This window comes from Chitinophaga sp. SYP-B3965 (genome assembly GCF_009647655.1).
Classification (GTDB): domain Bacteria; phylum Bacteroidota; class Bacteroidia; order Chitinophagales; family Chitinophagaceae; genus Chitinophaga.
The window spans coordinates 1,211,103-1,326,445 of the sequence record NZ_WJFD01000001.1 but is presented as its reverse complement, the minus strand read 5'-3'; the positions used below and the strand labels follow the sequence as shown (position 1 = coordinate 1,326,445).

Below are 115,343 nucleotides of genomic sequence, written 5' to 3'. Positions count from 1 at the left end.
ATCTCAGGATCAATGTAAGAAGCAGTAAGCAGGTTCCGGGAGAATTTCAGGCAATCCCTGGCTATCACAATGTGAAGGGCAGGAGGTAAAAGAGAAATAACCAATTCCGCTTCCTGGATAAGCTGCTGCCGTACGGGTTCGTCGTTAATGTCAATGGCAGCAGGTGTAGCGTAGTACGATTTGCCGATCTTAGATTTGATGAGCATCAGATCATTGTCCACAACAGTGATATGCCACTTCTGTCGTGGAGCGTTGGCCAGCAAATAGTCTATCAGGCAGGTAGCAGATTTTCCGGCACCAAACAATAGAATACTCTTCATAAATTTTTATAGAAAATGGTTAAAAACTACAGGGAGTAAACAATAAAGTCCCGTTAATGTTCAGATAAGCCATCGAATAAGGCGTAATAGCTGAATTATTCCCTTCCATTCATTTATGCTCTGATTTTCACAGGGTTATAAACAAATAGCCTGCCAACTTACAAACATTTACCGGAGATGACGCGAAAGTAGGACAAATTGTTTTAAGGTCAAACAACAGGAAAAAGGAGGGCAGCGGAACACCCTTCATTTTTTATTAACATTAAGCCCCCAAACCCTTTAAATACGGGCTGAATACGTTATATTTGCTCTTCATTTAAAAGGGCTGAAAAACCTGTAAACCAATAACATAATGATAGAGAACACGGACAATCAAGACAATCAAAAGGAGGACGGTAGAATTGTTCAGGTCAACATTGAAGAGCAGATGAAAACCGCGTATATCGACTATTCCATGTCGGTGATCGTAGGTCGTGCGCTGCCGGATGTGCGAGACGGTTTTAAACCCGTTCACCGCAGAGTGTTGTTCGGGATGAATGAATTAGGAAATACACATAACAAACCTTACAAAAAGTCAGCCCGTATCGTTGGGGACGTAATGGGTAAATACCATCCCCACGGTGACGCTTCCGTGTATGATACAATGGTGCGGATGGCCCAGCCATGGTCATTACGCTACATGCTGATAGACGGACAGGGAAACTTCGGTTCCATAGATGGCGACTCTCCGGCAGCTATGCGTTATACAGAGGTTCGTCTGCAAAAGATCGCCGAAGCTATGCTCGAGGATCTGGATAAAGACACTGTAGACTTCACACTTAACTTCGATGATACCCTGGAGGAACCCGTAGTATTACCTACCCGTATCCCCAACCTGCTGGCAAACGGAGCTTCCGGTATTGCCGTAGGTATGGCCACCAACATCATGCCGCATAATCTTACGGAATTGGTAGAAGGCTTAGCCGCCATGATCGATGACCGTAACATCACCATAGACGAACTGATCAAACATGTAAAAGCGCCCGATTTCCCCACAGGTGGTATCATTTATGGATTTGAAGGAGTAAAGCTTGGTTTCGAAACCGGCCGCGGCAGAGTAGTGGTACGTGGTAAGATCATGTCTGAAACCAGCAAAACAGGTAAAGAAAAACTGATCATATACGAACTGCCTTACCAGGTGAACAAAGCAGTGCTGCATCAAAAGATAGCACAGCTCGTGAATGATAAAGTGATAGAAGGTATTTCTGATGTAAGAGATGAAAGTGACAGGGAAGGTATGCGCCTGGTAATAGACCTCAAGCGTGAAGCCATTCCTAACGTTATCATCAACCAGTTATACAAATACTCAGAACTGCAAACCTCTTACGGTATCAACAACGTGGTACTCGTAAAAGGACGGCCAAAAGTGCTCAACCTGAAAGAATTACTGGAAGAGTTCCTGGAATTCCGTCATGAAGTAGTGATCCGCCGTACGAAATATCAACTCCGCGAAGCAGAGAAAAAAGCACACATCTTACAAGGTTACCTGATCGCATTAGATCACCTCGATGAAGTGATTGCCCTGATCAGGAACTCAACTACACCGGAAGTTGCGCGCGAAGGATTGATGACCAACTTCGAGTTGTCTGAGATCCAGTCCAAAGCCATCCTGGAGTTGCGCCTGCAACGTTTAACAGGCATGGAGCGCGACAAGATCCGTGATGAATATGATGAGATCATGAAGTTTATCGGTCACCTGAAAGATATTCTCGCAGATGAAGGATTAAGGATGCAGATCATCAAAGACGAACTGGAAGATGTGAAAAAGAGATTCGGAGATGAACGTAAAACAGAGATCCAGTACCTCGCAGCAGAAATGCGCATAGAAGATATCATCGCAGAAGAAGATGTGGTGATCACCATTTCCCACCTGGGTTATATCAAACGTACTTCCGCTTACGATTTCCGTCAGCAGAAACGTGGCGGCCGTGGCGCAATAGGAGGAAAAACACGCGATGAAGATTTTATCGAACACCTCTTCGTAGCATCTACCCACCATACCATGCTGTTCTTTACAGAAAAAGGACGCCTGTTCTGGATGAAAGTATACGAAATCCCTGAAGGTGAAAAGTCTGGTAAAGGCCGTGCCATCCAAAACCTGATCACCCTTCCGTCTGACGATAAGATCCGCGCGATCATTGATATCAAAGATCTCGGCGATACCGAATTCATCAACAACCATTATATTGTGTTATGCACCCGCAATGGTATCATTAAGAAAACATTGCTGGAAGAATTCAGCCGCCCGCGCCAAAATGGTGTGAACGCCATTACCATCAATGAAGGCGATCAACTCCTGGAAGCCAAGCTCACCAACGGTAACAGCGAGATCATGATGGCCATTAAGAGCGGCCGCGCCATCCGCTTCCCTGAAGCAACCGTAAGGGATACCGGCCGTGGAGCCATTGGTGTGAGAGGGATTGAGGTGGATAATGACAAAGATGAAGTGGTTGGTATGATTTGTGTAGACAAGGAGGATAAAACCCGTACCGTTCTCGTTGTTTCCGAAAAAGGATATGGTAAAAGAACAGACATCGACGATTACCGGATCACCAACCGTGGCGGTAAAGGGGTTAAAACTATCAGCGTAACGGATAAAACCGGACCATTGATCGCTATCCTGGATGTAACAGAACATAATGACCTGATGATCACCTGTAAATCAGGTATCACCATCAGGATGGCAGTAGGAGATATCCGTGAAGCAGGCCGCGCCACACAAGGTGTGCGTTTGATCCGGATGGATGATTCCGATGAAATAGCAGCAGTAGCACGTTTGGACAAAGAGGAAGAAATAGTAGCCGCTATAGAAGGAGAAGAAGGAATTATAACTGAAACGGAAACTGAAACCAATGATACCAATACTGCAACAGAAGAAGCAGTAGAACCTGAACCTGAAGCATAACTAAAACCCATAAACAATTAACGCTAATTTCAAAATTTGAGCCACATGAAAAAACTATTTGTATCTCTTCTCTTTTGCAGCGCAGCCCTCGCAGGCATGGCGCAAAAAGCAAAAGTGAACAGTGCGGATGAGTATTTGAAAAGCGACAAGATCGATCTGGCTAAAGCAGATATCGACGCAGCACTTCAAAACGAAAAAACCAAGGACGACGCTAGGGCCTGGTATGTGAAAGGTAAGATCCACGAAGCACTGGCTACCAAGAACAAAAGTGCAGCAGATGCAATAGTAGCTTACGAGTCTTTCAAGAAAGCGCTTGAAATCAATCCGAAACTGCCAGAAGCTCTCCTTGAGCTGAACAACCGCATGTTTAACGTTTATGCCACCATCGGGAACGCCGGTTACGGTAACCTGAATGAGCAGAAATGGGATTCCTCTTACAGCTATTTCAGAAAAGCTTTCGAAGTAGCAGATTTTTATAACGGTAAAAATCTCGGTGGCTCAATCCCCCGCGATACAGCCATGGTGTTCTATTCCGGTTATGCTGCTCAACAGGCAGGTAAAAAGGATGAAGCATTCGAAGGCCTGAAAGCAGCTGCAGCGCTGAAATTCAAAGGTGAACCAGCTTTGTATGTTGTGTTAGCACAACAATATGAAGAACGTGGCGACAACGCCAACTGGATCGCTACCATCGATTCCGCTAAAAAGTACTTCCCGGCAGACAAACGTTTCTCCGATATGGAAATGTTATACTATTCCAAAACAGGAAAAACAGGCGATCTGATCGGTATGATGGAAAAGAAAGTACAGGAAAATCCTTCCGATTTCCCCCTGTTACTGGATTACGCCATCCGTCTGGACAACCTTGCTAATCCCCGTGATGAAAAAGGTTCAGACCTGCCAAAGCCGGCTAACTTCGATGAAATGATGAATAAAGCAGAAGGCGCTTACAAAAAAGCCCTGGAGCTGAAACCGGAAGATGCTACCGCAAACTTCCAGTTAGGCGCTTTGTTCTTCAACCGCGCAGTAGCTTTCAACAAAGAACTGAACGGCATGGAAAGCAAACTGCAAAGCTCTCCTAAAGCAAAAGAACTGCAAGGTAAAGTGGAAGCACTGATGAACCAGTCCCTGCCTTTCTTTGAGAAAGCAGATGCAGGTTTCACCGCACAAGGCAAACTGGAGCCCAGCGATAAACGTACTTACGAAAGCTGCCTCTATGCACTGCAAAAGATCTACGCTATCAAGAACATGAATGATAAAGTAGAAGTAGTAAAGAAAAAACTCGAAGGCCTGAACTAAACACAGGTGTTCTGATAAGAAAAGGCAAGGGGAATCTCCTTGCCTTTTTTGTTGCCCGCTAACCCTGATAGTGTACTAAATTCTACAGGTTTCCACACGGTTGTTGACTCAAAATACGTTGACTTAATATTAACAGTAGAAGATAAATACTTAAATATCAATAACTTCCAAAGTTGTTTTCCCCACGTTTAGCTATAATTTAACTGCCTTGGCATGGTAATTACCCTTATGTATTGTAAGACAGGTAATTAACTCTTAACCATATCAAACATTTATTTATGGTCACACAAGCAAAAACTTCCGGCGCCCGCGAAATGTCTACACCCACGATGAGAGAAACATCACGGCAGGGACAAAAAGAATTTGATGACGATAAGAATCATAAACTCGAGGGTTATGATGAAAATGAATTTGATGCAGAAGATCGTCGCAAACGTAATGAAGGTGAAATAGCAGAAGAACGTACTCCTGCAAAAACACCCAGCAGACGAGGTTTTGCCGCGATGGATAAAGAGAAACAAAAAATGATTGCCAGCAAAGGTGGAAAGGCCTCCCATGGTGGTGGTCGTAAGCCTAGCAAAAATCGTTAAAGGGAACCCGTCAAATGAATGGTTGGATGATACAGTAGTAACATCCAACCATTCTTATTTTTAATCAACTCAAAATGTTTTATTTTGTTATTTCTTAAACCATCAAATGAAAGCAGTAGCCGTTAATTCCTTCAATACACTCCCTTTAGTAATGGACCTCCCGGAACCCGCCGTGAAAGAAGGTTCCATTAAAATCAAATTAGCCGCCGCCGGCCTCAATCCCTTCGACTGGAAAATGACAGATGGCATCATGAAAGATGACATGGCCCATGTTTTCCCATTGATCATGGGGGTAGATGGCGCTGGTGTTGTAACAGAGATAGGAGCTGGTGTAACGCGTTTTAAGGTAGGAGATAAAATATACGGCCAGATGTTGCATGAACCGGTAGGAGAAGGCTCCTATGCAGAATACGTAGTAGTTCCCGAAACCAAAGTATTGGCAATAGCCCCGGAAACTATTTCCCTGGCAGAAGCTGCCGCAGCCCCCACAGCAGGAATGACAGGACTTCAACTCTTAACAAAAGCAGGATTACAAAGCGGCCAGAGTGTATTATTGATAGGCGCTACCGGAGGAGTCGGCTCCTTCACTATCCAATTGGCCAACGCCAAAGGCATCCGTGTAATAGCAACCGTTTCTTCACCTGCAGCAGCAGAAAGAATGATAGCCCTCGGAGCTGCAGCTACAGTGAATTACAAAGAATCTTCTATAGAAGAGCAGGTACACAATTTATACCCTGATGGCGTAGATGTATTAATAGACCTGGTAAGCAACAAAGAAGACTTCCATAAAATGACCACCCTCGTCAAACCCGAGGGCACAGTATTGACCACGCAGTTCGTAGCAGATAAAGAAACCTTAAAAGCCCAGTACCTCCATGGCGGTAACTTTGAAACCAAGGGCTCACCAGCCTCACTGGATGAACTCCGTAAAGCAATAGACACAGGAGAAATAAAAATTCCAATAGAACGTAAAATATCCTTGGAACAGGCCCCTGCAGCAATAGCAGAAAGCCGTGAAAGAAAAAGCAGAGGCAAAACGATCATTTTGATTGAGGCTGAGGGCTGAAGGTTTTCTTTTTTGAAAGATCGTTATTAAACCGCCAGAAGGGCTTCCATAAAAAGAAGTTCTATCCCTAAATAAAAGAAGCTCCGATGGGATTCCCATCGGAGCTTCTTAAACGAAGATATTTTCCTGCCTAAGCACATCACTCCCCAGTCAATTCCTCCCGCACTTTCTTAGGCAATTTCGCCACAACAAGATCATAAGAATCCTTCGTCCATTGCAGGAATAACTTATCAGGAATAGAACCATCAAACAACACCGTATTCCAGTGTTTCTTATTCATATGATAACCGGGTAGCACACCCTCATATCGTTCCCGTAGCTCAATAGCCTGATCAGGATCACATTTGAGATTAGCACTCTCAAACTCCTCAATATCCGTCAAAGCAAACATTTTCCCCATCACATAAAACACCAGCGTATTTTCCCCAAAAGGAAGTCCTTCAGAGGTGCCAGGCAAAGAGAGGCAATATTGTTGAAATTTCTCCAGGTTCATAAAGCTATATTAGATAAAACAATCCGGAATCCATCAGGGTCCACAAACGTAATGCCAGGATAGGCGCCAGATCACTCGTATGCCTTGCAACACGTAATTTCATCTAAATTATTGATTTTTAGCAGGAGAGGACCTGCTAGTTTAAGTACTTTTTATAAGTAGGCTTATACCCAAACAAATAAGCAAAAGGCGTCAAAACCCCAAAGATGATCTTTTGAACCAGGTAAGGCGGTTTCACCATCCTGAAAACAGACGAGAATTTATTGACGGTCAGCGCAGCCTGCAGGATATTCGGAACACCGTTCGCATTCGTTTTCCCATCCGCGGCCAATCCGATAGTCGTTTCGAAAAACTGTTCCATATTCAGAGCAGGACGTACCTGCCAGTTGGTCACCGCAATAGCCGGACCATTATTATACATGGAATGCGGTGTATTGGCAGGAATATGCAAGCGATCGCCCGCTTTAAGGATACGGCTTTCACCATTCATGCGGAGCTTCATTTCACCTGCAATGATCAGGAAATCTTCCGCCTGGTAAGGATGATAATGGAAAGGAGGTTCCGTAGACTGAGGCTGGTAAGTAGCTTCCATTTCGAGCAGCGCACCATTGGTGTCTTTAGCCGTCTGCAGAAACTTAAGGCTCATGCCGTTCTTTGGATTTGTTATAACTTTACTGGGATAGGCCATGGCTGTTAAGCTTGATTTAACAATGCTCAAAGATAGAATTTTGGCTTAAGTTTTGTGCCTACTGTTGTTCTGAAAAACCTTTAATCCATATCGCAATGAAGACCGAAGAGCTATATAGTAAGATAAAGGCATTGATCCTGTCCGACAAGATTCAGTTTCCCGATATTTTCGAGATAATTCCTGCTAAAACAATCAGCGAGGATTGTGGTTTTGACTGGGTGATCTTCAAGCACAAACTGGATAATCTTCACCTGTTCACACTAAATGAAATGATGACCATCGCCAATACTATCAGGATCCCGTTCAGATATATGCTGCAGCTGGTCAGAAAGGCCAGAGGTGACGAAGAGATAAATATATTGTAATTTAAAGCCCATGGAAAACAACCTGGGCTTTGATCCCTCCAAAAATACCGCAGCTCAATCCGCTGACCATCACCTGGAATCCACCATCTGGACAGGAAAATCCAGCCAGATCCTCAACATTAAATACTTTGCCCTTTACGGGATAATCGCCATCGGCAGCCTGGTGCTGGCGAATTATTACAGTGGCTGGATCAGCATAGTGGCAGGGCTTTGCGCACTGAGGATGTTATATTCATGGTTTTATATCAATACAGCCACGTATACACTTACAAATCAACGAATTATCAGGAAAGTAGGCGTTTTCAACAGGGAAACCTTCGAAATCGAATTATACCGTGTAAAGGACGTATTGCTGCTGGAACCATTCATCTACAGGATATTCTCTCTGGGAAATATCCGCCTGGTTTCATCCCAGAAAACCACACACAACCTGGTGCTGGATGCCATCCACAAACCAACAGAATTAAGAGAGCAGATCCGCAAACTCGTAGAAACCCGGAGGAGCGAGAAAGGCGTGGGAGAGTTTGATACAGGGAATTATTAATCTTTAAAAACCCTAAAAACAGTTCCACGCCGGGGTTATTTTCCACCTTTTCTGACAGATGAAAGCAGATGATCTTTGAGGAACTGGATTCTCCGGTTTACCGAAGTTTTATGTTACATTGTAAAACATGATGACCCGGAGGCCCCTGAATTCCCTGATAACCTAAATCAATTTGCCCCTATGTTTTCTCGCAAAAATTACCTGATTGCAGGCATTATGTTAATTGTCGGTATCCTGTGCGGTTGGTTGGCAGCCCGCAGCGGACAACAACCCATTCCGCAATGTTGCGGAGAAAGCAGCAATCCTCCTGCAAAAGACTTACTGACCATCGCGCAGGCCCGTCGGTATGTAGAAAACTATGCACCCCATGCTGGTGTAATACGCATAGCTCACCCTGGCCACAAAGATTCTGTTTCTTTTCAGCGCAACTCCCGCTGTATATGGTTTCCCGCATGGCGGTTAAGAGCTCTGCTTTGCCAGATCGAAAAGGATAAAGGGAACGGCGTACGTTTCTATTTCGCTACTTATGATTCTTCTTATAACCCACACAGTGAACTGGAACCAACACCTAAACATGATTACTGGGGGCACAATACCTTAGTACTTGTTTCTACAAAAGACAGTGCAGGTTATTCCTGGGATTATTTCAACGCACCCGGATTGGGAACTGCTCCAAACGGTTTCATGATCACTATTGATCCCGAAAATCACGGAGAATTGTGTCCGCCACCGTCCAATTGTATTGCAGAAGGTGCCACACTACTGGGTTATATGGGAAATACCAGGAAATAATGCAATACTTCACCCTCAATACAATTGCGGAATGGATCTCCTTCCTTACAAGTGTCGTTTGCCTTTCAAAAGACAGAGACCCCGTATGGAAACGTTTCTCCATTTACCTCTTGATCGTTTGCCTGGTGGAAACGGGTGGTATTTATTTCCGGGAAACACTACACCAGCCCAATACACCTTTGTATAATGGATTGTTGCCGATAGAATGTTTTGCTGTGAGTAGCATGTTTTATCATTTGCTGAAACCATACGGCATCAGGCGGGATATATTCCTGGCCTGGATAACATTGTTTGCACTATGTTTCCTGACGGAACTCATCAGTAGCCGCTTTTCCCATTACGCACATCAGACCCTGGTACTGATGGCAGTGGTATTTATATTAGCTTCCCTGTATTACTTTTACCTGGTACTGAAAGATGATCATTATGTGAGCCTCGGCACGTATGCACCTTTCTGGTGGGTGAGTGGAGCACTGATCTTTTACTTCGGCGGAACAGCTACCAATACTTTCTTCCAATATCTGCTGAACGACCCCGAGACCCGCAGTATTCATTATTCACTCAGGTACCATATTTTTAAAGTACTGAATGTATTGCAGTACGGTTGCTGGTCATACGCTTTTATATGCAGGTATCGTCAAATGAAATAATGGTGCTGATCGCTTGGATCAGTTTTATTTTCCTGATTGCACCAGGATTCCTCATTGCGTACATCACAGTTTATAACAAACGGAAAAAGAAACATCGGGAAGAAACGACGCAGTTGAAACAGGATTTTCAGCATGAATTGCTAAAGCTGCAGATGGAAGTACAGGAACATACGCTGAAAACGATCGCCAGCGACCTGCACGATAACATCAACCAGATCCTCGGTTTAGCAGTTATCACCCTTAGTTCCATAGACATTCGCAACGGCGCACAGGCATTGGAAAAGATCACTGCAGCCGAAGATCTCACCCGCCGATCTATCAGAGAGATCCGTGCCCTTTCGAGCTTGCTCCATGGAGAAGAACTGATCAGCAAAGGATTGCTCCATGCCATCGGGTTTGAATTGGAATGGCTGGAGAAATCCGGGAGGTTTCAGATCACCCGCAAAGAAGAGATCACAGACCTACCATTGCAGCCCGACAAAGAATTGATCATTTTCAGGATCTTCCAGGAAACACTGCACAATATCATCCGTCATTCACAAGCATCTGCCATTATCATTGAACTGATTTATATGGCTGAGATCTTAAGGATCAGAATAGAAGACAACGGCATCGGGTTTAACACTGAAACCGTTATGATACAAAACACCGGCATGGGATTACAGAACATCCGCAAGCGGGCAGCAATGATAGGAGGGACTGCCACCATTATTTCCGCACCCGGCAACGGAACCAGCGTCACAATTTCCATTCCTTATTCATCCCAAACCACATGACAAACTACCCATCCATTGCCATCGCCATTGTAGACGATCATACATTGTTCCGCCAGGGGCTGATGAGCCTTCTCTCTGAATACCATGAGATCAGCATTGTCTTTGAAGCCGCGAACGGAGTAGAAATGAAAGAAAAGATCACCCGAAATCCTTTACCAGATGTCATCCTGATGGATATCAACATGCCCGTCATGGATGGCTATGAGGCTGCTAAATGGCTAAAGCAAAACTATCCCGACATAAAAATCCTGGCATTGAGCACTTTCGAAGAAGACAAACCCATCATTAACATGTTGAAAAGCGGAGTGGGGGGATACCTGTTGAAAGAATCCAGGATCACCGAAGTAGTAAAAGCCATAACGGTCATGCATACACAGGGTTATTTTCTGAATGAACTGATCTCAGCAAAAATGCTTCGCAATATCCAGACCGATGCATCTTTTCCAAGCCTGACCTCACGGTTAACCAGTAATGAAATTACTTTTCTGCGCCTGTGCTGTTCCGAACTAACATATAAAGAGATCGCAAACGAAATGAAGTTAAGCCCACACACTATAGATAATTACCGGCAGGAACTTTTCGAGAAACTCTCCATCAGATCCAGGACAGGCTTAGTTTTATACGCCATCAAAAACGATATTTTTATTCCCTGACTCAAAATAAAAAGGGCTTGACTAAACTAGTCAAGCCCTTTTAGGTAAAAGTAATCAACCGATGTTACATGCACTAACAACCAGCGTTGCATCTGCAACGGCCTGAGCAACGAGTGCACCCAGAATAACGATTTCAGCAATCGCCGCAATACCATCCGTGGCCAGCCAGGCAGTTAACTGTGCAGTGATCACAGTTCCCATGAGCACCCATTCATACCAGGCCATGTTGTGTTCAATAGCACCCAGGATTTGACGGATACCGGTTATTTTGTAAAAGCCTGCAAAAAGGGCGAAGATAGCTTTGGCTTTGTCTGTCAATGAATCAGCATCTGCCAACGCTTTGAAAGCTGCTTCCAGTCCAGTTAATGCTTCCGGAGAAATGTCATCCACTATCTCCACTGCTACCGCTTTAGTAACAGATTCGGGCACACCCACAGCCTGTAATACAATAGACACTACATCAATCGCGCAGGTGATCATCGCAGTAACACAGCTGCTTGAAATAGTGGCACTGGGAGATTGATAGTACAAAGCGTATTTACCATGCACCAGACTGTACATGTCTCTTACGGCTTGTTCCTTGTTGATGGATTTACCTGCCAGGAAAGCTTCGTGGTCTTGCAGGAACTGATTAAGAGCAGGGGTTAATTGCGTTGCAAAATCAGGGTAACTTAAATTTTTGAAGGTTACAGTACTCATTGTTTTTATTTTTTGAGGTTTATAAATGTTTATTCAAATCTGCCGCATGGCGCCAGGCGCGGGCAGTGATCAGCATTTGCAAATCGCTGACAGGCATCGTCTGCGTTGCATCATTGGATGGATTCGCCTTTATCTGAATGTCAGACAGATCCGTTCGTGGTGTAGTAAGATTCAGGATGCCCTCGAAAGTAGGCGCATTCGCTACCCGTTCGCCGAGATTCCATTTATCGGGATCCACTTGCATCCAGTTCAAAACAGTAGCGATGATGGAAGTATGATCGAAAGGAATACTCCCTTCAGGCTGCCGGAATACAACGCCTTGCTGGATCCAGGGAGAAATAAACACAGCAGGTACTCTTACACCAAAAGTGTCAAACCCGAAATCACATTCGCAAACAGGAGGAGTGGACTGTCCCCATGGCGGCGTAGCATTTGTGTTAATGGGATAATGATCATATGTTCCACCGTGTTCGTCGAAAGTGATGATCAGGAGCGTTTCATTCCATCCAGGCCCCTGGGATATTGCGTTGTAAACTTGTTGCACAAATGCTTCACCGGAACTGACGTTACAAGGAGGATGGTAATCATTCCCGTTGATGCCTAATTTCCAGAATTTCAATCCCCAATCCGGTTCCAGGAAACTATAGGCTGGTAGTGTGCCATTCGCCGCTTGTGCGTAAAAACTTTCAATACCGGCGAAATGTTGATCAAAACTGCTGTCTTGTAGGGAAGTAAACAGGTCACGGGTGAAGCAGAACTTAGTGCTCAGAAACCATAACTCGCTGTAGTAGATCATCCAGTGATCAGGGGTATCACAGTTGTTTTCGGACAACACATTCCAATGCGTAGGTGAGGTGAAATCCATGAAAAGACTGTTATTCACCCAGGCCTGAGATTCTTTGGTGAGCCAGTTAGTGCCGATGGAATTACCCGTGGCTGCAAATGCCCGGTTGCAAAAGGTTTGGGAAGGTACGGACGCAAACCATTTGTCGCACACCGCATAGTTTCTTGCCAGACCGTTTAAGACTGGCAGACTTTCCGGCGGATAGGCCATCATAATATCGTCAGCACTACCCACTGGGCCGGCAAAAGAATTAGCGTAATCCAGATAGAAACCACCCATTTCAGGAGAGGCTGCTGGCGGACCACCCTGAAGTGGTGTATAACATTGAGTATGAACATGCTGGAAAATTTCCTGTGGGTCTAAAGGAGGGATAGTTGTGTTGCCAGCTGGGGTGGTTCCAACAAAATGCTGATTGTTTTCAGCGTCCAGATTGTAAAAAGTCGTTTCCAGGCCATTATAAACCGGCGGGTTCTGGACATCGATCAGGTTAACTGGTGGACGGTTATTCGTATCAGCATACAACCAGCCAAGAACATTATCCAGGGACCGGTTTTCGAGCATGAGATGCACAACATGTTTGATTTGGGGCATGATGGGTGTCATAAACCAGGGAATAATTTGGAAGTGAAGAATCTGTTTATAGATTCAAATTTCCTTACAAAGTCCCGGGCGTGGAAGGTTAAAAACAACTGTTCAGGGGGTGGTTTTTCTGGTTTAAAAACAGGAAAAAAAGGTGAAATACAAATTAGCTGCAGTAGGGCAACAGGAGAACTTCTTAATTTAGAGAAAGCAAGTTCTTTGACATTGTTGGGCCTATCATAAGTAATCTCTTTTTTGAAAGGCAAATTATGCGGTGAAATGTGAGTTGTTTTTTATTGCAGGGGTCTATTTAACATAATGTAAATATGGTATGATATATACTATTTGTGTAAAGAAGAAAGAAATGGCAAGAAACTGCCTGCAGATAAGACTTTCAAGGATATTCAGGGTTAACTAAACCAAGCATGAACCAAGCCGATTATCACCCATGCCGAACTATTTGTGTAAGAATAATCTCCCCAATAATGCACCAAAATCAGACCAAAAAACCACTCAACCCACCGCATTAACCCACCAAAATATTTCCAAAACAAAAAAGCAGCAGAACCGAAATCCTGCTGCTTTCAAAAATATCTTAGCCTAATTTAAGCTGCTTTTTTCTCCTGATTGATCACCGCAACTCTGGGACGCAATCTGATAATCTTCATCCAATGCATCATTTTCATCACCGGATAAGTTGGATCAAATTCATACCATTTCTGCGCGAAATTAGCACTGTCTTTATGCATATGGTGATTGTTCTGGAACAATTCACCCAGCAAAAAGATACCCCATGGCTCAGAGTTCCTTGAATGGTCTCCGTTGTTAAAGTTGCTATAACCATACTTGTGACCGCACCAGTTCACCACAGCACCTTGTACAGGCCCCATCAGGAAATGTATCGGCAACAACAGGTACATCCACCACTGCGTAGCAAAAATCACGTAGAAAGAAACATAGATCGCCATCCACACAATACGTGTTGCACGGTGATCACCGAAACGATCCATCGCATCCCACCTTGGTAACGGATCTTTAGTGAACTGAGGATCCGGAACTTTAGTATTGCTGATAAAGCCTGCGTAAATTTCGCGGGTATGGACCATCATATGCCAAACGTCTTTAAAGAAGTGTGGTGAGTGAGGATCTTGTTCAGTATCGCTATACTCATGGTGCATGCGGTGCATAACGCCATAAGCTCTTGGAATCAGGTAAGAAGAACCCTGGAAGAACCAGGTTAAAAAGTAAAACACTCTTTCCCAACCTTTGCTCGTATCGTACATTTGATGGGATGCATATCTATGCAGGAAAAATGTATGAAAGAATAAAGAGAGAAACCAGTGTGCAAAAAAGAAAATAAGGATTGCTATCATGTTAAAACCACTTCGGTAAAAAAATAAAAAAGTGAACCGCAAAGGTAGCTTAAAATCAGGGCAAAACAAGATATTTTAACTTCATGTTAATGAATATTTTAATACACTATATGTGATAATTTCACTGAAGTATCCCCTCCTTTCACTGGTCAGTTAGAATCCATAACAAAGAATTCATATTAAGGAAATGCCATATTAACATAGCCCCCTCACCTTCGCCTCATCCAAATCTAATCTAACTAACCTAACATGGCAAAGAATTCCCTCCAGTTTCTATTACTGTTTCTACTTTGTTGCCTTTCCCAATCACACCTGTTTGCTCAAACCACTCAGGCGTCTATTTCAGGGAAAGTATTTAATGAAGAAAAGAAACCTCAGGCCGGCGCCTCCGTATCCGTCCGTAACGAATCCACCGGCTTCATTACCCGAACAGTTACTAACGCACAAGGAGATTTCACATTTAAAGAATTACCGCTCGGTGGTCCGTACACCATTAATATTACCTTCTCCGGCTTCGGAGAACAGAAAAGAAGTGGTTATTTCCTCAACCAGGGCGATGCCGTACGCATAGATATTACTATGCAACAACAGGAAACCACCCTGCAGGTAGTGCAGGTAGTAGGTTCGGGACTAAAAAATAAGATCGAAAATATTGGCTCTGCTACTGCTATTTCCGCCAAAACCATGAACCAGTTACCTGTGAACGGAAGAAATTTCTCCACCCTGATGGACCTTTCTCCACTCAGCCGCGGTGGTAATATTTCCGGTCAGCTCGGTTCTTCTACCAATTATACCATCGATGGTATGAACTCCAAGAACCCCACATCTGCAGGATCTACTACCAGCCGTAGCGGCGCTCCGTATTCTATTTCTATTGAAGCAGTTCGTGAGTTTAAGGTGGTAACCAACCAGTACGATGTTACGTATGGTCGTAGTGGTGGCGGTACCGTGAGTGCTGTAACTAAATCGGGTACCAACACACTCCATGGTAGTGCTTTTACATATGTAAGAGCGAATGAACTGGCCAGCCGTTATGATATCCGCGGTAACAGGCGTAATAATAATTACTCCACTTACCAGTACGGTTTTTCACTTGGTGGTCCCATTGTTAAAGATAAACTGCACTTTTTTATTGCCTGGGATCATCAGCTGGACACTCGTTCACTTGTGATCGCAGATATTCAGTCACCTGCTGATGAAGCTCGTTTGAATATCACCAAAGCCACGCTGGATAATTTTGTAAACATCGCCCGTACCGAATATGGCGTTTCCAATCACGCACAATACGGTTCTTTTGATAAGCAACGTGGTTCTGATGCTGCTTTTCTTCGTCTGGACTGGCAGATCAATAGCAAAAACCTGCTCACCATCCGTGATAATTATACGAACGACCGCAACAAGCTCGGCCTGGTAGATAATACATCCATCAACCTGTACGAATCTACCGGTAACGATTTCAACCGAGATAACAGTTTACTGGCAACCCTGCGTACATCCATCAACCCGCGTTTTACCAACGAACTGAAAGTACAGCACCTGTATACTTATCAATCCAGTGAACCTGGGGATGATTTACCCAAAGCAAACATTCCCCGTGCAATTGTAGAAAACGTTACTTCTTCGATTGACGGAAATACAAGGTCTACCAACATCCAGATCGGTGGCCATCGTTTTGCGCAGGAAAATTTTGATAACCATGTAGTACAATTGGTAGACAACCTGTATTATAATACCAACACCATCAAATTCACTTTTGGTGTGGATGCCATGTATACCCGCGCTCATTCACGCTACGGCAGTGAAGTGAACGGACGTTTCCATTACAATGGCCTCACCGCTTTTGATAATAACCAGCCTTACCGTTATTACCGCGAAGTTCCCTTACTGGCTGACCCCAGCGTTGTTGGCAAGATCTTCAATGCCGGTGTTTATGCACAAATGCAAACCACACTCGCTAAAGGCCTGGATATGACAGCTGGTTTGCGTTACGATTATGCGCACTACCCTAAATCTCCACTGAATCAGCTGGTGTACGATGAGCTGAAAATACGCACAGACAACAAGTTGAAATCTTCTGTGATTCAACCCCGCCTTCAGCTTACCTGGGATGTGAAAGAAGAGCATACAGATTACATCCGCTTTGGTGCAGGTATATTTGCATCAGATATTAATAACTATATCATTATCAATAACCTGGTGTTCGACGGTAAACACTCTGCCACGGTGGATGTAAGAGCTCCGAATATTCCTGTTCCTGATTTTGCCGGCTATCGCGCAAATCCGGCTACCATTCCTTCATTAGACGCTTTTCAGTTAGCTACTATCAATACCAATGGTCCTGATGCAAAGGTGCCTGTAATCTATAAAGCGAACCTTTCTTACAGCCACTATTTCACAGCTAAACTGAAGGCTGGTATCACCGGTTATGCAACATTAGGCCGCAATAACTATTTTTATGTAGACAGGAATATGGCCACCACACCGTTTTTCACATTGCCACAGGAAGGTAATCGTGGCGTATATGTTCCTCTCAGCACAATGCCTGCAAATGGTGCCGGCGACTGGGTACAGGGCCGTATCAGCAACAAGCTGGGTCGTGTACTGGAACTGAATAGTGAAGGTAAAGTAAATCAGTTTGCTGTGGTGGTAGATGCTACCTGGCAGTATTATAAAGATGGTGAAGTATCTGTAAGTTATACCTGGAATGATGCAAAGGATAATACTTCCTTTAATGGTAACGTGGCCAATTCCGCCACCCTATCCCTGCCCGTGAAAGATGATCCGCGCAATCTGGACAATGTAACTTATTCAGATAACCAGTTCCGCCATAAAGTAGTAGTATTTGGTACGCTGCCTACTTTCTATGGATTTACGGTGGGTATACGTTATTCCGGTATTGGTGGTACACGTTACACCCTGCTTTCCGGAGTGAACAGTAATGCTGATTTTGTGGCAGGCACAAACGATCTCGCCTATATTTTCGACAGGAACAATACTGCCGTTCCCCAGAATGTACGTGACGGGCTCAATGCTATCCTTAACAACCCTGCTGCAAGCGAAAGCATCAAAGATTATATCAGAAAATATTCCGGCCAGCTCGCTGAAAGAAATGGCGGTATCAATGATTTCTACGGCATTTACGACGCCAGGGTTACCTGGAAAACTAAATTCAGCGGCAAAACCACGCACGGTATCGAAATATCCTGCGATATCTTCAACGTAGCCAATATGTTCAAGAAAACATGGGGCGTAAACAAATCACTGGGTACCCAGGCACTGTATGCTGCAGGTATTCCTGCAAATGGAGCAACACCTGCTGTTCCTGCATTTGATCCTACCACGCCACGTTACAATTATCGCGTGAACACTGCTGGTGTAGTAAGCCCTTCAGGTGAACCTTTCCAGGTGCAGATAGGCTTGCGTTACGGCTTTTAACAAACTATTTATTATCTCCAAACAAAAAATCCCGGTCAGAAAACAGATCGGGATTTTTGTTTACATAAGTTAAGTCACGCGTTCCTCCCCTACTCTATTTTCACCCTTCTTAATTCAAGCAGATTGAGGCCATTACTGGTTAATCCCGTGACATTCATCTGACGGAAACGCACAGAAATATCGTAGAATAACGGAACAACAGGAGCGTCTTTTATCACCATCTGATCCATTTCCTGGTATAATTTGTAACGGATGGAATCATTAGTTTCCAGCAGCGCTTTTTCATACAGCTGATCAAAAGCAGGATTGTTATAGCGTGTATAATTCGGTGGCGCAGGATTTTTACTGTAGAACATGGCCAGGTAACTCTCTGCATCCGGATAATCCGCAATCCAGCTGGCCCGGAAAAAAGGAACAGCTGATTTTGCCACCTGGTCCATCAAAGTACCTTTCTGAATCACTTCCACCTGAACCGGAATGCCCACTTCCTGCAACTGGTTTGCCACATAATTGGCCAGGTCTGCATAAATAGGAATAGATACCAGTTTGATCGGCGGCAAACCTTTTCCTTCCGGATAACCAGCTTCCTTCAATAGCTGCCTGCATTTTGCAATGTTATACGTGTATCCCTTTACCTGAGTTGTATCAAAAGAAGGTAACCCCGCAGGCACAAAACCAGATGTAGCCGCAATGCCAATACTGTTGCGCAGATATGTCATCATTTTCACCCGGTCAAAACCATAATTGATAGCCTGGCGGATACGGATATCCCGCAGCGGAGAATCCTTTACCCCGGGTTTCGAAGAGTCCATCACAATACCAAAGTATTCCGTATTCAGGTAGGGCGCTGTGATCAATGCAATCTTTCCTTCCCATTCCTTTTTAAGATGGCCTTGCTTGGTAAGCACTTCATCTTTGAAAGATGTTTCAATATCATTGATGAAATCAAGCTGCCCCTGGCGAAATAAAAGGAATTCCGTTCCCTTGCTGTCTACAAACGACACTTTTACCGCATCAAGGTATGGCAGTCGGTTTCCGGCTTCATCCTTCTCAAAATAACGATCGTATTTATGGAGGATCAATGCCTGCCCTTCATCCCAGTAATGAAATTTAAAAGGCCCTGTACCGCAGGGATGTTTACGGAAATCCTTGCCATATTTTTCTACTGCTTCATGCGGTATGATGGAACAATACTGCATGCTGAGGATCCCCATAATGGGATGGAATGGTTGTAATAAAGTAAGCTGGAAAGTAGTATCATTAATAGCCTGGAAACCAGATGCGGAATCTACCGTGCCATTGAAGATCCAGGCACCAGGGGATGCGGTAGCCGGGTCCATAATGCGGCGAAGACTATAAGCCACATCCGCAGCTGTCATTTTGCGCCCTTTGCCACCGGGGAATATCTCATTATCATGAAAGTAAACATCGTTCCGGAGATAAAAACGGTAAGTGCGGCGGTCTTCAGAAACCTCCCAGCGCGTAGCGAGAGATGGCCTGATATTCAGCATGCTATCGGGTTCTACTAAAGTATTATAGATCTGTCGCACCGCCCACATAATGGCCTGATTCTTGGCGAATGCAGGGTCCAGTGAAGGAATGCCTTCCGGCTGATTATAACGGAAAACCATTTTATGCTCCTTGTTGCGCTGGCCACAGGAAAGCAGGAAGATGGTAAAAAGTAAGCAATAATATTTCATATATGCGGATGAATACCGGAAGTAAAATAGTAATTCTGCATAGATAAACTACCAGTAATCATAAAATCGATCTTTTCATCGACCATTTAAAATATCTTTCCATCCAAATCTAAACCGTAATGAGATCATTTCTCCTCATCCTGATAACCATTTGTAGCTTCCTGCTGCCAGATGCAAATGCTCAACAGCGTAAATTCACCCATGCTGATACCCTCCGTGGCACACTTTCACCGGAAAGAAGCTGGTGGGATGTTACCTACTACGATCTGCAAATAAGAGTGGACCCGGAAGAGAAATCCATTGTGGGCGTGAATGCTATTTTCTATAGGGTTTTAGAACCGGCGCAAAGACTACAGATAGACCTCCAGGAACCAATGATCATAGATAAAGTGATACAAGATGGCGAATCCCTCTCCTTTACAAGAGATGGAAATGCCTGGTTTGTAGATCTGAAAGCCCCACAGCCTAAAGGTAAAATACGAAGCCTGCTGGTTAGTTATCACGGCAAACCCAAAGAAGCAAAACGTGCTCCCTGGGATGGTGGCGTGGTTTGGGGAAAGGATTCCCTGGGCCGCCCATGGATAGCCACTGCCTGCCAGGGCCAGGGCGCCAGTATCTGGTGGCCTAATAAAGATCATCAGACGGAGGAGCCGGATAGCATGCGTATTTCAGTAGCAGTCCCCAAAGGGCTCACGAATGTTTCCAATGGCCGCTTACGCAGCAAAAAAGATGACGCCAACGCCCCTAACACTACTACTTTCACCTGGTTCGTAGGCAACCCCATCAATAATTACGACGTTGCCCTGAACATTGGTAACTACGTTCATTTCAGCGATCAGTATAACGGAGAGAATGGCAAGCTGGACCTGGATTACTGGGTACTGGACTACAATCTGGCTAAAGCAAAAACACATTTCCAGGTGGTAAAACCCATGATGAAATGCTTCGAGCACTGGTTTGGACCTTACCCTTTTTATAAAGACAGTTATAAACTCGTAGAAACCTCTCACCTGGGTATGGAACACCAAAGTGCAGTGGCTTATGGAAATCAGTATAAGATGGGCTATCGCGGATCAGACCTTTCCGGCACCGGCTGGGGCATGAAATGGGATTTCATTATCATCCATGAAAGCGGCCATGAATGGTTTGGGAATAATATCACCACTAAGGATATTGCAGACATGTGGGTGCATGAAGGTTTCACCAATTATTCCGAAACTATTTTCACAGAATGCCAGTATGGTAAAGAAGCCGGCAATGCATATTTACAAGGTGTGCGTAGCAGGATCGGAAATGATGAGCCTATTATCGGACCTTACGGGGTGAACACAGAAGGCTCCGCAGACATGTATTACAAAGGCTCCAATATGTTACATACCATCCGCCAGGTGATCAATAACGACGAAACATTTCGCAAGATCTTGCGTGGGCTTAATAAAACCTACTATCACCAGACAGTAACTTCAAAGGAAGTAGAACAATATATCAGCAAAAATGGCGGGCATGATTTCAGCAAAGTGTTTGATCAGTATCTGCGTCATACCAAAATACCTGTGCTGGAATATTTCATCCTCAATAAAGAGTTGAAATACCGTTGGGTAGCAGATGTAAAGGATTTTGATCTTCCGGTGAAAGTAACACTCACAAACGGAAAATACAGCTTCATTTATCCAACCACAGAATGGAAAACGGCAGCTATACAATTAACTGATCCTTCCAAATTTGCAGTAGACAAGAATTTCTACATCAAAACCAAGGCTTTATAAATAGCAAGAACCGGGTTGTTCACGCATCAAAACGGGTGTTACTTTGAATAAAAAAAACAATGCATCACTACGAAACAATTGCGGAAGCCATCAAGTACATCAATGATCACCACACGGAGCAACCCTCCCTGGACGACATTGCGGCAGCAGTACATTTAAGCCCTTTTCACTTTCAGCGTTTATTCAAAGAATGGGCGGGCGTAACACCTAAGAAGTTCCTGCAATACATCAGTTTGCAGCACGCCAAAACCTTACTGGCAAAGAACTACACCTTAGAAGATACCACCTTTGAAACCGGACTTTCCGGTACCAGCCGCCTGCACGACATGTTCGTGAACATGGAAGCCATGACACCCGGAGAATACAAGAACGGCGGAGAAAACCTGCACATCAAATGCACTTTTACGATCACGCAGTTCGGGATGGTATTTATTGCGGCAACAGACAAAGGCGTTTGTAACATCCAGTTCACCGAGAGCTTTGAAAATTCACTCGCAGAACTGAGGGCACAATGGCCAAAAGCGAATATCACAGTAGCAGAATCTCCTATTCTCAAAACAGTAAAGGAATTTTTCACGGAAAGGAATGAAGCAGTAAAGGATTTACGCTTACATGTGAAGGCCACACCGTTCCAGTTAAAAGTTTGGGAAGCACTGTTGAAGATCCCTTGCGGCCAGGTCTCCACGTACGGGCAAATAGCAGATTCCATCCAACATCCAAAAGCTTCCCGCGCGGTCGGCTCAGCAGTTGGAGATAATCCGGTTGCATATCTGATTCCCTGCCATCGTGTTATAAGGTCTACCGGAATATTGGGTGAATATCATTGGGGGAAAGAAAGAAAAACTGCCATGATAGGTTGGGAAGCATCAAAGGTTATTGGCGAGAAAGCAGCAATTTAATCTTACATTTGCCGCATGCGTTACAAGGTTGTAAGTATGGGAGATGCGTTAAGGGAATATCTTAACAACAGCAGGTTTAAACCAAGGCTGCTGGAAGTGCGCATCCAGGAAAACTGGGAACAGGTAGTGGGTAAAACCATTGCCCGTTATACAGAAAGTGTACAACTCTTTGATGGCAAACTGGTGATAACCACTACCGTTGCACCGTTAAAACAAGAACTTAATTATTCTAAAGACAGGATACTTCGGTTGGTGAATGATATGTTAGGGGAAGAAGCGGTAAAGGAAGTGATGATTCGTTAGAACTCTTTTTATCTAAAATAAAAACACCTTCTCTTTACCCACAGCGAACGCAGTAAATGCTGAATTCTTTTTATTTAAATAGGTACTAAATCTCTTTTATTTAAAATGAACCATCTCTCAGCCCACAGCGAACGCAGCAAATGCTGAATTCTTTTTATTTAAATAGAAATACCAAAGTCTCTTTTTATCTAAAATAAAAAATACATCTCTTTGCCCACAGCGAACGCAGCAAGCACTAAATCTCTTTCTTAAACTTCTCAGTAATCCGCTGCAGATCATTCATGGTTAACTTAGTCCGCAGATGCACCATCACCATTTCACCTTCATCCTGCACTAACAACAACAGGTTATCCAATCTATCATCCGTCTTACCATTACTGAGGAATTGCACATGACTCCCTTCAGCAGACCGTATTTCCATAAGGGGTTCAAACTTATAAGAAGCATAGAGATCTTCCTTTAATTTACCAATAGCATCAGAAGAAACAGCTTCCCCGTTATCCATATCAATGGTATATATTTTAACTCTTCTTACTTTCTTCAGGGCCCATTTAACATCTCTGGCTTCCCCTTCAAAAGCACGACCAGGGATGAACCAGCTAATGATCCGTAATGGCAGGAAGCTAAGGCCAATGCGATGAGTTTCAGCTACACTGCGGTAGTTATTATGGAATTTGCGTAATTGTTTGCGTTGGGCATTTGCATCAGTGGCAACAAAGGCCAGGCAACAAGCGAGGAGAAATATGGAGCGTATCATATAGTATAGTTATGAGGTTTAAAAAAGGGTGATATAGGAAGACGCCGCGGATGGAGGACGGCGTTTTCTTCTTTAATTTTTCTTCTTAGTGGAACCGCCGCTGGGAAGGCTCTTTAGATTATCAAACCCGTCGATGTTCATATCCCCTGCAATCTCAGAAAGCTCCGTAAGGTTAATGTCTCCAAAGATAGAGAGCGCAACGAATTCCGAAGGACTTCCCACCAGCATGATGAGTTCTCCAATATTCCCTTTAGCGTTCTCCTTCACCATGAACTTCACATCCGCATCTTTATTCCGGATGGTCATCAGTTCTTCAAAATCCGCCGTGAGGAAGGCCGCTGCTTCTTTAAAAAGCTTAGACCCATCTTTAGTTTCTTCTTTTACGAGAATGCGCAGACCTTTAAGTTTGCTGATCACCGAAGAAACCTTCTTGAAATCCGGATCGTCTGAAGACACTTTGGAAAACATCGAGAACATCTTCGGTGTGATATTGATCACCGTAAACGAAGGATCGTTCTGGTATTTGAGGAAGAATTTTTCTACGCTACTCTGCGCCAGTGCAAGCTGTGTGCTGCAGAGCGAGATGAATATGAGAAAGAAAATGCGTTTCATGATAAATGATTTGTGTTACTGTAAATTGTTGATATGCAGTTCTAGAATAGCCTTAGTTGTTATTCCCCTGGATCATGCCCGTAGCATCATTGAAGTAACTGAGTTTCTCCATTTGCTCCTTGCCTTTGTTCAGGTTCTTTGAAATGATCGCCAGTGCCTTTTGCGTTTCTTCATAAGCAACTTTTGGATCGTCGAAGGTATCGTGGAAAGCTAACTGATTCCCATCGTTACGGTTCTTTTGCTGGAAGTTGTACACGGAATGTCCTACTCCCAATGCCACCAATAGAACGGCGGCGTATTTCATCCAGCCCTGCCAGAATGGACGGATGATCTTAGTCTCTTCCCAGGGGCCATGGATCTCTATCTCCGGCAACTCCACTGATGATGCATCATGGTAATACTGAAACAGGGGCGCGGCTTCCTGAAGGTCTGCCGGCAAGGCATCCTCATTCATGGCATAGAAAATGCGCAGTTCTGCTTCATCTTCTTCTGTGGTTTCGCAAGCCCAGTATTTTTCCAACAAGGCCCTGATGTTACTGTATTCCATATACATGTATGTTTTGTAATTGTTCCCTCACCTGTTTTCTGGCCCGGTGAAGGTTTACTTTTACTTCGCTCATTTCAATATCCAATACCTCTGCAATCTCCTGGTAGCTAAGCCCGTCTATGTCTCTCAATTGCAGGATCGTTTTATACTTTTCGGGTAACGCATTGATGATGCTGTGTACCCTCCGCATCAGATCACTCTGTTCTGAGCGCTGATGCGGTGTTTGCTGATGACTGGCAGGAACTTCATTCGCCCTGTCCAGATGATCCGTGATGCGGTACTTTTTGCTTTTCAGCTTGTCCAGCGCCAGGTTACGGGTGATGCGCATACACCACGCTTCCAGGTTCTGTAATTCCCCCATCTTTTCTTTGTTGTGCCACACTTTCATAAAGGCATCCTGAATGATGTCTTTCGCATCCTCCTCGTTGCCCAGTAACCGAAGCGCGAAGCGAAACAGCTTCTGCTTGATAGGCATTATTTGAGCAAGGAATACTTCGGACGACATTTTCAGTTTTTAGGTTTGGCGGAAGGAGATGCTCCATTCAGCGTGTTACAATAAGAAGACGACCACAAATTACCTTTGTTACAAAATAAGAGAAAATAAATATCAGTTGATTGAGGATCAATTACTTAGACGAATGCGGGGATCTACGATACTATATAATACATCCGCCAGCAGGTTGATCAGCACAAAGATACCAGCCGTAAACAGTACAGCCCCCATTACAACCGGAAAATCGAACTTTTCCAGGGCATCCACCGTTACTTTTCCGATCCCCTTCCAGCCAAAGATGTACTCTACAAAGAAAGCGCCCGCCAGCAATTCAGCGAACCATCCCGTAATAGCAGTGATCACAGGATTGAGAGCATTCCGCAAAGCATGTTTGTAAAGAATAACAGGTCTGCTCAACCCTTTGGCATAAGCCGTTCGGATGTAATCCTGCCCTAAAACGTCCAGCATGGCGCTGCGCGTTAATTGTACAATAATGGCCAGTGGCCTGATGCCTAAAGTAATAGCAGGTAAAATGAGGTTGCGCAGGTTGAGTATCCTGCCCTCAAAGGGGTCGATATCAAATAAACTCCCGGTCATATGTAACCCGGTGTAATCACTCAGTACAAAACCAAAAAGATAAGCCAGCACAATACCTGTAAAAAAAGAAGGCGCTGAAATCCCGATCACACTGGCAAATACAGCACTCGTATCCATCCAGGTATTTTGCTTCACCGCAGAAAGTATCCCCAATGCGATCCCTACGATGGTTGCAAAGATCATGGCTGCCAAAGCCAATACCAGCGTGCCCGGCAAAGCCTCCGTTAATATTTCCCACACATCCTTTTTGCCCTGGTAACTTCTGCGGAGATAAGGCGTCTTAATTACCAGCACCTTCTCCCCTCCCACACTGAACAACGCAAGACCATTCAAAGAAGATTGCAATTCCTCCCGGGAATGAATGCCAATAGGCGAAAGATCATTGAGGTAATAAAAGAACTGCGCTGCTTTGGACTTATCCAGATGCAGTTCTTTCCGCACATTTTCCAGCGAAGTAACATCGGCCCGCTGCCCCAACGTAAGCCTGGCAGGATCTGCCGGGAGTACGTTGAAGAGCAGGAAAACTACGATCACCACACCCAGAAGGACGAGGACACCGTAGCCGAGTTTACGCAGGAAATATCGCAGCATAATTATGGGATATCATTATAATGCCATTTGCCTTTGATAGTGGCTTTATCCAGTAAGATCAAACCAGGATTGCTTCTTACAGCAGTTTTGATAGCTGTACCATCCATTTGCAGGAATTGAATATCCTGTAAGCCATGTGCCGCTTTGAATTCATCCACAGCTGCTCTGGTGGAACTTGTTATGCCAAAAAGCACCAGTTTGCCCTCTTTGAATTGTTGCACAAGGGCTTTCAGTTTATTATCCCAACCTGAACCGGCTTTCTTAACATCCAGCACCATAAAGAGGTACACAGGCAAACTTTCTTTCAGTACAGCATTATTCTGGTTATTGCCATCGTAATCCGTAAGGATGAAATCCTTGATAGCAGGTTCCGCATTACCTTTTTTGATCAGTTTGTCTTTACGGTCCACATACTTCCAGGTTGAATCCTGCCATGGATAATTCTCCGTTGTATATTCCTGTTGTTTGCCATCCTTTTCATAGATCAGCACCATTTGAATCACATCAGGTGTTGAACCTGGAGGCGGTTTCATTTTCTCTGTGATGTTGTTGCCTATTTTATAAGGAAGGCAATCCACGATCGGTAAATGCGATAAAGTATACCATTGCAGGATGATGGGGAACAATACCGCCAGGATCATCACAGCTGCCATTGGTTTCTTTGCCAGCAATGGTTGTATCCGGTTGCGATAAATAAAGATCACCACGATCATCACCAACAGGATGATATCCTTCCAGAAAGATTGTTCCGCTGTTAATTTGATACAGTCACCAAAACAACCGCATTCCCTGATCAGGCCGCTGAAAAGCGCAAAACCCGTAAGGAAAGTGAAGAAGATGATCAGTAATAATAAAAGGAAAGAGAAAATGCGCATGCGGTATCCCAGCAACACCGCAATACCCGCGATGATCTCAAAAGCGTTCATCAGCAGGGAAAAAGCCAGGGAAAAAGGTACAAGGAAATGCATGTGCAGTACCTCAAAGAACTCATCCATCTTATAGCTGAGGCCCAACGGGTCATTCGCTTTGATAAGTCCGGAAAAGATAAAAAGTACGCCTACAAGAATGCGGAATAGGATCAGGATTGGTCTCATAAGTTAAATTATAATGCTTCTTTTTCTTTCGACAGGATTAGTGCAAATACGGCATAGTTCACGATATCTACATAGTTGGCATCCATCCCTTCAGAAATAAGTGTTTTACCTTCATTCCGGAGGATCTGTTTGATGCGCAGTAACTTAGTCAGGATAAGATCAACAAAAGATTCCTGGCTCATATCCCGCCAGGCCTCTCCGTAATCATGGTTTTTGTTTTCCATCACCCCTTTGATGAAAGCGATCTTTTCATCGTACAGGCGGGAAACTGTTTCAACCGGCAGATCAGTATAGGGATCATCCGGTAACTCCATCTGGATCAGGGCAATAACACCGTAATTGATGATCCCCGCAAATTCCCCGTTGATATCGTCCGCCACTTTCTGCTGGCCGATCTCCTGGATGTTACGGATGCGTTGTGCCTTAATAAAGATCTGATCTACAATAGAGATAGGTCGTAATACCCGCCAGGATGTACCGTAATCCTTCGTTTTCTTGATGAATACATCCTTGCAGCCCGCTATTACTTCCGCATATTGTACCTGAGTCATAATCTATTTCTATTGTCATTACGAAATAAGCCTTTTTTTACGATAAATTTGTTGTTAATCATTCGTAATTCGTAATCCTTAATTCGTAATTGATTGTCAATGAGTTTCAAAAATACATTATTACGCAAAGATTTTACGATCCGATGTAAAGGAAAGTTAATAAACCTCTCCCGCCCTGCCGTGATGGGGATCATTAATGTAACGGATGATTCTTTTTATGCGGACAGCCGTACCCGGGAATTGCATCATATTATAGACCGTGCTGGCGATATGCTGGAAGAAGGAGCCCTGATGCTGGATATCGGAGCTCAAAGTACCCGTCCCGGTGCCCCGGAAGTTGGTGCTGCAACAGAACAGGAACGTTTATTACCTGCTATCCATGGCATCCTGCATCATTTCCCGGAAGCCATTTTATCCATCGATACCTATCATGCCTCTGTTGCGGAGAAATGTATCCAGGCCGGTGCTGCCATTATTAATGATGTAAGCTCAGGCGATATGGACCCGCTGATGCTGGAAACCGTGGCAAAACTGCAGGTGCCTTATATTGCCATGCACATGCAGGGCACGCCAGCAGATATGCAGCAAAACCCTGAATACAATAATGTTTCCCAGGAGGTACTGGATTATTTTATCCAAAAAGTGGCCAAATGCCGGGAGGCAGGTATTACCGATGTGATCATAGATCCAGGTTTCGGTTTTGGTAAAACGCTGGAACACAATTACCAGCTGTTGAAAAACCTCGATGTTTTTGAGATGCTGGAAACACCCATTTTAATAGGCGTATCACGGAAGTCCATGATCTACCGCCTGTTAGGAAATTCTGCTTCCGAAGCATTAAATGGTACAACTGTAGTGCAAACACTGGCCCTGCAAAAAGGAGCCGCTATCCTGAGAGTGCATGATGTAAAAGAAGCGGTAGAAGCAACACGTATTGTATCTTTTCTGAAATCAATTTAATGCTATTTTTGTCGATATGAAGGATGTATATCAATTTTATGGATTTGAGTTTCGTTGGCTGAATGTTGTAGACCTCTTGGTTGTAATTTTCCTGGTGATCCAACTTTACCGGTTGCTGAAAGGCAGTCTGGCTTTTAATATTTTCATTGGTTTATTGATGGTGTATGCCGCATACTTCTTGGTGCGTTCGCTGCAAATGCCCATCCTAACCAATATCCTGCAGAATTTCATCAACGTAGGATTAATAGCCATCATTATCATTTTCCAGCCAGAGATCAGAAAATTCCTGTTAGTGCTCGGAAAGAAAACCCCTCTCAGCAAAGACAGCTTCTTCACAAAACTCTTCCTCCCCGATCGTTTTAAAAGTTATAAAGAAGAAGAACTGATGATCAACGAGATCATCACAGCAATAGGTCACATGATGGCCACACAAACAGGTGCGCTTATCGTAATCGCCACCACCTACCGCGTAAAATTTGATACCGCTTCAAGCATCGCCATAGATGGAAACATCAGTGCCAAACTGATAGAAAGTATTTTCGAAAAGAACAGCCCGCTACACGACGGCGCCCTGATCATAGTAGGCAACAAAATACTAGCCGCAAAAGTGATCCTCCCTGTCTCCGAAAATCCCAATCTTCCAACCCGCATAGGCATGCGCCACCGCTCAGCAGTAGGGATCACAGAACACAGTGATAACCTGGCACTGATAGTCTCAGAAGAAAGAGGCACAGTTTCTTACGCCAAAGATGGCCAGCTGGTACAGAATGTTTCTCTGGAGGAGTTAAAGGTGAAGATGTATGAGGTATTGGTAGATGGATACTAGAAAGCTATAAATACAAGATTCCCTATAAATGTGGGGGGGGATTTTTTTTGAAGAACACCCCTATATAAATTGAGGAATACTCTAAATAAAAAAACTCCCCTTATAAAATAAAAAATCCACCGATCTATCGGTGGATTTTTTATTGAAGAACACAAACCCTTCAAAAGAAAAAAAACTCCGCCCTTTGCAGCGCGGCAAACTCCCTAAAATACAAAGTCCCCCGATTATCTCGGGGGATCTATGTTTGGGGGGATGACTCTATTATAAAATCTTAACTATTTCAATTTAACAGACAACCGCAGATCCTGCACACTCACCACATAATTCCCAGCCGCCAGAGTACGTAACTGCAAAGTATACACACCCAACTTATGCCCTCCCTCTAAAGGGATCATCCTAACCGGCACCTGCTGCTCATCATAAATAGTACATTGCACCGTACCCTTCTGCTGCTCCATAACAGGAACCTGAATACAAACAGTACCCTCAACAGAAGGAAGCTGCTGCAACGCAACATTATTTGTGAGCATGGTTAATACTAAACTCCAGATATACATAAAGAACCTTTTTTGGATTGACGACGACGGTTCTTTACAGGAGACGATTATTTGATTGGATACACAAATATACAACTAATTATATCCGTATGGAATCGTATTTGTTAAAACGATGTTAAGCAGTCCCGGCGCGGGTTAGAAAGCATCTTCAAAATGCACAATCTCTTTATCTACAGTGATCGCGATAATATCAAACCGGATCTCCTCCGGCAACAATCCATACTGATCCATATATTTATCTGCGGCCCGCCGGATCAACTGCGCTTTATTCGCATGCACAAATTCCTCCGGCATACCAAAGTATTGTGTGCTACGCGTCTTAACCTCTACAAAGATCAGCACACCACGATAACGGGCAACAATATCCAATTCCAGGTTTCCGTACGTCCAGTTAGTATGCAGCACCTGGTAATTTTTAAGCCGAAGATGGTCAGCCGCTAATAGTTCTCCCTTTTTCCCTACTTCATGATGAGAAGCCATTCGATTTTTCTATTTTTACAACTTAACAATGGAATCAATGAGCTACCGGAAATTATTTTACCTGAATGGCAAGGTACAACATTATGCCTGGGGAGGTTTCACCTACATCCCGCAACTATTGGGATTGCCCGTATCTGATCAACCCAGTGCGGAATATTGGATGGGAGCACATCAGAGTGCGCCATCTACCATAGAGGCCGAATTAGGCCCATTGTTATTGAGCACCTACATCGCAGAAAATCCGGAAGAAAGACTGGGCGCGAAAGCTGCTAAACGTTTCGGTCAACTGCCTTACCTGTTTAAGATCCTGGACGTGAAGGACATGCTCTCTATCCAGGTACATCCCACCAAAGCGGAAGCAGAAAAAGGATTCGCCAGGGAAAACGAAGCGGGTATTCCCCTTACGGCAGCCAACCGTAATTATAAAGATGCCAATCACAAACCGGAGATCATGGTAGCCCTGAGCGACTTCTGGTTGCTGCATGGTTTCCTGCCGGAAGCTCAACTCAAAGAAGTATTACAGACTGTGCCTGAACTGCTGTCATTCACAAATATCTTTGAAAAAGAAGGTTACAAAGGTCTCTACAAAGCGGTCATGGAACTACCCCAGGAAGAGATCAACATCCTTCTCCGCCCCCTGGCAGAAAGGGTACTCCCCTCCTACGCAGCCGGCACATTAGAAAAAAGCGATCCTGCTTTCTGGACAGCCCGCGCCATCGCCAATGATCCGGAAGGTCTCAACCGTTTAGACCGAGGTATCTTTTCCATCTACTTCTTCAATATCGTCAACGTAAAACCCGGAGACGCCGTATTCCAGGATGCAGGCATCCCCCACGCTTATTTAGAAGGCCAGAATGCAGAATTGATGGCCAACTCAGATAACGTATTACGCGGCGGACTCACACCCAAACATATAGATGTAGAGGAACTATTGAAACACACCCGTTTCGAAGCAGTACATCCAAACATCCTCAAAGGAGAGCCCATCCACAATGGCCTGGAACGCATCTACCCCACCCCTGCACCTGATTTTGTGGTAAGCCAGATCAAACTGCAGCCCGGAGAAATATATGAACACACTGCCCAGGCTCCGGAAACATGGATCGTATTAAGCGGGGAAGGCACCGTAAACGGAGAACTCCCATTGAAAAAGGGCACTTCCATATTTGCCGCCTTCGGGGAAACCTATTCCCTAACAGCTACGGCTGAATTAACAGTGTTTAAAGCATCTATTCCTTAATTGATTATATTTGTGCTGTCAACAAAAGCAGCATCTTGCATGAAGAAAGAAACTACATCTAAAGTACTCCTGATCGCAGGCCTTATTTTTCTGACCATCCTCGGACGGTTGATCACCAATTCTATGCAGATCTACAACTTCACAGCAATTGGTGCCGGTGCACTGTTTGCAGGTGTGGTATTTAAGGATAAGCGTTACGCATACATCGTTCCACTGGCGGCTCTTTTCCTCAGTGATGTGTTCTTTGAACTGTTCACAGACATCCAGGGCTTCTATGGCGGAGAAATGTTCTTCGTTTATTTCGCTTTCGTACTGACCACCTTCATCGGTACCCGTATCAAAAAAGCAAATGCCGGTAACATCCTCCTCGCTTCTATTTGTGTAGGAGTTATGTTCTTCCTCTTATCCAACCTGGGCACTTTCCTTTTCAGGGACATGTACCCACACACTTTCAGCGGCCTGATGACCTGCTACCTGTCCGCCATTCCTTTCTATAAGAATGACCTGTTTGGTAGCTTTGCCCTGAATACCGTAATGGGTAATGTGTTTTACAGTGGCGTGCTTTTTGGAGCATATGCTTTACTGAAGCCTGTATTCGTAAAACAGCCGCAATTAGCGTAAAAAGAAGAGATCTAAAAATATTAGCCGTTTCAGTAGCAATATTGGAACGGCTTTTTTAATGGCCCGGATAGGTGACGGAAAGGGTACGGAAAGGCTTGACATAGGCTCAAGATAGGGTCAACATTCGATAGTCCTTCTACCATCCTCCTCTCATCCTTCGTCCATCCATTGAAGAAACCAGTAATTCTCATGCCTCACCTTTGTAAACGCCGGCAACTCCACCGGTACCGAAAAAAGAGGGCAATCCACCACCACTGTATGAAACTCCCCATTCTCCCCGCAAACATCAACTCCCTTCTCCTCCAGCTCATAGATCAGTACATCATCCATGATCCGGCCCAGGAATTCCTCTCCCAAATGAGTGTTACAGGATACGATCATACATTTGATCCCCTCCGTTAACATCCGGTAAACCAGCAATTTACGTTCCAATTGCCAGAGCGGTAAAATGGCTTTCAACCCTGCCGCAGCACAAACCTTCTCTTCCCAGTCGCGATGCGCCTGCAGATCGATATCCCCAAACACAGCGGCGGAAGCAGCATATTCCTGTCCAAGGGCGGTTAACCGGGTAATAAAATTAGTTTCATAATCCTGCCAGGAACTGGCAATGGTAGCAAGTGGTAAACCAATGGCCGCAGCCTGTTGGGAAAGAATGGAAGCAGGAAGCCCATGAGATCGGGAGATCTGGCCATTTTCATTCATCACATTCAGGAGGGCAACCGGGCGATAACCCTGTTGCACAGCCTGCATGAGTGCGAAGCAGCTATCTTTACCGCCGCTCCAGGAACAAATAATATTAGTCATGAGTTGAAGAACTTGGCTGTAGACCCGCCACCCTTAGTCATCTAATCTAAGCACAGCGAGGAAAGCTTCCTGCGGAACCTCTACGTTACCGATCTGGCGCATCCGTTTTTTACCTTCTTTCTGCTTTTCGAGCAGTTTACGCTTACGGGAGATATCACCACCATAACATTTGGCAGTTACGTCTTTCCGCATGGCGCTGATGGTTTCACGGGCCACGATCTTAGCACCGATAGCAGCCTGGATGGCAATCATAAATTGCTGGCGTGGCAACAGTTCCTTCAGCTTTTCGCAAAGTTTGCGGCCGAAATCATGTGCACGGTTACGGTGGATCAGGGCGCTGAGAGCATCCACTTTCTCACCGTTCAGGAGGATATCCATTTTAACGATATCACTGTCACGGAAGCCGATCGGGTTATAATCGAAAGAAGCATAACCACGGGTCTGACTTTTCAGCTTATCGTAGAAGTCGAAAACGATCTCTGTAAGCGGTAATTCAAATATCAGCTCTACGCGGGTGGTAGTGAGATAACTCTGGTTGAGCAGGATCCCTCTTTTACCCAGGCAAAGCGTCATGATATTACCAATGTAATCCGGTTTGGTGATGATCTGAGCACGGATGAACGGTTCTTCAATGCGTTCCAGCTTAGTGGGGTCCGGCATTTCGGAAGGGTTGTTCACAATGATCACCTTTTCCTTTGTATCGTGTGCAATGAAGCCCACGTTGGGAACCGTTGTAATAACGGTTTGATTGAACTCTCTTTCTAAACGTTCCTGGATGATCTCCATGTGCAGCATGCCCAGGAATCCGCAACGGAATCCAAAACCAAGTGCCTGGGAAGTTTCCAGTTCATAGGTCAGTGAGGCATCGTTCAGTTGCAGTTTGTCCATACAATCCCGCAACTCCTCGAAATCTTCTGTTACCACAGGGAAGATACCAGCAAATACCATCGGCTTCACCTCTTCAAAACCATCAATCGCAGTTTCTGAAGGATTGTTGGCCAGGGTAATGGTATCACCCACTTTCACCTCTTTGGCATTTTTAATACCTGTGATGATATAACCCACATCCCCGCACATCACTTTGTCTTTAGGAATGAGGCCCATCCCAAGGATACCAACTTCTGCCGCTTCATATTCCATGCCCGTGTTCACGAACCGGATCTTATCTCCTTTACGGATAGTACCGTTGAAAATGCGGAAATACGCAATGATACCACGGAAGGAATTAAATACACTGTCAAATATAAGTGCCTGTAATGGCGCTTCAATATCTCCTTTCGGAGCAGGAATACGCGTAACAATTGCCTCAAGGATCTCTTCAATACCAATGCCGGACTTACCGGAAGCCAGCAGGATATCTTCAGGTTTCACCCCGATCAGTTCAATGATCTGGTCTTTTACTTCCTCGATCATAGCACCTTCCATATCGATCTTGTTGATCACCGGAATGATCTCCAGATCGTTTTCGAGAGCTAAATAAAGATTGGAAATAGTTTGTGCCTGGATCCCCTGGGCAGCATCTACCAGCAACAGCGCACCTTCACAGGCAGCCAAAGCGCGGGATACCTCGTAGGAAAAATCCACGTGGCCAGGGGTATCGATCAGGTTAAATATGATCTCTTCGCCATTTTTGGCGGTGTACTTCATTTGAATAGCATGGCTCTTGATGGTGATACCCTTCTCTCTTTCGAGGTCCATATCATCCAATACCTGCGCCTGCATATCGCGTTCAGAAATAGTATCGGTAAACTGTAATAAACGGTCCGCCAGCGTGCTCTTACCGTGGTCAATATGTGCAATGATGCAAAAATTCCGAATATTCTTCATATAATTAAAATCAATCACGAATTAGGCTCAAATTGTATCAATCTTTAATTCGTAATTGACAATTCGCAACTGTGATAAGCTGCAAAGGTATTAAATTTTAGACTTCTTTCATGTGTGGTTACCCTCTTATTGCTTCTATTTCTTTACATTTAACGCAAAAATACACCATGGCACTGCAACAATTATTCGAAGAGGCCGTAACAACAAGTAAAACACTGGACACCAAACCGGATAACGACATCCTCCTCCAATTGTATTCTCTCTACAAACAATCCACCGAAGGGGATATTAATATAGAGCCTCCCGCCAATATGTTCGATTTTGTAGGAAAAGCCAAATTTGATGCATGGACCAACCTCAAGGGAAAAACAAAGGAAGAAGCCATGCAGCTATACATCGACCTCGTGAATAAGTTGAAAGGCAAAAGTTAATTGAGTAACTTTGGGCATATGGTACCCAATTATACGATCAGCGAAAAGACGCAACATTTCCTCGGACTTGAAGAACAATACGGAGCGCACAATTACCATCCTTTACCGGTAGTGCTTACCCGTGGTGAAGGTGTTTTTGTTTGGGATGTGGATGGTAAACGTTATTACGATTTCTTATCTGGATATTCTGCCGTAAACCAGGGTCATTGCCACCCGAAGATCGTAGCGGCATTGGTGGAACAAGCTTCCAAACTCACCCTCACTTCCCGTGCTTTTTACAGTGATCTGCTGGCAGAATACACACAATATATTACGCGTTATTTTGGGTACGATAAAGTATTACCCATGAATACCGGTGTGGAAGCAGTGGAAACAGCCCTGAAGCTTTGCCGCAAATGGGCCTACATGGTAAAAGGTATTCCGGAGAACAAAGCAAAGATCATCGTTTGCTCAGATAATTTTCATGGCCGCACATTGAATGTGGTGTCTTTCAGCACTGATCCCGTAGCACGTAAGAACTTCGGTCCTTATATGCCCGGTTACGAAGTGATCCCTTTCAACAACCTGCCCGCTTTGGAAAAAGCCCTGCAAGATCCTAACGTAGCAGGTTTTATGGTAGAACCCATCCAGGGGGAAGCAGGTGTGAAAGTACCGGACGAAGGATATTTATCCAACGCACGGCAATATTGCGCAGATGCCAACGTATTATTTATAGCAGATGAAATTCAGACAGGATTAGCCCGTACCGGTTTAATGCTGGCCTGCGATCATGAAAATGTGCGCCCTGATATATTGATACTCGGTAAAGCCCTTTCAGGAGGAATGTTACCTGTATCCGCAGTACTCGCAGATGATGAGATCATGCTCACCATCAAACCAGGAGAACACGGTTCCACTTACGGAGGAAATCCTTTAGCCTGTAAAGTAGCCATGGCCGCACTGGAAATATTACGCACAGAAAAAATGGCAGAGAACGCTGTGAAGATGGGTGAGTTATTAAGAAAAGGTATTGAAGATATTCAGTCTCCGTTCATCAATCTGGTAAGAGGAAAAGGCCTCCTCAACGCTATCGTAATAGATCATCCGCATGAAGATGCCGCATGGGAATTATGCCTGGCACTGAAAGAAAACGGGCTGCTGGCCAAGCCCACACATGGGGATAAGATCCGTTTCGCTCCTCCCCTTGTGATCAATGCTTCACAGATCAACGATTGTGTGAGCATCATTAAAAAGAGCCTGGAAACATTAAGCTAATGGACACACGCAACAAAGCAGCCATACGAAGCTCCGGCTGGAGAACTGATCTGCTGATCGGATTTCCTGACGGCTTGTTGTTATTATTATTCACCACGCAGATCCTTCATGCCAAAAGCCTCACCGTACAGGCTTTTTACACTATACATTTACTCATCCTCGGCATCGCCACCTTACTGATGATGATAGCCGTTTTCCGCGCCAACCGTGGTGACGAACATGATGATGAAGGATTAATGTCCAAAGAAGAAAAACAACGCCTGCAAAAACTGGATATCTCCCAGGGCACCATTGAACATATTGCAGATGAAATGAAGAAAGACCAGCAGCAATGGGAAACTACGCTGGAAGAAGAAAATGTACAATTACAGAAATTTGGTTTGGCCCATGCCCTGAGAAGTACTTTGGCTACGGGTCTTTTCTTTTTGCTGGGTGGCCTGATCGCTTTTGTTCCTTATTTAGTACAGGAGAATTTCACAACGGCATCCGAAGTAAGCCTCAGTCTCAGCATCTTTGCACTCCTGTTCTTTGCATATGTAAAATCCCGCATCACAGGCCAGCACGTTACCCGTATGGCTTTGCGCTACATAATGACCGGCGGATTAGTGATCTTAGCCTCTTACCTGATTGCCATCGCTATTTAACAAGCCTCCGGCGATGTAACAATACACATACAAATGCTACAATAGCTGCTCCCAGGGAGAGGAACAAGCCTATTTTCTGTTCCGGGCAGATCCCCATTTCGCAACGGGAAAAGATCAGCATGTTCCGGAAATACCAGGCCGCAAGAAAAGCACTGGTGAATAAATTAACCCGGGGAGACCATTCTTTGTTGAACAGGAACAATACCCCCACTATCGCAGCCATCAGGATCCCCAGTTTGCCCGGTTCTCCAAAACTGGAGCCTTTGGTATTCAGGCCAGTGAACAAGAGTGTCTGGCCATCCACCTGGATACTGATCCAGGGAAGGAATGCACTGATGATAACTATAACGCAGGCGATGATGCCGATGATACTGCTTTTGGTCATTACTCGGAATTAAAGCAGCAAAGTAAAAGGTTATAAACGAGAAAGAAAAACCGGGGTTGAATTACTTTTACAACCCCGGCTCGCTTAGTATCGTAAAGCCAACACCCGCCTGGTTATATCTCCGCCCGTCTGTTTGCCTATCTCACTATCAAATTCATAATGGATACCGCCATAGATCCTGGAAATAGCCGCTTCATTGATCATGCTGGTAAAGTTATTAAAGGAACGGGGCGCAAAACCTTCCGCTACTTTCTGCTGATCCGTGAAAGAGAAATTGTTGCCAAACCGGGCCTTCAAAACACCACCCACTGCTGCTGTAAATGTAGCATGGCCTGAAGTATAAGCAGGAAATGGAGGTGTGCCGATCGTTGGCGTCCAGCTACTGTCAATATAAGAACGGATATAAGTAACAGGCCGGAGCACGTTATAACGGTACTTGTATTTCCAGCAAAGGATACCCGCATCATTCAAACTAATACCCACCTGTGCAAACAATTTAGCAGCGGAAGTTAGACTTAAATGCTCTTCGGAAGCCAGTTGCACAGCAATCGCAATCAGATGTCCCGGTGGCGTAAAAGTTCCACCACCATCTGCCCAATACCTGGCAATCAGGTTTTCTTCCGGCGTTTGTGTAGTTCCTTTCAGATAAACTACTAACGAAGCCTGGTAGAATGCAGAAGAGGTAGCCGTTGAAAATACAGGTGGCGGAATATTTGGAACATCCGGCACAGCTGGTTTAACGATCGCACGGTTACTACCCCAGTAAGGTAACATGGCACGTTGAAATGCAGGAGGCGTAGGCACCCACAAACCAGCTCCAACAGGAGGAACATAATCCGTTGGAAAGTTATTTAAGTAACCATCCTTCCCACCATCCGTAACAGACCATTGATGAATAGCCGTAGCAATCTGCCGGCCAAAAGAAACGGAACGGTTCACTACATCAGGATGACAGGTATCCGCATACAATTGCAGGTTATCACTTTCCAGTTGTGTGATCAGTTGCTGATTGATTACACTCGCATTCGGAAATAAACTCCTGATGATCTGTGCCATCGCACTGTTAGCAGCAATAGCCCAATTGTAACGTTTCCATCTGTCTGGTTTAGGAACATTACGCAGCCCGTTCAGCTGGCCGCTTAAAGAATTACCGGTGGCAACCGCTTCATGTAATGCAATACCAGTATAAGCAATAGCACGTGCTGCCACTGGAGGCGCAAATCCACTTGTTTCTTTGATCAGCTTCAACTCCAGCTGATACCAGGAAGCAGGCACAGCCGTCTCTCCTGTTGTAGTTGATAGTTCTTGCACTACGGCTTTCTTTTCAATAAGAATGGGTGCGGGTACATCTTGTTTCTTGCAGGTTACCATGCTCACTATAATAAGCAGCAGGCACCCGATCAGGGTTAAACGGATAGATTTCATCGTTTTATATTTTTTGAGTTAACAATAACAGTGCTAAGGTATTCAGGGAGTACGCAATCTATCCGCGTTGTCATAAAAAAGAACGGACGGCCCAAAGACCGTCCGTTTAAAACATGTTATTTCGCACCAGGCGCACAATGTTCTCGTAAGAACTTTGTGTACAAGGCAGACAAATGTTCGTATGTACCAGGTCCTTCAGAAATACCATGTGTTCTGTTAGGATAAGGCATGAACTGGAAGAGCTTTTTATATTTGATCAGTTCATTCACCAGCATCTCAGCATTCTGATAATGAACGTTATCATCACCCGTACCGTGAATATATAATAATTCTCCTTTCAGGTTCTTTGCATAAGTAATGGGAGAACCGTTTATAAAGTCCATCATATTCTCAGACGGTAAACCCATGAAACGTTCCTGGTAAATGTTATCGTATGTAAGTTGATTCGCTACCGCAGCCACTGCAATCCCTGTTTTATAGATCTCAGGATATTGGAAAAGCAGATTAAGCGTCATAGAACCTCCACCGCTCCAACCCCATACCGCAATCCGGTTGGCATCCACAAAAGGCCATTTCAAGATCTCTTTGGCACCCATTGCCTGATCCCTTGCATTCAGCACACCTATTTTGCGATAGATACTCTTCCGCCATGTACGTCCTTTAGGAGCAGGCGTTCCACGATTATCCAGTGAAATATAGATGTAACCATCTTCATTCATATTACCTGCGTAAAGGAAATTCTGTGAGTTGCCAAAACCATCCTGCACCGTACAGGACGCTGGTTCACCATACACATAAAATACAACAGGATATTTTTTAGTAGAGTCGAAGTTAGATGGTTTGGTCATCCAGCCATCCATTGTAACACCATCTTCCGTAGTTATTTTAAAAAATGTTACGTTACTTCTTTTAGTGACAACATCTCCAAACCCTTTACCATTCAGGCTCTTATGGTCAGGTAAACTGATGCGTTCACTTTGTGGTCTGAGTTGGTGATTCTCAAAACTATGCAACGCAAACAATCCATTGGAAGAGATCTTATACTTGTGAATACCGGGTTGATTAGCTGGTGTAACACGTTCTGCTTTACCACCATTCAACGGAATACGATAAAGATATTGCTGTGTGGCATTCTCAGGAGAAGCAATGAAATACACTACGTTGTTCTTTTCATCGATCTTATTAATATTGATCACATCATAATCGCCAGGTGTAAGTAATTGCTCCTGTTTACCATCTGCACCAATCCGATAAAGATGACGCCATCCGTCTTTCTCACTCACCCAGATAAATGCTTTTCCATCCTGTATCCAATCCCATCCGGTAATATCTCCATCATCCCAGGCAGACTTCACATCCACCCACGCATCATCTGTTTCTGAATACACCGTTTGTGCTTTTCCGCTAACAGGATCTAACACCATCAGTTTAGAAGCATTCTGTTTGCGGTTCAGCTGCTGGATCATCAAACTGTTCTTACCCGGCAACCATTCCATCCTTGGAATATAATGTTGCTGAGCATCCCCCGGCACCTGCATCCAGGTAGTTTTCTTCGTAGCCAGGTTCACCACTCCTACTTTACAGGCAGAAGGACTCACACCAGCTTTGGGATATTCCACCGGAACCGTATAAGAATAGATCGAATCCGTATTGCGGATCAGGAGAAAATCAGGGATCTTGCGGGCATCTATCTGCCAGTAAGCAATACTGCGGCTATCAGGGCTCCATCTGAAACCATCACGACAACCAAACTCTTCTTCATAAGCCCAGTCGAACGTACCATTGATCAACCTGCGGGTACCATCTTTGGTGAGCTGTTCTATCTTCCCGGAGGCCAGGTCTTCCAGATAAAGGTTATGATCACTTACGTAAGCTGCCTTTTTACCATCAGGAGAGATCTTAGTGAACATGAGGCTTGCTTCCGGCAAGGACTTCCCCAATTTCTTTAACTGACTGGTAGCCAGGTCATACAACCAATAATCACCTCTTGTATTATAACGCCATACGCGACGGGTATTAGTGAATATCAGCACTTTATGCTCATCCGGGGTAAAAGAAAAGCTATAAATGGCACCTGCAGCAGCAATTGCCTTGGCGGGCACCTTAATGCTCCGCTGCTGGTCTTTTACCTGGTAGGCCACAATGGCCCCATCTTCTTCACTATAATAGGCATTTCCATCAGCGGACCATATGATGTCCTGGGACAATACCGGGAGGCCCATGCATACGCAAAGGCAGAGTAGTAGCAGATTTCGGAATAATTGCATAATGTCAGGCCAGATTTGTAAGGGCATAAAAATAAGTGAATAATGCCCAATCCGGGGGAAGGAAAATGAAGAATGGTAATTAGGGGGTAACAAAATGGCTCAAAAATTGATTTGTTAACGGGAAAGCAGCTACAATAGCCCGTTTCCGCGAATCAGCAATAAATATTGATAGTATAGCGATTTGTTAATTACAAGATTTATCCATAATAATTTTTGACAATTTAAAATATTTGTTATTTTTATGGCATCGATCCTAATGAAAACCAAAGAAACCTTTATGGTACAAGTATCCTATTCTTACAAAAACCGGGAATTCGTTCAATTAGAAGATTCTATCATGAATCAAATTGCAGAAAGTGGAAAGCGTATGCTTTTTGCCCTTCTGGAACCTATTCACGACCATTTAATGAACGAAAATGGTAAAATCCGTATTTGCTTAGACGAACACCCTAACATTGAGCTGGAAGGCTTCAGTGCTCCGGTGAAACACAGGATCGAATGCACCCTGCGTGGTGAGGACGACCAGTTCTAGTTTTTTTAGGCCTACTTGACCGAATACACATTACACTACCTACTGATATGCGGTGCATCCGAATGCACCGCCTTTTTTATGCCAGGCTTAAGGCAATAAACGGAATATAGACATGGTGAAGACGACCAGGACCATTAAAGTCACAGGCAACAAATCCTTTTTAGGGAAAGCCCTGCGCATAATTTATCTCCTTTTAGCACTTTTATTTCTCATCATAGGTATCTCAGAAGGCATCATCATCATTACCATCATTGGATCAGTTGGTATTTTAGGCATCACAGGCATTTGGCTGATCGGCAAAATGACCTTAGTTACGCTGGATGATACCGGCATCGGTTACAAAAGCCCTTTCTGGAACTTGCGTTTTACATGGGCAGAAATACAAACCACCGGGGTCTATTACATCAAAAATGGAGAAGCATACAGAGAATACCCGGAAGATGCAGATCTGCTCAACGGGAACGGCTGGCCACGCAACATTTTCGTTTCTACCAAATTCTCTTATTTCCCACGCCGTCACGACAGGCTCATCTCTAAAACAAATATTCATTTCCGCTGGAACAGAGAAGCCTGGGAAGTAATTTCACGGTATGTGAGTAAAGAAGCACAAACAGCATATTACGCTGCATGAATAAAAAAAGCCGTCTCACTACGTATGAGACGGCTTTTAAATTTCTATAAGAAACAAATTACTTATTACTGCTCAGCTTAGACAGCAGGCGCAGTATTTCCAGGTACAGCCAAACCAGCGTAACCATCAGGGCAAAAGCCGCATACCACTCAAAGTACTTCGGCGCGCCTTGTGTAATACCATTTTCGATCATATCGAAATTGATGATCAGCATCAAAGCTGCGACAGCTGTTACTACGATGGAAAAACCAATACCCAGCATACTACCTTCATGCAGGAAAGGAATATCAATACCAAACATGCGCACAACAAATGCGATCAGGTAAAATATAGCGATCCCCGCAACCGCGGTGTACATAACTGATTTAAAACGCTCTGTAGCGCGGATGATCTTAGCCTGGTATAAAATGAGCATCGCAATAAAAACACCGATCGTTAAACCTACTGCCTGTAATACAATACCGTCGTACATACTGCCGTACACAGCAGATATAGCGCCAAGGAATAAACCTTCTGCAATAGCATAGGCGGGAGACAGATAACCGGCCCACTCCTTTTTAAAAGAGATGATCAACGCAATCACAAAACCGCCGATAGCACCGCCCCATACAAAAGGCATGATATTATACCCGCTGGCAAATTTACCCCAGGAATAAACAGCAGCAGCCAACACTAAAGCAAGCAGGAATCCCATTTTGCGGGTTGTTCCGCCAAGGGTCATAGCCTCACTATATTCAGTGCGCGAAGCTTCCTGAAATGTTTTTTCTCCCAGTACAGGGTTGTTTGATTCAAATAATGCCATAGTCAACACAATTTAATTCCGTAAATATACAAATTTTTTCTCAGTCGTCTTTACCGCCCTTCTCTCCTGCAAACCAATGCTCTTTTTCTCTAAACAAAACGTTAAAAGTGGTCAGAGAGCCATAACAGCGGGTTATATATTGCTGCATATTTACCTTGTCCTCATCACTGAGCAGTTTGTGACCATTTACCTGCTGCTCCAATACCCGCAGCCGGTCCCTGATCATCACTATTTTATGAAAGAACACTTCTACCGGCACTTCTTTCGGTTTAAGGGACGTGTCTTTAGGCTGCAGCAACATGTTGCCACCAATCCATCTGTCTCCCAAAGGAACAATTTCCGAGAAACCACCCCAGAGGCGGAGGATCTTTAATAGAGAGGTTTCCACCTGGGAAACCGTTTCTACTTCGATCGTCTGGTTCTCCGTATACAATACTTCAAACAGGGGATCTGTTTTGTCTACTTCCAATACGCCTTTATTGATGAAGGTGATCACGTATTGCGCATACTTTACGCCAATGATCACACCCGGTCCGTGATGCGCATGCTGCACACGGGAACCTATACCTGCTGTGAGTTCTTCCATGCTGTTTAATTTATTATAGGAACAATATACAGATCAATCGGCATTTTCCTGCTCGTTTATTTCACGGCCGGAAAAAGAAAGGATGGTATTGATCAGCATCCTGCGCATCCTGCGTTCTGTTTCTTTATCAGGCCGCGGGATCAGGAACTGCACCTTGTAATGCACAAGGTCTTTCTTGATCTCCAGGATCTTCAGCGAGAAACTATTCTCTGTGATGTTACTGGCATAAGGCCGTAAAGCCGCCTTCAGCTCTCTTTCCAGGGTATCGGGAGACGCCTGGTATTTGAGGTCCAGTTCAAATTCTATCGTTAGCTTTTTAATGTTCTGCTTACTCTGGTTCAACACCATCGAAGAAAAGATCACGGAATTAGGGATCAGCACAATATCATCATCATCGTTCTGCAACACCACATTGATCAGGGTAATATCCAGCACTTTCCCCCGGAACTCCCCTACCCTGATCTGGTCTCCCAGAGAGAGCTGATCAGAAAACATGATAATTAAACCATTGATCATATTGGCTACATACTCTTTGGTTAAGAGCGCAAATGCCGCCGCCGCAATACTAAGACTAAAGAAGGTCTCTTTTAGGTTCAATCCCGTGAAATGCATCAGGGCCACCAGGAATACAATGGTATTGAGCACAGAGGAGATGCGGTTCAGTCCCAGTACAAAGTTATCCCTTGTAAGCCGTTGCATCCGGTTCTTCCGCAGATACCAGGAGATGAGCACGATCCATGCAATAGAGATCAGGATATTAGCCCCGAGGAACAGGGAAAGCGCATTCGCTATCCTGCCCAGCCAGTTGAATTTTTCGAAGTAGCTATGCTGGGTTAAATTAAAATACAGCACCCCGAAATACACTACCAGCTTGATAATAAAAATAAGGACCTCGTTCCTGAATTTCTTCTTGTTGTAAGTAGCCTGATCTGTTACCATGGTATTTGCAAATTTAAGAAATATAAGATTGTATATTGTATACGCTACTCTTAAAAATTGTATAACTGATGACGAAGTACCTGTTTACTTTTCTCATAACGGCAGTTTATGCACTGCCCCTGACGGCACAACTGAAGCCCTCACACAATCTATCCTTCCCCGCGTTAGCCAAACGATGGGACGAAGCCATCCCATTAGGTAATGGTGTTACCGGAGCCCTGATCTGGGAAAAGAATGGCCGCCTCCGTTTCTCGCTGGACAGGGTAGATCTCTGGGATGAAAGAGAAGCCCTCCACCTGGAAAAATACACCTACAAATGGGTAGAACAACAGGTATTAAACAAACAGTACGACACCGTACAACGCGCACTGGATGAACCATACGAAGCATCCGCTTATCCCACTAAATTACCCGGCGCCGCCATTGAATTTGATATCAGTTCATTTGGCGAAGTACAATCCAACGTATTAGACCTGGCCACAGCACGCAATACGGTAAAATTCAGGAACGGCACAGAGATGTCCACATATATAGATGCCCTCCAGCCTGTAGGATGGTTCGTCTTCAGTAACGTTACTGATAAAGCATGGGAACCGCAACTACTCATACCCAATTATAATACCGGTGCAAGTGGCTCTACAGGCAATAGTGTAGACGGCCTTGGGCTGGAAAGATTAGGTTATGAAAAAGGAACAGTCACCAAAACACCCGGCAAGATCATCTATCATCAACCCATCAGTGAAGGAAAATATTATGAAGTAATGGTATGGTGGGAACATATCCCTGGCAACAAAGTGCTTGGCAAATGGACAATCTCCAATAATGAACCGGCATTGGAGTTACTGCGCAATGAAACAGCTTCAGGGAGCAAACACAACACCTGGTGGTTCCACTTCTGGGAAAGATCAGCCATCAGCATTCCGGACACCCTCCTGGAAACACAATACTATCGCGAAATGTACAAACTTGGCGCAGTAGCACGTAAAGGCGCCCCCGCCATTTCCCTGCAAGCAGTATGGACCGCGGACAATGGTAACCTGCCTCCCTGGAAAGGAGATTTCCATAATGACCTGAACACCCAGCTAAGTTACTGGCCCGCCTATACGGGAAATCACTTAACCGAAGCAGCCACCTTCACAGACTGGCTCTGGAAAACACGCGCCGCCAATCAGAAAATGACGCAGCAGTACTTTGGCGTAAAAGGATTGAACGTACCCGGTGTAGAAACCATCAACGGATATCCCATGGGCGGCTGGATCCAGTATTCCCTATCTCCCACCACCGGAGCATGGGTATCCCAACATTTCTACTGGCAATGGAAATACTCCATGGACGATAAATTGCTAAAAGAAAAAGTATATCCCTACATTCACGAAACCGCCACTTTTTTAGAAAATATCACACTTCTAAAAAACGGGAAACGCAAACTCCCCCTCAGCTCCAGCCCTGAGTATCACGACAACAGCATAAAAGCATGGTACCTCAACTGGACAAACTACGATCTCTCCCTTGCACATTTCCTCTTTAAAGCAGCCGCAGAAGTAAGCAATGCAGCAGGCAAAACATCAGAAGCCAAACACTGGAAAGCAGTACTGGAACAGCTTCCCACACTGGATACAAATGAAACAGGCCTCACAGTAGCTCCCGGTGAAAACCTCGGTTCCTCCCATCGCCATTTCTCTCCATACATGTCCATATACCCGTTAGCGTTATTAGATGATCAGACGGTTATCAAAAACAGCTTAAGGCATATTGAAAAGCTGGGCACCCGGGCCTGGGTAGGTTATTCTTTCACCTGGCTGGCCTGTTTGTATGCAAGGGCCAACGAAGCAGACAGCGCTGTAAAGCAATTACAGATTTTTGCATCCAACTTCTGTTCTCCCAATAGCTTCCACCTCAATGGAGATCAAAAGAACGGTCAATATTCCTCATTCACTTACCGTCCCTTCACACTGGAAGGCAATTTTGCTTTTGCCCAGGGCATACATGAATTACTGCTGCGCACAAAAGACGGCGTAATAGAAGTATTCCCCGCAGTACCCGATGCCTGGAAGGATATAAGTTTTAAAGGGCTTAGAGCTGAAGGGGCTTTTATCATAGATGCAGAAAAGAAGGATGGCGCAATAAAAATAAAGATCAGATCAGAAAAGGAGAATCTATTAAAGATAAAACTCCCTGGTGGTGTAACACAGTATAAGATGTCTGCCGGCCAGGTGAAGGAATTTGATTTTAAAGGATAAAAGATTAGTTAGCCAGCATTCGTACGTTATTCAGCCGCCGTTGTGTCACTCACTTCGGCGGTTTGTTCTTTATTGAGCAATTTGGTTTTTTTCTTTTTTTAATAACTAAACAACCTATCTCTGCCAGAAAAAACGCCCTTCCAAAAAACAACCACACAAGAAGAGAAGAAAAATTCATCCTTTGCTGCGTGGCAAATCCTCATTCAAATCAAAAAATACTATCCTCAAATAAAACACCCATCCCCAAAAGAGAAAAAAATCCGCCCTTTGCTGCGCGGCAAGCTCCCAGCAGCATCCTTACAAAAAATGAAACCTCTCTACAAAAAAGAACCCCCAATTAAAGAAGAAAGAAAATCCACCCTTTGCTGCGTGGCAAGTTCCCAACACCATCCTTGCAAAAGATAAAATCTCCCTGCAAAAAGAATCCCCAATAAAGAAGAAAAGAAAATCCGCCCTTTGCTGCACGGCAAACTCCCTGCATCATCCTTGCAAAAGATAAAACCTCCCCGCAAAAAAGAATACCCAATTAAAGAAGAAAAAAAACACCGCCCTTTGCTGCGCGGCAAACTCCCTGCATCATCCTTGCAAAAGATAAAACCTCCCCGCAAAAAAGAATACCCAATTAAAGAAGAAAAAAAACACCGCCCTTTGCTGCGCGGCAAGGTCCATGAATAACATCAGATGCAACTTTAACAGCCCCTCCCCGTCTTTAATATAAAATCCATACATGACCAGAAACTGGTGGATAGATAATCTACGCTCCTTCATTACGCTCTTAGTGGTAGCCCATCATTCCACCCTTTCCTACACCACCTTTGCATGGTTCAACAAAGACGCTTATATCACCTCCACCCATCCAATTGTAGACACTACCAGATGGCGAGGACTCGATATCTTCGTCAACTTTAACGATATCTTCTTCATGTCCCTGATGTTCCTGATCAGCGGCATCTTTGTAGTAAGCAGCCTTCAGCACAAATCAATCAGCACCTTCATCCGCGACAGGTTCTACCGTTTATTCATCCCATTCATGGTAGGCGTCACCCTCCTGATGCTCTTAGCCTATTATCCGGCATATTACATCGCCCACGGAAAACATGACATAAAAGCCTACATCATCGATTTCTTCACAGTAGAAGCATGGCCTGTAGGCCCCCCATGGTTCATCTGGGTCCTCTTTTTATTCAATCTCATATTCGCAGTATGTTATCCCTTTATAAAGAAAGCCCTTCATATACCAAAGCTGTTCTTAACCTGGTATATCATCAGCTGGCTCGTCTACGTCCCCCTCGCAGTAGCCATAAATCCAGAAGCCTGGACCGGTATCGGCCCATTTGACTTCCAGATCAGCAGAATGCCTTTATACTTTTGGTATTTCCTATTGGGTGTAATTATAGGAAGAGCAAGAGACATCTTTGCAAACGGTGCTGCATTTGTAAAGAAGTGGCCCCTTTGGTTAGTCACCAGCCTGGCTGTTTTTGTCTTATTAAAATTAAGCGAAACCCCTTTGCTGGCCATGGTAGAACGCCATCAGTTAAGTCTTTTACAGGCTACACTCATTTATCGCTCTATATGGATATTTTCCTGCATGATGAGCTGTATAGCCCTGCTGACTACATTCAAAAGTATAACTAACAGCTGGTGGAAATCACTGTCAGCAAATGCATACGGTATATACCTGGTACATTACATTTTTGTGATCTGGTGCCAGTATTTCCTGTTAGATTTCAACCTGCCTGCGCTGGTTAAAGCCCTCATTACATTCGTAGTAGCAGTTACGCTAAGCTGGTGGGTAACTTCTTTAATAAGGAAGAATAGCATTATCAAAAGATATCTATAAACAAAACGTAGCTTTAACTGTTTACAACAGAAACAAAAGCACGATCTTATGGTAACCGATTTCTCCTGGCAATATTCCGGCACCCACTTTCACGGCATCACCTGGAAACCCGGGCAATACCACCACGTGATGATCATGATCCACGGCATTGGTGAACACGTCGGCCGTTACGGCCATGTAGCGGAATTCTTTATGCAGGAAGGATACCTCGTTACCGGCATCGACCATTTCGGCCATGGAGAAAGTGACGGCAAACGCGGCGCCGCAAAGAAACTGGAAGAGATCTTCGATTACCTGGAAGGATTCATTCAATATGTACAGGAAGCTTATCAGCTCCCCGTTGTATTATACGGTCACAGCATGGGCGGCGGCATCCTCACCGGTTTATTATTACACCGCCAGCCGGATGTACTGGCCGCCATCATATCCGGCCCCGCATACATCGTAGGCAGCAAACCCAATGCTTTTCTCAGAGGCGTCCTGAAAGTAGGCGCCACCCTGTTCCCGCAACTCCGTGTAGAACCAGGACTGGATATCCACCAGATCTCTCACGATCAGAAAGAAGTAGAAAAATTCCAGCAGGACCCACTACGGCATGATAAAGCCAGTCTCCGCCTCATGGACATCCTTGTATCCAACGGCGCCTGGTGCCTGCAACATGCAGATCAGTTAACAGTACCGGCACTGCTGATACATGGCAATGCAGATACTTTCACCAGTGTGGAAGGCTCAAGGTTATTTGCAGAACGGGCACCAAAGAAACTACTCACCTATAAAGAATGGGACGGCTTCTATCATGAATTACATAATGAACCAGGGAAAATGGAAGTACTGCAGTTCATTGCAGGCTGGCTGAGTCATTTTGCATCATGAAAGATGATACCTAAAGTATAACGGCTGCCATCTTTCACTTCACTCACCCCATGTTTCATATTCGCCCTGTAATAACCGGTGGTACTTTTCACCGGCCTGAAATTGGTAGTAAAGATCACCATATCTCCTTTCGCAGGCCTTAATACAATTGCCTTTGATTGCGCGCGAGGCCTTTGTTCCATCAATACGAATTCACCACCTGTATAGTCTTCAGACAAACACACCACCAATTGGAAGGGAAAGAAAAAATCCCCGTAAAGATCCTGGTGCAAAGTGTTGTGCCCGCCTTTACCATATTGCAGGATCAATACGGTGGGCTGTGTTTGCTGATGCTCTTTACAAATAGCCTGTAATGCTTCAAATTGCATAGGGTATACAGTGGGTATTTTCAATACCCGCATCCATTCATTTGCAATGGGCGCCAAATGCGGATAAATGCGCTCTCTTAATTGTTGAATAAGCGGTGGCAAAGGATAAGAGAAGTATTTATATTCCCCCTGCCCAAAACGGTAACGCTCCATGGAAATAGTTTTCCGGTAATGTTCCGGTATGTTGTATGCTTCAATAAGTCCATCGCATTCCATAGCAGAAAGCACATCCTTCACTACTGCATATCCTTGTGCATGCATGGCATCCGTTATTTCGGGCCAGTTGATGTTAGCTAATTTCATACCCGCAAATTAGAACAGGCATCCTCACTACATTACCCGAAACTTGCTATAATTCATTAAATTGTAGATAAAACCTGGGATACATGCTCAGAATCATCCTGTTACTCCTGTTATCCACCTCGTTTGCGACAGCGCAGCCAAAGGGAGACTCCATCATCGTCAACACCCCGTCCTCCTGGATCCAGCGGGACATCAGCTTCATGAACAACCTGGAACTAACCAGTGAATATGAAGTAGACACTATTGCCATGCAAAGAGAGATCTCCCGGCTGGCCATCACGCTCACCCTCATGGAGCGCGACTTCTACACCCAGGTACATTCCTTAAACCTCCGCACCATCTATGATATAAAAATGGAAGTTGGCGCCATCACCCGGAAAGTAAGAAAATGGCAACAACGCATGCGCAGATGGAATGATGAACTGGCAGGCAAAACACTGCAAATAGAAAAGATCACCGGCGAAATAAAATACTTTTCAGACCACGGGGATTCCCTCCTGAAACAATCTTATGCCGATGAATTAACCTATCTGCAATGGCGGCACGACAGGGCCATCGGCAATGTATCCCGCATCCTTAAAGTCTACACAGCTGCGGAAGACAGCCTGAACATCTTCAGCGGCAGGGCCTATGATCTTTACGACGATGCAGACGAAGCCCTTACACGCAGAGAAATGTACCTCCTGCACCGTGACCTTCCTCCCATCTGGAAAGCCACGCAGGCAGACTATACCGCCTCTTTCACCGCTACTGTTAAAACCTCCTTTCTACAAACCTTAGAGAACCTTCGATTCTATGCAGAAAGTTCCCTGAGCCGCATTGTACTTTTCAGGATCCTCATCTTCCTGCTGTGCCTCGTTCCCTTGCGCATGTTTAAAAAGAAGAAAGACGACAGGTTGATGTTCCTCAGCAAATACCCTTCTCTTTCTTCCACCATCATGGGCATGGTACTGGCGCCGTTTATTTTCATAGATGCCCCGCATGCTTTCCTGGAAATGATCTTCATCAGCTTAACAGCACTGGTAGGTTATCTTACCTGGAAGGAACATCCTTATCTTAATAAAAAAGCCTTCTTCATACTGATCCTCTCCTTCCTGCTGCTGATGCTGCTGAACTTCTTTGTTACCGTTACGTTTGTGGGAAGGATCATTTTCAGTCTGTCCATTTTCCTGCTTATCCCTTTGTGGATCTTCTATAAAGAAATACCCGGTTATCCCATCAAACGCAAAAAAGCCATGCGGGCCTTTATCCTTGTAATAGCCGCGCATATTGCCATGGGCTGGATATTGACCATCACCGGAAATTACACACTGGGCAAGGCCCTGATCTTAGTAGCGTTTGACACCGTGATCCTCAGCATGATGTTTTACATTGCCATACATTCCCTGCTGGATTACATCCTGATCCTCACCGATCTCTTCAACGAAAGGAATGAAAACATCCGCATCAATGCAGACCTTGTATATGCGCATCTCCGTCCTCTATTCATTTTCATCTCTGTGGTGCTGATCCTTATCGGTTACCTCATCAATACCAATCTCTATGAGATACTGATCATAGAGTTCAGGGACTTCTTCACACAACCCCGTACCATCGGAGACGGACAATTCACCTTTGGCAGCGTAGCTATTTTCCTGGGCAGTGTGTTTCTGGCTTTCTACATTGCCGGCATCCTGCGGAACATGGTAGGTGCGAGGGAAGACAGTAAGGAACATCGTAAGAGCAATATCGGGAGTTACCTGCTGCTGGGGCGTTTTCTGCTTATCTGTGCCGGCTTTTTTGTAGGTGTTGTGGCTTCAGGGGTTTCACTATCCAACTTCACCATCATTCTCGGAGCAATTGGTGTAGGTATCGGTTTTGGTTTGCAGAATATTGCCAGCAACCTGTTATCCGGGATCATCATTGTTTTCGAAAAACCTTTTGTTGTGGGAGACAGGCTGGAAATTGCCAACGAACTGGGTAGGGTGAAGGAGATAGGTTTACGCGCCACACGCCTTTCTATCATAGATGGCTCAGAGATCCTGATCCCCAACGGCAAACTCCTCGCCAACGATCTCAAGAACTGGACGCTCACCAATAACCTCCGCAGGCTGGAGTTGCAGATCCCTACAGATCAGGAAGTGGATCATGCACAGGTCATTGGATTGATGCAACAGGCTTTAGCAGAAATCCCCGAGGTCATTAAAACTTCTCCGAATTACGCGGTAGTATCCGGCGTAGTGGAAGATATGCTGATGTTTACGCTGCACTTCTGGGTAGAGGATTCTGAGAACAGGATCGTGATGAAGGGAAAAGTGCTGGGCAGGATCCATGAGTTATTTAAGGAACATAAGATCTCTTATCCAAGAAGGGATGTTTGGATCAACCCGGAGAGCTGATCATTTGCGGGGATAGAACCGCACATGTTCAAATATATAGTTCTCGTGTTTCCTTAAGTTATCGATCAGTTGATGTAATTCACTTTCTTCCCATTTCTTCTGGAACATTTCATCATGTAACAATACCACCAGGTGATCTCCTGTTGTAAGACGGGTTTCTATCTCCTTCGTCATCTGATCTACCGTTTGAATGGGTGTTCCATCTGTATCCTTATGCTGCCATTCCAGGTCCCATCCGATCAGTGAAAAGCCATTGGCAGCCAGCAGATCCGCCGCCGCTTTACCGCTGGGACCATCATCTTTTACACGGGTACCAATGCGCCATATATTCCTGCCAGGCAACCGCACTATCTTAAAACGGAGATGAAGAGATTGCTCATTCTTCTCTATATCGGCCAATACATTTTGGGCATTGCTGTAGAATTCCTTGTATTTATTATGCGCGTGTGTGAAACTGTGGTTGTAAGATTCCACAAATGGGTTCTGCTCATACATGTTATAGTACCCTGAAAACTTTTTACTTTCTTCCACATGTTCTCCTACCAGGAATACGCTGATCTTTAAACGTTCTGCGAGGATCACACTGTCGATGTTCTCACTGCCTTTTAAGGGTCCGTCATCAAACGTGAGGTAGATGTATTTGATGGGGAGTTTGCTGTTGAAGGAGGAGAACAGCAGCAGACAGGTGATGGCTAAGAGGGGTATTTTCATATTATGCTTGATTTATTTTTGTGTACCACTACCACTCTCCATATTCGCAATGATCTTATTCACCTCCTTCTCCGTAGCCCGCAGCTTGGCCTGGCAATACGTGATCAGCTCGGAAGCCCGTTTCACCTTTTCCGCCAATACATCCACCGTAACAGATTCTGTTTCTATTTCCCGGGATATCTGTGCCAGCTCATTATAGGCATCTTCATATGTTAAAGTCTTTTCCATCGTACTTTGTTTTTTGTTTTATGGTAGAAGTGATCTGCGTGTCCATCAGGATGATCTCCACGTCCGCTCCCACTTTCAGGTCATCCGGATCACTCGTGATCCTGTTGTTTGTTTTCAGGATAGCAAACCCTTTCTTCAGGATATTATCCGGACTCATCATCTTTATCAGGGAAGTATAATGCCCCAGGTAACCCGCCTGGTTCTTCAGGTAGAGGGTTTTAAAAGTTTTGATATTGCCCGCGATGTTCTGAAGATCATTCAGCCGGTTGTACAAAATGATCCTGGGCGAAGAAACGATCTGCGCCGAAATATTGTTAAGTGTATTCTGATGATTGAACAGGATGGTCTTGGCAGCAATAATGGTATCCTGCTGTATGGCAGACAGGTTCTGGAAATGAAAGGAGAAGATCTGCTGAGACCGGATGATGATGTTCTGCTGAAAGGACAACAGGGCATCTTCGAATGTCTTGTTATGTGCCAGGATGAACTCCGCTGCTTTAGTAGGAGTTTTGGTTGGCGTATGCGCCATCAGGTCTGCAATCGTTTCATTCTTCTGATGCCCGATACCCGTAATGATGGGAATAGGAAACCTGGCAATAGCGCGGCCAATATCGTAATTATCAAAGATCAGGAAATCCGTTTGAGCACCACCTCCCCTGATAATCACCACCGCATCATACGTTACTTTGGAATTAAATACCTCCAGCAGTTTATCAAAGAACTGGCGGGCATTACTTTCTCCCTGCACCACCGTAAAATAATAATCCAGCGAAAATTGATAATGATAAGGATTGTTCAGCAGTGTATGCGCAAAATCCTCATTACCCGCAGAAGTTTTAGAAGAGATCACCGCTATTTTCTGGATAACGGCAGGCAATGGTAACTGGTTGTTCTTAGTGATATACCGGTCTCCCACTCGGTTTATGAAAGGCTGGTTTTCCAGCACCAGTTTTTCCAGGGTAGCCTGGCGTTGCTGTTCCAGCATGCCCAGCGTAAAATTGGGATCTATATCCAGGATATTCACCTGCAACCCATACACCGGGTGATATTGCACTGCCACATGCAGCAGTACATTGATGTTATTCGTGAACCGCTGGCCGGTGATCCTTTCAAAATGAGTAATACTATCAGAACCGGTGCCCCATGCTTTCCCCGAGATCCGGGCTATGATATTGCTGGAATACGGATCTTTCTCCACCAGCTCAAAATTGTGGTAGTTCTTTTGCGCCCGGAAAGTATGATTCGTTACATCCGCAATCACCCAGAAGGTAACGGCACTGAAGGCATCATTAATGACAGCGTTGATCCTGCCATTCAGCTCTGATAGTCTTATATGATTTGTTAAGGGCGGTTGCATTCCCTTCAAAAATACCGGTTTTTTACTAGAGCGTAGCCATATCTATCACAAACCGGTACCGCACATCCCCTTTCAGCATCCTTTCATAAGACGCGTTGATATCCTTGATATCAATGATCTCTACATCGGATACAATGTTGTGTTCTGCGCAATAGTCCAGCATCTCCTGTGTTTCAGGGATCCCTCCGATCATAGAACCCGCCACACTACGTCTTTTACCGATCAGGCTGAAACCCATGATCTCCATCGGCGTAGGCGGTACACCCACACAGATCTGTACGCCATTGGTAGCCAGCATGGATTGCACCATGTTATAATCGTGCGGAGCAGAAACCGTATCAATGATAAAATCGAAATAATTCCGCACGGACTTTACCTGTTCCTTGTCTTTTGTGAGCACAAATTTATGTGCGCCGAGGGCTTTGGCATCTGCTTCCTTATTCGGAGAAGTACTTAACATGGTCACTTCCGCACCAAAGGCCGCAGCAAATTTCACTGCCATATGCCCAAGGCCGCCAAGGCCTATTACCCCTACTTTATGTCCCTTACCCACTTTCCAATGGCGAAGCGGGGAATAAGTAGTGATGCCGGCACACAGCAATGGTGCTACACCAGCCAGCGGCAATTTCTCAGAGATATGGAGCACAAAAGCTTCATCCGTTACGATCAGGTTGGAATAACCGCCGTAAGTAGGATTCTGCGTATCCCTTTCGCGGGAATTGTAGGTGCCTGTATTGCCGTTTTCGCAATACTGTTCCTCCCCTCTTTTACAGCTTTCGCATTCCCGGCAGCTGTCTACCATACAACCCACACCGGCCAGGTCTCCCACTTTAAACTTCGTTACAGCACTGCCCACTTTCGTGATCATGCCTACGATCTCATGGCCCGGCACCATAGGGAAAATAGAACCACCCCATTCATCCCGGATCTGGTGGAGATCACTATGGCAAACCCCACAGTACAAAATATCAAACTGAACATCATGTGGCCCCACTTCCCGGCGCTGGAAATTCCAGGGCGCTAACGGCGTGGTGGCAGTTTGAGCGGCATATCCTTTTACTTCTGACATATGTATTTGGTTTTTATCCTATTAACAAAAATAAGCACTTAAAGTTACGGAACAGTTAAGAAAGCAGAAAGCCGGAAATCGCAATTTCCGGCTTTCTTATAATGGGCAATCAATGCTGTTACTTTTTGGTGATTTCCTTTACCTGTATTGTTAAACTGTCAACCTTCTTATTCAGTTCAATGATGTATAACATTTGTTCCTCTATTTTCTGTAACAGCATTTTATTCATTTCTCCCACATCTATGCCATTCTCCGTTACATCCTTCTCAGATGGAATCCCTGGTAAATGTTTATGCTGTTTCACGTATCGTTCCACTTCGGCGATAGATGGAAATTTGTAAGCTGGCTCAAATACATAGTCCGCCCAGGCAGCCTGTGTAACTCTAACCTTCCGTGCACCAATGGTTCCTTCCACTGCCAATGCGTATGCTCCGGTATTACTGGTACCTATTCCTATACTTTCACTAACTAAGAGGCTGTGCGCTACCCGTACATGATTATCTCCATCACCAATACTAAAGGCAAGCCCGGTAGGCACGCCTTGCGCACCAACTCCGGTGTAAAATTTCATACCTCCATATCCGTAATAACCTACCATTTTTATACCGGTATGATAATTAATGACCAATTTGGGAAAAGGGAAAGCCCAGTCGACCGGTTCCTGGTAGATTCCATAGTCGTAATGCGCAGTATTACTGTTCCCTCCTACTCCTTTAAAAAGCAGGATGCCAGTTTGTGTAGCGCCGTTTACATCAAGCAGAGCCCCCGGACTGGTAGTGCCGATCCCCACACTCCCGTTTGCTGGAAAGGTATTCGTCACTTGGGCGTTGGCAATGGTTGCACCAAAAATAGTAGTAAGCAGGATGATAGCGACTTTCTGAATGGTATGCATGGGTATAAACATTTTTATAAATAATCGGGTATAAGGAAAAGAAACGGGCTGGGTATAGAAGAAACAATGATAATAATAATTTGCTATTAAAGCATTTTTTTACAAAGAAATAAAAGGGCCGCCAAACTTTAGCCTGGCAGCCCTTTGTTATATTGATCATTCATACAACTATTCATCGTCATCATCTGTCACTCTCAACCCCGTTCTTCCCGTCATCTTTTCCTGCAGATGCTGGAAAATGATAAACAATACCGGGATGATAAATATACCCAGGATCACCCCTGTAAGCATACCACCCACTACACTGAAACCAATAGAATGGTTACCCAGCGCCGAAGCGCCTTTTGCCCACACCAGCGGAAGCATCCCCACAATAAATGCGAAGGAGGTCATCAGGATAGGCCGCAAACGTAAATGAGAAGCTTCCAGGGCTGCTTCCAGCAATGGCTGTCCTTTCCTTCTCCGCTGTACGGCATACTCCACGATCAGGATCGCATTCTTGGCCAGCAATCCTATCAGCATGATCAATCCCACCTGCACATAGATATTGTTGTCAATACCTGCAAAACCGATAAACAGGAACACACCCAGGATCCCGGTAGGTACAGATAAGATCACCGCGAGCGGCAGGATATAACTTTCATACTGCGCTGCCAGCAGGAAGTACACGAATATGATACTAAGCAGGAAAATAAAGGCAGTCTGGCCACCTGTTTTTCTTTCTTCTCTTGTCATCCCTGTCCATTCATATGCATACCCTCTGGGTAGTACTTGTTTGGCTGTTTCTTCAATCGCCCTGATAGCATCACCTGTACTATAACCTGGTTTAGGGATCCCATTGATGGTAACTGCATTGAACAGGTTATTCCTTGTCACCGTTTCAGGGCCATAGGTCCTTTTCAGGGTTACGATCGAATTAATAGGAACCATTTCACCTTTATCATTCTTTGCATAAATACCATTGAGCGAAGCTGCATCTGTACGATAAGAAACATCCGCCTGCGCCATTACACGGTAGTATTTGCCAAAGCGGTTGAAATCCGAGACAAAGCTGCTGCCGTAATAAGTCTGCAGGGTTTGCAGTAACTCATTAATGGATACACCCAACTGCATGGCCTTCGCATTATCGATCTCGATCTTATACTGTGGATTACCTGCTGCGAAAGTGGTGAATGCAGCTGCGATCTCTTTCCTTTGCATTAAAGCACCGATGAAGGCCCAGGCATTATTGCCCAGTTGTTCAAGGGTACCATTCCCCCTGTCCTGCAGCATGAACTCAAACCCGCTCACGTTACCAAACCCTTGTATAGTGGGGAAAGTAAAGAAGAACATATTCGCATCCTTCTCCTGGCTGGCCTGTTGTGCAAAGAGGTTCGCGATCTGGTTGGCATCGTCAACAGCACCTCTTTCTCCCTGCGGTTTGATCCTTACAAATCCTGCTCCATATGGTGCAGCATTCGCATTGGAAATAAAGTTCAACCCTTCCACTACATAACGGTGCGCTACGGCAGGATGATTTTTAATGATGCTGTCTATCTTAGCCATCGCTTTATGCGTTCTGTCCAAAGAACTGCCCGGAGGGGTGTTCAAAGCATACAGGATGAAGCCCTGGTCTTCATTCGGAATGAAACCGGTAGGTGCTCTTTTCATCATCACAAAAGTAACGATGGTGATCAGCGCCAGACCTCCTATCGCCAGCCACTTGCGGCGGAAGAGGAATTGCAGGCTTCGTACATATTTATCCGTGAGCGTTCTGAATCCGGCATTAAAAGCATTAAAGAAGCGGGCGCCAAATCCTTTTTTCTTCCCATGTCCTTCTTCGCCATGGTGCTCGTTCTTTAAGAACAGCGCACACAAAGCAGGACTTAAGGTCAATGCATTCAATGCAGAGATGAGGATCGCAATAGCCAGTGTGAAGGCAAACTGCCTGTAAAACACACCGGCAGGACCTTCCATAAAGCCCACAGGCACAAACACCGCAGCCATCACCATGGTAATGGATACGATAGCACCTGATATCTCACTCATGGATTGCACCGTTGCCTTCCTGGGCGACAATCCCGTTCGTTCCATCTTGGAATGCACTGCTTCTACCACCACGATCGCATCATCCACCACAATACCAATAGCCAGTACGAGCGCAAACAAGGTGAGCAGGTTAATGGTAAAGCCGAACAACTGCATGAAGAAGAAAGTACCAATGATCGCCACAGGCACTGCGATAGCCGGGATCAGCGTTGAACGGAAATCCTGCAGGAAGATGAACACCACAATAAACACCAGCACGAAGGCCACCACCAGCGTTTCCACTACCTGGTGTATAGAAGCATCCAGGAATTCTTTGGTGTTATACATCACGGTGGTTTTTATCCCCTTCGGTAATACCGCTTTGAACTCTTCCAGCTGCCGCTCTGCTTCTGTAAGGATATCATTTGCATTGGAACCTGCTGTTTGAAACACCGCAAAACCGGATGTAGGCCCGCCATCCAGTTTGCCATAAGAAGAATAGGTAGAAGTTCCGAATTCCACCCTGGCCACATCTTTCAACCGCAACATGGAACCATCGCTGTTAGCTTTGATGATGATGTTCTCATAATCTTCATTGCTGTTCAGTTTGCCTTTATACTTCAACACATATTCAAACACTTCCGTACTCGCTTCACCAAACCGGCCAGGCGCCGCTTCCTGGCTCTGAGCTTTGATGGCATTGGTCACATCACTGGGAGAAAGATTGTTCGCCGCCATCCTGTCTGGCTTCAGCCAGATACGCATAGAATAATCCTTGGAACCAAAGATCTGCGCCTGTGCCACCCCGGGAATACGTTGGATCTGGGGGATCAGGTTAATCTTGATATAGTTGTGCAGGAATACATCATCATATCGTTTATCCTCACTCGATAAAGCCACGAACATGATAATACTGTTCTGTTGCTTTTGCGTGGAAATACCTGCCTGTATTGCTTCCTGCGGTATCTGGCTGATTGCTTTGGATACCCGGTTCTGCACGTTCACTGCAGCAATATCAGGATCAGTACCCTGCTTAAAATATACCGTAAGAGATAAGGTTCCGTCATTGTTGGAGTTGGAGGTCATGTAAGTCATGTTCTCCACACCATTGATCGATTCCTCCAATGGCGTAGCCACAGAGCGCGCAACCACCTCAGCATTGGCACCCGGATAAGAAGCCGTTACCAAAACACTGGGTGGAGCAATATCGGGGAACAGGGTAATGGGTAGCGAGAAAAGGGACAAGCCGCCCAATAGAAGTAAAATGATAGAGACAACCGTAGATAATACAGGCCTGTCTATGAACTTTTTTAACATAAATGCATGGTTTGTATAAAAAGACTTAATAAAGCGGGTTCGCCTTCAGCAAACTGTCCGCAGATAATAGCTGCGGAGCAATGACAGCGCCCTCTTTGAGATTACCGGTGCCCGCCAGCACGATCTTATCGCCTGCCGGAATACCATTATCCACGTAATAGTAATGAGAAGTTTTACCCAGCACATGGATGGCCTTACGGGTCACTTTATTACCCGCTGCTACAGCATACACATATACCTGGTCCTGCATTTCAAAAGTAGCTTCCTGCGGAATGATCAATGCTGCAGATAAGGAATGTGTGATCCTTACTTTACCCGTGTTACCGGTCCTTAATGTACCGCCGGGATTAGGGAAAGTCGCACGAAAACTAATAGCCCCCATCGTTTTATCGAATTGCCCTTCAACGATCTCAATTTTTCCTTTCTGATCATACACCTGGTTATCCGCCATGATCAGTTCAACAAGCGGAACCTGTTTGATCTTTTCTTCCATCGTATTTCCGGAGAACTTATTCTTAAAGGCCATGAAATCCGGTTCGCTCATGGAGAAGTAAGCATATATCTCATGCACATCAGATAACACCGTAAGCGGTTCCAGCTCACCTTTACCAACAAGACTGCCTGTTTTAAAAGGGATCCTTCCGATATAACCATTCACCGGAGCAGTGATCAGCGTATAGCCCATATTAATACGTGCATTGCCCTGCATAGCTTTGGCACTTGCTACGGAAGCCTTTGCTGCTTCATACTCCGCAGTGGCTGTTTGTAATTGCAGTCCTGAAACCACATTGTTCTTCACAAGCGGGATCAGGCGGTCTATTTCAACCTTCGCTTTTTGCACATTGGCCTCCGCCAGTTCCAAACCAGATTGCGTATTGTTGGATCGCTCCGCATACACCCGGTCATTTATTTTGAAGAGCGGCTGGCCTGCTTTTACGTAAGCGCCTTCGTCTACATATATTTTTTCAAGGTAGCCATCTACCTGCGGGCGGATGTCCACATTCAATGTTCCTTCCAGGGAAGCAAAAAAATCCTGGTAGGTATTGGCCGGAGCAGATACTACAGCTATAACTGGTAACTGAACGGGTGGTGGAGCAGTTGTTTCTACAGGCTTGGGCGCGCAACTGTACAACAATGCCATAAGGCTTAAGATCAAAATGAATCGCATATAGTGTGTGTTATTAAAAACGTTTCAGATAAGGCAATGAGAAGCTGTCCTCCGGTTTTCCAGAGAAATGGCATGGCGACATTGCGCACAATATTTAGTTAGTGATCAGGATGTGTGTTAACGATCCGTAGAAGCAAAATTGACAGGACAATAAACTGATTATCTACAATCAGGGCACAAATATAAATAGATATATCGAAATTAATCGATTAATTCTTTTTAAAGTACTGGTTTTATGACGAACCGCGTTCGTCAGAGGATGAAATAGCTTCAATAAACGAAATATATTGCCGGGCATTTTCTTCTATCCGCTCTCCGGTAGCATGGTGCTCTGACCCGTAAAAAGCAAAAAAATTCCGGTAGTCGGCTTTAACGTATTGGAAGGTTATTTCAAATGGTGTTGTCAGTTGTTGCAACGTGTATTTATAACGCCCGGTAGTCCGGTAATCCACCTCATCAATCCCGGCCGTAATACCCAACGCAATTTTCTTATGTTTTAAATGATAATTGCTGTTAGTACCATAAGCCCATCCGTGCGTCAATACCTCGTCAAGCCATTTTTTGAAAAAGGGCGGGCAGTTAAACCAGTAGAAAGGGAACTGAAATATGATCTTATCATGCGCTTCTATCAATTGTTGTTCCTTCTCTATATCTATTTTCTCATCCGGGTATAAACTGTGCAGATCATGTATCAAATACTTATCAGGGAACTTTTCCAATTCCTGGATCCAGCGTTTGTTTATTAAGGAGCTTTTCAGGTCCGGGTGTATTATTACTATTAATGTTTTCATATCAGCAAAATAAGATCATAAAGACCGAATTTGTAACTTAGCACCCAATTGTATGCTACTATCAAAAATGTAACTATGAGTAAGATAAAAGGCACTTCCACTCATTACGAGAACAGGCAACATCTCAGATCAGAATGCATAGAAGTGTATGCGGCATCCCTTATCGGAGGGCAGTGGACTTTACATATATGGTTCTATTTAATAACCGGGAAGAAGCGTTTTGGAGAACTGAAAAAGGATCTTCCAAATATTACAGAACGGATGCTGACCCTGCATTTGAGAAAAATGGAGAAGAATAATCTGGTAAAAAGAACGGTGTATCCTGAAGTGCCGCTTCGGGTAGAATATGAGTTAACGAAAAGTGGCAAAGCATTGAAACCACTCTTCAAACATCTGGCAAAGTGGGGAGAACAGCATAAGAAATTTGAGGATACCCTTACTTCAAAGGCTTAACCCTTTCTATCCCATGCAGGATCCCTGCCCTGATCATGTTCCCATAGCCATCATCAGGTAAAAAGTGAATAAAAGAAGCCGCCAGTTCATAATGCTTAATTGCATTTTGAGGATCCTGCAGATCTTCGTAACATTTAGCTACATTCAGATACAGGGAAGGATAAGTACTTTTCACAGTATCCCCGTTAATATTTAAAGCTAGTTGCAAGGCTATTTCATCCCATTTCAACTTATCAGCCACACTTCCCTGATGGCGGGCCAAATAATGAGCAGCTGTAAATTTCTCTATGCCATCAGCAGCCACATCCCATGCCTCCTGAAAAAGCAGCATAGCAGCAGAAGGCCGGCCCTGCCCTTCCAGCTCCATTCCCTGAATGCAAAGCTGTATGGTTTTACTATCCTGGTTGAATTCCATATTCAAATAAAAACAAAAAAACGCATGATACAATGGATGTATTCCTTTTAATATTGAATCGCACTTAACAATAACTTAATGGCTTTCTCCCCGAACACTACTACTAAAAATCCGGTGGATGATCTAATATTGCAGATCAAGCCAAATGAAGCGTAATATGATGCCGCATACCAACCGGATTTTAAGCCTACTGTTTTTATTAAGTATCTGTTATACGTCTACTGTTTTAGCACAGGACAGCATTCCTGTAGCAATAACAGGGAAGCTCAATGATGCAATGAACAATGAAACATCTGGCCTTGCAGCATCTTCCAGCAATAAAGGATTGCTCTATATTCATAATGACAGCGGAGATACCAGCCGTTTCTTTTTAATCAGCCCGGATGGTACTTTGAAAGCTATTTATACATTCAAAGGCAGTCCGGCGATGAGGCGTGGTGTCCTTGATTGTGAAGATATTGTCTACCGGCGTAGGTCCAAAGGCAAGAAAGAGTTATGTATATATTGCGGATATTGGAGATAATGGCGCCAGCAGAAAATACCTTACTGTTTATAGAATGGAAGAACCCATGTTGAAGCCATCAACAACGGTGTTTACAGGCCAGGTAGATGCAGTTCCTCTGTACCTGAAATACCCGGATGGTCCACGTGATGCGGAAACCATGATGATAGATCCCGTAGAAAAGTTACTATATATCGTTTCAAAACGGGAAGATTCTGTAAGGGTTTATACAACGCCGCTGGCATATAAACCGGGTGATACCGTGATCTTAACGAAAAGGAGCACTTTGTTTTTTGAAGGACTCCGCAAACAGATCACTGCCGGAGATATTTCAAAAAATGGCGACCAGGTGCTGATTAAAAGTTATTCCAGAGTTTATTACTGGAAGAGAAAAGGGAAAGAACCCATTTGGAAACTATTGATGACCCCTGCCCGGGAATTGCCTTATTCACGGGAACGGCAAGGTGAAGCCATCGGTTTTACCATTGATGGAACAAGTTATTATACGATCAGTGAGGGAGTACATCCGCAGGTATATCATTACAAAATAAAATAGCCAATTGTCTATATAGCGATTAAAGATAAGCAAGGGTACCGCATAAGTACCCTTGCCTGCTGTCATAAATTAAGTTTCAGTCCTCCATTCACCACAAATCCGTCAAGCGGAGCATAAATATCCCTGAAAACAGGACTCGAAATCGTTCCGGTATAAATGGTATCGAATTTTGTCTGCCGGGTATCAGTAAAATTCTCAAAGTTCACAAACAGGGAGAATTTCTCCCACAGCTTTTCCGCCATAAAACCACAGATCCAGTAAGGTTTCCCGGTCGCGCCATCATTCAGGGTTTGCTTACTGAAATAATACGCCTCCAGTCCAATTTTCCACTTTTCCTCTACTTCATACATCAACACATTATTCAAACGATGCTTAGCGGTGAGTGGGTTTTCCCTTTTTATACCACCTTCATTCAATTGAGCATCCGTATAGGTGTAGCCAATAAACAGTTTAAAATCTCCAAGCCCCAATTTTACGTTTGTTTCCCAACCTTTCGTATCTATTGAACCATCAGTATTTATTAGCTTATACTCATTGGTAAGCAACAAAGGATCATTGATGCGTGTATAAAAGAAAAGCTGATTGAAACTAAGGCTTACCTCATCGAACAAAGTGGTGCGATAGTTTACATCAAAGTTTGCCCCATATGACTTTTCCAGCTTATTAGCCTCTGGACTGATCGGCAACACAGACCTGAACTGTATGCGTTCCGTTTCTTCTGTAAAAATGGTTGGTGTTTTATATCCCATTCCACCTCCCAGGCGGGATGTTAACTTAGGAGATAATTTAAAGAGTGCAGATATCCGGGGCAGGAAAGTAAACCCATAATCAATTACATGGTCACCTCTTACGCCCACTTCCGTTTGCAGCCAGTCCGTTGCCTGCCAGGTGTTCTGAATAAACCCGCCGAAAGTGTTCTGATCGTAATTCCTCTTAGGGAAATTGTCTTTGGGAAACTCTTTAAAATTATCAGTATAAAGATTTAAACCGCCTACCCAATCTGATCTTTCACCGTTATGATTATAGGTAAGTTCTGAATAGGTGGATAATTGCTTACCATCAAATACATAGTCCGGTATAGTGATGGTTCTGGAAAAATTATTGACGGAGTTTTTCACCGAAAGAGTACTCTTTTTACTAAACTGATGTTCCAGGGAAAACTGTGTAGAAACCCGGCTGCTTTTATTCTTTTCGAAATAAGTATGAACGTTATCCCCTTTCCCTTTGATGTATTGGATATCCCCACCCATCCGGTCCTCAAAAATGGTATTAACACCAATATTCATTTTTGTTTTTGGGCTGAAATAAACAAACAGTTTAGGATTAAAGACATACCGTACCGTTTTAGGAATGGCTGTAAAACCCGTACTGGAAGGATCGTAAGCCCTGCTGCTATTCCGCGAAGCGAAAACAGTCAATCCCACCTTCTCAAACTTTTGACCATAGAATCCATTCAGATCCAAACCAGCAGCAGAAGTACCATTGAATAAGAACTTTAATTCGCGTTCTTCGGTGGGTACCTTAGAGATAAGATTAACCAATCCAGCAATCGCTCCGCCTCCATATAAGGTAGAGGATGAACCTTTGATAACTTCCACCTGTTTCAGATCCAATGGCGGTGTTTGAAGCAGGCCCAACCCACCTGAAAATCCTGCATACAAAGGGAAACCATCTTTTAACAGCTGGGTATAACGTCCATCCAGCCCCTGGATGCGGATACTGGAATTGGCCGAAGTAGCTGACACCTGCTGCGTTTGAATACCCGTACTTTCATTCAGCATCATCCGTATGTCACCCGGTTTCATGTTGCCCTTTTCTTCCAGTTCTTCCCCTGCAATCAGTTCTACACGGGTGGGGATATTTTGGATGGTCCTGGTGCTGCGTGTAGAAGAGATCACCACTTCTTCCATCTCCTCTTCCCCATGTTCGAGGAAAACGATAATGGTATCATTGCCCCGGGGAAATGTAAGCGTTTCGGTATGTTCATTATAGCCAACATACCGGAAGGCAAATGTCTGTTTACCATCCGGAATATCTGAAATAACCACTACGCCGTTTGCATCGGCTTTTGCTCCTTTTGTGGTTCCCGCCAGCAACACGGTAGCACCGGCCAAGGGTTCTTTTGATTCGCCATCTTTAATAACGGCAGTTAATATATGCTGAGCAATGCACAGATTACCCAGGCATAGCAATAATAGCAAGCCTGCAAGTTTTTTCATTGCGTAATGAAGTATTAAATAAATGAAAGAATAGATGCTGCCTGAAGCAGCATACACTAATAGCGAAATTCTCAGGCAGGCTTCGGAGGTTGCCAGATGGAAGGAGGAAAATCACTCAACAAGGTTACAGTGTAGTTGCAAAATGTTTTTTTATCAGCGTATAATACGTGTATTAGTTCTATCTGTGTATCAGGAACAGTAATGGCGTGGCAGGCACCGCAAGTAGTAAAAGGAGAACAAGGGCAAGCTGGTTTATGGTCCTTATCTTTTGTTTCATGATCTGGCGTGGCTGTATCGCAAATTTCATCTGTACAGCATTCATTATCGGCATTGCAGGGAACGCCGGATAATAGCATGATATAAAATGAAAATATGTAAACCAACCATTTCATGAAAACAAATATAACAAATCAACCGGACCCGTAAGAGAAGAATGACGGCGGTTTAGCCAATAAAAAAAGGACAAGGAGAATAATCTTCCTTGTCCTTTCTTGTGACCCTGTCAGGATTCAAACCTGAAACCTTCTCATCCGTAGTGAGATGCTCTATTCAATTGAGCTACAGAGCCGTTTGTATTGTGTTGAACGGGATGCAAATGTAGGGAGTTTTTTCATTTCTGCAAATATTTCTGCCAATTTTCCTGCAAATTATTTTTTTAAATTTACTTTTGGAACAGCATATAAAACGCTGAAACCCGTGAAAATACAGCTTTGGAGCATTGGTAAAGAGAATGACGCCTACATCAACGAAGGCATTAAGATCTTTCAGAAAAGATTACAACATTACACCGATTTCGATATTAAATTAATTCCGACTGTAAAACAGGCTGCCAGTCTTTCCATCCCCGAACTGAAAAAACAGGAAGGTAAAATGATCCTGGACCTCCTGCAGCCGCAGGACTATTTACTGGCCCTGGACGAAAAAGGAAAACACATGACAACCGTGCAATTAGCCGATTTCCTCCAACAAAGAAATAATGCCGGCACCCGGCAGCTGATCATCCTCATAGGCGGCGCTTTTGGGCTGGATACAGCCGTTTTGCAAAGAGCACAGCAACAATTATCCCTCTCTTCCCTTACCTTCCCCCATCAATTAGTGCGTTTGATCGTAGCGGAACAGCTTTACCGGGCATATACCGTGCTCAACAATGAGAAATATCACCATCAATGATTATTTTTACAACTTAACCGGGGAATTTATGGCAATCAGCATAACGCTTATCATTATCATCTTTACTTGTCTTATCTCTATCACCGCCTTCAACAAACCCGATCAGATAAATAAATTGAGTTTCTGGCCCTATATGATCCATGAACGCAACGAATGGTACCGCTTTCTGACCGGTGGTTTTGTGCATAACGATTTTATGCACCTTGGATTTAACATGCTTACACTCTGGTTCTTTGGTAATGCCATGGAGGTCTATTACGAGCATTACTTTGGAAGTAAGCTCTTTTTTGTGATCTTATATGTATTAGGATTGATCTTACCCGGTGTATCCACTTATTTCAGGCAGAAAGATAATATCGCTTACAGGGCCGTTGGTGCCTCTGGTGCAGTGTCTGCCGTACTGTTCTCTATCATCATTTTTGATCCCTGGATGCTGATACAGGTGTTCTTCATCCCCATGCCTGCCATTGTCTTTGGGGTACTTTACCTTGCCTATTCCTGGTATATGGCCAAAAGAGGCGGAGATAATATAGGACATGACGTACATTTCTGGGGAGCAGTACTGGGGCTTATATTCCCTATCATACTAAAACCAGAACTGGGCCTCCTGTTTATCGAGAAGCTCTTAAGTAAGTTCTAACTTCAATATTTTCTTTGTTTTGGCGGTGATCTTAAAACGATCATCTATGCGCATGCCTGCTACCCAGATAATACGCTTCTGGGATTCCAGCACCCACACCTTTTCCTTCTCCGGCAGGGATAACTTCTGGTCAATGAAAAAGCGGCTCAGCTTCTTCTTTTTCGCCATGCCCAGGGGATAGAAATAATCTCCTTTTTTCCACTTGCGTAACAACAGGGGAAATTGTACCTGCTGGAGGTCCAGGCAGGCAATGCTCGCAGCTGTAGGTACTGTAAAACCTTCCTGCGCCAGCTGTTCCAGCCGCAATAACGCATCCGGCAATTGCACCAGTTGCTGTTCTTCTTCAATAATAAAATGAGCCGAAGCACTGGCTTCCAGTGGTGTAATGATCAGCCACTTCCGGTCCCTTACAATACGGTGTGTAGCCGTTGCCACCCATTTACCCGGCTCACTGCTCAACAGGTCCACCACCTGCGCTGCCTGTGCAGTACTGCATTGGAATGGTTTCAGTATTTCGTAGGCAAGAGTAGCCAATGGCTGTGCCTGCTGTAGTTTGAGCACCGGGATAAAATACTCCTGCCCGCGCTGCACGATCAGTTTTTTTCTATGCACTTCTACTGCCTGCCTGTAAAGCACTTCCGCTTCCCGGAACCGCTCAATACTGCCACCGGTATTCTTTACCACTTCAGGCAGGATCTCCTCCAGCCGCGGCAATACCTGGTGACGGAAAAAATTACGTGTGTACTTATCCGTAGTATTGGAACTGTCTTCCACATGCTGAAGATGCGCTGCATCCGCATATGTTTTGATCTCCTCCCGTGTAGCAAATAACAGGGGGCGCACAATGTACCCCTGCACAGGTAAGATGCCATGCAAACCTGCTATGCCGGTACCTTTGGAAAGGTTCATCCAAACCGTTTCCACGTTATCCTGCATATGATGTGCCGTAGCAATAAAAGCCAGACCCCGCTCCTGCCGTTGTTCTTCCAGCCACTGATAACGCAGTTCCCGCGCAACCACCTGTATCGATCTTTTATGAGCAGTGGCATAAGCTGCCGTATCAAACCGCTGCACAAAAACCGGAATGCCATAGCTTTCCGCCAGGGAACGCACAAAGGCTTCATCCCGTTCAGACTCTGCACCTCTTAGTTGAAAATTACAATGTGCGATCTCCACTTTAATGCCAGCCTGCACACACAGATGTGTGAGCACGATAGAATCAAGGCCGCCGCTTACCGCCAGCAGCAAGGTATCCGTGGCAGTAAAGAGGTTCTCTTTTGCGATATATGAACGTAGCTGTTGCAGCATGAACTTTAATTAATCAGTGAGATCTTCGTGAGCCGCCTGCAGCTCGTTATAGGCATGCATATCTTTCTCTTCCCAGGCAATATACATCCCCTTTTCATACACAGCAACAGCTGCTTCCGTTTCACCCATACGCTCCAGTAATTTGCCCAGGTGGTAATAAGAGCCTACATAATTAGGTTCCTTTTCCAGTAATTCCTCAAATACTTTTCGCGCGTTCCCATCCTCCTGTATCTTGATGTATTCAAGTGCCAGCGCATGTTTCAGAAAGCTGTCAGCAGGACTGCTTTCCAGGAATGCTTTCAGTTGAGTGATCCTATCCATATTGAATATTTCTAATTTTAATTACGGGCAGCTGCCTGCTCGCCCAATGCCTAAATCCCATATATTTGCTAATACTGCATTTTTCAATTAAACCACAGTTAACGGATATGAAGATCTTAGTATGTATCAGTAAAACTCCCGACACAACTGCAAAAATAGCTTTCGCAGACAACAACACGAAATTCAGTGAAGCGGGTGTGCAGTTTATTATCAATCCATACGATGAATGGTATGCCCTGGTGAGAGCGCTGGAACTGAAAGAAACATTGAATGCTACCGTTCACCTGATCACAGTGGGAGGAGCCGATACAGAGCCAGTGATCCGCAAGGCCCTTGCCCTTGGCGGAGATGAAGCCTTCCGCGTAAATGCGGATAGCCATGACAGTTATTATATTGCTTCGCAGATAGCCGCGCACGCCAAACAGGAAAACTACGATATAATATTTACCGGTAAGGAAACCATCGACTATAATGGTTCCGGTATCGGCGGTATGGTAGCAGAACTCGTAGGCATCCCCTTTGTTTCCATCGCTTCCAAATTTGAACTGAATGGCCAGGTAGCTACCCTGCGCCGCGAGATAGAAGGCGGAGAAGAAGTATGTGAAGTAACACTGCCTGTAGCCGTTTCCTGCCAGAAAGGAATGGCTGAAGCCCGGATCCCCAACATGCGGGGTATCATGGCCGCACGCACCAAACCGTTGAAAGTAATAGAACCCGTACAGGCAGACACGCTGACCAGTATCGTATCATTTGAATTACCACCTGCCAAAGCCGGTGTGAAACTGATCCCCGCAGATAACGTGGAAGAGTTGGTGAAACTCCTGCACGAAGAAGCTAAAGTGATCTGATCTTATTCAATTCTAAACTTAATCGCATGTCTGTTTTAATATTTGCCGATCAATTTCAGGGAAAAATAAAGAAGTCTGCATTGGAAGCAGTGCAGTATGGCGCCAAAGTGGCCGCGCAACTGGGAACATCCGCTACCGTACTGGTAGCAGGAGAAGTAAGTGCAGATGAACTGGCTTCCCTGGGCCAGTACGGTGCACAAAAAGTACTGCACGTGTCAGACGCACGTCTGAATGAACTGGAAGCAGGTACTGCCACAAAGATCCTCGCAGAAGCCGTGGCAAAAGAAAATGCTGCTGTGGTTGTTTTCTCCCACAACTTCTCCGGCCGTGCTATTGCGCCGCAATTGTCATCCCGACTGAAAGCAGGCCTGGTGGCCGGCGCTATTTCCCTGCCCGATACCGCTAACGGCTTTGTGGTAAAGAAGAACGTTTTCTCCGGGAAAGCTTTTGCCAACGTTAATATCACATCAGAAAAGAAGATCGTTTCCGTACTGCCCAATACCTTCTCCCTGGCGCCAACAGGCGGCTCCGCTTCAGTAGAAGCCTTCGCCCCTGCCCTCACGGATGCAGACTTCCGGGTAAAACCAATTAAAGTAGAAACCATCAGCGGCGAAGTGCCCCTCACAGAAGCAGAAATAGTAGTAAGCGGCGGCCGTGGCCTGAAAGGCCCGGAAAACTGGGGTATCCTGGAAGACCTTGCGCATGCGCTGGGAGCTGCCACTGCCTGCAGCCGCCCCGTAGCAGATGCAGACTGGCGCCCGCACCATGAACACGTGGGGCAGACCGGTTTCACCGTAAGACCTAATTTATACATAGCTATTGGCATCTCCGGGGCTATTCAGCACCTCGCAGGTGTAAATGGCAGTAAAGTGATCGTAGTGATCAATAAAGACCCGGAAGCGCCCTTCTTTAAGGCTGCAGATTATGGTATAGTAGGCGATGCCTTTGAGGTAGTGCCTAAATTGACAGAAGCTGTGAAGAAATATAAAGGTATCTGATAATATCGTGATAGCCGTCTGCTATTGACTTTCGGCTGGATCTTGCCGCTTTATCGCCGCAAAATCCGCCCGGATGCTAATAGCTGGCGGCTTCCGCTTTTTAGATATCGAATATTTTTCTAACTTCACGTCTTACACGATTAAACGTGAGCGCTAACGCGTATTGACAGTATGAGAAAAATAGAATTGGAAATAGTTGCTTTGTCGCACAGTATTACGCAAACTCATTCATATGCCGTGGTGTTGGGAGAAGTGAATGGATTGAGACGGTTACCCATAGTCATAGGAGGGTTTGAAGCTCAGGCCATAGCAGTAGCGCTGGAAAAAATGCAGCCTAGCAGGCCGCTCACACACGATCTCATGAAGAATTTCATGAATGCATTTAGTGTTGAGTTGCATGAAGTGGTGATCAGCAATTTGCAGGAGGGCATTTTCTACTCTAAATTAATTTGCTCTAACAACGATGATACCATCGAAATAGATTCCCGTACATCAGATGCCCTGGCACTGGCAGTACGGTTCGGATGCCCCATTTATACATACGAGAACATCCTGAACAGCGCAGGGATCCTCCTGGACGATCCTGCCGGCAAGAAAACAACCAAAGCCGCCGGAAGCCCTACCATCTCAGAACACGAAAAAGGCGCTGAAGACGACCTTAAAGTACTGAACCTGGAAGAGCTGAACACCCTGTTGCAGGAAGTGCTGGAACAGGAAGATTATATCCGTGCCATCGCCATCCGTGATGAGATCAATAGCCGAAAAAGTAAATAAACACGCGTGATCCTTTTCCCCAATTGCAAGATCAACCTGGGTTTACACATTCTGCAGAAACGGGCGGATGGTTTTCACGACCTGGAAACCGTATTCTACCCGCTCCTCTTACAGGACGGCCTGGAGATCATTACCGCCGAAGAAAATATCTTTTCCAGCAGCGGGCTGGACATTCCGGGAGATACAGAGGATAACCTTTGCAAAAGGGCCTGGCACTTATTAAAAGCAGATTTCCCGCAACTACCTGCCATACACATGCACCTCCACAAGCAGATCCCCATAGGCGCAGGCCTGGGAGGCGGTTCTGCAGATGGCGCTTTTACCTTAAGATTACTCAATTCCAAATACAACCTGGGCATTTCCGTGGAAAAACTGGAAGCCTATGCCGCCATGTTGGGCAGTGATTGCCCCTTCTTTATCCGGAATACAGCCTGTTTTGCCTCCGGCAGAGGTGAGATCATGGAACCCCTGGACCTTGACCTGAGTGCATACTCCTTCCTCCTCGTCCACCCCGGCATCCATGTGAATACCGGTTGGGCATTCGGTCAGATCATACCCGGGCGCCCTGCCATTGCCTTAAGGGATATTGACTGGCAGGATGTCAGCAGCTGGAAGCCCAATTTAACGAACGATTTTGAAGCGCCTGTGTTTGCAGCTTACCCTGCTATTGGAAACATTAAAGAGAAGATGTATAAGAATGGCGCGGTTTATGCCTCTATGAGCGGAAGCGGCTCTGCAGTGATCGGGATCTTTCCAAAAGGGAAATTACCAGAAACAGGATGGGAAGTTGGATGCAGAGTCTTTGAAATGAAGTAAGAAGGTGATCTTCAAAGGATTATCCGGTAGTTAGGTAGTAATTTAAATAAGCCTGTTTATCTTACCCCGTGCCATTCTACCACTTCTTCACCCCGGCAAACAAAAATAGCCGGTCTCAATAAAGAAACCGGCTATATATCGGAAATGAGATATGTCTTATTTAACAGAAGCGATGAGGCTCTTGAAAGTTTCAGGCTCATTCATAGCCAGATCAGCAAGAACTTTTCTGTTCAGACCGATTTGTTTTTCTGACAATTTATGGATGAAAGCTGAGTAAGTCAATCCTTCCGCTCTGGCCGCAGCGTTAATACGGGCGATCCACAGTTGACGGTAATTTCTTTTCTTCAGTTTGCGACCTACATAAGAATAGGTTAAGCCTTTCTCCAGAACGTTCTTAGCTACGGTATAAACGTTTTTACGTTTTCCGTAGAAGCCTTTGGCTTGCTTTAAGATCTTCTTTCTTCTGGCTCTGGACGCAACTGCGTTTACTGAACGAGGCATGTTATGCTTTTTAAAACTTGTTTAATAAATTAATACGTTTAGCGAAGAACGAGCATACGCTTTACCAGGTTAATATTCGCATCAGAAACCAGGCTGCTGCCTCTCAGTGAACGCTTTCTTTTGTTAGACTTCTTAGTCAACAAGTGACTTTTGAAAGCCTTCGGACGTTTGATCGCTCCGCTGCCGGTCACCGTAAACGTCTTCTTCGCACGGCTATGAGTCTTTACTTTTGGCATTATACATCAAATTTGGTCTGCAAAGGTAGCTAATTATTTGATAAATGTCACAATCGTCATAAAAAAAATCATTTTTCCCCTGGCTGCACAAAAAAAAGTTAACATTTTTTCCACTCGATTAATTTGTTGACTTTCAAACAGCCCATACTTTATAAACATCAAATTAGCTCTTTTTTACCGTTCGGGGAGAAATACGTATTTTTGTTTCTCCTATATTATCATTAATTTTAATTTCAGATTATTTTGAATTTGACCATACCTAGTTATTGAAACCTTTTGACCGAATTATCCGAAAGCCTATGAAACCGATTATTTACACCTACGAAAAAGAGTACCAGATCAAGGGCTACTCATTGTTTCCATCAATTTTTCATATGAAGGCATTTCCGCTAATACGGAAATAGAGCCCTTTTGCTGTGCCTAACAGACCTATGACTCACCTAATTGTCAGAAACAATGAGAAGATTTCTACTCCTATTATTAACCATACTCTCCTCCGGTGCTATATCTAATATATATGCCCAGGAAGGAAGACTAACGGCTCCTAAGAAAGTCTGCCTGAACGCATATGCTTCCATGCATGCGTTCATCGACGATTTAAGGGCCGTAGATAGCGTACGGTGGACCATTGACCCTCCCGGAGCCACGCCGGCTACTTATACACATAGCAGAGCAATGGGTGCTCACCCGCTATTTAAGTATATCAGCACTACCGGGCAATCCGCTACTTTTATAACAGATAAGGTCGGGATATATAATATCACCGTCACTATTTATTATACAAGTGGAGGCGGGCAAGTAAGGAACAGGACCCGCAGCCAGTCATTTGAAGTATTTGATTGTTCCATGGATGAATGTGAAGGAACTTTCACTCCTGCAACCAACTTCAAAGAGACCTTTGGCCAGTTCTACGCCGGCGCTCCACGGAGAGCTGTGGACCCCCCGGCTACTGTAGGTTATACTTATGCACCTTCGGCAGACCTTGCAGATGACTTTTACAGCATTCACTATAATTCACGTACAGGTGGCCGCCCGGAATGGGATAATGTAGGCGACCATACAGATAACGGATATGGCGGGATGCTCATCGCAAACTCATCTGATAATCCTAAACTATTCTACAGAAGAACGATAAACGGACTTTGCCCGGGAGCAAAATATAACTTCTCGGCATGGTTCATTAACCTGAACTCTCTGACCGTATTAAGCAACACCTGTCAACGGGAAGATTACCGTTACGCAGGTGTTACTTTCGTTGTGCGGAATGCCTCCAATAATGCTATCATCAGGCAGTTTAATACTAATGATGTATCGATGGACCTCTCCCGCAATTTGCCGGGAGATCAGCATTTAACAGGCTGGCAGAAATTTGGTGGTACGCTTACACTGGCACCAGGCCAGCAGAACGTGATCGTGGAGATCATGAACAACAACCCCGGCGGTTGCGGTAACGACATTGCGGTGGATGATATTGAATTCGTTTTTTGTGCACCTAAAATATATTCTTATATAGATGGATTAGGCGTGTCTGAAGACATGGTATGTCCTGGGGCCGAATTGACCCTCACTTCCGTGATCGAGCCATCCAACTATTTTGCCAACCCAATTTACCGTTGGGAAATGAATAAAAATAACGCCGGATGGGTAACCGTTGGCGCTCCATATGCAAACTTCAATACGCCGGTACTGAATATCCCGGCAGGTACTTTGCAGGAATTAGACGTCATCGAATACCGGCTAATGGTATTTGAAGCGGGGAACGTAAATGATGCGGGGTGTTACACCCCTTCCAACCGGGTACTGCTAACAGTACCCTCACTACCCACTATCAACGCAACGAGACCGGCCATTTGCCGGGGGGATACTACCATCCTGAGGGCCAGCCCTCTGGAAACACCGAGCGTCACAGGGTATCAGAACTTTACGTTTGTCGGACCCAGGATCTTAACCTGGCCAACTCTTCCTGCACCAAAGGATTCCGTAATGGTGGATCCGATAGTGACGAGTGTTTATGATGTTAGAGGTGGTATTAACTACGGGCGCTATGCAAATGGCACGCCCCGTTTCTGCTATAAAGATGCCAGTATCACTATTACGGTGGATCAGCCGCCTGTTATAGGCCTTGGCCCGGACCAGATCCTTTGCGCAGGCACACCTGTTACGCTCGATGCGGGAGCGGCTAATACCGCTTTCCCTATTACCTGGACGCCAGGTGGGCAAACAAGCCAAACAATAACCTTCCCCGCCCCAACTCCAGGTACTGGCATAGCTACGGTCACAAATCAGTACAGGTTACTGGTGAGGAACGGAGAATGTTCGGTGCGTGATACGATTAATATTACCGGTGTAGCTACTGCCATAGCTAATATCAATATGCCGCAATTCTATTGCGGCGTTACAGCCATACAGCTGAAGGCAGACGCACTCACCGCTGGTTATACCGGGTTGTGGACCATCGTAGGAGCTACTTACGGTGCTACGATCACCAACCCAACACTTGCAACCGGCGCCCAGCTGACCAATGTTCCGCTGGATCAGGCTATCACTGTAAGATGGACAGTTTCTGCAGTTGCCAGACCGGATTGCAGCAGTTATGAAGAACTTACGGTGACCAGTGAAACTGCTCCTACTGCTACGGTAACAGGGCCGTTTACACAGTGTGCTCCTGACTTCCAGCTTTCCGGTAATGTTCCGGGAGCAGGCATGCAGGGAGTATGGGTGTTAATAACGGGTACAGCTACATTTGACGATCCAAACAGCCCCACTGCCATAGCCACCGTAACCGGCGGAGCACAAACAGTAAGGGTAGAATGGAGAGTATCCAGGACCAATCCTTCCTCTGTTTGTACACCTGCAACCAGGCAAACAACGCTTACCTATACGGCACCACCGATACTCAATGTAACCGGTGTTGATATAAACAGTTGCGCCAATACCAACAGGTTTATATTACCATGGGCAGCGGTGAACAGTCCAACCAGCTATATAATAGAAGCATTTGGCGCGAATCCAATGCCTGGATTCGTAACAAAAACCGGTTCTATTTCAGGAACTACTGGTAGTATAAACACCGCTATTCCGGCCAATACACCAGCAGGCACTTATACCTTCCGCTTAACAGCAAGGAAAACAACACCTCCGAATTGTAATGGATATACCTACTTCACAGTAAGGATCGAAACACCATCTACAGTACCTACCATTACCGTTTCTGCGCCAGTTATTTGTGCCGGTACTTCCGCCACACTTACAGCTAATGGTACATTAGGCTCCGGTGCGCAATGGGTTTGGTACCAGGGTGGATGCGGAACCGGTGTTTCAATAGGATCGGGCACCACTATCACTGTTTCACCAACAGCTGCTACTACTTATTATGTAAGAGCAGAAGGCGCAATGCCTTGCGGTAACACTACCTGTGCTTCTGCCACGGTGAATGTAGATATGATGCCTGCCGCTGCAAACGCAGGTCCTGACCAGGAACATTGTAACAATCCCACTTTCAACCTGGCTGCAACAGCACCAAGTGTTGGTCTTGGTACATGGACAGTACCTGCAGGTGTTACACTCACAGGCGGGATCAATAACCGCAATGCAGTGGCAATAGTACCTGCCGGACAAACCGCTACATTAACCTGGACTGTAACAAACGGTACCTGTACCTCCACTCCGGATAATGTAATACTCACTAACCTGAATCCGATCATTGATAATGTGATCTCACAAAATCAACTGATCTGTGCTGCCAGTCAACCTGCCCAACTTACAGGAACAGGAGTACCAACTGGTGGTACCGGAACATATACTTATCAGTGGGAATTCAGCACTACAAGCGCTACTGGTCCCTTCTCCCCTGTTCCAAGTGCTACAGGAAGCATCTTCCAGCCGCCTGTAATATCACAAACAACATGGTATAGAAGGATAGTAAACTCAGGTGCTTGTGCTTCCACCAGCAATGTGGTACAGATCCGTATAGCAACCAATCCTCCGGTAGTAGTTTCAACACCAGCTGCTATTGGCAGAGAGTGCCTTATTGGTACTGATTATACCGCATTATTCGGCGTACCTGTATTCAGTCACCCTGATGGTCTTTCTATTACTGTTACGTATAACGACGTTACAACGGCCCTTGCCTGCGGATTCAGAATTACCCGCACCTGGACTGCTACAGACGCTTGTATGCATACGGTAACCACTTCTCAGGCCATCACGATCACCGATACAACAGTACCGCTGATTGCCGGTATACCAAATGATACCACTGTAAATTGTGACGCTGTTCCTGTTCAACCAGATCTTACAGCTACTGATAATTGTGATAATAATGTAGCGGTAACAAAATCAGAAACACGTACCAATGGTGCATGTGCCAACAGCTACACACTCACACGCAGATGGACTGCCAGGGATGCCTGCGGTAATGAAACGATCGTTACGCAGATTGTTACTGTGAGAGATACCACTGCTCCTGTTGTAACAACGGTTATTCCAGCTACCAGAACGGTAAATTGTGATGCTGTACCTGTTCAGGAAACCATTACAGCTACCGATAATTGCTCTACCGTTCCGAATATCACTATCACCAGATCAGAAGTTCGTACCAATGGTGCCTGCGCTAACAGCTACACCCTCACACGTACATGGTTAGTAAGAGATGAGTGTGGTAATGATACTACTATCACGCAGGTGATGACGGTTCAGGATACCACTGCTCCTGTTGTAACCACGGTTATTCCAGCTACCAGAACAGTAAATTGTGATGCAGTACCTGTTCAGGAAACTATCACAGCTACCGATAATTGCTCTACCGTTCCGAATATCACTATCACCAGATCAGAAGTTCGTACTAATGGTGCCTGCGCTAACAGCTACACCCTGACACGTACCTGGTTGGTAAGAGATGAGTGCGGTAATGATACTACTATCACGCAGGTTATGACGGTTCAGGATACCACTGCTCCTGTTGTAACCACGGTTATTCCAGCTGCCAGAACGGTAAATTGTGATGCTGTACCTGTTCAGGAAGACGTTACTGCTATCGATAATTGCTCTACCGTTCCGAATATCAGTATCACTAAATCAGAAGTTCGTACGAATGGTGCCTGCGCTAACAGCTACACCCTGACACGCACCTGGTTAGTAAGAGACGAATGTGGTAATGATACCACTATTACACAAGTGATCAATGTTCAGGATACTACTGCACCGGTGGTTACAACCATCATCCCAGCCGCCAGAACAGTGGATTGTGATGATGTACCGGTTCAGGAAGATATCACTGCTACCGACAACTGCTCTACCGTACCAAACATTACGGTGATCAAAAATGAAACCCGTACCAATGGTGCCTGCACTAACAGCTACATCCTGACACGTACCTGGTTAGTAAGAGACGAATGTGGTAATGATACGACCATCACGCAAGTGATCAATGTTCAGGACACTACCGCTCCGGTATTCTCCGGCCTTGCTCCTGCTGACACTACCGTAAATTGTAACAGTGTTCCAACACAAGCAACGATCACTGCTACGGACAATTGTTCTACTACACCGAATATTGCGGTGACTATGAACGAGGTTCGTACAAACGGTGCTTGTGCCAACACTTATACCCTTACACGTACATGGACAGCCAGGGATGAATGTGGCAACGACACCACCATCACACAAGTGATCCATGTTCAGGATACTACCGCTCCGGTATTTGCAGCAGTAGCTCCGGCAGACACCACCGTAAATTGTAACAGCGTTCCAACGCAAGCAACGATCACTGCTACGGACAATTGTTCTACCACACCGAATATTGCGGTGACCATGAACGAAGTGCGTACCAACGGTGCTTGTGCTAATACTTATACCCTTACACGTACATGGACCGCCAGGGATGAATGTGGTAATGATACCACTATCACACAAGTGATTCATGTTCAGGATACTACCGCTCCGGTATTCGCAGCTATTGCACCCGCTGATACTACGGTAAATTGTAACAGCGTTCCAACACAAGCAACGATCGCTGCTACGGACAATTGTTCTACTACACCGAACATCGCGGTGACAATGAACGAGGTGCGTACGAATGGTACTTGTGCTAATACTTATACGCTCACCCGTACATGGACCGCCAGGGACGAATGTGGTAATGATACCACCATCACCCAGGTAATTCATGTTCAGGATACTACCGCTCCGGTATTTGCAGCTATCGTGCCTGCTGATACGACCGTAAATTGTAACAGCGTTCCGACACAAGTGACGATCGCCGCTACCGACAATTGTTCTACAGTAGGTAACATCGCAGTGACAATGAACGAGGTGCGTACAAATGGTACTTGTGCCAATACTTATACTCTTACACGCACATGGAGAGCCGTAGACGAGTGTGGTAATGACACTACCCTTACCCAGGTAATTCATGTTCAGGATACTACTGCTCCGGTTGTAACAACGGTTATTCCAGCTGCCAGGACAGTGGATTGTGATGCTGTACCTGTTCAGGAAGACGTTACTGCTATCGATAATTGCTCTACCGTTCCAAACATCAGTATCACTAAATCAGAAGTTCGTACGAATGGTGCATGTGCTAACACCTACACCCTGACACGTACCTGGTTGGTAAGAGATGAATGTGGTAATGATACTACGATCACACAGGTGATCAACGTTCAAGACACTACTGCTCCGGTGGTTACAACCATCATCCCAGCTGCCAGAACAGTGGATTGTGATGATGTACCGGTTCAGGAAGATATCACGGCTACTGACAACTGCTCTACCATACCAAACATTACGGTGATCAAAACTGAAACCCGTACCAATGGTACCTGCACTAACAGTTACACCCTGACACGTACCTGGTTGGTAAGAGACGAGTGCGGTAATGATACGACCATCACGCAAGTGATCAATGTTCAGGACACTACCGCTCCGGTATTCTCCGGCCTTGCTCCTGCTGACACTACCGTAAATTGTAACAGTGTTCCAACACAAGCAACGATCACTGCTACGGACAATTGTTCTACTACACCGAATATTGCGGTGACTATGAACGAGGTTCGTACAAACGGTGCTTGTGCTAATACTTATACCCTTACACGTACATGGACTGCCAGGGATGAATGTGGTAATGATACCACCATTACCCAGGTAATTCATGTTCAGGATACTACCGCTCCTGTATTCGCAGCGATTGCGCCTGCTGACACCACTGTAAATTGTAACAGCGTTCCGACGCAAGCAACGATCACTGCTACGGACAATTGTTCTACCACACCGAATATCGCGGTGACCATGAATGAGGTTCGTACAAACGGTGTTTGTGCTAATACTTATACCCTTACACGTACATGGACCGCCAGGGATGAATGTGGTAATGACACCACCATCACACAAGTGATCCATGTTCAGGATACTACCGCTCCGGTATTCGCAGCGATTGTGCCTGCTGACACTACTGTAAATTGCAACAGCGTTCCAACACAAGTGACGATCGCCGCTACGGACAATTGCTCTGCAGTAGGTAACATCGCAGTGACAATGAATGAGGTGCGTACCAACGGTACTTGTGCCAACACTTATACCCTCACCCGTACATGGAGAGCCGTAGACGAGTGTGGTAATGACACCACCCTTACCCAGGTGATCCACGTTCAGGATACTACCGCTCCTGTATTCGCAGCTATCGTGCCTGCTGATACGACGGTAAATTGTAACAGCGTTCCAACACAAGTGACGATCGCCGCTACTGACAATTGTTCTGCAGTAGGTAACATTGCAGTAACAATGAACGAGGTGCGTACCAACGGTACTTGCGCCAATACTTATACCCTCACCCGTACATGGAGAGCCGTAGACGAGTGTGGTAATGACACCACCCTTACCCAGGTGATCCATGTTCAGGACACTACCGCTCCTGTATTCTCAGCGATTGTGCCTGCTGATACTACTGTAAATTGTAACAGCGTTCCAACGCAGGCAACGATTGCTGCTACAGACAATTGTTCTGCAGTAGGTAACATTGCAGTAACAATGAACGAGGTGCGTACAAATGGTACTTGTGCTAATACCTATACCCTCACCCGTACATGGAGAGCCGTAGACGAGTGTGGTAATGATACCACCCTTACCCAGGTAATTCATGTTCAGGACACCACTGCTCCTGTTGTAACAACGATTATTCCAGCTGCCAGAACAGTGGATTGTGATGATGTACCGGTTCAGGAAGACATCACTGCTACTGACAATTGCTCTGCCGTTCCAAACATCAGCATTACTAAATCAGAAGTTCGTACCAATGGTGCCTGCACTAACAGCTACACCCTGACTCGCACCTGGTTAGTAAGAGATGAATGTGGTAATGATACCACCATCACCCAGGTGATTCACGTTCAGGATACGACTGCTCCGGTATTCTCTGGCCTTGCTCCTGCTGACACTACGGTAAATTGTAACAGCGTTCCAACGCAAGCAACAATCACTGCTACGGACAATTGTTCTACTACACCGAATATCGCGGTGACCATGAACGAGGTTCGTACCAACGGTGCCTGTGCCAATACTTATACCCTCACCCGCACATGGACTGCCAGGGATGAATGTGGTAATGATACCACCATCACCCAGGTGATTCACGTTCAGGATACGACTGCTCCGGTATTTGCAGCGATTGCGCCTGCTGATACTACCGTGGATTGTAACAGCATTCCAACACAAGTGACGATTGCTGCTACAGACAATTGTTCTACTACACCGAATGTTGCGGTGACAATGAACGAGGTGCGTACCAACGGTGCTTGTGCTAACACTTACACACTTACCCGCACATGGACCGCCAGGGATGAATGTGGTAATGATACCACTATCACCCAGGTGATCAATGTCCGCGATACTACCGCTCCAATATTTGATGTGGTAGCTCCCGCAGACACCACCGTGAATTGTGACGCTGTTCCAACTCAACCGACGATCACTGCTACAGACAATTGTTCTGCAGTAGGTAACATCTCGGTGACCATGAGCGAGACTCGCACCAACGGCGCATGTGCCAATACTTATATCCTCACCCGTACATGGACAGCCAGGGATGAATGTGGTAATGATACCACTATCACCCAGGTGATCAATGTTCGTGATACGACTGCTCCAATATTCGATGCAGTAGCACCAGCAGACACCACCGTGAATTGCGATGCCGTTCCAGCTCAACCAGTTATCAACGCTACGGACAATTGCTCTGTAGTAGGTAATATCGCGGTAACAAGGAACGAAGTCCGCACCAACGGCGCTTGTCCAAATACCTATACGCTCACCCGCACATGGACTGCAACAGATGAGTGTGGTAACGATACCACCATCACCCAGGTGATCACTGTTCAGGATACTACTGCGCCGGTATTCGCTGTAATTGCACCGGCAGATACCACTGTAGATTGCAACAGCGTTCCAACGCAAGTTACAATCGCCGCTACGGACAACTGTTCTACGACACCGAATGTTACGGTGACCATGAACGAGGTTCGTACCAACGGTGCTTGTGCTAATACTTACACCCTCACCCGTACATGGACCGCTGTAGACGAATGTGGCAATGATACCACTATCACCCAGGTGATCCATGTTCAGGATACTACGGCTCCTGTGGTTACAACCATCATCCCAGCTGCCAGAACAGTGGATTGTGATGATGTACCGGTTCAGGAAGACATCACTGCTACTGACAACTGCTCTGCCATACCAAACATTACGGTGATCAAAAATGAAACCCGTACCAATGGTGCCTGCACTAACAGCTACATACTCACACGTACCTGGTTAGTAAGAGATGAGTGCGGTAATGATACCACTATCACACAAGTGATCAATGTTCAGGATACCGTTGCTCCAAGATTCGACCTGGTAGCACCGGCAGACACCACCGTAGATTGCAACAGCGTTCCAACACAACCGACGATCGCCGCTACAGACAATTGCTCTGCAACAGGCAACATCTCGGTAACAATGAACGAGGTTCGTACAAATGGAGCTTGTGCCAACACTTACACCCTGACACGCACCTGGACTGCTAGAGACGAGTGCGGTAATGATACCACTATCACCCAGGTGATCAATGTTAGAGACACAACAGCACCAATATTTGATGCAGTGGCTCCGGCAGACACCACCGTGAACTGCGATGCCGTTCCAACGCAACCGACGATCAACGCTACAGACAATTGCTCTGTAGTAGGAAACATCACGGTAACAAGGAATGAAGTACGCACCAACGGAACCTGCCCTAACACTTACATCCTGACACGCACCTGGACTGCTACAGACGAGTGCGGTAATGATACCACTATCACCCAGGTGATCAATGTAAGAGATACAACTGCTCCTGCATTCACTACGATTGCTCCTGCAGACACCATCGTGAACTGCGATGCCGTTCCAACACAACCGACGATCACCGCTACAGACAATTGCTCTGCAACAGGCAACATCACGGTAACAATGAACGAGGTTCGTACCAACGGTGCATGTGCCAATACTTACACCCTCACCCGCACATGGACAGCCGTAGACGAGTGCGGAAACGACACCACTATCACACAAGTGATCAATGTTAGAGACACAACAGCACCAATATTTGATGCAGTAGCTCCGGCAGACACTACCGTAAATTGTGATGCCGTTCCAACACAACCGACAATTACTGCTACGGATAATTGTTCTACCACACCGAATATCGCGGTGACCATGAACGAGGTGCGTACAAACGGCGCTTGTCCAAATACTTACACCCTGACCCGCACATGGACAGCCAGGGATGAATGTGGTAATGACACCACCCTCACCCAGGTGATCACTGTTCAGGATACTACTGCGCCAGTATTCGCTGTAATTGCTCCGGCAGATACCACTGTAGATTGCAGCAGCGTTCCAACGCAGGCAACAATCGCCGCTACGGACAACTGTTCTACGACACCGAACGTTACGGTGACCATGAACGAGGTTCGTACCAACGGCACTTGTGCTAATACTTACACCCTCACCCGCACATGGACAGCTGTAGACGAATGTGGTAATGATACCACTATCACCCAGGTGATCCATGTTCAGGATACTACTGCGCCAGTAGTTACAACCATCATACCAGCTGCCAGAACAGTGGATTGTGATGCCGTACCGGTTCAGGAGGACATCACTGCTACTGACAACTGTTCTACTGTTCCAAACATCAGTATTACTAAATCAGAAGTTCGTACGAATGGTGCATGCGCTAACAGCTACACCCTGACACGCACCTGGTTAGTAAGAGACGAATGTGGTAATGATACAACGATCACACAAGTGATCAATGTTCAGGATACTACCGCACCGGTGGTTACAACCATTATTCCGGCTGCTATAACAGTGGATTGCGATGCTGTACCGGTTCAGGAAGACATCACTGCTACCGACAACTGCTCTACTGTACCAAACATTACGGTGATCAAAAATGAAACCCGTACCAATGGTGCCTGCACTAACAGCTACACCCTCACACGTACCTGGTTAGTAAGAGATGAGTGCGGTAATGATACCACTATCACACAAGTGATCAATGTTCAGGATACCGTTGCTCCAAGATTCGACCTGGTTGCACCGGCAGACACCACCGTAGATTGCAACAGCGTTCCAACACAACCGACGATCAGCGCCACAGACAATTGCTCTGCAACAGGCAACATCTCGGTAACAATGAACGAGGTTCGTACCAACGGCGCTTGTGCCAATACTTACACCCTGACACGCACATGGACTGCTACAGACGAGTGCGGTAATGATACCACTATCACCCAGGTGATCAATGTAAGAGATACAACTGCTCCAATATTCGATGCAGTGGCTCCTGCTGACACCACCGTGAATTGTGATGCTGTTCCAACACAACCGACGATCAACGCTACTGACAATTGCTCTGCAACAGGCAATATCACGGTAACAATGAATGAGGTTCGTACCAACGGTGCTTGTGCAAACAGTTACATCCTGACACGCACCTGGACAGCTACAGATGAGTGCGGAAACGACACCACTATCACACAAGTGATCAATGTAAGAGATACAACTGCTCCAATATTTGCTGCAGTAGCTCCGGCAGACACCACCGTGAATTGCGATGCCGTTCCAACACAACCGACGATCAACGCCACAGACAATTGCTCTGCAACAGGCAACATCACGGTAACAATGAACGAGGTTCGTACCAACGGTACTTGTGCCAATACTTACATCCTCACCCGTACATGGACCGCTACAGACGAATGCGGTAATGATACCACCATCACTCAGGTGATCCATGTTCAGGATACTACTGCTCCGGCATTCACTGCGATTGCTCCGGCGGATACCACTGTAGATTGTAACAGCGTTCCAACGCAAGCAACGATCGCCGCTACAGACAATTGCTCTGTAGTAGGAAACATCACGGTAACAATGAACGAGGTTCGTACCAACGGTACTTGTGCCAATACTTACATCCTCACCCGTACATGGACAGCCGTAGACGAGTGCGGTAATGATACCACTATCACCCAGGTGATCAATGTAAGAGACACAACTGCTCCAATATTTGCTGCAGTGGTTCCGGCAGACACCACCGTGAATTGTGATGCTGTTCCAACACAACCGACGATCGCCGTTACAGATAATTGCTCTGCAACAGGCAATATCACGGTAACCATGAACGAGGTGCGTACAAATGGTACATGTGCCAACACTTACACCCTCACCCGTACCTGGACCGCTGTAGACGAGTGTGGAAACGACACTACTATCACCCAGGTGATCAATGTAAGAGATACAACTGCTCCTGCATTCACTGCGATTGCTCCGGCAGACACTACCGTGAACTGCGATGCCGTTCCAACACAACCGACGATCGCCGCTACAGACAATTGCTCTGCAACAGGCAACATCACGGTAACAATGAACGAGGTGCGTACAAACGGTGCTTGTGCCAACACTTACACTCTCACCCGTACGTGGACAGCCGTAGACGAGTGCGGAAACGATACCACTATCACACAAGTGATCCATGTTCAGGATACTACTGCTCCGGCATTCACTACAATTGCTCCGGCAGACACCACTGTGAATTGTGACGCCGTTCCAACACAACCGACGATCGCCGCTACAGACAATTGCTCTGCAACAGGCAACATCTCAGTAACAATGAACGAGGTGCGTACAAACGGAACCTGTCCTAACACTTACATTCTGACACGTACCTGGACCGCTGTAGACGAGTGTGGAAACGACACTACTATCACCCAGGTGATCAATGTAAGAGACACAACTGCTCCTGCATTCACTACGATTGCTCCTGCAGACACCACCGTGAATTGTGATGCCGTTCCAGCACAACCGACGATCAATGTTACAGACAATTGCTCTGTAGTAGGAAACATCACGGTAACAATGAACGAAGTACGTACCAACGGTACTTGTGCCAATACTTACACTCTCACCCGTACATGGACCGCTATAGACGAATGTGGTAACGACACCACTATCACCCAGGTGATCAATGTAAGAGACACTACTGCTCCAATATTCGATGCAGTGGCTCCTGCAGACACCACCGTGAATTGTGATGCTGTTCCAACTCAACCGACGATCAATGCCACAGACAATTGCTCTGCAACAGGCAACATCACGGTAACAATGAATGAGGTGCGTACCAACGGTGCTTGTGCCAACACTTACATCCTCACCCGTACATGGACCGCTATAGACGAGTGTGGAAACGACACTACTATCACACAAGTGATCAATGTCAGAGATACTACAGCACCAATATTTGATGCAGTAGCTCCGGCAGACACCACCGTGAATTGTGATGCTGTTCCAACACAACCAGTTATCAACGCTACAGACAATTGCTCTGCAACAGGCAATATCACCGTAACCAGGAATGAAGTACGCACAGACGGATCCTGCGCTAACAGCTACATCCTGACACGCACATGGACCGCCGTAGACGAGTGTGGCAATGACACTACCATCACGCAAGTGATCCATGTTCAGGACACCTCCGCTCCTGTTATCCTCGTAGTTCCTGCTGACACGACTGTGAATTGTGACGCAGTGCCAGCTATGATAGACCTGGTAGCTACTGATAATTGCAACGGCCCTGTAACTGTAACTAAATCTGAAACCCGTCAGAACGGTACCTGTGACAACAGCTACATCCTGACCCGTACCTGGACGGCTACTGACGCCTGCGGTAACGATTCGACCTACAGACAAATAGTGACTGTACAAGACACTACGCATCCAACGATCCTCATCATTCCTGCGGATACTACCGTGAATTGCGATGCAGTTCCGGCTCAGCCAGACCTGGTGGGTACTGATAATTGCTCTGCCACAGTAACAGTGACCAAAGCTGAAACACGCACAAACGGCACCTGTGACAACAACTATATCCTGACCCGCACCTGGACGGCTACGGATGCTTGTGGCAACGACACCACTTACACACAAGTAGTAACAGTTCAGGATACCACTAAACCAATATTCCCGACAGTTCCTGCGGATACTACCGTGAATTGTGATGTAGTTCCTGCTCAGGTTACCCTGGCGGCTACAGATAATTGCTCCGGCACTGTAACAGTGACCATGGCTGAAACACGTATCAATGGCAGCTGTATAAACAACTACCAGCTGATCCGCACCTGGACTGCTACGGATGCTTGCGGTAACGATTCGATCTACAGACAGGTAGTGACCGTACAAGACACTACTAAACCAATGATCCCGAACGCACCGGCAGACACTACCGTAAATTGCGATGCTGTTCCGGCACAGGTAGCCCTCACCGGTACAGATAATTGCGGTGGCATAGTAACAATAACCACAGGTGAAACACGTATCAACGGCAGCTGTGCAAATAGCTACCAACTGATCCGCACCTGGATGGCTGTTGATGTTTGCGGCAACGACACCACTTACACACAAGTGGTAACCGTAAGAGATACTACGAACCCTGTATTTGATATCGTAGCACCTGCAGACACTACAGTGAGCTGCTCTGAGGTACCTGTATTCGCAGACCTCACCGCTACCGATAATTGCGCAGGCGCAGTAACAGTAACGAAAGCTGAAACACGCACGAATGGTAACTGTGCAAACAATTACCAACTGATCCGCACCTGGACGGCAACAGATGCTTGTGGCAACGACACCATTTACAGACAAATGATCACCGTGGTAGATACTACCAAACCGGTATTCACCCTGCCTGTTCCGGCTGACACCACAGTAAGCTGCCATGCTATCCCAACTCAGGCAGATCTGAGCGTAACAGATAATTGCAGCCCGTCAGCAAATATCACAGTGCTGAAAAATGAGATCAGACAACCGATCCCTGGCGCTTGTGTAAATAATTACTTCCTGATCCGTACCTGGACGGCCCTGGATGAATGCAGAAATTCTGTAACGGTTACACAAACCATTACAGTGGTGGATACAACCCGCCCAACATTCACCAGCCCTGTTCCGGCAGACGTAACAGTAGAATGTAATGCTATCCCGACTGCTCCGGTAATGACTGCCACTGATAATTGCAGCACTGCCACCGGTGTTACAGTGAACTACACAGAAAACCGTGTAAACATCCCTGGCGCCTGCGTGAACAATTACCAACTGGTGCGCACCTGGACGGCAATGGATGAATGTGGTAACAGCAGCATCGTATCTCAGACCATCACGGTTCAGGATACTACAGCACCGGTATTCACTACCTCCGCTCCTGCTAATGCCACGGTAGAATGTGACATGGTTCCGGCTCAACCGGCCCTCACAGCAACAGATAATTGTTCTGCTGCGGCTAACGTAACGGTTACAATGGCTGAAACACGCATCAACGGCAGCTGTACAAACAACTACCAGTTGATCCGCACCTGGACCGCAACGGATGAATGTGGTAACGATACAACGATCACCCAGACATTGACGGTGATGGATCGTACCAAACCAGTATTCACCAGTGCAATCCCTGCAGACACTACTGTGAACTGTGACAGGATACCAGTACCTCCGGTATTAACAGCGAACGACAAGTGCAGTGCAACTGTAACTATCACATTTAACGAACAAAATATCACGATCCCTGGCGCTTGCGTCAATAACTACAGGTTGCTCCGCACCTGGACGGCTACTGACGAATGTGGCAACTATACAACGGTTATGCAGGTAGTAACGGTGGTAGATACAACCAGACCTGTATTCACCATGCCGGTACCAGCTAACATCACTGTAGATTGCAACGTTATCCCGACACAACCGGATCTCACGGCCACGGATAATTGCTCAGCCGCTAACAACGTAACGGTTACCAAAACAGAACAACGCATCAACGGTAACTGTGCAAACAACTACCAACTGATCCGTATCTGGACGGCTACTGACGAATGTGGCAACAGAGCTACTGCTACGCAGACGATCACGGTACAGGATACCACTAAACCGGTATTCAACATGCCAACGCCTGCTGATGCAACAGTAGAATGTAACAACATCCCGGCTCAACCTGTACTCACAGCTACAGATAATTGCAGCACCGGTACTATAACTGTGGTAAGATCAGAACGTATGGAACAGATCCCGGGTGCTATGTGCGCAAGCAACTACCGCCTGATCCGTACCTGGACGGCTACTGATGAGTGTGGCAACAGCACCACGGTGCAACAAACGCTCACGGTAGTAGATAATACCGCACCAGGCTTTACCATTGCAATACCAGCAGATATGACGGTGGATTGCAACAATATCCCGGCACAGCCAAGCCTGACCGCTACGGATAATTGCACGCCAACCAACAGGATCACCGTGGTAAGAGACCAGCGTCGTGAAGACATCCCTGGTGCATGTGTGAACAACTACCGCCTGATCCGCACCTGGACGGCAACTGACGAATGTGGCAACAGGGCCACCGCTACACAGGTGATCACGGTACAGGATACTACAAGGCCAACATTTACCGTATCCATTCCGGCGGATGCAACAGTAGAATGTAGCGCAATACCGGCTCAACCGAACCTGAGCGTAACAGACAACTGCACACCATCCAACCTGGTAACGGTTGTGAAGAATGAACGCCGCGAAGCAATCCCCGGCGCATGTGTGAACAACTATCTCCTGATCCGCACCTGGACGGCAACTGACGAGTGTGGTAACAGCAGAACTGTTCAGCAAACACTGACGGTAACAGATCGTACCGCTCCGGCCTTTACGATGTCCACTCCTGCCGACGCAACGGTAGAATGTAACGCCATACCGGTTCAACCGAACCTGACAGCCATGGATAATTGCAGCCCTGCCAGTGCAGTAACGGTAACAAGAGCAGAACGCAGAGAGAACATCCCTGGTGCATGCGCGAATAACTACCGCCTGATCCGCACCTGGACAGCAATGGACGAATGTGGCAACAGCAGGACTGTTCAACAGGTGATCACTGTACAGGATACTACTAAACCAGTATTCACTACTACCCCACCTGCTGATATAACAGTAGAGTGTAATGCGATCCCTGCTCAACCAGACCTCACAGCTACTGATAACTGTTCTGCCATGAACACTATCACCATCGTGAAGAATGAAGTGAGAGAAACGATCCCTGGCGCCTGCGCGAACAACTATCGCCTGATCCGCACATGGACAGCTACAGACGAATGTGGTAATAGCAGAATAGTAAGACAGGTAGTAACGGTACAGGATAAAACTGCACCAGTGTTCAACATGGTTCCACCAACCAATATGACGGTGAATTGCCACGAAGTACCTGCCGCACCAGTATTAACAGCTACGGACAATTGCTCAATGATCAATAACGTAACAGTGGTGTACAGCTTCGTTAAAACACAACTGTCTTCTACCTGCGTGTACAACTACAGACTGGACCGCATGTGGACAGCAACAGATGAGTGTGGTAATAAAGCCATCGTAAGACAAGTGATCACGGTAATAGATACAACAAGACCGGTATTCAACGCACCAACGCCAAGAGATACCACGGTTAGCTGTGAGTCTATACCAAATCCGCAGATCGTTACTGCATCCGATAATTGCAGTCGCCCTGGCGGTGTGATCATCACCCATAAACAAACAAGACAGGATATTCCGGGCGCATGTAAGAACTACCGCCTGATCAACACCTGGACAGCGAAAGACGAATGTGGCAACACATCAGTGATCACCCAGGTTGTAACAGTGGTAGATACTACAAGCCCGGTAATAGCAGCACCGCCTGCAGATATTACCATCATGTGCGGTGCACCGGTTCCGACAAATATGATCGAGCTGAATGCTACCGACAATTGCGACGGTACGTTCCCGAAAAAGGTGAAATACACCATCGATCCATATGTGAAGGATCTGTGCAACGGCTACACCATCATCAGAAGATGGAGCGTATCTGACGCATGTGGCAACGCAGCGCAGGACGTTACTCAACGGATCATCGTAAGGCCTTGTCCGAAACCAGAACTGGAAGCTGACGTTGTGGTGAATTGCTCAAGCAATCCGTTCATCACCCTCAGAACAAGAGGTAACGTGAACAAACCAGTATATGTACTGGTAGGTGTAACACCAGCCAACGCTGTACAGGTTCCGCTGATCTCTACCAACAACCGCTTCAACCTGAATGGCGCTACCACAGCATCCTTCATTGTTCGGGACGGTGTTACAGGTTGCGCTTCAGATACCATGACCTACAACATCACTTACATGCAAATGCCGGTGGTGAACCTGGGTAACGATACCAGCATATGCGGTAGCAACGGTATGGTACTGGATGCAGGCCCTGCTAACTTCGGATACACCATCAAATGGTCTACAGGTGAAACCACACAACGTATCAGGGTAGTGAATCCAGGTACTTATAAAGTAACCGTAAGCAACGGTATGTGTGTAACTACAGATTCGATCAAGGTGGGTGTAATACCAATGCCGCTGGTGAATCTGCCTGATACTACCATCTGCCGGGGTCAGAACGTGAAACTGGACGCAAACGTAACCGGCGCGTCTTACCTCTGGAGCACTGGTGCAACAACACCAGCGATCAATGTAAGCACACAGGAACGCTTCTGGGTGAGAGTGATGAAGAATGGCTGTATCACGATAGATACCATCAATGTAACAGTGAATCCGCCGCCGGATATCTCACTCAGCAGAGATACAACTATCTGCCCTGGCCAAACAGTGATGCTGACCGTAACTACAAATGCCGGTCGTATCCAGTGGGGTAACGGAGAACTGGGTAACTCTATCATGGTGAACAGAGCGGGCAACTACTCCGTATCAGTATACAGAGATAATTGTGTGGTGAAAGAATTTGTGAAAGTGAGCGAACGCCCTGATATGAAGTTCGACCTCGGTCCGGATAGGATCATGTGTCCAGGCGGAAGTATCCTCATCGATGCCCGCAACCCGGATGCTGCTTCTTACCGCTGGAACGATGGAGATCTGAATCCGGTGAAATCTATCACACAAGGTGGTAAATACATTATCGGTGTACTGGACAGGCATTGCGACCGCTACAAAACAGATAGCATCAACGTTATCATAGCAGGCGCGCCAACAGTGAACCTGGGTAATGATACCACTATATGCAGAGGCATCCGCTACCAGTTGAAATCTAACGCGAAGAATGCTACCTCGTACAGATGGAGCACCGGTGCAACCACCAGTTCCATTGAGATCACGCAGCCTGGCACTTACAGCGTAACGGCTTACAATGATTGCGGAAGCAATACAGATGTGATCACCATCGATATGAAAGAGTGTGATAGTCGTCCGGACTTCCCGAATGTATTCTCACCGAATGGAGATGGAAATAACGATGTGTTCCGTCCGGTTATCAGAGGACCGATGTATGACTACGAATTGCGCATCTTCAACCGTTGGGGTGAAATGGTGTTCATCAGTAAGGATATGCATCTTGGATGGGATGGTACCTACAAAGGACGGAATGTAGATGTAAGCACCTTCGTATGGTGGCTCAGCTACAAGAAAGTACGGAACGGACCAGCATTCGTGATCAAAGGAGATGTAACAGTCATCAGATAAAACAAAGTATATCGTTCTTTCACAAGGGAGCCCGCTCAAATGAGCGGGCTCTTTTTTTTCTGTTTGAAAAGAAAATACTATTTTAGTTACAGATTGATTTGTTACCCAAACTAAATTCCTCTTACAGGCATTTACAAAAAATCAATACAATATTTATCCAGGAATAAAAAAACAAGGAAAGGACTTCCTTGCGGAATGCTATTACGGTCGGCTAAGCCGGAGGACTGGAAGCAGCTGCCTGTCCTATATTCACAGTTGTGATTTGCTTTCGATTTTCATTCACAACAATTGCGAATGAAGCCCAGACAAACGTTTAATTAGAAAGAAATGCGGGAAATTAAAACGCCCGTTAATTGTGAATGAAGCCAAAAAAGAAAAAACCGTTCAGGTTTTTAGGTTTCCTGAACGGCCTTACCAAACTGGTGAGTTTAGCTGAAAAAATCAAAGTTCTGTGGGATTTGTTCCTTTAGAACTCTTTGCCTGGGTATTAGCCGTACCCGGGCTTTTTTATGAATGAAGCTTTTCTATTCTCTCACAAATATACTACTTCCCCTTCAATATTAACTCTTCTTCCCTATTTTCCCCAAATGTGTATCCTGGAACCCCGTCACTAATTTCAATCCATAACCAAACACGCGATCCATGGAAGAATGTGCAAACAGCACAAGCCCCACAAACACCAGCGGTTCTATCAAAAAGTAAGTTCCGATAATATAGAGGATAATGGCTACGCCTTTATGATGGAAGAAATTATAAACATAGGCTCCGGTTTTGGCATTGGCCAGATACCCCAGCATACTAATATCCGGAAGTAAAAGACACCCCCAGAACCACCACCAGGACATAGGATATTGCTGCTCGTACAGTAACAACGCCAGCATGAACATCGCGGCTTCTTCTAATTTGAGGAGATTTTTCATAATGAGCAAAGATCAAAAAAAAATCCCGGTAAGCAAGTTACCGGGATTTCGCAAAAAAGCTTATTGAAAAACTTAGTAAAGCATCCTTGTTTTAATAGTATGATTCACCTCCTTCAGCAAAGCAAAAGCTTCCTGTGAAAGTTTGGAATCCACATCCAGTACTACATACCCGATCTGATCGTTAGTTTTGAGGTACTGCCCCAGGATATTGATATGCCTGCTGGACAATTCCCGGTTGATATCAGAAAGTACGCCGGGCACATTCTTATGGATATGCAGGATCCGGTGGGTATTATCAACAGGCGGTACGCTCAGTGCCGGGATAGTATGAGAACCAAAGCTGGCTCCCTTTTCCAGGTAGTTGAGCATTTTGCTGCTCACATCCAGCCCGATGTTATGCTGTGCTTCTTCAGTACTACCACCAATATGCGGGGTCAGGATCACGTTCGGCAACAGCTGTAAAGGCGTGGCAAATGCAGCACCATTCTTTTCAGGTTCTACCGGGAACACGTCTATTGCCGCGCCGGATAAGTGACCACTTTCCAGGGCTTCCTTCAGGTCGTTCAGTTCCACTACTTCCCCACGGGCATAGTTCAGGAAAATGGCGCCTTTCTTGGCGTATTGGAGTGTTTCTTTATTGATCATGTTCTCCGTACTCTTGTTAGAAGGTACGTGTAATGTAATGATATCTGCTTTTGAGAACAGTTCCTTTAAAGAACGAACCTGTTCAGCATTACCAATTGGTAATTTGGTCTCCACATCATAATACAGCACTTTCATGCCCATTGCTTCCGCCAGTACACTTACCTGGGTACCGATGCTGCCATATCCCACAATGGCCATGGTTTTACCGCGCAACTCAAAGCTGCCGGTAGCTTCTTTCATCCAGATGCCTTTATGGGCAGCTACGTTCTTATCAGGTATACGGCGGATCAGCATAACAGATAAACCGATCACCAGTTCTGCTACCGAACGCGTATTCGAATAAGGCGCATTGAACACGGCTACACCCTGCTCAGTGGCGGTTTTAAGGTCTACCTGGTTTGTTCCGATACAAAAACAACCGATCCCCTGCAGTTTTTTAGCTGCAGCCAGTACATTGGCAGTGATCTGTGTCTTTGAACGGATACCCAGTAAATGGGCTTCTTTTACTTCTTTGATGAGTTCCTGTTCACTAAGGGCCCCTGATAATTTGCGGGTGTTAATGTAACCGGCCTCTTTGAACTCCGCGACCGCGGCATCACTAATGTTTTCCAATAAAAGGATGTTGATCTTCTCTTTCGGATAACTTGTTAATTTTCTTTGGCTCATGGTGCTGGCTATAATTCTACGATGACACAAGAATGACAATCACACGGGTGTTTGTCGCTAAAATTGTCACAAACCTAGCGGAGTTTGAGCAATAATCAAATACAGTGGCTGGCAAATTCGAGATTGCTTAAAAATTATACCTGATTGTTCCCCTTTTTTGAATAATTTCCACCCAAATGCCACCTATCGGGCATGAAAATTGATAAGTAATTGATTTTAAACTATTAGATCTGCAGCATTAAATGAATCGTTTTAAGGCAATCGTCGTTTTAGCCATATCCACAAGTTCCATCATATATATCGGATGTAATAGCAGCTCCGCCAACAGACATAACGAAAAGAAGAAAACAACAAAACCGGCTTCCATCTATTCCCTTGGTCTCAGCGAAGAAGAAGAGGAAAAGATACTGAAGAGTAATAAGACCAGGCAGATCAGGCAGGAAGTAGCCGAGCTGATGCGGTTAAAGCTTTCTCCGGGCTCTTTTAGCGGCGCCATATTAGTGGCAAGAAAAGGAGTGATATTATATGAACATTATCAGGGATTGGAAAACCACGCAACACAGACACCGGTTACGGACAGTTCATCCTTTCAACTGGCCTCCGTTTCCAAAACCTTCACCGGCATGGCTATTCTTTCCTTATTGGAAAAGGAAAAACTCAGCCTGGATGATCCTTTACAAAAATACTTTCCGGATTTCCCCTACCTGGGCATCAACATCAGGATGCTCCTGAACCACCGCAGCGGTTTACCGAATTACCTGTATTTCTGCGATAGCCTGGTGAAGGACAAATCTCACTTCCTCAGCAATGATGAAGTGATCAACCTGATGACCATACACAAACCTCCTACCCAATATCCGCCGGACAGACATTTCAATTACTGCAATACAAATTATCTGCTCCTGGCTTCTATTATTGAAAAAGTAAGCCAGCAGAAATATGCAGACTATCTGCAACAGACCTTTTTCACACCGCTGGAAATGACCAGTACTTATGTGGTGGATCCAACACAGGCTCCCCGCTCCCATCAGACCGTTAGCCACCTGTTCAGCTGGCGCCTGGAGCCGGATAACAGCTTCGATGGTGTAGTAGGCGATAAAGGTATTTACAGCAGCGTGCGGGATATGCTCAAATGGGATCAGGCCATTTATTCCGGCAAACTTTTCAAACCGGAAACATTGAAGGAAGCATTTTCGCCTTACAGCAATGAAAAGCCCGGCATCCGCAACTATGGCCTTGGATGGCGCCTGTTCACTTATCCTGACAGTACGAACAAGATCGTTTACCACAACGGCTGGTGGCATGGCAACAATACCGTATTCTATCGTTTTATAAAAGATTCTACCACGCTCGTGATCCTTGGCAACCGCTATAATCGTGGCATTTACCAGGCAGTGAAACCACTGCGTAATATCCTGGGCCATGGAGATGGTGAAGAAGCAGGGGAAGAATAAAAAAAACCGCCCTGCGATATATCTATCTGAGCAGGGCGGAGCGCTATTTATGCGAACTAAAACCTGTGACTACTTTTGTGTAGCGGCGGCATCAGCTTTCTTAGCAGTGTGCTTTTTGGCGTGATGTGCAGCTTTCTTTTCTTTCTTTACTTCTTTCTTAGCCTGTTCTGTTTTTGCAGCTGCTGGTTTTGCTTGTGCATTTGCAGCAGAGATGCCACCAAAGGTGATCATTGCGGCGGCCATCAGAAACATGATCTTTTTCATTTTAACTTGATTTAATTGTTAAGAAAAATATTTATTAGTAATTAATCGTTTAATGCGTCGTAGATCTGTAATTGATTCTTTGAGATAACTTTTTCGCCCGGTAGTAATCCTTTACTGATATAGGTCACTTCTTTCAGAGACTTGTTTACTTTTACTTCCCGGGTATCTATGTTATACTTATCCCTGAACACCATCACAAAGCTTTTTCCTTTATCAAAGATCACCGCGGAAGTAGGAATCGCCATCATTTCACCGCTTTCCGGGTATCGCAGTAACACCGTAGCAAACATATCCGGCTTCAGCAGTACACCTTCATTATCCAGGCTGATGCTCACCTGCACAGTTTTAGTTGCAGGATCGGGTACGTTGTATACTTTCTCTATCTCCCCTTGAAAAACCATATCAGGATAACTGGTAATGTTTATTTCCACAGGTGTGCCTTCCTGTACATGGGAAATATCTTTTTCAAATACATTCGCCGTGATCCATCCATCACCCAGTTCATCAGGTGTTACTTTTCCGGAGAGCCGCAGTTCACTTTCCACAGGTTTAATCACCGTGGTATCAATACTAATGCTGGCAAGCATCGTATCACTCAGTACAAACGTAGCAACTTCCCCGCCTTCTCCATTGTTTTGCCTGCAGCTGGTGTATGTTGCTGTAAGGGTGATGAGAAGAAGCGCGTATAATTTCATATCCTCCGGTTATTACGTTGTATCAAATCAGGCCGGTTAGCCGGTGCGGTATCCGTTAATGATTTGCTGTGTATAACGCCCCAGGTTATACTGTAATAAAACATCCACGAAAATTACCGGCATCACCGGCTGATTCAGTAAAGGCAGCAGCAGAAGTGGTCACATTCCCCAGTGCCAATTGCACCCATTTACTTCACTTGCCTATCGCGGGTATCAGTTGGTCTATACTTCCATCCACTGATCCGCCGCTGCCTGAATTATTTCAATGATACAAAGCTCCGTAAGTGGAATTAAAGGGGCCTTTAAGGGAGATTAAAAAGAAATTAAAATCTTATAAATGGGGGAACTGCACAGTGAATACGGTGCCATGGGTGGGATCAGACATTACAGTGAGTTGGCCTTCATGCAATTGCACGATCTTCTTGCAGATAGACAGGCCTAAGCCATGCCCGCGTGTGGCTTGTGCATTGCGCCCGCGGAAGAAAGGTTCAAATATTTTATCCTGCTCATCAGCAGCGATGCCGATGCCATTGTCTTTCACACTGATCAGGATATACCGGCTGTTAAAATCAATGGTCACGCGGGCCGTATGATCTTCGGAGAACTTACAGGCATTATCAAAGAGGTTGATGAAGAGTACTTTCAAAAGGCTTTCATTGCCACTACAGGTAACCAGCGTATCCTGATCCGGTTCTTTCATGAACTGCAGCTCTACTTTGCTGTTCTCTTTCCTTTTCAGGCGCACCAGGTCTGCTGTGTCAATTAAAAGTTCATCTATCCGCACAGGTGTGAATACAAATTCCTTGCGGTTCAGTTCCGATTGCGCCAGTTGCAGCAACCCATTGGTCAATTCAGAGAGCCCTTCCGCATCTTCGAGCACAGAGTGTAATACAGCTTCGTACTCCTCCCCGCTCCTGCCTTTGGCCAGCGTTACCTGCAACTGGCTGATAATAGCGGCCAGCGGAGTACGCAATTCATGAGAAGCATTACTTACAAAGCTCTTCTGCAGATCAAAGGAATGACTGAGCCGTTGCAGCATCGTATTAAAGTTGGCGCCGAGTTGTGCGATCTCATCTTTCCCTTTAATGGCCACTCTTTTATCCTGCAGGTTATTCGCATTGATACTGTTTGCCTGTTCTACCAGCCGGTCAATGGGCTGCATCATTTTACGTGCGAAGAAATACCCGATACCAACGAGTAATACAACTGCCACCAGTAGCTCTATGCCGATAATCTGCCGGAGGTTCAGCAGGTTTTGAAAGCCATATTTATCAAAAGAAGAAACAAGCACCAGTACAGATACATTATCCTCTGTATAATAAACGCCTACCGTTTCACCCTCCTCATCTGTATGGATATACTGCCCGTGTTCTTTAATATAATCCAGCAGGAATTTCTGGGTACGTACCGCCGTATCCTTCACATTCGCATAGAGGAGATCATATCGCTCATTGTATACCAGTATCGTTTCGCGGTAAAGGTCCTGGAAGGTAGTTTTATCCAGTTTGCGCAGCAGGCCTATCTGTACCTGGTCGTTTTCAATGATCACACTGCCGATGGAGCGTGCACGATATTCCAGCCTGTCCAGGTACTCAGCACGGCGGGATTGTGCAGAGAAATAATAAGCCAGTGTGGCAAAGGCTATCAGCAGGAAAGCCGCAGATAATGTATAATAGAGGGCAATCTTATATTTGATCTTCATACATCAGTCCTCTTCTGATAAATAATACCCCATACCTGTTTTGGTATGTAGTAATTTCTGCTCATGGTCTTTATCGATCTTTTTACGCAGGAAGTTCATGTATACTTCAATCACATTGGTGCCGGTATCAAAATCGATATTCCATACCTTTTCTGCGATCGTTACTTTGGAGATCACCTTCCCTTTGTGTAATGCCAGCAATTCCAGCAACTGGAACTCTTTTGCGGTGAGGGAGATCTTTTTCCCGCTGCGGGATACCTCTTTACGTTCCCGGTCTATTTCCAGGTCTGCCACCACCAGTTTATAACGGTTAACGGGCGCTACTTCCGCACCGGCGCGTTTGAGGAATACGCGGATCCGGGCCAGGAGTTCCCGGAAATCGAATGGTTTTACGAGATAATCGTCCGCACCCAGTTCAAAGGCCTGCATTTTATCGTCCATGCCCCCTAAGGCCGTGAGCATGATCACCGGCACCTTGTTGTTGCGGTGACGGATCACTTCGCAGATCTCATAACCATTGTGGTGCGGCAGGTTGAGGTCCAGGATCACCAGGTCGTAATCATGACTGGCAGCAAGGCTTTTGCCCATGCGGCCGTCGTAGGCTACTTCCACCTCAAAACCGTTCTCTTCCAATCCCATTTTCACGGCATTGGCCACTTTAACTTCATCTTCAACGATCAATATCCTTTGCATAGCAATGCTAATCTACTGCATGTTTACGATTAGGCAATACGTTTTCCCGGGTCCAGGTGATCTTCTGCCGGAAAGGATGGCTCCGTACTGCACATTGGGAAAGCTGGCAATACTGGCAGAGGGCAGGTATGCAGGGATCTATATGAATGAAGAACTCCACCTCATGGCCCTTCAGTTCCCGGTTCACCAGCTGCTCAAATGTTTTGATCTCTTCGTGTGCATGACTTAATTCCAGGTAATAAGGCAGGGTAACATGGCAGTCAATATGATAATTATTACCATATTGCTGCACCCGCATATTATGTACGTCTATCCAGGCAGGATGGCGATGCTCATTCAGGATCGTGATCACCTTATCGATCACCTGCATATCCGTTTCATCCATGAGCCCGGAAATGGACTGCCGCATGAGCTGATATCCTTTGCGGAGGATCATCAATCCCATCACTGCAGATACAGCGGGATCTATCCAGGTCTGGCCCGTAAAACGGATGATGATGAGGGCAATGATCAGGGCGGCAGAACTGTAAGCGTCCGTTAAAATATGTTGTCCGTTCCCGGAGAGGGTAATAGAATTTAATTGTTTCCCGGACCGGGCGAGGTATAATCCCAGTAGAAAATTCACCACAGAAGTGACACTGATCACCCAGATACCCTGGTCTATTTGCAGCAGTTCTGGTTTGATAATAAAATATTGCACCGCCTTAAAAAGGATCAGCACACCGGCAATACAGATCATGGCGCCTTCAAATCCTATGGAAAAGAACTCCACTTTCCCATGTCCGTAAGGGTGATTGGCATCTTTGGGTTTGCCGGTGAGGTAAATGCTGTAACAGGCAAAGCCGCCGGCTACCACATTAATGATGGATTCCAATGCATCAGACAGGATGGCTACGGAATGTGTGAGAAAGTATGCTGCGAATTTGGCAAGGGTCAGCAGGAGGCTGATGCCAAGAGAAAGCAGGATGATCCGTAGTTCTTTTCTTATCAAGTGAAGCCGTTTAGATTATTGCAAAGAAAATTCAAATTGTCTTAAAATGGCACTTGCATTCCATTTTTAATCTGGTTAAATTTGTTTAAATTGTGTTCATAGCGGTAGCAATCAAAATCTTTTATTTACTAAATCGAATTTAAACAGCGTTAATATCCAGATCGGATCTACAGCGGGATCTATAGGATCAACTTAAAATCAGCGGAACTAATTTATAACCCCCAAATCCGTTCACCACAGGATGAACTAAGCCTAAGTATTTATCCCGTATAACATTTATTTGTTACGGGATGAATGATATTTCTATTAAGGAACATGCAAATTAACTTTCGTCCGAACCGATTGTGAATGTAACCCAGGTCAATTCGCTTTTATCACTGAAAATCTAAATCACATTATGATGCGATGTCTATTGTCCTTCCTATTACTCGTAGGAATCTCCCATGCTGTTTGGGCCCAGCCAATGTCAATTAGCGGCAGAGTACTCTCTGCAGACGACAAAAGTCCCCTGCCCGGCGTAACCATTCGGGTACAAGGCTCTCCCACCGGCACCTCTACCAATGCAAGCGGTAGTTTTGTTATTAATGCCTCCCGCGGGCAGGTGTTACAGTTCAGCTATATCGGTTATATCACCAAAAGAGTGACCATTAATGCTGACACAGAAATCTTTGTAGAAATGGAAACCGATGCACAAAACCTGAAAGAGTTTGTGACCACGGCTTACGGTATTTCCAAAAACGCCCGTTCCCTGGGTTCCTCCGTACAAAAAGTAGACGGGGAAGATGTAGCCCAAACGCAACGGGAAAACTTCCTGAACGGCCTTGCAGGCCGGATTGCAGGCGCTACAGTAACCGGTACTTCCGGTGCTCCGGGATCTTCTTCCGTACTGGTATTACGCGGCGCTATATCTATCGGAGGTAATAACTCGCCGCTCTACGTAGTGGATGGGGTGCCTTATGATAACCAGTCTGTTAATCAGGAGAACCTGATAGCGTCTTCAAACCCCTCTGGCACTGCCTTTGCGAACAGGAACTCTGATTATGGCAACCGTGCCATGGACCTCAACCCGGAAGATATTGAAAGCATTACGGTGCTGAAAGGCCCGGAAGCTGCTGCGCTGTATGGCTCAGATGGCGCCTCCGGAGCAGTGCTCATCACTACCCGCAAAGGAAAAGCCGGAAGGTCTACGGTTAGTTACGACAATAACTTCCGCTTTGATAAAGTGTACCGTTTCCCGAAAACACAACGGATCTACAGCCGGGGGCTTAATGGCGTGGCAGATGATTTGGCCACGATTAATCCATTCGCATTCGGTTTAATGTCCGCGTACTTCGGTCCTAAATATGCAGACACCACTACCTTTTATGATAACTTCGGAAACTTCTTCCAAACCGGTTTCCAGCAAAGGCATAGCCTGAATTTCGATGGTGGTACGGAGAAGTTCACCTTCCGTCTTTCTTCCTCCTGGCTGGACCAAAAAGGAACCATACCAAACTCTGGATTTGAACGTGGAACCATTCGTTTGACAGGAACGGCAAAGATCAGTGATAAGCTGAGTATGACGGGGACTTTCACGTATGTGAACTCCACAACAGATAAAACATCGAAAGGAGCAGGAAGTTACTTCCTCACCCTACTCACCTTCCCTGCAGATGAAGATGCGCGGATCTACCAGAACCCTGATGGCAGCCGCAAAACACTCCGGGGCGGCGCTTATACCACGGAATTCGACAATCCTTTCTGGGATGTGAACAAGAATCCGGCGCAGGATAAAACGACCCGTGTGAACGGATCTGTTGTGGCCAACCTGGACCTTACCAAATGGCTCACCTTAAACGGTACCCTTGGGGTAGAGAATTATACTACTACCGGTTATTTCGTTACCCATCCGCAATCCCGTTACGGTTTTCCAACAAACGGGTTCCTTTCTCAACTGGACGTTATCACCAATAACATCAGCGGCATTGTGAGAGCAACTGCCCGGAAAACATGGGGTAAGTTTGGTAATATCCTCACCGTGGGAACTGCCATGGAAGATAACAATACCAAAACCAATGCCTTTAAAGGAGAACGTTTCTATGAAGCAAATTTCATCTCTATCAATAATACAGATCCCTTATCCCGCGATGTAAGGTATTCAGATAACACAGTACGGAAATTCCGTTTATTCGGTAACTACGAAGTGAGTTATAATGATATCCTTTACCTGTCCCTCGCAGGCAGCAGCGAAGGCCACTCCTACTTCATGAGCCGGGTGGTGGATAAGAACCCCTTCTTTAACTATGGTTCAGCCTCCCTGGCTTTTGTATTCTCAGATCTGCCAGGTGTGAAGGAAGTCTCCTGGCTGAGTTTTGCCAAGGCCCGTTTCTCTTATGCAACAACTGGTAAAGCACCTTTCGCACCTTATGCGATAGACAACAGCATGGTTACTCAGATCACCACCGGCGGCGGTTTTGCATACGGTGTGAACGGTAATAACTTCGTTCTGCAACCGGAACTCACCAAGAACCTGGAAGTAGGGGGTGAATTTAAATTCTTAAAGAACCGGGTAGGAATAGACATTGCATATTACACGCTCCGGAGCAACAACCAGATCCTGAGGGCACGCTCCAGTTATGGTACAGGTTTCGTACTTAAATACCTCAACGGTGGTGAAGTACTTAACAAGGGATTGGAAATTCAATTAAACGCCACCCCGCTCAGAGCCAAAGATTTCACCTGGGACGTATTGGTGAATTTTGACATGAACCGTGGCAGGATCGTTTCTATGCCGGCAGACCTGCCTTCTTATTATGATTCAGATACCTGGGTATTTGGTAACATGCGCTCCCAATCCTATCCCGGCGTAGGTACCGGTAACCTTTCCGGCTTTACCCTCCGCCGCAACAGTAAAGGCCAGCTGCTGATCAATCCTACTTCAGGATTGCCGCTTTCAAACGGAGACTTTTCCGTTGTGGGAGACCGTACGCCTGATTTCAAAGTAGGCTTCGTAAATGACTTCACTTACAAACAATTTAAGCTAAGCTTTAACCTGGACTTCCGCAGAGGTGGTGATGTGTTCAACGGCAATGAATATTATCTCTACCTGGCTGGTCTTAGTGAAAGAACGCTGGACAGGGAAAGAACACTTGTGATAAGAGGTGTGTTGCAGGATGGCCTGGAAGAAACCAGCAAACCAACGCCGAATGCCGTAGCCATTACACCGTATTTCCGTTCTGACTACTGGCAGACTACCGTAGCTACCGAAGCTGATTTTATTGAGTCTGTAGATTGGATGCGTTTACGGGACATCACGCTGCAATATGTACTGCCTTCTTCCTTCCTGAAGCGGCAGCATTTTGTGAAATCTGCTTCTGTTTATGTAACGGGAACGGATGTATTCATGATCACAAATTATACCGGTGCAGATCCGAATGTAAGCACCAATAATGCTTCCTCCAGGGGTTTTGGCGGTGCAGGTATTGACTTTGGCTCGCTTGCCAATCCCAGGGGTATTAATTTCGGACTGAAAGCATCGTTCTAGTTTTAAAACATCACAATTATGAAAAGATATATTTTCTATACACTCATGTTGTTGTTTACGGTAATGACCGTAATGACAGGATGTAAAAAATGGCTGGACGTGAACTATGATCCGGCTACGCCGCAGGATCCTGATCCCGCATCTGTATTCCCAACACAACTGGCCGGTATTCCCCGCGGGAATCAATATGATTCGCGGTATGTAGGCCGTTACATTCAGAACTGGGAAACCGTACTTACCTCCCGCACAGCGGATATTGTATGGGACCAGATGGGTTATGCTACAAACAGTGATGCCAATGGCGATATCTGGCGGCAGTGTTATTTTGGTTTAGGTAAGAACCTGAACTATATTATTGAAACCGGGCATACAAAAGGACAATGGGATTATATTGGCGCAGCATATGCGCTGAAAGCCTACATGTTCCAGATCACCACAGATCATCACGGCGAAATAATTTACACTGAAGCCTTTAAGGAAAATACCGCCATCTTTAAATTTGACAGCCAGGACACCGTATACATGGGTGTTCGGTCACTGTGTGATTCTGCCCTGAAATACCTGGCACGTACGGATTTCCCCAACCCCGGTATCAACAGGCTGGTGCGTGGAGATTACAGCTTTAACGGTGATAATGCAAAATGGATCAAATTCACCTATGGTATACTCGCACATAACTATAATCACCTGAGCAGGAAAACAGCCCTGTATGATCCGGCCAAAGTGATTGAGTTTTGCGATAAGTCTATGACTGTTATTGCAGATGACTTCCTGATCCCTTTTGATGCCACAAAAAATGATGATACGAATTTCTATGGTCCCTACAGGGATAACCTCACCTTTATGCGCCAGGGCGCTTTCATTGTAAGATTGCTGGACGGGTTTGCACTTACAGGTAACCGCAACTTCGCCAACAGAGATCCGAGGATAAAACATATGCTGTCCGCCTCCCAGGATACTACAAATGGTAACGGTGGTTATGTAGGTCTGGAGCCTGGTCTTGGGGATCCGAGTGCTTCCTCTACCGTTCCTGCCACCTTACGTAAACGTGCAGCAGCACCATGGGGAGACAGTATTTATGGCAACCCCAGCGCAGCCCTTTTTACACCAAATGCCGGTAAATATCTTTTTAAGGATAAAGCCGTGATGCCGGTAATGACATCAGCTGAGATCTACTTTATTAAAGCAGAAGCCGCTTTCCTGAGCAATAAAAAGGATGTTGCGCTGGATGCTTATACAAAAGGGATCAATGCACATTTTGATTTCATTAACCGTACAACAATGCCCCGCAACGGTGGCACGTTATATAATGGAGCACCTATCACTGCGAAGGAACGGGCTGATTACCTTGCCAGCGCTAACGTGGCAAAAACAGAGGCAACACTTACCTTAGCAGATATAATGCTGCAAAAATATATTGCTTTATTTGGCTGGGGTTTTAATGAAACATGGGTGGATCTGCGCAAATATGAATACAACAAGTACATTGCTCCCGGCACAACTACGCCGGTGTACCGCACCTTCGCTCTTCCACAAACGTTCAACGGCCTGAATGCCGGTCCGTTCCCTGTGCAAAGGGCCCGCCCACGTTTTAATTCTGAGTATGTATGGAATGCAGATGAACTAAAAAGGATCCAGGCAGATTTTTCAAACTATCATACCAAACCTATCTGGTTCGCAATACCCAACTAAAACCGCAACATAATGAAGCTATCATATATCATAACATGTATTGCGGGCGCAAGTATTGCTTTGGCAGCCTGCAAAAAGAACACCTTCCACGTAACGGAAAGGGATATCATCACAAATACAGCACTCATCAAGATCGGGTACTTTTCACCAAGTATCAATAACCAGGGCATCCAGTTAAAGGTGAATGGTACCAGGGTGAGCAATAACTTCGTTTATCCTATTGCGTTTCCCGGAGGTGGTTTAAATACCGGCGGTTCCAATAACAGTGATTATGTAACCGTCGTACCCGGAGAAACCACCATCACTTTATCTGTTCCCAAAGTTGGCTCTGCAGAAGATTCTGTGCCGGTGCTCACTTATTCGCAAGCATTGGCCGCCAATAAGAAGTACACCTTCTTCACAACGGATTCAGTGCCTAATGTGAGTGGTATCATTGTGGAAGATGACACAGCACCCATTGATACCGGCGCCCGCATCAAACTCATCAACCTGGTTCCGAATGTGCCCGCAGTGGATTTCTATCAGAAAGGTGTGCTGGTGAGAGCGAATGTTAAATACAAAGAAGTAACGGAGTACATCACCATACAGGCTGGTAATGATGTATGGGTCATTCGCAGAGCAGGTGCTCCCATTACAGAAGCGCCGCTCAGTCCACCCACTCAAGCCATCAATACGGTACGTCAGCGGATCTATACTTTCCTTGCCAGGGGATGGCAGGGTGGTACAGGCACACTGAACCCCAGGGTCTCGGCCATCTTTGTTCAATAATAATTTCCAGCGCCGGGCTCAATTGCCCGGCGTTGTTTTTTATATTTGCCGCATGCAACTCCGTGATGAAATACTCCTTGAACATTCCAGGGCAAATGCGCTTAAGATTGCCCATTGGATAGGCAAGAACCCCACACGCCTTGCTTCTCTGATAGAACTTTTCCTCCACGATGAATACCGCGTAGTACAACGCGCTGCATGGATCATGAGCATGGTAGCACAAGAACATCCCAGCTTATTAAAGCCCCATTTAAAGGCCATGCTGGACAGGATGAAGGATGAGGGCATACCAGTAGCCGTTAAACGAAATGTGGTACGTGTATTACAGTTTATGCCCATTCCCGAAGAACTCCAGGGAGAAGTAATGGATCACTGCTTCCGTTTCCTCGAAGACCCACAGGAAACAGTAGCCGTAAGAGCATTCTCCATGACCGTACTCGCCAACCTCGCACAACAATACCCAGATATCAAAAAGGAAATTATTTTATTAATAGAAGATCAGTTGCGGGAAGGCGCACAGCCCGCGTTTATCAGCAGGGGTAAGAAAACGTTGAAGTTATTACAGGCTAAGGAAAAGAAATGAATTGCGCCTCCGGCGGGGTTTTATATTTTATAAGTGCACCCAAATAAAAGAGCCCGAAGCATTACACTCCGGGCTCTTTATAAAAATCTATTTCGAATAACACTTAAAACACTTAGTTATCCCCTTGCTTATCTTCTGCCGGTGGCGGCGGAGGAGGCGCAGGTGGCCTGTTCGCATACTTAATCTCAATCGGCCTTCTTACAGGTGCAGAGATCGGACGTGAAGTTGGCGCAGATGGTTGCTCAGGCGCTTCTTCCCTTGGCTCCCTCGGCACATAAGGCACTCTTGGCTCCTTAGGTTCCTTTGGTACTTTAGGCTCCTTCGGTTCTTTTGGTTCCTTGGGATTAGAAGGCTTCTTCTTAGCGGTTTTAGGCGCAAAGATGGCGATCATCCTTTTACCTTCCATCAATGGCATACCCTCAAGGGCTCCCACTTCTGCAAGGCGTTCTGCAAATTTCAGAAGGATCAGCTCTCCACGTTCCTTGAACATGATAGCCCGTCCTTTGAACTGTACATATGTTTTAACCTTATTGCCTTCCCGAAGGAATTTCTCGGCATGTTTGGCTTTAAAATCGAAATCGTGATCATCTGTGTTAGGCGTGAAGCGAATTTCCTTCACCTCGCTCTTGTGAGCATTCGCCTTCATTTCCTTTTCCTTCTTCTTTTTCTCGTAAAGGAATTTATTGTAATCGATGATACGACATACAGGAGGAACAGCGTTGGGGGATATTTCTACCAGGTCCAGTTGCAGATCTTCTGCCATACGTAATGCATCATCCGTTCTATAGAGTCCCGGTTCCACGTTATCGCCAACCAGTCTGACTTCCGGTACACGGATCATTCTGTTTGTACGATGCTCCTGTTGTTGTTCTCTTCTGAAGTTAGGGTTTCTGCCCCGGAAGTTTGGTCTTGGTCCTTGTTGCATTAAAATGTTGAATTGTTAGATAATAATGATGATAAACGCGGCATGTTGAGAATAGTTCTTATAAAACAAATGATCATTCAAAAGGTTTGCGGTTTGCTACTTCATCCTGTATCAGACTTACAAATTCTTCTACGGACATTGCGCCGAGATCTCCTTTGGCCTGCCTGCGTACAGCTACCTTACCGTCTGATTCTTCTTTTTCACCGAGCACCAGCATGTAAGGAACTTTCGCTATTTCCGCATCACGGATCTTTTTACCGATCTTTTCGCTTCTATCATCAATTTCAGCGCGAATTTCCGCTTTTTTTAGCAATTCTGCTACTTTTTCTGTATAAGCCTGATACTTGTCACTGATCGGCAGGATTTTTACCTGTGTAGGCGTAAGCCATAAAGGGAATTTACCCGCGCAATGTTCTATCAGCACCGCAATGAACCGCTCCAGCGAACCGAACGGTGCGCGGTGGATCATTACAGGACGGTGTACCTTGTTATCTGCTCCGATGTATTCCAGTTCAAAACGCTCCGGCAGGTTGTAATCCACCTGGATGGTTCCCAGCTGCCATTTGCGGCCCAGCGCATCTTTCACCATGAAATCCAGCTTGGGGCCGTAAAATGCCGCCTCACCGTATTCCACCACTGTCTTCAGCCCTTTTTCAGCAGCAGATTCAATGATCGCCTGCTCAGCCAGTTCCCAGTTCTCGTCTGATCCGATATATTTCGCACGATCCTCTTTGTCTCTCAGCGAAATTTGTGCCGTATAATTGTCAAAGCCTAAACTGGCGAAAACATATAATACCAGGTCTATCACTTTACAGAACTCTTCCTTCACCTGGTCCGGACGGCAGAACAGATGTGCGTCATCCTGGGTAAATCCGCGCACGCGGGTGAGGCCGTGTAGTTCGCCGTGTTGCTCGTAACGGTAAACAGTACCGAACTCAGCAAAACGCACCGGCAGGTCCTTGTAAGACTTGGGCGAAACTTTATAGATCTCACAGTGATGCGGGCAGTTCATGGGTTTCAGCATGAACTCCTCACCTTCCTCTGGTGTATGAATAGGCTGGAAACTGTCCTTTCCGTATTTCTCGTAGTGGCCGGAAGTGATGTACAGGTTCTTATTCCCAATGTGGGGAGTAACAACCGGCAGGTAGCCACTTTCAATCTGCGCCTTTTGCAGGAAGTTCTGTAAACGCTCCCGGAGCATAGCGCCTTTAGGCAACCACAAAGGCAAACCTAAACCCACCTTCTCAGAGAAGGCAAACAGTTCCAATTCCTTGCCCAGCTTGCGATGGTCGCGTTTCTTCGCTTCCTCCAGCAGGGTCAGGTATTCGTCCAGTTCTTTTTTGGAAGGGAAAGTGATACCATAGATGCGGGTGAGCATCTTGTTCTTCTCATCCCCCATCCAGTAAGCGCCGGCAATGTTCGTGAGCTTGATGGCCTTGATAAAACCCGTGTTAGGAATATGCGGGCCACGGCAGAGATCCGTAAAGTTACCCTGCGTATAGAAAGTGATGTTGCCATCTTCCAGTTTCTGGAGATTGTCCAGCTTATATGGATCGTTCTTTTCAGTAAAGTATTTGATAGCGTCTGCCTTGGAGACATCCTTGCGCACGTAAACGCTGTTCAGGTTAGCCAATTCCGTCATTTTCACTTCCAGCTTCCGCAGATCTTCATCTGAGATCGCACGGCCATCCAGGTCCACATCGTAAAAGAAACCGCCATTTTCAAGGGAAGGTCCATTACCGAATTTTACACCCGGGTACAATGCCTCCAGCGCCTCTGCCATTAAATGCGCAGAAGAGTGCCACATAGTAGCCTTGCCATCCGTATCCACCCACGTGAGCAGTTGTAAAGTACCGTCTTGTGTAATGGGGCGGGAAGCGTCTACCACCTGTCCGTTTACTTTTGCCGCTAAAACCTTGCGGGCAAGCCCTTCGCTGATGGATTTGGCAATGTCCAGTGCTGATACACCTTGTTCATACTGTCGTACTGCGCCATCCGGAAATGTAATATTGATCATAAATCCTGTTCTCAAATAAAATGCATGCGAAATTACGAAATCCATCAGTAATTACGAATTACGAATTACGCTGATTTGACTGTTATATGGAAGCACCGGGGTTATATTTCCATCAATAAGCGGAAAAGATGACTGCTGCCATCGTCGTTATCTGCCACCAGTATCAGTTCCGGCGTATTGGCCGTTTCCCGTACACAAATAGATTCTATCTTTTTTTTCATAAAAACAGGTGCAATTTCTTCCAGTTTGATCCATTCATCTGGCTGCACAGTGCTTTTCAGGAGTGCTGAAGACGCATTTCTGATCCATCCAACCCTGCTCTCTCCTATCAGTCCGTCATCATACACATTGGCCGTATCTTCAGAAGAGGCAGTGAAAAAGAGCCAATCCTTTTCCGCCCACCAAGCCAGTCCGGAGATCCCCACAAAAGCTTCCTCTGGCAACAGCAATTCACAATAATGCAGTTCTGACGGGGCTTTCCAGAGTTCCGCCATAGGACTGTAGATGAGGGTATTATGCGGGTGCAGCTTATGGCCCCTGCTGCCTAATAATATCCCCTTTCCAAAGGCCGTAGCCCCTTCTATATTCAATTCCATTAATCCATCATTGCGCAATTGCGTGTAAAAAGGCCCCAGGTCCAATAATGATGGGGACTCCTGCCCAAAATCCCAGATCGCGGCATAATCCCGCTGCGGGGAAAGGGAACCAGACCCCAGCAGCAGCAACACCTCCCGGCCATCCGTTTCCACCACGGCCAGGCTTTCCCAATCCTTCTTCTCTTTTTTGGGTATCCTGTATTGATCCGGCCCCGGAATGTGTATGCTGTTCACCAGGGCAAAATGATCATCCAGGCAATAGATCCTGCTGGCATCATCACCTGCAATGTAAAAATGGCCGTTGTGGTATTCAATGCCGGAAGCTGAAGAAATGTCTGAAAATTCAGTGGAAGATAACAAAGAGAGGATCATCAATCAAACTTAGAAATTTATATCGAAATTGCAGCCTTAATTTGAATATACCCATGCTGTCATTCGCCGATCACATCATTCAATTCAACACACACCTGGCTTTCACCGGCAAACTGCCGAAAGACATCCGCATCATGAATCCCTTCCGGGAGCAGGCAGGCGTAGTGGAAACAATGACGAAATTCTACAAAAAATTCTATGAGGATCATCACCAGCGGCGCATGATCGTGGGCATTAACCCGGGACGTTTGGGCGCAGGGCTGACCGGTGTTCCTTTCACAGACTCCCACCGGCTGGCAGATCCTTGCGGCATCATCATCCCGGGCATCAAAACCTTTGAACCTTCTTCTGTTTTTGTATACGATGTGATTGCTGCATATGGCGGCCCGAAAGCTTTCTACAAGGATTTCTATATCGGCTCCATGTCTCCCCTGGGTTTCACCGCATTGAAACCCGGCGGCAAAGAAGTGAATTACAATTATTATGACAGCAAGGAATTAACAGCAGCAGTGTATGATTTCATGGTATCCAATATCCACAAGCAACTCGCCTTTGGAATGGACCGCTCTGTAGGATATTGTTTGGGAACGGGTAAAAACGCAGCGTTCCTTACCCAACTGAATGAGAAGGAACGCTTCTTTAAAAAGATAGTACCACTGGAACATCCGAGGTTTGTAATGCAGTATCGCAACAAACGCAAACAGGAGTATATTGATAAGTACCTGACCGCTTTCAGTGATCATTGATAACGCAGCGTATCCGTTACGGATCCGCAGGTAAGCATCGCATCCCCAAAATAAGGGTTCAGGATCTCCGCTTTATCACTCAGCCAGTAGGCCCCTTTATCATTAAATGCCATCGGGCAATATTGCCGGTAAACCGTAGCGCCTTTCAATCCCGTCACCTTCACCAGGTCGTACATCATTTCAGACACCATATTGAAAGACTCCCTGCGGGCGTCGAGTCCGCCTTTTTCTATTAATAGCCCCTTCAGTTCCGCCGCGATATCTCCTGCATTCACCAGCAATTCACTTTCCCGCGCAGAATCCACTCCCAGGCGTGTTATCGGCAAACTATCCAGGTGCGCTTTCAGGGAAACCGCCGCCAGGTCTGCTGCCAGGGTATCAGATTTCACCAATGCGCCGGATAGTTGATAATAGGCCGTCATCGCCACTTTCAGGGAATCGTAGAATTCGTTGGAAAACGGCGCCTGGAGATCGCCGGAAGTGCTTTGCGCTGTTGAGTCTGCAGAAGAGGAAGTGCCAGCCTGCTGGCAGGCTGCAAACAAGGCTGCTGTAGCTAATATCCAAATATATTGATTCAAACGCATACGATATGATTTGAGGCAAAGATAGCACCAAAAAATGTACTATCTTTGCGCGTTTAATAGCAATTTCAAGTATGCTCATCGCACTGCAGGACATAACATTCGAATTCGGCGCAAGAACCATCATTAAAGATTCTTCCTTGCATGTCATACCGGGAGACCGCATCGGACTCATTGGTCTGAACGGTACCGGTAAATCCACCCTTCTCCGTATTATCAACGGAGAATACTCTATTTCTAAAGGAAGTGTGAATAAGATCCGCAACCTCAGCCTTGGCTTCTTTAACCAGGACCTCCTGAGCTTTGAAACGGACGACAGCATCCTCAATGTAGGGATGACCGCCTTCACCGAAGCACAGAAAGTAGAAAAGGAACTGGAAGAACTCACCGCTAAACTGGAACATTCCCAGGATGAGGCTATCCTGCATGCATACAGCGATAAACTCCACGAATTCGATATCCTGGACGGATACAACATCCGTCATAAAACAGCTACCGTACTGGAAGGCCTTGGTTTCACCACGGCAGACCTGGAACGCCCTTACAACCAATTCTCCGGAGGATGGCGTATGCGGGTACTGCTGGCCAGGATCATCCTGCAAAAGCCCGATGTGCTGATGCTCGATGAACCGACCAACCACCTTGACCTTCCCTCCATCGAATGGCTGGAAAAATACCTCTCTAATTACGAAGGCGCGGTGATCATCGTGTCCCACGACCGGTATTTCCTGGACAGGATGGTGAACAAAGTAGTAGAGGTCTATCAACAGGAATTACATCACTATGCCGGTAACTACTCTGATTATGAGGAGGAAAAGATCATGCGCCGTGAATTACAGCAACGCGCATTCGAAAACCAGCAGGATTACATCAAACAACAGGAAAAATTTATAGA

At 45.7% G+C, this 115,343-nt stretch carries 95 protein-coding genes and 1 tRNA gene (2 of these 96 cut by a window edge); 44 read left to right on the top strand and 52 right to left on the bottom strand.

All coding sequences use genetic code 11. The features are described 5' to 3' along the window. Positions 1-320: the beginning of a saccharopine dehydrogenase C-terminal domain-containing protein gene (locus GFS24_RS05175; protein ID WP_153658497.1), read on the bottom strand. It extends 1,006 nt beyond the left edge of the window; only the first 320 of its 1,326 coding nucleotides appear in the window; its start codon is at positions 318-320; its stop codon lies off the left edge, out of view. A gap of 427 nt (positions 321-747) precedes the next feature. On the opposite strand from GFS24_RS05175, the gene gyrA reads away from it, so the two are divergent. The 4 genes from gyrA (at position 748) to GFS24_RS05155 (ending at position 6,216) form a co-directional block, all read left to right on the top strand. Then, positions 748-3,264, top strand: a complete 2,517-nt coding sequence (gyrA, locus tag GFS24_RS05170; RefSeq protein WP_371729871.1) for a DNA gyrase subunit A — start codon at positions 748-750, stop codon at positions 3,262-3,264. A gap of 45 nt (positions 3,265-3,309) precedes the next feature. Further along, on the top strand, positions 3,310-4,560 hold the full coding sequence (locus GFS24_RS05165; RefSeq protein WP_153658494.1) for a hypothetical protein: 1,251 nt from the start codon (positions 3,310-3,312) through the stop codon (positions 4,558-4,560). Between the two features lie 278 nt (positions 4,561-4,838). Beyond that, entirely contained in the window at positions 4,839-5,150 is a 312-nt protein-coding gene (locus tag GFS24_RS05160) for a KGG domain-containing protein (RefSeq protein WP_216647359.1), read from the top strand. Between the two features lie 106 nt (positions 5,151-5,256). Beyond that, positions 5,257-6,216, top strand: coding sequence for an NADP-dependent oxidoreductase (locus GFS24_RS05155; protein ID WP_153658493.1), 960 nt, complete (start codon positions 5,257-5,259; stop codon positions 6,214-6,216). Between the two features lie 139 nt (positions 6,217-6,355). Here the strand turns inward: GFS24_RS05155 and GFS24_RS05150 are convergent, their stop codons facing one another. Then, complete coding sequence (locus tag GFS24_RS05150) at positions 6,356-6,709, bottom strand: MmcQ/YjbR family DNA-binding protein (protein WP_153658491.1); 354 nt, start codon at positions 6,707-6,709, stop codon at positions 6,356-6,358. Between the two features lie 136 nt (positions 6,710-6,845). Beyond that, positions 6,846-7,355, bottom strand: a complete 510-nt coding sequence (locus GFS24_RS05145; protein ID WP_216647358.1) for a cupin domain-containing protein — start codon at positions 7,353-7,355, stop codon at positions 6,846-6,848. Between the two features lie 137 nt (positions 7,356-7,492). On the opposite strand from GFS24_RS05145, the gene GFS24_RS05140 reads away from it, so the two are divergent. The 6 genes from GFS24_RS05140 (at position 7,493) to GFS24_RS05115 (ending at position 11,177) form a co-directional block, all read left to right on the top strand. After that, on the top strand, positions 7,493-7,762 hold the full coding sequence (locus GFS24_RS05140; protein WP_153658490.1) for a hypothetical protein: 270 nt from the start codon (positions 7,493-7,495) through the stop codon (positions 7,760-7,762). A 10-nt stretch (positions 7,763-7,772) separates the two neighbouring features. Continuing rightward, the gene (locus GFS24_RS05135; RefSeq protein WP_153658489.1) at positions 7,773-8,306 is read left to right on the top strand and encodes a PH domain-containing protein; all 534 of its coding nucleotides are present in this window, start codon (positions 7,773-7,775) and stop codon (positions 8,304-8,306) included. Positions 8,307-8,486: 180 nt separating this feature from the next. Beyond that, positions 8,487-9,098, top strand: a complete 612-nt coding sequence (locus tag GFS24_RS05130; RefSeq protein ID WP_153658488.1) for a hypothetical protein — start codon at positions 8,487-8,489, stop codon at positions 9,096-9,098. Next, the gene (locus GFS24_RS05125) at positions 9,098-9,748 is read left to right on the top strand and encodes a hypothetical protein (RefSeq protein ID WP_153658487.1); all 651 of its coding nucleotides are present in this window, start codon (positions 9,098-9,100) and stop codon (positions 9,746-9,748) included. Before GFS24_RS05130 ends, GFS24_RS05125 begins: the two co-directional genes overlap by 1 nt. Further along, a complete protein-coding gene (locus tag GFS24_RS05120; protein ID WP_153658485.1) occupies positions 9,724-10,524 on the top strand; it encodes a sensor histidine kinase in 801 nt (266 codons plus the stop codon). Before GFS24_RS05125 ends, GFS24_RS05120 begins: the two co-directional genes overlap by 25 nt. Further along, the gene (locus GFS24_RS05115) at positions 10,521-11,177 is read left to right on the top strand and encodes a response regulator transcription factor (RefSeq protein ID WP_153658484.1); all 657 of its coding nucleotides are present in this window, start codon (positions 10,521-10,523) and stop codon (positions 11,175-11,177) included. The genes GFS24_RS05120 and GFS24_RS05115 overlap by 4 nt, the downstream gene beginning before the upstream one ends. A gap of 54 nt (positions 11,178-11,231) precedes the next feature. Here GFS24_RS05115 and GFS24_RS05110 read toward each other — a convergent pair whose 3' ends face one another. From GFS24_RS05110 to GFS24_RS05100, 3 genes are all read right to left on the bottom strand, one after another. Next, the gene (locus GFS24_RS05110) at positions 11,232-11,876 is read right to left on the bottom strand and encodes a hypothetical protein (protein ID WP_153658483.1); all 645 of its coding nucleotides are present in this window, start codon (positions 11,874-11,876) and stop codon (positions 11,232-11,234) included. A gap of 19 nt (positions 11,877-11,895) precedes the next feature. Beyond that, the gene (locus GFS24_RS05105; RefSeq protein ID WP_173002972.1) at positions 11,896-13,311 is read right to left on the bottom strand and encodes an alkaline phosphatase family protein; all 1,416 of its coding nucleotides are present in this window, start codon (positions 13,309-13,311) and stop codon (positions 11,896-11,898) included. A 593-nt stretch (positions 13,312-13,904) separates the two neighbouring features. Then, complete coding sequence (locus GFS24_RS05100; RefSeq protein ID WP_153658480.1) at positions 13,905-14,672, bottom strand: acyl-CoA desaturase; 768 nt, start codon at positions 14,670-14,672, stop codon at positions 13,905-13,907. Positions 14,673-14,921: 249 nt separating this feature from the next. On the opposite strand from GFS24_RS05100, the gene GFS24_RS05095 reads away from it, so the two are divergent. Then, positions 14,922-18,107, top strand: a complete 3,186-nt coding sequence (locus GFS24_RS05095; RefSeq protein ID WP_153658479.1) for a TonB-dependent receptor — start codon at positions 14,922-14,924, stop codon at positions 18,105-18,107. 89 nt (positions 18,108-18,196) lie between these two features. On the opposite strand, the gene GFS24_RS05090 is transcribed toward GFS24_RS05095, so the two are convergent. Next, entirely contained in the window at positions 18,197-19,807 is a 1,611-nt protein-coding gene (locus GFS24_RS05090) for an ABC transporter substrate-binding protein (protein WP_153658478.1), read from the bottom strand. A 119-nt stretch (positions 19,808-19,926) separates the two neighbouring features. Here GFS24_RS05090 and GFS24_RS05085 point away from each other — a divergent pair, with 119 nt between their 5' ends. The 3 genes from GFS24_RS05085 to GFS24_RS05075 are packed head-to-tail and all read left to right on the top strand — an operon-like array spanning position 19,927 to position 22,775. Continuing rightward, positions 19,927-21,573, top strand: coding sequence for a M1 family metallopeptidase (locus tag GFS24_RS05085; protein WP_153658477.1), 1,647 nt, complete (start codon positions 19,927-19,929; stop codon positions 21,571-21,573). Between the two features lie 59 nt (positions 21,574-21,632). Then, the gene (locus tag GFS24_RS05080) at positions 21,633-22,472 is read left to right on the top strand and encodes a bifunctional transcriptional activator/DNA repair enzyme AdaA (RefSeq protein ID WP_153658476.1); all 840 of its coding nucleotides are present in this window, start codon (positions 21,633-21,635) and stop codon (positions 22,470-22,472) included. A gap of 15 nt (positions 22,473-22,487) precedes the next feature. Continuing rightward, positions 22,488-22,775, top strand: coding sequence for a DUF721 domain-containing protein (locus tag GFS24_RS05075; RefSeq protein ID WP_074238571.1), 288 nt, complete (start codon positions 22,488-22,490; stop codon positions 22,773-22,775). A gap of 235 nt (positions 22,776-23,010) precedes the next feature. On the opposite strand, the gene GFS24_RS05070 is transcribed toward GFS24_RS05075, so the two are convergent. The 7 genes from GFS24_RS05070 to GFS24_RS05040 all read right to left on the bottom strand — a co-directional run bounded on the left by GFS24_RS05070 (position 23,011) and on the right by GFS24_RS05040 (position 28,017). Beyond that, entirely contained in the window at positions 23,011-23,532 is a 522-nt protein-coding gene (locus GFS24_RS05070) for a DUF4252 domain-containing protein (RefSeq protein ID WP_153658475.1), read from the bottom strand. A gap of 72 nt (positions 23,533-23,604) precedes the next feature. Then, on the bottom strand, positions 23,605-24,144 hold the full coding sequence (locus GFS24_RS05065) for a DUF4252 domain-containing protein (RefSeq protein WP_153658474.1): 540 nt from the start codon (positions 24,142-24,144) through the stop codon (positions 23,605-23,607). A gap of 52 nt (positions 24,145-24,196) precedes the next feature. Next, positions 24,197-24,691, bottom strand: coding sequence for a hypothetical protein (locus tag GFS24_RS05060; protein WP_153658473.1), 495 nt, complete (start codon positions 24,689-24,691; stop codon positions 24,197-24,199). Beyond that, positions 24,678-25,196 (bottom strand): RNA polymerase sigma factor, encoded by a 519-nt coding sequence (locus tag GFS24_RS05055; protein ID WP_153658472.1) that lies wholly within the window; start codon positions 25,194-25,196, stop codon positions 24,678-24,680. Before GFS24_RS05055 ends, GFS24_RS05060 begins: the two co-directional genes overlap by 14 nt. A 117-nt stretch (positions 25,197-25,313) precedes the next feature. Further along, positions 25,314-26,372 carry an ABC transporter permease gene (locus GFS24_RS05050; RefSeq protein WP_153658471.1) on the bottom strand — a complete coding sequence of 353 codons (1,059 nt, stop codon included), beginning with the start codon at positions 26,370-26,372 and terminating at the stop codon, positions 25,314-25,316. A 2-nt stretch (positions 26,373-26,374) separates the two neighbouring features. Next, positions 26,375-27,466 carry a BT_3928 family protein gene (locus GFS24_RS05045; RefSeq protein WP_153658470.1) on the bottom strand — a complete coding sequence of 364 codons (1,092 nt, stop codon included), beginning with the start codon at positions 27,464-27,466 and terminating at the stop codon, positions 26,375-26,377. Between the two features lie 8 nt (positions 27,467-27,474). After that, the gene (locus GFS24_RS05040) at positions 27,475-28,017 is read right to left on the bottom strand and encodes a DUF1599 domain-containing protein (protein ID WP_153658469.1); all 543 of its coding nucleotides are present in this window, start codon (positions 28,015-28,017) and stop codon (positions 27,475-27,477) included. Positions 28,018-28,116: 99 nt separating this feature from the next. Here GFS24_RS05040 and folP point away from each other — a divergent pair, with 99 nt between their 5' ends. Both folP and GFS24_RS05030 read left to right on the top strand, forming a co-directional pair. Continuing rightward, entirely contained in the window at positions 28,117-28,977 is an 861-nt protein-coding gene (gene folP / locus GFS24_RS05035) for a dihydropteroate synthase (protein ID WP_153658468.1), read from the top strand. A 16-nt stretch (positions 28,978-28,993) separates the two neighbouring features. Continuing rightward, positions 28,994-29,803 (top strand): diadenylate cyclase, encoded by an 810-nt coding sequence (locus tag GFS24_RS05030; protein ID WP_153658467.1) that lies wholly within the window; start codon positions 28,994-28,996, stop codon positions 29,801-29,803. 275 nt (positions 29,804-30,078) lie between these two features. Here GFS24_RS05030 and GFS24_RS05025 read toward each other — a convergent pair whose 3' ends face one another. Next, positions 30,079-30,360: a hypothetical protein gene (locus tag GFS24_RS05025; protein ID WP_153658466.1), complete on the bottom strand. Its 282-nt coding sequence runs from the start codon at positions 30,358-30,360 to the stop codon at positions 30,079-30,081. Between the two features lie 135 nt (positions 30,361-30,495). Next, positions 30,496-30,840: a YraN family protein gene (locus GFS24_RS05020; RefSeq protein ID WP_153658465.1), complete on the bottom strand. Its 345-nt coding sequence runs from the start codon at positions 30,838-30,840 to the stop codon at positions 30,496-30,498. Between the two features lie 37 nt (positions 30,841-30,877). On the opposite strand from GFS24_RS05020, the gene manA reads away from it, so the two are divergent. Next, positions 30,878-32,080, top strand: coding sequence for a mannose-6-phosphate isomerase, class I (manA, locus tag GFS24_RS05015; protein ID WP_153658464.1), 1,203 nt, complete (start codon positions 30,878-30,880; stop codon positions 32,078-32,080). Between the two features lie 39 nt (positions 32,081-32,119). Continuing rightward, entirely contained in the window at positions 32,120-32,701 is a 582-nt protein-coding gene (locus GFS24_RS05010; RefSeq protein WP_153658463.1) for a DUF6580 family putative transport protein, read from the top strand. A 150-nt stretch (positions 32,702-32,851) separates the two neighbouring features. Here the strand turns inward: GFS24_RS05010 and GFS24_RS05005 are convergent, their stop codons facing one another. Both GFS24_RS05005 and lepA read right to left on the bottom strand, forming a co-directional pair. Further along, positions 32,852-33,505 (bottom strand): diphthine--ammonia ligase, encoded by a 654-nt coding sequence (locus tag GFS24_RS05005; RefSeq protein WP_153658462.1) that lies wholly within the window; start codon positions 33,503-33,505, stop codon positions 32,852-32,854. Positions 33,506-33,538: 33 nt separating this feature from the next. Beyond that, a complete protein-coding gene (gene lepA / locus GFS24_RS05000; RefSeq protein ID WP_153658461.1) occupies positions 33,539-35,332 on the bottom strand; it encodes a translation elongation factor 4 in 1,794 nt (597 codons plus the stop codon). A gap of 167 nt (positions 35,333-35,499) precedes the next feature. Between lepA and GFS24_RS04995 the strand changes: the two genes are divergently transcribed. From GFS24_RS04995 to GFS24_RS04985, 3 genes are read left to right on the top strand one after another with little or no spacing between them, the layout of a single operon-like run. After that, positions 35,500-35,763 carry an acyl-CoA-binding protein gene (locus GFS24_RS04995; RefSeq protein ID WP_153658460.1) on the top strand — a complete coding sequence of 88 codons (264 nt, stop codon included), beginning with the start codon at positions 35,500-35,502 and terminating at the stop codon, positions 35,761-35,763. 18 nt (positions 35,764-35,781) lie between these two features. Then, positions 35,782-37,017 carry an ornithine--oxo-acid transaminase gene (rocD, locus tag GFS24_RS04990; protein WP_153658459.1) on the top strand — a complete coding sequence of 412 codons (1,236 nt, stop codon included), beginning with the start codon at positions 35,782-35,784 and terminating at the stop codon, positions 37,015-37,017. Beyond that, a complete protein-coding gene (locus tag GFS24_RS04985) occupies positions 37,017-37,661 on the top strand; it encodes a VIT1/CCC1 transporter family protein (protein ID WP_153658458.1) in 645 nt (214 codons plus the stop codon). Before rocD ends, GFS24_RS04985 begins: the two co-directional genes overlap by 1 nt. On the opposite strand, the gene GFS24_RS04980 is transcribed toward GFS24_RS04985, so the two are convergent. From GFS24_RS04980 to GFS24_RS04970, 3 genes are all read right to left on the bottom strand, one after another. Then, on the bottom strand, positions 37,654-38,046 hold the full coding sequence (locus tag GFS24_RS04980) for a hypothetical protein (protein ID WP_153658457.1): 393 nt from the start codon (positions 38,044-38,046) through the stop codon (positions 37,654-37,656). The genes GFS24_RS04985 and GFS24_RS04980 overlap by 8 nt on opposite strands. Before the next feature lie 84 nt (positions 38,047-38,130). Further along, positions 38,131-39,471, bottom strand: coding sequence for a vanadium-dependent haloperoxidase (locus tag GFS24_RS04975; protein WP_253906399.1), 1,341 nt, complete (start codon positions 39,469-39,471; stop codon positions 38,131-38,133). Positions 39,472-39,587: 116 nt separating this feature from the next. Beyond that, positions 39,588-41,738 carry a S9 family peptidase gene (locus GFS24_RS04970; protein ID WP_153658456.1) on the bottom strand — a complete coding sequence of 717 codons (2,151 nt, stop codon included), beginning with the start codon at positions 41,736-41,738 and terminating at the stop codon, positions 39,588-39,590. 241 nt (positions 41,739-41,979) lie between these two features. Here GFS24_RS04970 and GFS24_RS04965 point away from each other — a divergent pair, with 241 nt between their 5' ends. Further along, entirely contained in the window at positions 41,980-42,270 is a 291-nt protein-coding gene (locus tag GFS24_RS04965) for a hypothetical protein (protein ID WP_153658455.1), read from the top strand. Positions 42,271-42,382: 112 nt separating this feature from the next. Continuing rightward, positions 42,383-42,901 (top strand): hypothetical protein, encoded by a 519-nt coding sequence (locus GFS24_RS04960; protein WP_153658454.1) that lies wholly within the window; start codon positions 42,383-42,385, stop codon positions 42,899-42,901. 58 nt (positions 42,902-42,959) lie between these two features. Here GFS24_RS04960 and GFS24_RS04955 read toward each other — a convergent pair whose 3' ends face one another. Genes GFS24_RS04955 through GFS24_RS04945 form a run of 3 tightly spaced genes read right to left on the bottom strand, consistent with a single transcriptional unit; the run spans position 42,960 to position 45,228 of the window. Continuing rightward, positions 42,960-43,703 (bottom strand): Bax inhibitor-1/YccA family protein, encoded by a 744-nt coding sequence (locus tag GFS24_RS04955; protein WP_153658453.1) that lies wholly within the window; start codon positions 43,701-43,703, stop codon positions 42,960-42,962. Positions 43,704-43,743: 40 nt separating this feature from the next. Continuing rightward, complete coding sequence (locus tag GFS24_RS04950; protein WP_153658452.1) at positions 43,744-44,289, bottom strand: hypothetical protein; 546 nt, start codon at positions 44,287-44,289, stop codon at positions 43,744-43,746. A 33-nt stretch (positions 44,290-44,322) separates the two neighbouring features. After that, positions 44,323-45,228 (bottom strand): mechanosensitive ion channel family protein, encoded by a 906-nt coding sequence (locus GFS24_RS04945; RefSeq protein ID WP_153658451.1) that lies wholly within the window; start codon positions 45,226-45,228, stop codon positions 44,323-44,325. 68 nt (positions 45,229-45,296) lie between these two features. On the opposite strand from GFS24_RS04945, the gene GFS24_RS04940 reads away from it, so the two are divergent. From GFS24_RS04940 to GFS24_RS04930, 3 genes are all read left to right on the top strand, one after another. Further along, on the top strand, positions 45,297-47,468 hold the full coding sequence (locus GFS24_RS04940) for a glycoside hydrolase family 95-like protein (protein ID WP_153658450.1): 2,172 nt from the start codon (positions 45,297-45,299) through the stop codon (positions 47,466-47,468). Between the two features lie 727 nt (positions 47,469-48,195). Further along, complete coding sequence (locus GFS24_RS04935) at positions 48,196-49,308, top strand: acyltransferase (RefSeq protein WP_153658449.1); 1,113 nt, start codon at positions 48,196-48,198, stop codon at positions 49,306-49,308. A gap of 48 nt (positions 49,309-49,356) precedes the next feature. After that, positions 49,357-50,181, top strand: coding sequence for an alpha/beta hydrolase (locus GFS24_RS04930; RefSeq protein ID WP_153658448.1), 825 nt, complete (start codon positions 49,357-49,359; stop codon positions 50,179-50,181). Here GFS24_RS04930 and GFS24_RS04925 read toward each other — a convergent pair. After that, positions 50,166-50,852: a 2OG-Fe(II) oxygenase gene (locus GFS24_RS04925; protein ID WP_153658447.1), complete on the bottom strand. Its 687-nt coding sequence runs from the start codon at positions 50,850-50,852 to the stop codon at positions 50,166-50,168. The two genes, GFS24_RS04930 and GFS24_RS04925, sit on opposite strands and share 16 nt — an antisense overlap. An 83-nt stretch (positions 50,853-50,935) precedes the next feature. Between GFS24_RS04925 and GFS24_RS04920 the strand changes: the two genes are divergently transcribed. Next, the gene (locus GFS24_RS04920; protein WP_153658446.1) at positions 50,936-53,230 is read left to right on the top strand and encodes a mechanosensitive ion channel family protein; all 2,295 of its coding nucleotides are present in this window, start codon (positions 50,936-50,938) and stop codon (positions 53,228-53,230) included. Here the strand turns inward: GFS24_RS04920 and GFS24_RS04915 are convergent, their stop codons facing one another. From GFS24_RS04915 to GFS24_RS04880, 8 genes are all read right to left on the bottom strand, one after another. Continuing rightward, positions 53,231-53,941: a polysaccharide deacetylase family protein gene (locus tag GFS24_RS04915; RefSeq protein WP_153658445.1), complete on the bottom strand. Its 711-nt coding sequence runs from the start codon at positions 53,939-53,941 to the stop codon at positions 53,231-53,233. 12 nt (positions 53,942-53,953) lie between these two features. Beyond that, positions 53,954-54,169 carry an exodeoxyribonuclease VII small subunit gene (xseB, locus tag GFS24_RS04910; protein WP_153658444.1) on the bottom strand — a complete coding sequence of 72 codons (216 nt, stop codon included), beginning with the start codon at positions 54,167-54,169 and terminating at the stop codon, positions 53,954-53,956. Continuing rightward, on the bottom strand, positions 54,147-55,526 hold the full coding sequence (gene xseA / locus GFS24_RS04905; protein ID WP_153658443.1) for an exodeoxyribonuclease VII large subunit: 1,380 nt from the start codon (positions 55,524-55,526) through the stop codon (positions 54,147-54,149). The genes xseB and xseA overlap by 23 nt, the downstream gene beginning before the upstream one ends. Before the next feature lie 25 nt (positions 55,527-55,551). Beyond that, the gene (locus tag GFS24_RS04900) at positions 55,552-56,595 is read right to left on the bottom strand and encodes an NAD(P)-dependent alcohol dehydrogenase (RefSeq protein WP_153658442.1); all 1,044 of its coding nucleotides are present in this window, start codon (positions 56,593-56,595) and stop codon (positions 55,552-55,554) included. A gap of 118 nt (positions 56,596-56,713) precedes the next feature. Next, positions 56,714-57,487, bottom strand: coding sequence for a hypothetical protein (locus tag GFS24_RS04895; RefSeq protein WP_153658441.1), 774 nt, complete (start codon positions 57,485-57,487; stop codon positions 56,714-56,716). A gap of 168 nt (positions 57,488-57,655) precedes the next feature. Then, positions 57,656-60,811 (bottom strand): efflux RND transporter permease subunit, encoded by a 3,156-nt coding sequence (locus GFS24_RS04890; RefSeq protein WP_153658440.1) that lies wholly within the window; start codon positions 60,809-60,811, stop codon positions 57,656-57,658. 25 nt (positions 60,812-60,836) lie between these two features. Further along, positions 60,837-61,979 carry an efflux RND transporter periplasmic adaptor subunit gene (locus GFS24_RS04885; protein ID WP_153658439.1) on the bottom strand — a complete coding sequence of 381 codons (1,143 nt, stop codon included), beginning with the start codon at positions 61,977-61,979 and terminating at the stop codon, positions 60,837-60,839. Between the two features lie 233 nt (positions 61,980-62,212). Continuing rightward, positions 62,213-62,770 (bottom strand): NAD(P)H-dependent oxidoreductase, encoded by a 558-nt coding sequence (locus GFS24_RS04880; protein WP_153658438.1) that lies wholly within the window; start codon positions 62,768-62,770, stop codon positions 62,213-62,215. 75 nt (positions 62,771-62,845) lie between these two features. On the opposite strand from GFS24_RS04880, the gene GFS24_RS04875 reads away from it, so the two are divergent. Further along, entirely contained in the window at positions 62,846-63,223 is a 378-nt protein-coding gene (locus tag GFS24_RS04875; RefSeq protein WP_153658437.1) for a helix-turn-helix domain-containing protein, read from the top strand. Here the strand turns inward: GFS24_RS04875 and GFS24_RS04870 are convergent. Further along, positions 63,207-63,638 (bottom strand): rRNA adenine methyltransferase, encoded by a 432-nt coding sequence (locus GFS24_RS04870; protein WP_153658436.1) that lies wholly within the window; start codon positions 63,636-63,638, stop codon positions 63,207-63,209. The genes GFS24_RS04875 and GFS24_RS04870 overlap by 17 nt on opposite strands. Positions 63,639-63,783: 145 nt before the next feature. Between GFS24_RS04870 and GFS24_RS04865 the strand changes: the two genes are divergently transcribed. Further along, a complete protein-coding gene (locus GFS24_RS04865) occupies positions 63,784-64,161 on the top strand; it encodes a hypothetical protein (protein ID WP_153658435.1) in 378 nt (125 codons plus the stop codon). Between the two features lie 46 nt (positions 64,162-64,207). Further along, positions 64,208-64,696 (top strand): hypothetical protein, encoded by a 489-nt coding sequence (locus tag GFS24_RS04860; protein WP_153658434.1) that lies wholly within the window; start codon positions 64,208-64,210, stop codon positions 64,694-64,696. A gap of 62 nt (positions 64,697-64,758) precedes the next feature. On the opposite strand, the gene GFS24_RS04855 is transcribed toward GFS24_RS04860, so the two are convergent. From GFS24_RS04855 to GFS24_RS04850, 3 genes are all read right to left on the bottom strand, one after another. Beyond that, positions 64,759-66,915 carry a TonB-dependent receptor gene (locus GFS24_RS04855; protein ID WP_153658433.1) on the bottom strand — a complete coding sequence of 719 codons (2,157 nt, stop codon included), beginning with the start codon at positions 66,913-66,915 and terminating at the stop codon, positions 64,759-64,761. A 71-nt stretch (positions 66,916-66,986) separates the two neighbouring features. Beyond that, a complete protein-coding gene (locus GFS24_RS29410) occupies positions 66,987-67,307 on the bottom strand; it encodes a DUF6660 family protein (protein ID WP_371729837.1) in 321 nt (106 codons plus the stop codon). A gap of 102 nt (positions 67,308-67,409) precedes the next feature. Further along, a tRNA-Arg gene (locus GFS24_RS04850) sits at positions 67,410-67,483 on the bottom strand. Between the two features lie 128 nt (positions 67,484-67,611). Here GFS24_RS04850 and GFS24_RS04845 point away from each other — a divergent pair. Next, on the top strand, positions 67,612-68,085 hold the full coding sequence (locus GFS24_RS04845; protein ID WP_371729835.1) for a 23S rRNA (pseudouridine(1915)-N(3))-methyltransferase RlmH: 474 nt from the start codon (positions 67,612-67,614) through the stop codon (positions 68,083-68,085). A 28-nt stretch (positions 68,086-68,113) separates the two neighbouring features. Next, complete coding sequence (locus tag GFS24_RS04840) at positions 68,114-68,725, top strand: rhomboid family intramembrane serine protease (RefSeq protein ID WP_173002971.1); 612 nt, start codon at positions 68,114-68,116, stop codon at positions 68,723-68,725. Here the strand turns inward: GFS24_RS04840 and tilS are convergent. Beyond that, positions 68,711-70,033 carry a tRNA lysidine(34) synthetase TilS gene (gene tilS, locus GFS24_RS04835; protein WP_153658430.1) on the bottom strand — a complete coding sequence of 441 codons (1,323 nt, stop codon included), beginning with the start codon at positions 70,031-70,033 and terminating at the stop codon, positions 68,711-68,713. The two genes, GFS24_RS04840 and tilS, sit on opposite strands and share 15 nt — an antisense overlap. A gap of 9 nt (positions 70,034-70,042) precedes the next feature. Then, positions 70,043-70,354, bottom strand: a complete 312-nt coding sequence (locus GFS24_RS04830; RefSeq protein WP_153658429.1) for a tetratricopeptide repeat protein — start codon at positions 70,352-70,354, stop codon at positions 70,043-70,045. A gap of 107 nt (positions 70,355-70,461) precedes the next feature. On the opposite strand from GFS24_RS04830, the gene GFS24_RS04825 reads away from it, so the two are divergent. The 4 genes from GFS24_RS04825 to ispE all read left to right on the top strand — a co-directional run bounded on the left by GFS24_RS04825 (position 70,462) and on the right by ispE (position 73,790). Next, complete coding sequence (locus GFS24_RS04825; RefSeq protein WP_153658428.1) at positions 70,462-71,202, top strand: electron transfer flavoprotein subunit beta/FixA family protein; 741 nt, start codon at positions 70,462-70,464, stop codon at positions 71,200-71,202. 26 nt (positions 71,203-71,228) lie between these two features. Further along, positions 71,229-72,200 carry an electron transfer flavoprotein subunit alpha/FixB family protein gene (locus tag GFS24_RS04820; protein ID WP_153658427.1) on the top strand — a complete coding sequence of 324 codons (972 nt, stop codon included), beginning with the start codon at positions 71,229-71,231 and terminating at the stop codon, positions 72,198-72,200. A 171-nt stretch (positions 72,201-72,371) separates the two neighbouring features. Next, positions 72,372-72,974 carry a bifunctional nuclease family protein gene (locus GFS24_RS04815; protein WP_153658426.1) on the top strand — a complete coding sequence of 201 codons (603 nt, stop codon included), beginning with the start codon at positions 72,372-72,374 and terminating at the stop codon, positions 72,972-72,974. A gap of 6 nt (positions 72,975-72,980) precedes the next feature. After that, complete coding sequence (gene ispE, locus GFS24_RS04810) at positions 72,981-73,790, top strand: 4-(cytidine 5'-diphospho)-2-C-methyl-D-erythritol kinase (RefSeq protein ID WP_371729831.1); 810 nt, start codon at positions 72,981-72,983, stop codon at positions 73,788-73,790. 156 nt (positions 73,791-73,946) lie between these two features. Here ispE and rplT read toward each other — a convergent pair whose 3' ends face one another. Both rplT and rpmI read right to left on the bottom strand, forming a co-directional pair. Next, positions 73,947-74,291 carry a 50S ribosomal protein L20 gene (rplT, locus tag GFS24_RS04805; RefSeq protein WP_153658425.1) on the bottom strand — a complete coding sequence of 115 codons (345 nt, stop codon included), beginning with the start codon at positions 74,289-74,291 and terminating at the stop codon, positions 73,947-73,949. A gap of 38 nt (positions 74,292-74,329) precedes the next feature. Then, positions 74,330-74,527: a 50S ribosomal protein L35 gene (gene rpmI, locus GFS24_RS04800; protein WP_153658424.1), complete on the bottom strand. Its 198-nt coding sequence runs from the start codon at positions 74,525-74,527 to the stop codon at positions 74,330-74,332. A gap of 456 nt (positions 74,528-74,983) precedes the next feature. Here rpmI and GFS24_RS04795 point away from each other — a divergent pair, with 456 nt between their 5' ends. Next, complete coding sequence (locus tag GFS24_RS04795) at positions 74,984-94,615, top strand: gliding motility-associated C-terminal domain-containing protein (RefSeq protein WP_153658423.1); 19,632 nt, start codon at positions 74,984-74,986, stop codon at positions 94,613-94,615. A 560-nt stretch (positions 94,616-95,175) separates the two neighbouring features. Here the strand turns inward: GFS24_RS04795 and GFS24_RS04790 are convergent. Together GFS24_RS04790 and serA are read right to left on the bottom strand one after the other, a co-directional pair. Beyond that, a complete protein-coding gene (locus GFS24_RS04790; RefSeq protein ID WP_153658422.1) occupies positions 95,176-95,535 on the bottom strand; it encodes a DUF4260 domain-containing protein in 360 nt (119 codons plus the stop codon). 72 nt (positions 95,536-95,607) lie between these two features. Further along, the gene (serA, locus tag GFS24_RS04785; RefSeq protein ID WP_153658421.1) at positions 95,608-96,846 is read right to left on the bottom strand and encodes a phosphoglycerate dehydrogenase; all 1,239 of its coding nucleotides are present in this window, start codon (positions 96,844-96,846) and stop codon (positions 95,608-95,610) included. A gap of 242 nt (positions 96,847-97,088) precedes the next feature. Between serA and GFS24_RS04780 the strand changes: the two genes are divergently transcribed. After that, positions 97,089-98,300 (top strand): serine hydrolase, encoded by a 1,212-nt coding sequence (locus GFS24_RS04780; RefSeq protein ID WP_153658420.1) that lies wholly within the window; start codon positions 97,089-97,091, stop codon positions 98,298-98,300. Between the two features lie 69 nt (positions 98,301-98,369). On the opposite strand, the gene GFS24_RS04775 is transcribed toward GFS24_RS04780, so the two are convergent. From GFS24_RS04775 to GFS24_RS04755, 5 genes are all read right to left on the bottom strand, one after another. Beyond that, on the bottom strand, positions 98,370-98,564 hold the full coding sequence (locus GFS24_RS04775; protein ID WP_153658419.1) for a hypothetical protein: 195 nt from the start codon (positions 98,562-98,564) through the stop codon (positions 98,370-98,372). A 41-nt stretch (positions 98,565-98,605) separates the two neighbouring features. Next, complete coding sequence (locus GFS24_RS04770) at positions 98,606-99,259, bottom strand: efflux RND transporter periplasmic adaptor subunit (RefSeq protein ID WP_153658418.1); 654 nt, start codon at positions 99,257-99,259, stop codon at positions 98,606-98,608. Positions 99,260-99,590: 331 nt separating this feature from the next. Then, the gene (locus tag GFS24_RS04765) at positions 99,591-100,961 is read right to left on the bottom strand and encodes a cell wall metabolism sensor histidine kinase WalK (protein WP_153658417.1); all 1,371 of its coding nucleotides are present in this window, start codon (positions 100,959-100,961) and stop codon (positions 99,591-99,593) included. 3 nt (positions 100,962-100,964) lie between these two features. Further along, positions 100,965-101,654, bottom strand: a complete 690-nt coding sequence (locus GFS24_RS04760; protein ID WP_153658416.1) for a response regulator transcription factor — start codon at positions 101,652-101,654, stop codon at positions 100,965-100,967. 7 nt (positions 101,655-101,661) lie between these two features. Beyond that, positions 101,662-102,645 carry a cation diffusion facilitator family transporter gene (locus GFS24_RS04755; RefSeq protein ID WP_153658415.1) on the bottom strand — a complete coding sequence of 328 codons (984 nt, stop codon included), beginning with the start codon at positions 102,643-102,645 and terminating at the stop codon, positions 101,662-101,664. Positions 102,646-103,042: 397 nt separating this feature from the next. Here GFS24_RS04755 and GFS24_RS04750 point away from each other — a divergent pair, with 397 nt between their 5' ends. Genes GFS24_RS04750 through GFS24_RS04735 form a run of 4 tightly spaced genes read left to right on the top strand, consistent with a single transcriptional unit; the run spans position 103,043 to position 109,211 of the window. After that, a complete protein-coding gene (locus GFS24_RS04750; protein ID WP_153658414.1) occupies positions 103,043-106,168 on the top strand; it encodes a SusC/RagA family TonB-linked outer membrane protein in 3,126 nt (1,041 codons plus the stop codon). Between the two features lie 18 nt (positions 106,169-106,186). Then, positions 106,187-107,860, top strand: coding sequence for a SusD/RagB family nutrient-binding outer membrane lipoprotein (locus GFS24_RS04745; RefSeq protein ID WP_153658413.1), 1,674 nt, complete (start codon positions 106,187-106,189; stop codon positions 107,858-107,860). A gap of 12 nt (positions 107,861-107,872) precedes the next feature. Further along, the gene (locus tag GFS24_RS04740; protein WP_153658412.1) at positions 107,873-108,628 is read left to right on the top strand and encodes a DUF4397 domain-containing protein; all 756 of its coding nucleotides are present in this window, start codon (positions 107,873-107,875) and stop codon (positions 108,626-108,628) included. A 52-nt stretch (positions 108,629-108,680) separates the two neighbouring features. Next, complete coding sequence (locus GFS24_RS04735; RefSeq protein ID WP_153658411.1) at positions 108,681-109,211, top strand: hypothetical protein; 531 nt, start codon at positions 108,681-108,683, stop codon at positions 109,209-109,211. Positions 109,212-109,323: 112 nt separating this feature from the next. On the opposite strand, the gene infC is transcribed toward GFS24_RS04735, so the two are convergent. From infC to GFS24_RS04720, 3 genes are all read right to left on the bottom strand, one after another. Continuing rightward, the gene (infC, locus tag GFS24_RS04730) at positions 109,324-110,136 is read right to left on the bottom strand and encodes a translation initiation factor IF-3 (protein WP_253906398.1); all 813 of its coding nucleotides are present in this window, start codon (positions 110,134-110,136) and stop codon (positions 109,324-109,326) included. 73 nt (positions 110,137-110,209) lie between these two features. Then, a complete protein-coding gene (thrS, locus tag GFS24_RS04725; protein WP_153658410.1) occupies positions 110,210-112,153 on the bottom strand; it encodes a threonine--tRNA ligase in 1,944 nt (647 codons plus the stop codon). 101 nt (positions 112,154-112,254) lie between these two features. Further along, entirely contained in the window at positions 112,255-113,121 is an 867-nt protein-coding gene (locus GFS24_RS04720; RefSeq protein ID WP_153658409.1) for a hypothetical protein, read from the bottom strand. A 53-nt stretch (positions 113,122-113,174) separates the two neighbouring features. On the opposite strand from GFS24_RS04720, the gene GFS24_RS04715 reads away from it, so the two are divergent. Beyond that, a complete protein-coding gene (locus GFS24_RS04715) occupies positions 113,175-113,867 on the top strand; it encodes a uracil-DNA glycosylase family protein (protein ID WP_153658408.1) in 693 nt (230 codons plus the stop codon). On the opposite strand, the gene GFS24_RS04710 is transcribed toward GFS24_RS04715, so the two are convergent. Then, positions 113,861-114,451: a DUF3347 domain-containing protein gene (locus tag GFS24_RS04710; RefSeq protein ID WP_153658407.1), complete on the bottom strand. Its 591-nt coding sequence runs from the start codon at positions 114,449-114,451 to the stop codon at positions 113,861-113,863. The two genes, GFS24_RS04715 and GFS24_RS04710, sit on opposite strands and share 7 nt — an antisense overlap. A gap of 71 nt (positions 114,452-114,522) precedes the next feature. On the opposite strand from GFS24_RS04710, the gene GFS24_RS04705 reads away from it, so the two are divergent. Then, positions 114,523-115,343, top strand: the 5' end (the start) of a protein-coding gene (locus tag GFS24_RS04705; protein WP_153658406.1) for an ABC-F family ATP-binding cassette domain-containing protein. 1,132 nt of this gene lie beyond the right edge of the window; 821 of the gene's 1,953 nt are visible here — the first part of the coding sequence; its start codon is at positions 114,523-114,525; the stop codon falls past the right edge of the window.

What these genes read in the sequence shown, in the direction of transcription:
- GFS24_RS05125 (WP_153658487.1), top strand. Translation starts at nt 9,098, where the DNA reads ATGCAATACTTCACCCTCAATACAATTGCGGAATGGATCTCCTTCCTT.
- GFS24_RS05095 (WP_153658479.1), top strand. Translation starts at nt 14,922, where the DNA reads ATGGCAAAGAATTCCCTCCAGTTTCTATTACTGTTTCTACTTTGTTGC.
- GFS24_RS05070 (WP_153658475.1), bottom strand. Translation starts at nt 23,532, where the DNA reads ATGATACGCTCCATATTTCTCCTCGCTTGTTGCCTGGCCTTTGTTGCC.
- GFS24_RS04720 (WP_153658409.1), bottom strand. Translation starts at nt 113,121, where the DNA reads ATGATCCTCTCTTTGTTATCTTCCACTGAATTTTCAGACATTTCTTCA.
- thrS (WP_153658410.1), bottom strand. Translation starts at nt 112,153, where the DNA reads ATGATCAATATTACATTTCCGGATGGCGCAGTACGACAGTATGAACAA.
- GFS24_RS04750 (WP_153658414.1), top strand. Translation starts at nt 103,043, where the DNA reads ATGATGCGATGTCTATTGTCCTTCCTATTACTCGTAGGAATCTCCCAT.
- GFS24_RS04890 (WP_153658440.1), bottom strand. Translation starts at nt 60,811, where the DNA reads ATGTTAAAAAAGTTCATAGACAGGCCTGTATTATCTACGGTTGTCTCT.
- GFS24_RS05045 (WP_153658470.1), bottom strand. Translation starts at nt 27,466, where the DNA reads ATGAGACCAATCCTGATCCTATTCCGCATTCTTGTAGGCGTACTTTTT.
- GFS24_RS05110 (WP_153658483.1), bottom strand. Translation starts at nt 11,876, where the DNA reads ATGAGTACTGTAACCTTCAAAAATTTAAGTTACCCTGATTTTGCAACG.
- GFS24_RS05160 (WP_216647359.1), top strand. Translation starts at nt 4,839, where the DNA reads ATGGTCACACAAGCAAAAACTTCCGGCGCCCGCGAAATGTCTACACCC.
- GFS24_RS04895 (WP_153658441.1), bottom strand. Translation starts at nt 57,487, where the DNA reads ATGCATACCATTCAGAAAGTCGCTATCATCCTGCTTACTACTATTTTT.
- GFS24_RS04865 (WP_153658435.1), top strand. Translation starts at nt 63,784, where the DNA reads ATGAAGCGTAATATGATGCCGCATACCAACCGGATTTTAAGCCTACTG.
- GFS24_RS05155 (WP_153658493.1), top strand. Translation starts at nt 5,257, where the DNA reads ATGAAAGCAGTAGCCGTTAATTCCTTCAATACACTCCCTTTAGTAATG.
- GFS24_RS05040 (WP_153658469.1), bottom strand. Translation starts at nt 28,017, where the DNA reads ATGACTCAGGTACAATATGCGGAAGTAATAGCGGGCTGCAAGGATGTA.
- tilS (WP_153658430.1), bottom strand. Translation starts at nt 70,033, where the DNA reads ATGCTGCAACAGCTACGTTCATATATCGCAAAAGAGAACCTCTTTACT.
- GFS24_RS05030 (WP_153658467.1), top strand. Translation starts at nt 28,994, where the DNA reads ATGAAGGATGTATATCAATTTTATGGATTTGAGTTTCGTTGGCTGAAT.
- GFS24_RS04765 (WP_153658417.1), bottom strand. Translation starts at nt 100,961, where the DNA reads ATGAAGATCAAATATAAGATTGCCCTCTATTATACATTATCTGCGGCT.
- GFS24_RS05060 (WP_153658473.1), bottom strand. Translation starts at nt 24,691, where the DNA reads ATGGAATACAGTAACATCAGGGCCTTGTTGGAAAAATACTGGGCTTGC.
- GFS24_RS04945 (WP_153658451.1), bottom strand. Translation starts at nt 45,228, where the DNA reads ATGGTAACAGATCAGGCTACTTACAACAAGAAGAAATTCAGGAACGAG.
- GFS24_RS04985 (WP_153658458.1), top strand. Translation starts at nt 37,017, where the DNA reads ATGGACACACGCAACAAAGCAGCCATACGAAGCTCCGGCTGGAGAACT.
- GFS24_RS05005 (WP_153658462.1), bottom strand. Translation starts at nt 33,505, where the DNA reads ATGACTAATATTATTTGTTCCTGGAGCGGCGGTAAAGATAGCTGCTTC.
- rocD (WP_153658459.1), top strand. Translation starts at nt 35,782, where the DNA reads ATGGTACCCAATTATACGATCAGCGAAAAGACGCAACATTTCCTCGGA.
- GFS24_RS04760 (WP_153658416.1), bottom strand. Translation starts at nt 101,654, where the DNA reads ATGCAAAGGATATTGATCGTTGAAGATGAAGTTAAAGTGGCCAATGCC.
- xseA (WP_153658443.1), bottom strand. Translation starts at nt 55,526, where the DNA reads ATGCAACCGCCCTTAACAAATCATATAAGACTATCAGAGCTGAATGGC.
- GFS24_RS04815 (WP_153658426.1), top strand. Translation starts at nt 72,372, where the DNA reads ATGAGAAAAATAGAATTGGAAATAGTTGCTTTGTCGCACAGTATTACG.
- GFS24_RS04795 (WP_153658423.1), top strand. Translation starts at nt 74,984, where the DNA reads ATGAGAAGATTTCTACTCCTATTATTAACCATACTCTCCTCCGGTGCT.
- gyrA (WP_371729871.1), top strand. Translation starts at nt 748, where the DNA reads ATGAAAACCGCGTATATCGACTATTCCATGTCGGTGATCGTAGGTCGT.
- GFS24_RS04970 (WP_153658456.1), bottom strand. Translation starts at nt 41,738, where the DNA reads ATGCAATTATTCCGAAATCTGCTACTACTCTGCCTTTGCGTATGCATG.
- rpmI (WP_153658424.1), bottom strand. Translation starts at nt 74,527, where the DNA reads ATGCCAAAAGTAAAGACTCATAGCCGTGCGAAGAAGACGTTTACGGTG.
- GFS24_RS04740 (WP_153658412.1), top strand. Translation starts at nt 107,873, where the DNA reads ATGAAGCTATCATATATCATAACATGTATTGCGGGCGCAAGTATTGCT.
- GFS24_RS05010 (WP_153658463.1), top strand. Translation starts at nt 32,120, where the DNA reads ATGAAGAAAGAAACTACATCTAAAGTACTCCTGATCGCAGGCCTTATT.
- GFS24_RS05140 (WP_153658490.1), top strand. Translation starts at nt 7,493, where the DNA reads ATGAAGACCGAAGAGCTATATAGTAAGATAAAGGCATTGATCCTGTCC.
- GFS24_RS04880 (WP_153658438.1), bottom strand. Translation starts at nt 62,770, where the DNA reads ATGAAAACATTAATAGTAATAATACACCCGGACCTGAAAAGCTCCTTA.
- GFS24_RS04900 (WP_153658442.1), bottom strand. Translation starts at nt 56,595, where the DNA reads ATGTCAGAAGTAAAAGGATATGCCGCTCAAACTGCCACCACGCCGTTA.
- GFS24_RS04940 (WP_153658450.1), top strand. Translation starts at nt 45,297, where the DNA reads ATGACGAAGTACCTGTTTACTTTTCTCATAACGGCAGTTTATGCACTG.
- GFS24_RS04920 (WP_153658446.1), top strand. Translation starts at nt 50,936, where the DNA reads ATGCTCAGAATCATCCTGTTACTCCTGTTATCCACCTCGTTTGCGACA.
- GFS24_RS05135 (WP_153658489.1), top strand. Translation starts at nt 7,773, where the DNA reads ATGGAAAACAACCTGGGCTTTGATCCCTCCAAAAATACCGCAGCTCAA.
- GFS24_RS04995 (WP_153658460.1), top strand. Translation starts at nt 35,500, where the DNA reads ATGGCACTGCAACAATTATTCGAAGAGGCCGTAACAACAAGTAAAACA.
- GFS24_RS04860 (WP_153658434.1), top strand. Translation starts at nt 64,208, where the DNA reads ATGTTGAAGCCATCAACAACGGTGTTTACAGGCCAGGTAGATGCAGTT.
- GFS24_RS05120 (WP_153658485.1), top strand. Translation starts at nt 9,724, where the DNA reads ATGCAGGTATCGTCAAATGAAATAATGGTGCTGATCGCTTGGATCAGT.
- GFS24_RS04770 (WP_153658418.1), bottom strand. Translation starts at nt 99,259, where the DNA reads ATGAAATTATACGCGCTTCTTCTCATCACCCTTACAGCAACATACACC.
- GFS24_RS04885 (WP_153658439.1), bottom strand. Translation starts at nt 61,979, where the DNA reads ATGCGATTCATTTTGATCTTAAGCCTTATGGCATTGTTGTACAGTTGC.
- xseB (WP_153658444.1), bottom strand. Translation starts at nt 54,169, where the DNA reads ATGGAAAAGACTTTAACATATGAAGATGCCTATAATGAGCTGGCACAG.
- rplT (WP_153658425.1), bottom strand. Translation starts at nt 74,291, where the DNA reads ATGCCTCGTTCAGTAAACGCAGTTGCGTCCAGAGCCAGAAGAAAGAAG.
- GFS24_RS04830 (WP_153658429.1), bottom strand. Translation starts at nt 70,354, where the DNA reads ATGGATAGGATCACTCAACTGAAAGCATTCCTGGAAAGCAGTCCTGCT.
- GFS24_RS05105 (WP_173002972.1), bottom strand. Translation starts at nt 13,311, where the DNA reads ATGCCCCAAATCAAACATGTTGTGCATCTCATGCTCGAAAACCGGTCC.
- GFS24_RS04790 (WP_153658422.1), bottom strand. Translation starts at nt 95,535, where the DNA reads ATGAAAAATCTCCTCAAATTAGAAGAAGCCGCGATGTTCATGCTGGCG.
- GFS24_RS04820 (WP_153658427.1), top strand. Translation starts at nt 71,229, where the DNA reads ATGTCTGTTTTAATATTTGCCGATCAATTTCAGGGAAAAATAAAGAAG.
- GFS24_RS05150 (WP_153658491.1), bottom strand. Translation starts at nt 6,709, where the DNA reads ATGAACCTGGAGAAATTTCAACAATATTGCCTCTCTTTGCCTGGCACC.
- GFS24_RS05130 (WP_153658488.1), top strand. Translation starts at nt 8,487, where the DNA reads ATGTTTTCTCGCAAAAATTACCTGATTGCAGGCATTATGTTAATTGTC.
- GFS24_RS05115 (WP_153658484.1), top strand. Translation starts at nt 10,521, where the DNA reads ATGACAAACTACCCATCCATTGCCATCGCCATTGTAGACGATCATACA.
- GFS24_RS05100 (WP_153658480.1), bottom strand. Translation starts at nt 14,672, where the DNA reads ATGATAGCAATCCTTATTTTCTTTTTTGCACACTGGTTTCTCTCTTTA.
- GFS24_RS04870 (WP_153658436.1), bottom strand. Translation starts at nt 63,638, where the DNA reads ATGGAATTCAACCAGGATAGTAAAACCATACAGCTTTGCATTCAGGGA.
- GFS24_RS04950 (WP_153658452.1), bottom strand. Translation starts at nt 44,289, where the DNA reads ATGGAAGAACTCACAGCAGGTATAGGTTCCCGTGTGCAGCATGCGCAT.
- GFS24_RS05065 (WP_153658474.1), bottom strand. Translation starts at nt 24,144, where the DNA reads ATGAAACGCATTTTCTTTCTCATATTCATCTCGCTCTGCAGCACACAG.
- GFS24_RS04965 (WP_153658455.1), top strand. Translation starts at nt 41,980, where the DNA reads ATGGCATCGATCCTAATGAAAACCAAAGAAACCTTTATGGTACAAGTA.
- GFS24_RS04930 (WP_153658448.1), top strand. Translation starts at nt 49,357, where the DNA reads ATGGTAACCGATTTCTCCTGGCAATATTCCGGCACCCACTTTCACGGC.
- GFS24_RS05085 (WP_153658477.1), top strand. Translation starts at nt 19,927, where the DNA reads ATGAGATCATTTCTCCTCATCCTGATAACCATTTGTAGCTTCCTGCTG.
- GFS24_RS04915 (WP_153658445.1), bottom strand. Translation starts at nt 53,941, where the DNA reads ATGAAAATACCCCTCTTAGCCATCACCTGTCTGCTGCTGTTCTCCTCC.
- serA (WP_153658421.1), bottom strand. Translation starts at nt 96,846, where the DNA reads ATGAGCCAAAGAAAATTAACAAGTTATCCGAAAGAGAAGATCAACATC.
- manA (WP_153658464.1), top strand. Translation starts at nt 30,878, where the DNA reads ATGAGCTACCGGAAATTATTTTACCTGAATGGCAAGGTACAACATTAT.
- lepA (WP_153658461.1), bottom strand. Translation starts at nt 35,332, where the DNA reads ATGAAGAATATTCGGAATTTTTGCATCATTGCACATATTGACCACGGT.
- folP (WP_153658468.1), top strand. Translation starts at nt 28,117, where the DNA reads ATGAGTTTCAAAAATACATTATTACGCAAAGATTTTACGATCCGATGT.
- GFS24_RS29410 (WP_371729837.1), bottom strand. Translation starts at nt 67,307, where the DNA reads ATGAAATGGTTGGTTTACATATTTTCATTTTATATCATGCTATTATCC.
- GFS24_RS04980 (WP_153658457.1), bottom strand. Translation starts at nt 38,046, where the DNA reads ATGACCAAAAGCAGTATCATCGGCATCATCGCCTGCGTTATAGTTATC.
- GFS24_RS05020 (WP_153658465.1), bottom strand. Translation starts at nt 30,840, where the DNA reads ATGGCTTCTCATCATGAAGTAGGGAAAAAGGGAGAACTATTAGCGGCT.
- GFS24_RS04960 (WP_153658454.1), top strand. Translation starts at nt 42,383, where the DNA reads ATGGTGAAGACGACCAGGACCATTAAAGTCACAGGCAACAAATCCTTT.
- GFS24_RS04840 (WP_173002971.1), top strand. Translation starts at nt 68,114, where the DNA reads ATGGCAATCAGCATAACGCTTATCATTATCATCTTTACTTGTCTTATC.
- GFS24_RS05025 (WP_153658466.1), bottom strand. Translation starts at nt 30,360, where the DNA reads ATGTATATCTGGAGTTTAGTATTAACCATGCTCACAAATAATGTTGCG.
- GFS24_RS04975 (WP_253906399.1), bottom strand. Translation starts at nt 39,471, where the DNA reads ATGAAATCTATCCGTTTAACCCTGATCGGGTGCCTGCTGCTTATTATA.
- GFS24_RS04875 (WP_153658437.1), top strand. Translation starts at nt 62,846, where the DNA reads ATGAGTAAGATAAAAGGCACTTCCACTCATTACGAGAACAGGCAACAT.
- GFS24_RS04935 (WP_153658449.1), top strand. Translation starts at nt 48,196, where the DNA reads ATGACCAGAAACTGGTGGATAGATAATCTACGCTCCTTCATTACGCTC.
- GFS24_RS04710 (WP_153658407.1), bottom strand. Translation starts at nt 114,451, where the DNA reads ATGCGTTTGAATCAATATATTTGGATATTAGCTACAGCAGCCTTGTTT.
- GFS24_RS04745 (WP_153658413.1), top strand. Translation starts at nt 106,187, where the DNA reads ATGAAAAGATATATTTTCTATACACTCATGTTGTTGTTTACGGTAATG.
- GFS24_RS04955 (WP_153658453.1), bottom strand. Translation starts at nt 43,703, where the DNA reads ATGGCATTATTTGAATCAAACAACCCTGTACTGGGAGAAAAAACATTT.
- GFS24_RS05080 (WP_153658476.1), top strand. Translation starts at nt 21,633, where the DNA reads ATGCATCACTACGAAACAATTGCGGAAGCCATCAAGTACATCAATGAT.
- GFS24_RS05055 (WP_153658472.1), bottom strand. Translation starts at nt 25,196, where the DNA reads ATGTCGTCCGAAGTATTCCTTGCTCAAATAATGCCTATCAAGCAGAAG.
- GFS24_RS04775 (WP_153658419.1), bottom strand. Translation starts at nt 98,564, where the DNA reads ATGAAAAAGATCATGTTTCTGATGGCCGCCGCAATGATCACCTTTGGT.
- GFS24_RS04855 (WP_153658433.1), bottom strand. Translation starts at nt 66,915, where the DNA reads ATGAAAAAACTTGCAGGCTTGCTATTATTGCTATGCCTGGGTAATCTG.
- GFS24_RS04715 (WP_153658408.1), top strand. Translation starts at nt 113,175, where the DNA reads ATGCTGTCATTCGCCGATCACATCATTCAATTCAACACACACCTGGCT.
- GFS24_RS04780 (WP_153658420.1), top strand. Translation starts at nt 97,089, where the DNA reads ATGAATCGTTTTAAGGCAATCGTCGTTTTAGCCATATCCACAAGTTCC.
- GFS24_RS04825 (WP_153658428.1), top strand. Translation starts at nt 70,462, where the DNA reads ATGAAGATCTTAGTATGTATCAGTAAAACTCCCGACACAACTGCAAAA.
- GFS24_RS05050 (WP_153658471.1), bottom strand. Translation starts at nt 26,372, where the DNA reads ATGCTGCGATATTTCCTGCGTAAACTCGGCTACGGTGTCCTCGTCCTT.
- GFS24_RS05075 (WP_074238571.1), top strand. Translation starts at nt 22,488, where the DNA reads ATGCGTTACAAGGTTGTAAGTATGGGAGATGCGTTAAGGGAATATCTT.
- infC (WP_253906398.1), bottom strand. Translation starts at nt 110,136, where the DNA reads ATGCAACAAGGACCAAGACCAAACTTCCGGGGCAGAAACCCTAACTTC.
- GFS24_RS05145 (WP_216647358.1), bottom strand. Translation starts at nt 7,355, where the DNA reads ATGAGCCTTAAGTTTCTGCAGACGGCTAAAGACACCAATGGTGCGCTG.
- GFS24_RS05165 (WP_153658494.1), top strand. Translation starts at nt 3,310, where the DNA reads ATGAAAAAACTATTTGTATCTCTTCTCTTTTGCAGCGCAGCCCTCGCA.
- GFS24_RS04925 (WP_153658447.1), bottom strand. Translation starts at nt 50,852, where the DNA reads ATGAAATTAGCTAACATCAACTGGCCCGAAATAACGGATGCCATGCAT.
- GFS24_RS04735 (WP_153658411.1), top strand. Translation starts at nt 108,681, where the DNA reads ATGCAACTCCGTGATGAAATACTCCTTGAACATTCCAGGGCAAATGCG.
- GFS24_RS05090 (WP_153658478.1), bottom strand. Translation starts at nt 19,807, where the DNA reads ATGAAATATTATTGCTTACTTTTTACCATCTTCCTGCTTTCCTGTGGC.